The organism is Streptomyces sp. ITFR-16 (assembly GCF_031844705.1).
Taxonomy (GTDB): domain Bacteria; phylum Actinomycetota; class Actinomycetes; order Streptomycetales; family Streptomycetaceae; genus Streptomyces.
This window is the reverse complement of record NZ_CP134609.1, coordinates 6,340,559-6,452,590: the sequence shown is the minus strand read 5'-3', so window position 1 is coordinate 6,452,590 and position 112,032 is coordinate 6,340,559. Positions and strand designations below refer to the sequence as shown.

The window sequence follows — 112,032 nt, the reverse complement described above, 5'->3', positions numbered from 1 at the left end:
CCCGGCGGAGCACGTCCTCGCGGATCGCGGCGGTCCGCTCGGGGGTGGTGGCGCGTACGAGGACGACGTCGGCGTGGCGGGCCGCGGCCTGCCGGGCCGGTTCCGCGGTGCCGTCGATGACGACGACCGGGCGGCCCTGCGGCGGTCTCGGCACGATGGCCGGACCCCGGATGCCGAAGGCGGTGCCCTCGAAGTCGACGTAGTGCAGCTTGTCGCGGTCGATGAAGCGTCCGGTGGCGGTGTCCCGGATCTCGGCGTCGTCCTCCCAGCTGTCCCAGAGGCGTGCGGAGACGTCGGCGCACTCACCGGCCTCCCGCCACAGTGCGTCGGCGGGCGCGGCGGGGCGGCGTCCGAAGAGCCGCGCCTCGGCCTCGGTCGTCGACACATCGACACTCCAGCCGGCCCGGCCCCGGCTGACCCAGTCCAGGGTGGCCACCGCCGAGGACACGTGGAACGGCTCGGTGTGGGTGGTGGTGACCGTCGGCACGAGGCCGATCCGGCGGGTTTCGGGGGCCACCCGGGACAGGACGGCGAGCGCGTCGGGGCCCGGCCGGGCGAAGGAGTCGCCGAGCGTGACGAAGTCGAGCGCGCCCCCCTCAGCGAGCCGGGCGAGTCCCGTGTAGTGCGCGGGGTCGTAGCGGGGCGGGCCACCGATCTCGGCGGCCAGATGGAGCGGGCGCAGCGGGGACATGGCGGGTCCTTTCGGCACGGTGGGGGTACGGCTTCGGGTCACGGGACCTCCGGCCCGGGCGGGCGGTCAGCCATCGGTGCCGGTGCGGTCGCGCAGGAAGGCGAGGGCGGCGCGCGCGGTGGCGTCGTTCTGGCCGAAGGCGGGGCCTCCGGTGCGCGGCCGGGTGAAGGCGCCGCCGGTGCGCGCCGCGGTGTGCGGACCGAGCGCGAAGCGGCGGGGGTGCGGCAGGCCGTCGCGGTCCAGGACGCGGCCGTCGGCGGGGTCGACCGCGAGCAGCCCGGTGGCGGTGGCCGCCGCCCCGTCCTCGTACAGGGCGCGGAGCAGGGCGGAGCGGGTGCGCCGGGTCGAGGGGTCCGGCAGCCGGGCCTCGACGAGGGCGCGGGCCTCGATCCGCTCCCCCGGCACGGTCGCGCCGAACGCCCGGAACAGGCCGCGCTCCTCATCGGTCTCGACCGTCGTGCCGGCGCCGATGAAGCGGACGACACCGGCTTCGGAGAGGGCGAGGAGCTGCCGCAGCCGGGGGCCGGGCGGCCCGGAGGCGAGGTAGCTGAAGAAGCCGTGCCACCACTCCCCGATGTCGCCGAACCTGGCCAACTGGCCGTAGACGGAGAGCAGTCCGAGGAAGACCGCGAGGTCCTCGCTGTGCTCCGGGTCGTGCCGGCGGTCGAGGTCGGCCGTGATGTAGTCGCGCACCGCCTTCTGCAGAGCCTCCGCCGAGGTGTGCCGCACCCCCTCCAGCGGCCGGTCCACGGCCGCCAGGTCGAGCCGGTCGGCCGGGTCGGGGACGGCGGCGGCGATCAGGTCGCGCAGCTCGTCGCTGCCCGGCTCGGCGGTCGCGTACTTCTCCTCGAAGGAGGGCCAGTCGGTGGCGGTGCGTCCGGGGTGGGCGGTGAACAGCCGGTGGTAGTGCGCATGGCCGAGCTCTTTGTCGACATGGGGCCATATGTCCCGGCGGAAGTCGAGCGGCTGAGGTCTCGTCAGGAGTTCCCCGGCCCGGACGGGGTCCAGGAAGCGCGGCAGCGGCGGCCGCTCGCCCTGCCAGCCGTAGCCGATCTTGGAGTGGTACGGGACCCCGCGCCGCGATCCGACGTACAGCACCGGCTCCCGGCCCGAGGGCACGTACGCGCCGTTCTCGTACCGCCCGCCCCGGCCCTCGGTGAGCAGCACCATCAGGTCGATGAAGGCGAGTCCGAAGCCCCGGACGACGACGGGTTCGCCCGCGGGCAGCGCGCTCAGGTCGCTGTCGGCGGTGAAGTCGGGCGGCAGGTGGATCAGGCCGTGCCGCGCCGCGAAGCCGGACAGCCTCGACTGCTCTGCGTCCGGCTCGGCGTCCAGGTGCCCGAGGGTGAGGACGACGAGGTCGGCGTCGAGCGGTGCGCCGCCCTCCAGATGGACCCGCTGGCGGCCGTCGCGCGGGCCGGTGACCCGCAGGGCGCGGCGGCGGTGCTCATGGACGGTGATCCCGGGCGGGAGCGCGGCCACCGACCGCTCGTACACCCAGCGCAGATAGGCGCCCTGCAGCCGCCGGCTGGGGAAGTCCTGTCCGCGCAGCGTCTCGATCTCGGCGCGGAGGGCGGGGTCGTCGGTGACCGCGCCGGCGCCGCCCGGACCCTCGCGCAGCTCCGCCGCCCAGGTGTCGAGCGCGGGCCCGGGCCGTACGGGCCCCTCCTGGCGGACGGTGTCGTCGGTGAACATGGTGACGTCCTCGGCCATGGAGTTCATCCACAGCAGCGGGGACTGCCCCTCGCGCCAGATCCGGCCGCCGCCGGGCGGGTAGGGGTCGACGAGATGGAGGGTCAGCGGCCGGTCCCCGTACAGGGCGGGAGCGTTGGCGGCGATGCGTTCGATCAGGCCCGTGCCGCGCGGTCCCGCGCCGATGACGACCAGCGTCGGTCCGGCATCGTTGTCTTCGGGGGACGGGGCCGGGAGAGCCGGCGTACGGGTGTCTGTCTGCGCGGACATGCGGGGGCTCCGTGGATGCGGCGATCGAACACGGCGCGCGCTCTCGTCACGGAAGACGGAAGACAGCAGAAAGAAGGCACAGAGAACACCACATGGACGGGCCCCTCAGCCCGGTCCTGCTCCGAGATAAGCGCTGTGCACGGCGGGATGTCAAGCCTGTCCACACTGTGAGCCGCAGATCTCAGGTCAGTTGACGGGCCACCCGGACGCCTGTTCCACTTGGCCCATGTATTCGCAGCAGTGGCTGGTCAAGCGCTCCCACATCGACTTCGGTCGCGTGTGGTCCTGTTCCTGTTGAGCCGACGCACTGCTTCGTTCCGCTCGCGCCCCGACCGGCGTTCGAGCCCCTTCCCTGCGCGCTCCCGGTCACACAACACCGCACCACCCTCCCCTCAGCAGCTGCAGTCGCAACCGCAGTCGCAGCAGTCACAACCGTCGCAGCAATCGCCGCAGTCGCTGCAACCGCTACAGCAGTCACAGGCATCGCAGCAGTCACCACAGTCGCACTGACTGCACAGCCCCTCGCGCCGCTGACGGCTCCAGGGGTCGTCGAACGTGCCGCAGCACATCTGGCAGGTGCAGGCGAGCCCCGCCCACACCAGGCAGCCCATGACGAGCCCGCGCCGGTCGCGCGGGGGCTCCGGCGGCGGCTGCAGCGGCCCGAACGGGGCACCGGGCCCCGAAGGCGCGTACGGATTGCCCGGCGGCGGCCCGAACGAGGCCGCAGGCCGTATTTCTGACGGATCGCCGGCCGAGGTCAGCAGCCCGCCGCCCTGATGCGAACAGACGTCCGTGGCGAACGCCCGGTCCACCGAGCGCCGCAGTTCGTGCGCGAGCAGCACATGCGCGAGCCGGCCGTCGGTGAACTCCGCGTCCTTCAGCGCCAGCCGTACGCCCCGCAGCGCGTCGTCGCACAGCCGCCGGGCCTCGGCCCGCGAGGTGCCGGTCGCGGTGAGCGGGTTCCAGGCACCCGACGCGGAGTCAGCTTCCTGGTCCTCCACGGCATCCAGCAGATGCGCGAGGCGGCCGAAGAGGCGTCCGGCCTCGGCGAGCGGCGCGGCGTTGTGCGGCTTGCCCGCGAGGACGGCGGTGTGCGCGAAGGCCGCGGCGGTGGCGGTCTCGGTGGGTTCGGTGACCGTCAGCAGCGGGGTGCCGGGGCCGGCGAGCAGCTCGATGCCGGTCTGCCGGTCGACGGCGTCCACGAGCACCGCGGTGTCGAAGCCGAGCTGCGCCCCGGTGCGCGCCCCGGCCCGGTCCCAGCCCGCCGCCACCCGGCGGGCCGCCGCGGCCACCGGACGGCGCCTCAACAGACCGTCCCCGTCCGCGACGTGGTCGCGCACCTTCGCCGAGGCCAGCACCAGCGAGACCGCGGCCGCCAGCCTGGCCCCCTCGCCCCGGGCGACGGGCGCGGTGCGCATGGCCCGCAGCGGGCAGGGTCCCGCCGTGCGGCGCTGCGCGGGCGTGCGCTCTGTCTGAGCCTCCGTCAGGACCGAGACGATCAGGCCGTCGTAGTTCGTGACGATCCGGGCGAACTGCCCGTGGTCCGAGCGAAGTGCCAGACAGAGCCCGCAGAGATGGGCCATCCACTCCGCCTTGAGCCCCTCCGAGAGGCGATGCGTACAGGGCCTGACGATTCCGAACACGGCCATCCCCCGGGAGTCGTTCACCTGAGCGCCGCACTCGGGCGCGTGCGCGACGTGCATCGTATCGAGTGACCCGTTCACCCGTACGTCCCCCATGTCACCCGTACGGACCGGCGCATCATATTTTCTTTCTTCAGGGCCCTTTTACGGGAGGAACCTTGACGAATCGCCACATCCTCTGCACCAGTACCGTCACGAATGCCCTGCGCGCCGCCTATCCCCTTGGCGCACGATCCGCATCATGGACGACCATAGGGATACGAAAGACATGCGGAACGCCAAGGAACCGCGGTGAGAGGAGGCGTCCATGGGATCGGTGCGCAAGGCGAGTGCCTGGCTGGGCCTCGTAGAGGACAACGACGAGCGGTACTACGACGACGACGAGTACGCCGAGGGTGCACGGACCGGGACCGGACAGGCCTGGGTGACCGATCCGCGGGTGCGGGTGGCCTCCGAGGCGGCCGAGGAGACGGGCCGCAGGATCGCCACCGTGACCCCGGACAGCTTCCGGGACGCCCGGAGCATCGGCGAGCTCTTCCGGGACGGCGTCCCGGTGATCATGAACCTCACATCCATGGACTCCGCCGACGCCAAGCGCGTGGTGGACTTCGCCGCAGGGCTGATCTTCGGACTGCGCGGGTCGATCGACCGCGTGGCCACCCGGGTCTTCCTGCTGACCCCCGCCGACACCCAGGTCGTCAACGGCGAAGCCGCCGGCCGCCCGGCCGACGGCTTCTTCAACCAGAGCTGACCGCCCTCCGGGCGCTCATCGGAACGCGTCCAGGCCGGTGAGCGCCTTGCCCAGGACCAGCTGGTGCATCTCGACGGTGCCCTCGTAGGTGAGCACCGACTCCAGATTGGTCGCGTGCCGCATCACCGGGTACTCCAGCGAGATCCCGTTGGCACCGAGGATCGTGCGCGAGGTGCGGCAGATCTCGATGGCCTCCCGCACATTGTTCAGCTTGCCGAAACTGACCTGCTCCGGGCGGAGCGTGCCCGCGTCCATCCGACGGCCCAGATGGTGGGCGAGCAGGATGCCCTTGTGCAGTTCGACGGCCATGTCGGCGAGCTTGGCCTGGGTGAGCTGGAAGCCGCCGATCGGCTTCCCGAACTGCTCACGCGTCCTCGCGTAGTCGACGGCTGCCTCGAAGCTCGACCGGGCCGCGCCCATGGCTCCCCAGACGATGCCGTAGCGGGCGTGGCTGAGACAGCTGAGCGGCCCGCGCAGACCGGTGACACCGGGCAGCACCGCGTCGGCGGGCAGCCGTACGTCGTCGAGGACCAGCTCGCTGGTGACCGAGGCGCGCAGCGACCACTTGTGCCGGATCTCGGGCGCGGAGAAGCCGGGGGCGTCGGTCGGCACCACGAAGCCGCGGATGCCGCTGCCCGCCGTGCCCTCGTCGGTCTGCGCCCAGACCACGGCGACGCCGGCGACCGAGCCGTTGGTGATCCACATCTTGCGGCCGCTGAGGATCCAGTCCTGGCCGTCGCGCTTGGCGTACGTGCGCATGCCGGCCGGGTCGGAGCCGTGGTCGGGCTCGGTGAGGCCGAAGCAGCCGATGGTCTCGCCCGCCGCCATGCCGGGCAGCCACCGCTGCTTCTGCTCCTCCGAGCCGAAGCGGTGGATGGCGTACATGGCGAGGGAGCCCTGTACGGACACGAGCGAGCGGATGCCGGAGTCGGCCGCCTCCAGCTCCAGGCAGGCCAGGCCGTACTGGACGGCGGTGGCGCCCGCGCAGCCGTACCCCTGGAGGGACATGCCGAGGGCCCCGAGCGAGCCGAGTTCGCGGGCCAGCTCGCGGATGCCGGGCAGCTCGCCGTTCTCGTACCACTCGGCGATGTGCGGCAGGACCCGGTCGGCGGCCCAGGTGCGGACGGTGTCACGGATCGCGAGATCCTCGGCGTCCAGGAGATCGTCGACGCCGATGGGGTCGCGGGGGTCGAAGGGCGGGAGCTTCGGGGACGGGGCGGTGGACATGAGGGAGTGCCTCCGGCGGCTCGCACAGTACTGAGGTCGGTACGGGCGCCGAAAACTAGCAGTGTTAGTTACGGCGTCGTGCCGACGTTACGACTCAGTGTGCCGCGCGTCCAGAGCCGGCCGCCTCGGCCGGGCGGCGCCCGGCGGGCAGTCGCAGCCGGACCTCGGGACGCTCCTGGGCGGGCGCCTCCTGCGGTTCGGGGGCCTCGCAGAGCTTCGGCGGGCACTCCATCACCCGGGGCAGCTTCAGCGCGGCGAGCGCCCCGAGCAGCAGCAGGGCCGCGCTGACCAGCAGCGTGATGTGCAGCCCGTTGACGAACGCGTCCCGGGCGGTGGTGCGCAGCACCGCGCCGAGCGGGCCGCCCAGCTGCGCGGCCTCCTGGTACGCCTCGCCGAGCGAGTGGGCGGCCGCGGCCTCCGCCGACGCGGGCACCCCTTCCGAGGGGAGCTTGGCCAGGCCGGGGGTGTAGGCGGCGTTCATCACGCTGCCGAGCAGGGCGATCCCCATGCCGGCGCCCAGCTGGTAGGAGGTCTCGCCGATCGCCGCCGCGCCGCCCGCCCGGTCGGCGGGGGCCTCGCTGAGCATCGACTCGTAGGCGCCGAAGAGCGTGGACTGCAGGCCGAAGCCGAGGGCGACGAAGGACGCGGTCAGCAGGCCGGGCCGGTCGTGCTGGCCCATGGCCGTCAGCATCAGCACCGAGGCCGCCGTCAGGACGAAGCCCCAGCCGACCATCCGGCGCGGTCCGATCCGGCGCAGGGTGTGCGAGCCGGTGGCGCCGGCGGCCATGGCGGCGAAGGTGAGCGGCAGCAGCCGCAGGCCGGTCTCCAGCGGGCTGAGGTCCAGGACGAGCTGGAGGTACTGGACGGCGATCAGTTCGAGGCCGACCAGAGCGAGCATGGCGAGAACGATGCAGCCCACGGCGGTGGAGAAGGCGGGCCTGGCGAACATCCCGATGTCGATCAGGGGATGCCTGCGCCGCTTCTGGCGGCGGACGAACGCGGCGAGGAGCGCGGCCCCGATCAGCAGCGGGGCGAGCGTGGCCGGGCCGAGCGCGCCCTCACCGGTGCCCGCCCGCTTCACGCCGAGGACCACTCCGAGCACCCCGGCCGCGGCCATCAGCGCGCCGAGCACGTCCCAGGGTCCGTCGTCGCCGCCCCGCGACTCCGGGAGCAGCAGCCGGCCGACCGGCAGGATCAGGGCCATCAGCGGGATGTTGATCAGGAAGACCGAGCCCCACCAGAAGTGCTCGACGAGGAAGCCGCCGATGACGGGCCCGGTGGCGGCGCCCACCGCCGCGACGGCGGTCCACACGCCTATCGCCACGGCCCGCTCGCGCCGGTCCGGGAAGACCTGGCGCAGGATCGAGAGCGTGGCCGGCATGATCATCGCGCCGCCGACGCCGAGCATGGCCCGCGCGGCTATCAGCACCCCGGCGCTGTCGGCGAGGGCCGCGACGGCGGAGGCGACGCCGAAGAGCGCGTAGCCCAGCAGCAGGATCCGCCGCCGCCCGACCCGGTCGCCGAGGGTGCCGAAGAGGATCAGCAGCGAGGCGCAGACCAGCGGGTAGGCGTCCACGATCCACAGCAGCCCGACGGCGCTGGGCCGCAAATCCTCGGTGACGGCGGGGACGGCCACGTGCAGCACCGTCGCGTCGAGCGCCACGAGCAGCAGACTGAGGCAGAGGACGACCAGGACGACCCATCGATTGGCACCGTCGGCGGCTGCGCGCAGACGGATTCGGACCGCGGTCGTCCCGGACATGCATCTACCTCCCAAAAGGTTCCTCGCGCTCGGCGGGCCCCCGGGGACGCGGCGTTCGCCGTCCCTCCGGGCCCGGCATCGACGGGCGAGTGAGCCGACAGCGTACGCGAGTTCGGCAGGGCCACACGTGACCCAGGTCATACCCCGGAGCGACGCCCGGTGTGGCGTACGCCACTGCGGCGACCTGCGACGACGGTCCGCCGCACAGGCCGGCCTCGGGTCCGCGCGTACCCGGTGAAGGCGTCCCGTAACCGGACCGACACCGTCCGTTCCCGTTGTCGCGGCCCCCGGGAAATACAGTTCGGCGCCCCGGGCATTTTCTCTCCTATAACCGAATGGTTTTACGGAACAAGGTGTCGGAGAAATCATCCGGAAGGAGTCATGGATTCTTCGGCGGCCAGGAAAAACGGCCCGCGCTGAGACATAGTCCACATCACATCGTCATCACAAAGCGGCCGGATGGACCGGGACGCCCACTCACTCGCTGTAACGTCGATTGGGTGCGTACCGACATCTTTGCCCGCCTGGACCGGGAGCCGGAACCGCCGAAGATAGAGACACCGCGGATGAGCCGTCACCGCATCGCTCTCTTCGGCGGAACGTTGGCGTTCTATCTCGCCATCGTCATTGCCGTGCTCATGTCGTCCTGGCTGGTGACCCTGGACTGGAAGGTCATGCTCTTCCGGCCGTACCAGCAGTGGCCCGGCATCCATGCCTTCCTCGACTACTACGTCGTCCTCGGCCAGCGCGGGCCCACGGCGGTCATGGTCGCCTGCTGGCTCGGCTGGCGGTCCTGGCGGCAGCACACCCTGCGGCCCCTGCTGACCCTGGGCGCCTCGCTGCTGCTGCTCAACGTGACGGTCGGCGCGGTCAAGATCGGCCTCGGCCGGCTCGGCCCGCACTACGCGACACAGATCGGCTCGGCCGAGCTGTTCGACGGCGGCGATATATTTCCCTCCGGCCACACCGCCAACGCCGTCGTGACCTGGGGAATCCTCGCCTACCTGGCTGCCACCCCGCGCGCCAGGCGGTATCTGTCGGCGATGTCCGCGCTCGTCTCGCTCGGCGTCGGCCTGACCACCGTCTACCTCGGTACGCACTGGCTCAGCGACGTGCTCCTCGGCTGGGCCGCCGGCCTGCTGATCCTGCTGGGCCTGCCCTGGGTCGAGCCGCTGATCACCCGGGCCGAGCACTGGATCTTCGCCGCCCGCGAGCGGCTGGGCGGCCGGCCCGCCCCGCCGAAGCCCGTCCCCGCGGCCGTGCCCCAGCCCGTCACGGCCGGGCAGACCGCCGCGGACGAGGCCCAGACGCAGAACCCCGTCCACGGGGCCGTCGGCGCCGGTGGCCGCCCCCAGGCCGCGAGCAGCCGCCCGCGCGCCCACACGGCCGCCCCCGCCCACCAGAGCGCCCACCCGGTGCGCTCGGAGCGGACCCCGGTCACCCCGGCCGGCAGCCGCCGCCCGCCGCACGCGGACCGCACCCCGCGCGGCGGTACGGCTCCGGCGCGGCCGGTGGCCGGCGGCTGACCCTTGGCCGCACGGGGACGTACGCACACCGCCCCCGGCCATGAGTGAGGGCCCCGACTCCGGTCGGGGCCCTCACTCGTTCACACCGCCGGGGCGGGTCTCAGCCGGTCCAGCAGCGCCTGACGACGCCGCCGTCCACCTCGAAGTTGATCCGGCCGCTCTGGAACTCCATGGTGATGACCGTGCCCGGCGGAAGGGCTCTCACGGTGGCCCAGCCACGCTCCCGGGCCCGCCGCTCGGCGGTCTCTGCGGTGAGCCCGACATACGCACCGGGAGTGTCGTCGGGCTGGGCGGAAGGGGTCGGTACGGTTGCCATGCCCCTCACCGTAGGCGGCCCGGGACGACGACGGAAGCCGGGGCCCCGCCCGGCCGCACGGCATCCTCACGTCCCTCACCGGTCACGCTTGTGTCACAGGATCACCACACGTGTTCCCTTCGAACTCCTTCGTCCGAACGTGCGATTCACCACCGGACGCACAGTAATCACACAGGCCGGTAAACGATCATCACGGAGGGCCGGAAAAGGCCCGTCGGCGCGACGGATATTCGCGCGCGGACGGGCCCGCCTCAACGAGGCAGCGGCCTTCCGCAAAGGCAATATCCACCGGGAATTCACCCTTCCTTATCGGCCCCTTATCCCCGGGTGACGATTTCCACACCATCGGACCGGCCGCCCCGCATGCCGCCGGACCGTATAGCGGACAACCCGAATCATCCGTTTTCCGGCCCCGGGCGGCCGGGCCCGGGCGACCCGCCCACCGACACGGTTCCTCCCGGTTTGTCGGCCGGTCCTCCCCCGGGCCACCACGCGTCCGACACGCCCGGTTCGATTCCGTTCGCCTTCCCGCGTGACCCCGGCAGCGGCTCACCCGTTGTCTTCTTCATGAGCCGGGAACCGCCCGGCGCACGTACCGAGTTCGAGGAGCCACCCGTGCCGCGCATGCTCGACGTCAGCGAGGACGTACGCGCCGAGATCGGCGACGCCGAAGCCGACCGGCTGCTCGTCGGCGACAACGCCCCGGGCAGTTACGACTGCACCTCCTGCCGCACCCCCGGCGACTCCGAACAGGAACGCACCAGCACGGTGCTGTTCGTCGGTGACGAGACCGCCGTCCTGGCCTTCGCCCACGCCAGCTGCATCCCCTCGCAGGTCGTCCAGGTCTCCGAGGAGCAGCTCCAGGGGGCCGTCCGCAGCATCACCGGCAGCGAGCAGGCGGAGCCGGACCGGCTCACCCCCGAGCAGGCCGTCCTCGGGATCACCAGCGGCCTCGTCCTGATCGACGACGAGCTCCACCCGGCCCTGGTGGTCGAGCCGACCGGGGCGATCGCCCGTCCGGGCACGGACGGCAGCACCGGTGACGAGTTCCTCCAGCTGCTGCTGGAGCAGGGTTTCCACCCGGTCCACCGGATGGACCAGGTCCCCGAGGTGCTGCACGGCTGGTCGATCCTGCTCGCCATGGGCCAGCTGCACGCCGTGCTCCAGCCGGGCACGGGCGGCGGCGCCCCGGTGGCCTGGTGGCAGGCGCACGCCCCCCTCCAGGTCACCGAGGGCTGGCGGACCGCGGCCAACAAGTCGCAGACCGTGCTGGTCTACGCGGCCCCGGCCGGTTCGATCGGCCAGCAGCCCCGTGAGGACCTGCTGCGCGACGCCCTGGAGAAGGCCGCGGCCGGCGGACTCCTGGTCGCCGCCGCCATGCCGCTGGCCGGGACCTGATCATGTCCGGGCGCCCCGCGCACCCTCGGCGAACAGCTATTTCTCCGGCGGGCCCGCATCCGACGGCCGACGGGGTCGTTGGCACCTACGTGCACTCATACGACCCCTCCCACCAGCGTCCGAGCCCGATCCCTGCCATGCGCCCCGCGCAGGACCCATCGGGCGGCCCGTCCCACACCCCGATCTACGACGCGCTGTACTCCGAGTACCGCCGGTCGTTCCGGGCGTTGCCTGGTGACCGGAGCGGCGAGGAGAGTCTCGGGCTGCAGGCCTTCGGCACCGGGCTCTTCGGCTCCCGCGCCCCGCTGAGCGGCCACTCTGGGCACGGTGCGGCGGTGACGACGGGGACGACGAGCAGCGCGTCCGGGCACGGCAGCGGCTCGTCGGGCTCGCACGGCACGGGCCTCGGCGCCTGGCAGCGGGTGGGGCGGCACGCGGGACGCGTACAGCCCGCGGCGCTGCCGCCCGGCTCACGCGGCGCCTGACCGCACGACGCAGCCCCGGACCGCTCGGTGAACGAGCGGTCCGGGGCTGCGTCGTGTCGTGCGCGAGGCCGGCTACTTGTTGCGGCCGCGCTTCTCGCGGACCCGCACCGAGATGTGGATCGGGGTGCCCTCGAAGCCGAACTCCTCGCGCAGCCGGCGCTCGACGAAGCGCCGGTAGCCGTGCTCCAGGAAGCCGGAGGCGAAGAGGACGAACCTCGGCGGCTTGGTGCCCGCCTGGGTGCCGAACAGGATGCGGGGCTGCTTGCCGCCGCGGACCGGGTGCGGGTGGGAGGCCACGATCTCGCCGAGGAAGGCGTTGAGCCGGCCCGTCGGAACCCGGGTCTCCCAGCCGTCGAGCGCGGTCTCGATCGCCGGGACCAGCTTCTCCATGTGGCGGCCGGTGACGGCCGACACGTTGACCCGGGGGGCCCAGGCGACCTGCGCGAGCTCCGTGTCGATCTCGCGCTCCAGGTAGTAGCGACGCTCCTCGTCGAGGGTGTCCCACTTGTTGAAGGCGAGCACGATGGCACGTCCGGCCTCGACGGCCATGGTGACGATGCGCTGGTCCTGGACGCTGATCGACTCGCTGGAGTCGATCAGGATCACGGCGACCTCCGCCTTCTCCACGGCGGCCGCGGTACGCAGCGAGGCGTAGTAGTCCGCGCCCTCCTGGAGGTGGACCCGGCGCCGGATGCCGGCCGTGTCGATGAACTTCCAGGTGATGCCGCCGAGCTCGATCAGCTCGTCGACCGGGTCGCGGGTGGTGCCGGCCAGCTCGTTGACGACGACGCGGTCCTCGCCCGCCACCTTGTTCAGCAGCGAGGACTTGCCCACGTTCGGGCGGCCGATCAGCGCGATGCGGCGGGGGCCGCCGACAGCCGTGCCGAAGGTCTGGGCGGGCGCCTCGGGCAGCGCCTCCAGGACGGCGTCCAGCATGTCGCCGGTGCCCCGGCCGTGCAGCGAGGAGACCGGGTGCGGCTGGCCGAGGCCGAGCGACCACAGGGCGGTGGCGTCCGCCTCGCCGCTCTGCCCGTCGACCTTGTTGGCGCAGAGCACGACGGGCTTGCCGGCCCGGCGCAGCAGCTTGACGACGGCCTCGTCGGTGTCGGTGGCGCCGACGGTGGAGTCGACGACGAAGACGACCGCGTCGGCCGTCTCGATCGCGTACTCCGCCTGGGCCGCGACGGAGGCGTCCAGACCGAGCACGTCCTGCTCCCAGCCGCCGGTGTCGACGACCTTGAAGCGGCGGCCCGCCCATTCGGCCTCGTAGCTGACGCGGTCACGGGTGACGCCGGGCTTGTCCTGCACGACGGCCTCGCGGCGGCCGATGATCCGGTTCACCAGCGTCGACTTGCCGACATTGGGGCGGCCGACGACGGCGAGCACGGGCAGCGGGCCGTGACCGGCCTCACCGATCGCGCCCTCGACCTCTTCGGGGTCGAACCCCTCCTGCGCGGCGAGCTCCATGAACTCCGCGTACTCGGCATCGCCAAGCGCTCCGTGCTCGTGGTCCGAGCCGCCGGAGTGAATCTGGTCGTTCATGAAGTCCGTTCCTCTTTGCATCATCATCGATGGGCCGCGCAGCACGCGGTCCACTACTCAAGTCTTACCCGGTGCGCCCGGTGAGGCGCCCGGCCTGCGCCAGGTGGCCGGTCAGCCGTCCCTGGATCCGCAGCGTCGCCTCGTCCAGCGCCTTGCGGGTGCGCCGGCCGCTGCCGTCGCCCGCCTGGAAGGCCTCGCCGAAGACGACATCGACGCGGCTGCGCAGCGGCGGCAGCGCTGATATCAACCGTCCGCGGCGCTCGGTGCTTCCCAGTACGGCCACGGGCACGATCGGCGCCCCGCTGCGTACCGCGAAGTAGGCGAGCCCGGCGCGCAGCGAGGCGAAGTCGCCTTCGCCCCTGGTGCCCTCGGGGAAGATCCCGAGCACCCCGCCGCCCTCCAGCACGCCCAGCGCGTGGGTGATGGCGGTGCGGTCGGCGGTCGTACGGTCCACCTTCAGCTGACCGATTCCGCGCAGGAACGGGTCCAGGGGGCCGACGAACGCCTCTTTCTTGATCAGGAAGTGGACGGGCCGGGGCGCGGTGCCCATCAGCATCGGCCCGTCGATGTTGTGCGAGTGGTTCACCGCGAGTATGACGGGTCCGGCGGCGGGTACCCGCCACGCGCCGAGGACACGGGGCCTGAAGAGCCCGTGCATCAGCCCGATCCCGATGCCGCGCCCGACCGCCGCTCCGCGCGGGGTGGGCGCACCCGTGGCCTGGGTCACCGAGCGGCCCGCTTCTCCCCGACGAGGGTGACGACGCACTCGATGACCTGCTGGAGGGTCAGCTCGGTGGTGTCCACCTCGACCGCGTCGTCCGCCTTGGCGAGCGGCGAGGTCTTGCGGCCGGAGTCGGCGGCGTCCCGCTTGATCAGCGCCTCCTTGGTGGCGGCGAGATCGGAGCCCTTGACCTCGCCGCTGCGGCGGGCCGCGCGGGCCTCCGGCGACGCGGTCAGGAAGATCTTGAGGTCGGCGTCGGGCAGCACCGTGGTGCCGATGTCGCGGCCCTCGACGACGATGCCCTTCGCCGCGCCCGCGGCGATGGTGCGCTGGAGCTCGGTGATCCGGGTGCGGACCTCGGGGACGGCGCTGACGGCGCTGACCTTGGAGGTGACCTCCTGCGTACGGATCGGGCCCGAGGCGTCCTCGCCGTCGACGGTGATCGTCGGGGCGGTGGGGTCGGTGCCGGAGACGATCACCGGCTTGGCGGCCGCGGTGGCCACCTCGACCGCGTCGTGCACGTCGATGCCGTTGTTCAGCATCCACCAGGTGATCGCCCGGTACTGGGCGCCGGTGTCCAGGTAGCTCAGGCCGAGCTGGGCGGCGACGGCCTTGGAGGTGCTGGACTTGCCGGTGCCGGAGGGCCCGTCGATGGCGACGATCACTGCGGCCGGGGCGGTCCGGGCGGCGGCGCTTACGGTTTCCACGGTGGTGGACACCTTCCTGGTACACGGGGTGGGCGGGTCGGGACGCGCGAACCCGCCCCGCACAAGGTTACCGAGTGCCGGGGCGGGTCCGACCACCCCTGTGGACAAGTGCCCGCGGGGCCCGTCTTCCCGGGGCTACTGCCGGATCGACCAGCCGCGCTCGCGCAGTGCGGCGCCAAGGGCCGGGGCGGCGCTGGGTTCGACCATGAGCTGGACGAGCCCGGCCTGCTGGCCGGTGGCGTGCTCGATCCGTACGTCCTCGACGTTGACCCCGGCCCGGCCCGCGTCCGCGAAGATCCCGGCCAGTTCGCCGGGGCGGTCGCTGATGAGGACGGCCACGACCTCGTAGGAGGCGGGGGCGGCGCCGTGCTTGCCCGGAACCCTGACGCGGCCCGCGTTGCCCCGGCGCAGGACGTCCTGGATGCCCTCGGCGCCCTCGCGCCGCTTGTCCTCGTCGGCGGACTGGAGGCCGCGCAGGGCGGTCACGGTCTCGTCGAGGTCGGCGGCGACCCCGGCGAGGACGTCGGCGACGGGTCCGGGGTTGGCGGAGAGGATCTCGACCCACATCCGGGGATCGGACGCGGCGATCCTGGTGACGTCCCGGATGCCCTGGCCGCACAGGCGTACGGCGGTCTCGTCGGCCTCCTCCAGGCGGGCGGCGACCATGGACGAGATCAGCTGCGGGGTGTGGGAGACGAGGGCGACGGCCCGGTCGTGGGCGTCGGCGTCCATGACGACCGGGACGGCGCGGCAGAGCGCGACCAGTTCCAGCGCGAGGTTGAGCACTTCGGTGTCGGTGTCGCGGGTCGGGGTGAGCACCCAGGGGCGGCCCTCGAAGAGGTCGGCGGTCGCGGCGAGCGGCCCGGAGCGCTCCTTGCCGGCCATGGGGTGCGTACCGATGTACGGGGCGAGGTCGACGCCGAGTGCCTCCAGCTCGCGGCGCGGGCCGCCCTTGACGCTCGCGACGTCCAGGTAGCCGCGGGCGACGCCGTCGCGCATGGCGGCGGCGAGGACGGCGGCGGTGTGGGACGGCGGCACGGCGACGACCGCCAGGTCGACACGGCCCTCGGCGGGCTCGTCCGTACCGGCTCCGAGGGCTGCCGCGGTCCTGGCCGACTCCGGGTCGTGGTCGACGAGGTGGACCTTGATGCCGCGCCCGGCGAGGGCGAGGGCTGCGGACGTGCCGACGAGGCCCGTTCCGATGACGACGGCGGTTCTCACTGGGCGATGTCCTTGCGGAGGGCGGCGGTGGCGCCGAGGTAGACATGGGCGATCTCGGACTTGGCGAGATACGTCTCGACATGGGCGAGGATCCGGACGACCCGGGGCATGGCGCCCTCGATGTCCAGTTCCTGGGCGCAGATCAGCGGTACGTCGACGATCCCGATGCCGCGCGCGGCGGCGGCCGGGAAGTCGCTGTGCAGATCCGGGGTGGCCGTGAACCAGATGCTGATCAGATCGTCCGCGACCAGCTCGTTGCGTTCGAGGATGGCGGTGAGCAGGGCGCTGACCTGCTCGTCCATGTGTCCGGCCTCGTCCCGTTCCAGCTGGACGGCTCCGCGGACCGCTCGTACCGCCACGTCGTGCTCCTTGCTTGTCCGTACCGTTTCGTGCGCCTGTGTTCCGGCTGTTTCAGCGTAGAGGGGCGGGGCGGTCCCGTGCCCGGGCGCCCTGTCCGTGAGACGCGGCGGTGGCGTGCACCGCGAGCAGCATCCGCCAGATGTTCCCGGCCAGCTCGCCTGGTCCGGCGTCGATCCGCCCGTGCACCCAGTCGGCGAGTACGCCGGTGAACAGTCCCGCGACGGCCCCTGCGGTCACCTCGTGGCCGCTTCCTCCGGGGCGCCGGAGCGTCAGTTCGGCGAGGCTGCGGGCCCTCAGCTCCTCGTGCAGCAGTTCGCCGAGCGGGCCGCCGCCGCCGGCGGACAGGAGGCCGCGGTAGACCTCGGCCCGCTCCTGGACCGCGCCCAGCAGCCGGGTCAGCCCGGGTGGCGGTGCGTCGGGTCCGGGCGGCGCCCCCTCCCAGGCGTGCAGGGCGTCCACGGCCTGCCGGACGGTCTCGGCGCAGGCGTCCACGGCGAGGGCGCGCAGATCGTCGTAGTGCACATAGAAGGTGGCCCGGCCGACGCCGGCGCGGCGGACGATCTCCGAGACGCCGATCCGGTCGAGCGGCTGTTCCTCGCAGGCCGCCAGGAGCGCCGCGCGCAGCCTGGCCCGGGTCCTGGCGGTACGCGGGTCGCCGCTGCCGGCCGTCGTCGCGGGCACCACCGGCTCAGCCCGCGGCCAGGACGAGCGCCAGGGCCACCGCGGCCGGGGCGGCCTGGACGAAGAGGATCTTCCGGCTGACGGTGGCGGCGCCGTAGACCCCGGCGACGACCAGGCAGCACAGGAAGAAGACCTGCGCCTGGTACGCCACCGGGTCGTCCGCGATCAGGCCCCAGACGAGCCCCGCCGCCATGAAGCCGTTGTAGAGCCCCTGGTTCGCGGCGAGCGTGGCGCTCTCCCGGGAGAACTCCGGGGTCGTACCGAAGGCGGACCGCCCGCGCGGGGTGTCCCAGAGGAACATTTCGAGGACCAGGAAATAGGCGTGGATCAGCGCGACGAGCGCGACGAGGACCTGGGCTGCTGTGTGCATGGGGAACGACCTCACGACCTTCCGTGCCGACCCGCGTCGACTTCCGGGACAACTGTACAAGAAGTTCCTGGACAGCTGTACAGGAAGTCGCTGCGGCTGCCCGTCGGCGGTACCGGAAATACCCCGGGCGGGACCGCCCGGCCCTCGCGTACCCTCCCGGCATGATCACTCCCGACGGCGAGGCCCTGGTCCGCGACCACACGGTCTACTCCTGCGTGATGGGATCGCGCGCCTTCGGCCTCGCCACGCAGAGCAGTGACACCGACCGGCGCGGGGTGTTCCTCGCGCCGACCCCGCTGTTCTGGCGGTTCGACAAGCCGCCGACGCACATCGAGGGGCCGGCCGACGAACAGTTCTCCTGGGAGCTGGAGCGCTTCTGCGAACTGGCGCTGCGGGCCAACCCCAATGTGCTGGAGTGCCTGCACTCGCCCCTGGTGGAGCGGATCGACGCGACCGGCCGCGAGCTGCTGTCGCTGCGCGGGGCGTTCCTGTCCCGCCGCGCCCACGGCACGTTCGTCCGCTATGCGATGGGCCAGCGCAGAAAACTGGAGGCGGACGTCCGGCAGTACGGGGCACCGCGCTGGAAGCACGCCATGCATCTGCTGCGGCTGCTGACGGCCGGACGGGATCTGCTGCGTACGGGAGAGCTCACCATCGACGTGGGGGCGGCCCGTGCGGAACTGCTCGCGGTCAAGCGGGGCGAGGTGGCCTGGCCGGAGGTGGAGCGGCGGATGAACCGGCTGGCCGGGGAGAACGACGCGGCGGCCGCCGCCTCCCCGCTGCCGGCCGAACCGGACCGGGCACGGGTCGAGGACTTCCTGATCCGCACCCGGCGGGCGTCCGCGCTGGCCGCCGCGTCCGGTTCAGCCGGCTGAGACCGGGGCGAGCCGGGCGCGCACCACGAAGTCGTGCAGCGCGTCGAAGCCGCCGGGCCGCTCCGGCAGCGCGGAAGCCGTTTGCGCCGCGTCGAGGGCCCCGTGCAGTGCCTCGACGTCCCGGGCCGCCGCCTCCTTCTCCACCCCGTCGGCGCCCAGGTGCTCCGCCTCGGCCTTGGCCGCGATCAGACCCGGGAGGTAGGCGGGCGCCGTCACCTGCGTGAGGAGCGTCGGCAGATGGGCGACCACCTCGCCGGCGCGCATCAGATGGATGCCGGTGAGCAGCGCCCGGAAGGTGTAGAGCAGCGGCTTGAGCTCACCGGTCCGCTCGAAGAGCCGCCACTGGGTGTGGGCGAACCCCCGGTAGTGGTGGGCGTGGTTGCGGGTGAGGACGCCCGGTGCGAGGGCGGCCAGTTCGGTGTGCGGCGCGGTCGTGTGCACGACCAGCGGCGAGAGCAGCTGTTCCAGCACATAGCCGTTCGGCTTCAGCATCAGCCGGACGAACTTGCGCAGGTCATGGGTGACGAGGTCCATCTCCACGCCGTCCCGGTCCCACATCCGCGAGCTGGTCTCCTCGGGTTCACGGAGCCCGAGGAGGTCCTCGGCGGGCAGCAGATGGACCCCGCGCAGGTCCACGTCCGAGTCCCGGGACGGGAACCCGTACAGATGGGCCCCGGAGACGGTGGCGAACAGCAGCGGATGGCGTTCCCCGGCGAGGACCGGGGCGAGGTCGGTGACCGGCAGGCCGGCCTCCCGCAGGAGCGTGGTGTCCGAAGGCATGGCTCAAGCGTCCCAGAGGGCCCCGAGCGACAGCAGGTCGCTCCGGTACTCGATCCGCTCCGACCACGCGTCGGGCCAGGCCCCGGCCCCCAGATGCGCACCGGCCAGCGCACCGGTCAGGCAGGCGATCGAGTCCGAGTCGCCCCGGGTGCAGGCGGCCCGGCGCAGGGCGGTGACGGGCTCGCCGGGGAAGAGCAGGAAGCAGTGCAGGGCGGTGGCGAGGGCCTCCTCGGCGATCCAGCCGTCCCCGGTCCGCTCGCAGGGGTCGGTCTCCGGCGACGGGTCGAGCAGGGCGTCCCGGACCCTCTCCAGCGCGGCCAGGCACTCGTCCCAGCCCCGGCTGATGAACGCCTCGGGCGAGGCGTCGTGCGTGTGGCGCCACAGGTCGCCGAGCCACCGGGTGAGGTAGCGGCCGCGGTTCTCGTACGCGTAGGAGCGCAACTGGCCGATCAGGCCGAGGGGTTCGGCACCGTGCGCGAGCAGGAACACCGCGTGGGCCATCAGGTCGGAGGCGGCCAGCGCCGTCGGGTGGCCGTGCGTGAGGGCGGACTGGAGCTGGGCGGCCCCGGCGCGCTGCTCGTCGCTGAGGCCGGGCACCAGGCCGAGGGGCGCGACGCGCATGTTGGCGCCGCAGCCCTTGGAGCCGGTCCGGCTGGCCTCCTGCCAGGGCCGGTCGCTGTCGAGCAGTTCACAGGCTTCCAGGCAGGTGCGGCCGGGGGCGCGGTTGTTCTCGGGCGAGTGGTACCAGGCGACGAACTCGGCGCGCACCGGCCCCACCAGCCGCTCGGGGGTGAGCAGTCCGCTGTCCATGGCGGTGCGGATGCCCCGGCCCAGGGCCAGGGTCATCTGGGTGTCGTCGGTGACGAAGGCGGGCTTCGGCAGCTCCATCTCGCGCCACGGTCCGGACTTGGCGAGGATCGACGGCACGTCGTTGAACTCGGTCGGGAAGCCGAGCGCGTCGCCGAGCGCGAGCCCGGTCAGCGCGCCGGTGGCCGCCCTGGATGTGCGGGTCGCGGTCATGTGGTCCGTCCTTCGGGTCGCAGCAGCGGAGGGTGCAGGGCGGTGGCGTCGCCCGCCCGGTAGAGGGCGGCCGGTTTCCCGCGTCCGCCGGTCCTGCGCGGCGCCCCTTCGGCCGGCTGGACGAAGCCGGGCGTGGCGAGGACCTTGCGGCGGAAGTTGGGCCGGTCCAGCTCGACGCCCCAGACCGTCTCGTACACCTGCTGGAGCTCCCCCAGGGTGAAGGCGGGCGGGCAGAACGCCGTGGCGAGGCAGGTGTACTCGAGCTTGGCGCCGATCCGGTCCCGGGCGTCGGCGAGGATGCGGTCGTGGTCGAAGGCGAGCGGCCCGAGCGTGCCGGTGTCCCACCAGCGCGCCCCGGCCGCGTCGCCGCCGCCGCGCGGTTCGGGCGGGTCGGGCACGAGCGCCGTGTAGGCGACGGAGACGACGCGCATCCTCGGGTCGCGGTCCGGGTCGCTGTAGGTGCGCAACTGCTCCAGGTGCAGGCCCGTGACGGTGTCCCCGGAGAGCCCGGTCTCCTCGGCCAGCTCCCGGCGGGCCGCGGTGCCGGCCGACTCGCGGGGCAGGACGAAGCCGCCGGGGAGCGCCCAGCGGCCCCGGTAGGGCTCCGCGCCCCGCTCGACGAGCAGGACGTGCAGCCGGGCGGCCCGGACCGTGAAGACGGCCAGGTCGACGGTGACCGCGAAGGGCTCGAAGGCGTGCGGGTCGTAGCCCTCGGGGGCCACGGCGCTCATCGCCGCTCCGGAAGGGGTGCGGCGAAGTCCCAGCCCTCGGCGAGCAGCGCGTCGACGGCCTCGACGGCCCGCGCGAGGCGTTCCTCACGACTTCCGGTCACCTCGATGAACGTCCTTCCGGTACGGGTGAGTTCGGCCCGGAAGCGGTCGGTCATCCAGGGCCGCAGCTCCTCGCCGTCCCGCAGCCCGTCGTCCTCGAAGTCGACGCCCTCGTGGTCGGTGAGCAGCCAGAGGTGGTGGGTGAGGCGGTCGGCCGTCCGCTCGACGAGCGGGTTGCGTCCGCCGACGTACCGCTCGTGCCAGACGGTCGTGGCGAAGGAGTCCGTGTCGCAGACGAGCACCGGCGAGCCGGCGCGGGCCGCAGCCTCCTCGCGGGCGTTCTGGGCCTCGGCGATCATCGGGAAGTCGTCGGTGCCGAAGGTGACGTCCTCCCACTGCGCCTCGGGCCACCGGGCACGCAGCGCGGCCAGCTTCTGTTCGCTGAACTCGCGCCCGTACTCCGCGACGTACCCCGTCCGTGCCCAGACGCCGCCGCGCCGCCGGTAGTGGGCGGCGAGGGCGCGGGCCAGCGTGGTGGTGCCGGTGGACTCCGCGCCCAGGACGACGACGCGGCGGGTGAGCGCCGCGCGGACCGGTGCTTCGAGGAAGTCCCAGCAGCCGGCCGGGTCCGCGCGGACGGCGGTGCCGGAGACCGGGAAGGCGGTGCGGTCCGGGTCGACGCAGACGGACTCGGCACCGAAGCGGCGGGCGAGTTCGTCCCCGTACGACTCGGAGGTGAAGACGGCGTCCACGGGCTCGGGCACCGCACCGGTGAAGACGGCCATGTGCGCGTCCCAGACCGCCGGGTCGTGCAGATCCATGCGGGTGTCGTCCATGGCTCCCACCACCGTGACGTCCGGGTGCGCCTCCCGCATCCAGGCGACCCGGTCGGCCAGCGGCACGGACTCCACGGAGGCGGCGCAGACCAGCACGGTCAGCCGCTCGCAGCGGTCCCGGGCGGTGCGGACGAGGTGGTGGTGGCCGGCGTGCGGCGGATAGAACTTGCCGAGCACCAGTCCGTGCGCGAAGCGCCTCATGCCACGGCCTCCATGGCCCCGGGGGTGCGAACGGCGAGGTCGCGCCGCCAGTTGCGCAGTCCGAACAGGCACAGCGTCAGGAAGCCGGCGTACAGCAGCGAGGTCAGATAGAGCTCCTTGTACGCGTACAGCGGGATGTAGACCACATCGGCGGCGATCCAGAGCCACCACGACTCGACGAGCTTGCGGCACTGACCGTAGGTGGCGGCCAGCGACAGGGCGGTCGTCAGGCCGTCCCAGACGGGCACCGTCGAATCGGTGGCCCGGTCCAGCAGGACCGTCAGCACGAGGGTCCCCACCGCCCCTGCCGCGAGCAGCCAGGTCCACTCGGTGCGTGTCGTGCGCCGCACCGGCAGGCGGTCCGTCCCTGGTCCACCCCCGTGGGTCCAGGTCCACCAGCCGTACGCGGCAAGGGCGATGAAGACGATCTGGAGTCCGGCGTCGGCGTACAGCCCGGACTGGGTGAACAGCAGGATGAAGAAGAGGTTGTTGGCGATGCCGATCGGCCAGTTGGCGAGGTGCTGGCGGGCCACGAGCCAGACGCACAGCGCGCCGCTGCCGAAGCCCAGCACCTCGGTCCAGCTGACCGGGGTGTCCAGGACCGTCACCAGGGGTTGCTGCAAGGGATCGAGTATGTCCGCGAGACTCACGCCCGCCTCCTTAATAGTCATTCTGACTATAAAGGTTCGGCGGGGCATGCGAAAGGCCCGCGGCCGGTTCCCTTCCGGAGGATTCCGGATCCGGGAACCGGCCGCGGGCCGTGATCGGTGGGGCGTGCGGTCTACAGACCGACCTCGCGCATCAGCATGCCCACTTCGGTGTTGGTGAGCCGGCGCAGCCAGCCCGACTTCTGGTCGCCCAGCGGGATCGGCCCGAACGACGTCCGCACCAGCCGCTCGACCGGGAAGCCGGCCTCGGCCAGCATCCGGCGGACGATGTGCTTGCGGCCCTCGTGGAGGGTCACCTCGACGAGGTAGTTCTTTCCGGTGTTCTCGACGACGCGGAAGTGGTCGGCGCGGGCGTACCCGTCCTCCAGCTGGATGCCGTCCTTGAGCCGCTTGCCCAGGTCGCGCGGGAGCGGGCCCTGGATGGCCGCCAGGTAGGTCTTCTTCACGCCGTACTTGGGGTGGGTGAGACGGTGGGCCAGCTCGCCGTGGTTGGTGAGCATGATGATGCCCTCGGTCTCGGTGTCCAGCCGGCCGACGTGGAAGAGACGCGTCTCACGATTGGTGACGTAGTCACCGAGGCACTGGCGGCCGTCCGGGTCCTCCATGGAGGAGACGACACCGGCCGGCTTGTTCAGCGCGAAGAACAGGTACGACTGGGTCGCGACGGTCAGCCCGTCGACCTTGATCTCGTCGTGGTGCACATCGACGCGCATGCCCTGCTCGACGACGATCTCGCCGTTCACCTCGACGCGGGACTGCTCGATCAGCTCCTCGCACGCGCGGCGCGAGCCCATGCCGGCCCGGGCGAGGACCTTCTGCAGCCGCTCGCCCTCCTGCTCGGCGCCCGGGTGGGTCTTGGGCGTCTTGATCTCCGGCTTGTCCGCGTACCGGTCGCGGTTGCGCTGCTCGATCTTGGCGTCCAGCTCGCGCGGGCGGGCCGGGGCGCCGTACGGCGCGCGCCGGCCGCTGCTCCGGGAACCGCTCTGCGGGCTCTTCGGACCGCCCTTGGCACCGCCTCGCGCGGCTGCACCGCGGCCCTTGCGGGTGCCGCCGTCGCCGCCCGGCTTGTCGTTGCCCACGTCGTAGCGGCGCTCCTCGGGGCGGGGCCGGCGGGGGCGCTGCTCCTGCTTGTCGTCGCGGCCGGACCCGGAGGTCCGGGGGTTCGGGTTGCTGTTCCTGCCGCTGCCGGTGTTGTTCCTGCTGCTCCGGCCGCCGCCGCTGCCACCGCCGCTGCCACCGCCCCTGCCGCCGCTCCTGCCGCCGCCGCTGCTACCGCTGCCGCTTCCGCTGTTCCTGCCACTGCTTCGCATCAAAAATCCGTCTTGTCGTCTGCGTGAGTATCCGGGGTGTCCGGTGCGTCCGGATCGAACGACGGCACACCCTCTAGCGTCTCAGCCTCGATCGCGTCCGCCTCGGGGAGGAAGGGCGCGAGCTCCGGGAGCTCATCCAGGCCGCGCAGGCCCATCCGCTCCAGAAAGTAGTTCGTCGTCCTGTACAGGATCGCACCTGTTTCGGGTTCCGCGCCCGCTTCCTCGACCAGGCCCCTCTGCAGGAGGGTCCGCATGACCCCGTCACAGTTCACTCCGCGCACCGCCGAGACCCTGGAACGGCTCACCGGCTGGCGGTACGCGACCACCGCGAGGGTCTCCAGCGCCGCCTGGGTGAGCCGGGCGTGCTGGCCGTCCAGCACGAAGCCCTCGACCGCCGCCGCGTACTCGGGCCGGGTGTAGAAGCGCCAGCCGCCCGCGACCAGCCTGAGGTCGAAGCCGCGCCGCTGCACCGTGTACTCGTCGGCCAGCTCCCGCAGCGCATCGGCCACCGCCCGCCGGGGCCGCGCCAGCACCTTGGCCAGGTGTTCCTCGGTGGCGGGCTCGTCGACGACCATCAGGACGGCCTCCAGCGCGGGCTTGAGGTCGAGGTCCGCGACGGCGGAGCCGGTGGGGTCCTGCTCGCTCATGGCGTCACTTCCTGTCGCTCGTCGCGCACGTCCGGTGCCTCCTGGTCGAACTCGTCCGTCACGGTGGGCTCGGCGCCCTCTCCCCCGGCCCAGCGCACCATGAGCTCGCCCAGCGCCTCGTCCTGGTCCAGGGCGACGGCCTTCTCCCGGTAGAGCTCCAGCAGGGCCAGGAAACGGGCGACGACGGTGAGGGTGTCCGGTGCGTCCTCGGTCAGCGCCCGGAAGCTCAGCTCGCCCGCCTCGCGCACCCGCGCCACCACGATCCCGGCCTGCTCGCGCACGCTGACCAGCGGGGCGTGGATGTGGTCGACGTACACCTGCGGCCTGGGCCTCGGCTGCATCGCCTTGACGGCCAGCCGGGCGAAGCCCTCCGCCCCGATGCTGATGACGACGTCCGGCAGCAGCTCGGCGTGGTGCGGCTCCAGCCCGACGGTACGGGGGAAGCGGCGGCCCTCCGATTCGAGACGGTCGCTGAAGATCTCGGCGATGCGTTTGTACGCGCGGTACTGGAGCAGCCGCGCGAAGAGCAGGTCCCGGGCTTCGAGCAGCGCCAGGTCCGCCTCGTCCTCGACCTCGGCGGCGGGCAGCAGCCGGGCGGCCTTCAGGTCCAGCAGCGTCGCCGCGACGACCAGGAACTCGGTCGTCTGGTCCAGGTCCCAGTCCGGCCCCATGGCCCGGATATGGGCCATGAACTCGTCGGTGACCTTGGACAGGGCGACCTCGGTCACATCCAGCTTGTGCTTGGAGATGAGCTGGAGCAGCAGATCGAAGGGCCCCTCGAAGTTCGCGAGCCGCACGGTGAACCGCCCGTCATCGGGCTCGGCGGCGGCCTCGGGCGGGCCTTCGGGCCCGGGCGCGGGCTCCTCCGGCGCGACGTCCGGAACGGGAGCGGATACGGGTACGGGCTCGGGCGCCGGCGTCGCGGGTCCGGGACCGGCCGCGCTGTCCCCGTGGCCCCCCGGCCCGCGGCCCAGCGGGCGGCGGGCGGTGCGGGCGGGCTGGTCGGGTGTCGGCATGGAGATCCAGGGTGCGGCGGGACTCGGCGGCGGGCGGCGGCCCGGACGGGAAGGGCCGAACCGGCGCGCCCCTCTCCGGGCAGGCTACCGGCGCCGCACCGCTCAGCGGCCGCGCAGCCGCCGTACGAGAATGCTCGCGTCGCCGCGCGACTCCAGGTCCGCGAGCACGACGGCGACCGCCTCGCGGACGATCCGGCCGCGGTCCACGGCCAGACCGTGCTCACCACGCAGCACGAGCCGCGCGTGTTCGAGGTCCATGAGTTCCTCGGCGGAGACGTAGACCGTGATCTTCTCGTCGTGGCGCTCCCGGCCGCTGGGCCGCCGGTTCGCCCCGCGGCCGCCGCCGCGCCTGCGCTGCTGCTGCACGACGGGGGCGGGCACCGGCTCCTGGGCGGACGGCTGCTGCGGGCGGCGCCCGGCCTGGGCGGCCACCGCGACCCGGCCGTTCTCACCGGCGCGGCTGCGCGAGTCGCCCGCGTCGGCGTCCGCCGCGGAGTGCTCCTCCCGCGCGGTGCGGGCCGCCGCGTCGGCGGGGGCCTCGGAGCCCTCCCCCGGCGCGTCCGCCCCGGGTTCGTTCTCGCCGGCCGGAGCGGGCACCCGGGCCTCGCCGTTCGCCTTGCGCCGCCGCTCCGCGGGGGACGAGGACTGCAGCCCCATCCCCCCGGTGGTACGGAACAGTTCGTCGGCCCCGGGCAGACTCACTCGGCGTGACACCGGGCGAGCACCTCCCTGGCGAGCTGGCGATAGGCGGCGGCACCGACCGAGTTGGATGCGTAGGTGGTGATGGGCTCACCGGCGACCGTGGTCTCCGGGAAGCGGACCGTGCGCCCGATGACCGTGTGGTAGACGTGATCGTCGAAGGCCTCGACGACGCGCGCCAGGACCTCACGGCTGTGCACCGTGCGGGAGTCGTACATGGTGGCGAGGATGCCGTCGAGCTCCAGGTCGGGGTTGAGCCGCTCCTGGACCTTCTCGATGGTCTCGGTGAGCAGCGCCACACCGCGCAGCGCGAAGAACTCGCACTCGAGCGGCACTATCACCTTGTGCGCGGCGGTCAGCGCGTTCACGGTGAGCAGGCCGAGCGAGGGCTGACAGTCGATCACGATGTAGTCGTAGTCGGCCATCAGCGGCTTCAGGGCGCGCTGGAGCGTGGACTCGCGGGCGACCTCGCTGACGAGCTGCACCTCGGCCGCGGAGAGGTCGATGTTGCTGGGCAGCAGGTCCATGTTGGGGACCGCGGTCTTGAGCAGGACCTCGTCGGCCGCCATGCCCCGCTCCATGAGCAGGTTGTAGACGGTGAGGTCGAGCTCCATCGGGTTGACGCCGAGGCCGACCGACAGGGCTCCCTGCGGGTCGAAGTCGACGAGCAGCACACGTCGTCCGTACTCGGCGAGCGCGGCGCCCAGGTTGATGGTCGACGTGGTCTTGCCGACGCCGCCCTTCTGGTTGCACATCGCGATGATCTTCGCGGGGCCGTGATCGGTCAGCGGGCCCGGGATCGGGAAGTAGGGCAGGGGCCGGCCGGTGGGGCCGATCCGCTCGCGGCGCTGCCGTGCGGCGTCGGGCGCGAGGGTGGCCGCGTACTCCGGATCGGGCTCGTACTCGGCGTCGGGGTCGTAGAAGTGCCCCTGGGGCGCTTCCTCGAAGTCGGCGAGGCGGGCGGTGTCCCGGCCGCTCTCGTTGCCGGCCATGGCGTTCACGTGTAGGCCGTCCATCATCTGGGGGGCTGTCGTCATGTGCTGGTGGGTGGAGAAGGTGCGGACAGCGACGGAGCCGACAGCCTCCAGCCCGTTCGGGCTCTGGCCCCGTGCAGGCATCCCTGGTTGAACACCCCCGGGAGTAAATGTCGACTCATTCACAAGTCGTCTTACCTCCTTGGACGTGACCAGGAAACTTATCGATAGGTCAGCGTGGCACCATGCCGACGATTGGCGACTCTATGGCGTGTCACCGGTCCGCAGCAACACAATCCGCCGGACCCGGCCCGATGTGTCGGCAATCGAACGCCCCGATGTCAAGGGCGCGCAACCCTCCGTGCACACTTTTCGCGGGTGCACGAATCGGTTAAACGGTTACGTTCGAGGCGAGTTGCGCGGGGCCCGGGGAGGGCCCGACACGCGTCCGGCCGGACCTTGCTCGGCAAGGTCCGGCCGGACGCGCGAGGTTGACCCGGAGGGTTGACCCGTCAGCCGATGAGCGTGCTCAGTTCGACGTGGTCGAGACCGTGCGCCTCGGCCACCTCGCGGTAAACGACCTGCCCGTCATGGGTGTTGAGGCCCTTGGCGAGTGCGGCGTCACGGCGCAGCGCGTCGGCCCAGCCCCGGTTCGCGAGCTCCACGATGTAGGGCAGCGTCGCGTTGGTGAGGGCGTACGTCGAGGTGTTGGGCACCGCGCCCGGCATGTTCGCGACGCAGTAGAAGACCGAGTCGTGAACCATGAAGGTCGGCTCGGCGTGCGTCGTCGGGTGCGAGTCCTCGAAGCAACCGCCCTGATCAATTGCAATGTCGACAAGTACACTTCCGGGCTTCATCTTGGCGACGAGCTCGTTGGTGACCAGCTTCGGGGCCTTCGCTCCGGGGATCAGCACGGCACCCACGACGAGGTCGGCCTCGACGACGGCCTTCTCCAGTTCGAAGGCGTTGGAGACGACCGTCTGCACCTTGGTGCCGAAGATCTTGTCGGCCTCGCGGAGCTTGTTGATGTCCTTGTCGAGCAGGGTGACGTGGAAGCCGAGGCCGACGGCGATCTGCGTGGCGTTCCAGCCGGAGACACCGCCGCCGATGACGACGGCGCGGCCGGCCGCCGTACCGGGGACGCCGCCGGGCAGCACACCGCGGCCGCCGACCGAGCGCATCAGGTGGTAGGCGCCGACCTGCGGGGCCAGCCGGCCCGCGACCTCGGACATCGGGGCGAGCAGCGGCAGCGCGCGGTTCGCGGTCTCGACGGTCTCGTAGGCGATGGCAGTGGTGCCGGACTCCAGCAGCGCGTCCGTGCACGCGCGGGAGGCGGCGAGGTGCAGGTACGTGAAGAGGGTCTGGCCCTTGCGCAGGCGGTGGTACTCCTCGGCGACCGGCTCCTTGACCTTCAGCAGCAGGTCGGCGGTGGCCCAGACCTCGTCGGCGGTGGGGAGGATCCGCGCACCGGCGGCGATGTACTCCTCGTCCGTGATGGACGAGCCGGCTCCGGCGTTCTCCTCGACGACGACCTGGTGGCCGTGGCGGACGAGCTCGTGCACACCGGCAGGCGTGATCGCCACGCGGAACTCGTTGTTCTTGACTTCGCGGGGGATGCCGACCTTCACGTCGATCACGGTCCTTGACTCAGAGGGTTGTCCGGACATGGCTGTACATACCCGGATATACGCAGCGTAAATGGAGACACCGCGAACACCCGCGGCAGAGCCAGTCTAATGAAGGGCTTCCCGCTGTCTAGCCTTACAAAGCATTAATTTTCTGTCGTCGCACTACGGATTTCGTAGGCTGCGCTCTCCTCGCCCAGCAATCTCTCGGCCGCACCCCTGTGCAGACCGGCCGCGGCGGGGTCGCCGAGGCGGTCGAGGGTGTCCGCGAGCCGGAGCTCCAGCGCGGCCTGCAACCGCAGGTCCTTGGCCCGCCGGGCCCACTCCACGGCCTCCCGGCAGGTCTGCAGCGACTCCTGCGGACGGCCCGCGTACTCCTGGACCCGGGCCACCTCGCTGAGCGCCCGCGCCTGGGCGGGCAGGTCGCCGAGCCTGCGGTGGCCCGCCGCCGCGGCCCGCCAGTTCCGCAGCGCCTCGCCGTACCGCCCGGCGTAGGTGTGGACGGTGCCGAGCCGCCCGTACAGACGCGCCTCGTCCGCCCGGTCACCCTGTGTGAGCCGCTGGGCGAGCGCCCGGCCGTACCAGTCGGAGGCCCGGTGGTAGTCGCCGAGCTCGGCGTAGGCGCCGCCGACGGATTCCATCGCGCGGCCGGTGGCGTACGGATCCTTCGCCTCCCGTCCGGCGTCCAGCGCGGCCCGGTAGCGGGCCAGCGCCTCCCGGGTCCGGCCGGTCCCCGCGTCCAGATCGGCGAGGTTGAGCAGCGCCGCGGCGCGTTCCCGGGGCAGCCCGCGCCGCTCGGCGACGGCCAGCACCAGGCCGTGCAGGGCGTACAGCTCGGGGGCGGCCGCCTCGGTGCCCTCGTGCACGGCCAGCGCCCGCACCAGTGCGGCGACCAACCGCCGTGCCAGGGTGTCCAGTTCACCGTCCTCGACGGCGATCCGGGCGGAGGCGAGCAGCGCGGGCCTGCGGATCCGCAGCCAGGCGGCGGCCGCCTCGGGAGCGGGGAAGCGCAGCGTGCGGGGCAGTCCGGCGAGCTTGCGCCGGGCCGGGGAGCCCTCGGGTTCGGTGACCGCCCGGCAAGACTGGAGCAGGCGCACGGTGCGCTCCAGCATCCGGGCGCGGGCGAGCTGGATCTCGGCGGGTCGGTCCCGGTCCTCCAGCAGCGCCCGCAGCAGTCCGGCGAGGCAGCCCGGCACCTCGTACTGCGGCTCCTCGGCCCCGTCGGCCCGCAGCAGGCCCAGCCGCACGAAGTCGTCGAGGGTGGTCCGGGCGGCCGAGACGGAGCAGCCGGCCAGCGCGGAGGCGGTGTGGGCGTCGGCGAGCCCGGCCGGGGCGAGGGAGAGCAGACGCAGTATCCGGGCGGCGGTCGGCGGCAGCGAGTCGTGGACCAGCCGGAAGGCGCGGGTCAGCGGACGGGCGCCGGCGGGCTGCTCGGGGTCGTCCGGCAGCTCCCGCAGCTGCTTGGTGACGTCGGCGACCGAGGCGGTCGGACGGGTGGCGAGCCAGCCGCCGATCATGACGAGTGCGGCGGGCTGCCCGCCGCACTCCTCGGCCAGCGTCTGGGCGGTCAGCGGGTCGACGGTGATCCTGACCTGTCCGATGGCCCGGGCCAGGAGCTCGACGGCGGAGCCCGCGTCCAGTCCGCCGAGGGTGCACGGCCGGACGCCGGGGATGCCGGTCAGCGGGCCCTGCGCGGTGGCGACGACCAGGCAGTCCGGGTTGTCCGGCAGCAGCGGGTCCACCTGTTCGGCGTCCGGGGCGTCGTCGAGCAGGAGGACGACCCGGCGTACGGCGAGGGCCTCGCGGACCATCTCGGACAGCTCGTCCGCGTCCGCGCCGGGGGGTCCCGTGATGCCGAGCCGGTCGAGGAGGTCGCGGGCGGCGCGTTCGGCGGGCACGGGGGCGCCCCCGGTCTCGGTGAGCCGGACGCGGACCGCGCCGTCGGGGTAGTCGCCCGTCTCCAGCAGCCGCCGGACGAGTTCGGCGGCGAGGGCGGTGCGGCCGGAACCGGGGCGCCCGGCGATCAGCAGGACGCGGGCCCGGCCGCTCCCGCGGCCGGCCATGGTGTCCAGTCCGGCCCGGTCGATGTCCTCGCGCAGTTCCTTCAACTCGCGCTCGCGGCCGAAGAACTGGGCTGGTTCGAAGGCGGCCGGCTCCTCGGTCCCCGCTGCCTCGGCCGGGCCGCTGGTGTCCACCGCCTGATCCGTCACGGGCCACGCTCCACTTCGCTGCACGCGTCGCCCTCCGGGACTCCGGTGAGGGCATTCAGAGCGTAGTTCAGACGGGTGGGCGAACCGGGTGGAGCGCGACGAGGGCGTCCCCCGATCGGATCAGCATCTTTTACGATCGGGCGGCGCGAGGGGGTGACCGCAAGAAAGCCGTCCGGCGGCTCCCCCGCGCGTCCCGACGGCCCGTCAGGCCTCGAACGGCCGGGCCGGCCAGGGCGCGTCGGCGGGCCGCAGCGCGTCGAGACCGTCACCCGCGCGAGCGGCGGTGAGCGCCAGGACGCCGACCACCAGGCAGCTGTTGTGCAGCTCGCCGGCGAGCACCCCTCGTACCAGCTCCTGGAGCGGCACCCTGGCCAGCTCCATGTCGGCCTCCTCCTCGGCGACCTCGAAGCGCTCGCCCTCCGCCTCCGAGAGGTCGCGGGCGAGGAAGATCCGTACGGCCTCGTCGCAGCCGCCCGGCGTCGTGTAGATGTCGGTCAGCACCCGCCAGTCCTCGGCCTTGACGTGCGCCTCCTCGTAGAGTTCCCGCTGCACGGCGTGCAGCGGGTTCTCACCGGGCACGTCCAGGAGTCCGGCCGGGACCTCCCACAGCTTGTGGCGCACCGGGTGGCGGTACTGGCGCAGGACGAGGACCCGGTCCTCGTCGTCGATCGCGAGGACGGCGACGGAGCCGGGGTGGACCTGGTAGTCACGGCCGTGGACGGATCCGTCGGGCATCACCACCTGGTCGGTGCGGACGCTGGTCTTCTTGCCGGTGAAGGGCGTGACGGTCTCGGTGACCTGCCACTCCTCCGGCGTGTCCTGGATAGCCATGTGCGTCCTCCCGCGTGCAGACCGAAAAACCGGGGCACGGCACCCGTGAAGGAGCCGTACCCCGGTCAACCGTAATGCCTCGGAACTACTCGGCCGCGCCGACCTTGCGCGCGACGGCCGCCTTCACCAGGCCCGCGAAGAGCGGGTGCGGGCGGGTCGGGCGGGAGCGCAGCTCCGGGTGCGCCTGGGTGGCGACCAGGTAGGGGTGGACCTCGCGCGGGTACTCGACGTACTCGACCAGCTTGTTGTCCGGGGAGGTGCCGGAGAAGACCAGGCCGGCCTTCTTCTCCAGCTCGCCGCGGTAGGCGTTGTTGACCTCGTAGCGGTGGCGGTGGCGCTCCTCCACGTACGGCTCGCCGTCGTAGGCCTCGCGCACGAGCGAGCCCTCGGCGAGCTTCGCCGGGTAGAGGCCGAGCCGCATGGTGCCGCCCAGGTCGCCCGCGCCCTCGACGAACGCGAGCTGCTCCTCCATCGTCGAGATGACGGGGTGCGAGGTGGCGGCGTCGAACTCGGTGGAGTTGGCGTCGGGGATCTCGGCGAGGTTGCGGGCCGCCTCGATCACGATGCACTGGAGGCCGAGGCAGAGGCCGAGCAGCGGGATCCTGTTCTCGCGGGCGTAGCGGATGGCGCCGACCTTGCCGTCGACCCCGCGCTCGCCGAAGCCGCCGGGGATGCAGACCGCGTCCACGTCGCCGAGGTGCTCGGTGGCACCGGCGGGGGTCCGGCAGTCGTCGGAGGTGACCCACTTGACCTTGACGCGGGCCTTGTTGGCGAAGCCGCCGGCCCGGATGGCCTCGGTGACCGAGAGGTAGGCGTCGGGAAGGTCGATGTACTTGCCGACGAGCGCGACCGTGACCTCGTGGTCGGGGTTGTGGACGCGGTCCAGCAGGTCGTCCCAGGTGGTCCAGTCGACGTCGCGGAACGGCAGGTCGAGCTTGCGCACGACATAGGCGTCCAGGCCCTCGGTGTGCAGCACCTTGGGGATGTCGTAGATCGACTTGGCGTCGATCGCGGCGACGACCGCGGCCTCGTCGACGTCGCACATCAGCGAGATCTTGCGCTTGATGGATGTCGGGACCTCGCGGTCGGCTCGCAGCACGATCGCGTCCGGCTGGATACCGATGTTGCGCAGAGCCGCCACGGAGTGCTGGGTGGGCTTGGTCTTCAGCTCGCCGGAGGGGCCGATGTAGGGCAGCAGCGAGATGTGCACGACGAAGACGTTGTCCCGGCCGACCTCGTGACGGACCTGGCGGACCGTCTCCAGGAAGGGCAGCGACTCGATGTCGCCGACCGTGCCGCCGACCTCGGTGATGACGACGTCGACGTCGTCGGTGGCCATGCGGCGGATGCGGTGCTTGATCTCGTTGGTGATGTGCGGGATGACCTGCACGGTGTCACCGAGGTACTCGCCGCGCCGCTCCTTGGCGATGACCTGCGAGTAGACCTGGCCAGTGGTGACGTTGGCCGAGCCGTCGAGGTCCACGTCGAGGAAGCGCTCGTAGTGGCCGATGTCCAGGTCGGTCTCGGCGCCGTCGTTGGTGACGAACACCTCGCCGTGCTGGAACGGGTTCATCGTGCCCGGGTCGACGTTCAGATACGGGTCGAGCTTCTGCATGGTGACCCGGAGGCCGCGCGCCTTGAGCAGGGCACCGAGGCTGGAGGCAGTCAGACCCTTGCCGAGGGAAGAGGCGACACCCCCGGTGACGAAGATGTGCTTGGTCGTCGTGGATGTGGGCTGCATAGCCAAAGGGGGCTCCCGTGGTCGCGATCGTGAGGTGCGTGTCGGCGTTGCCGTCCGGAGATTCCGGAGATGCCGTCGCTGCGGTTCGGGGGCCTCGTCTGCTCTCGCCGACGACCACCGGTCCACGGGCTACCAGGGTATCAGCGACAAAGGGAGCCTGCTTCCGGCCACACCCGGCACACGAGCCTCACACAATCTCCCCATGCCGCTCGCGCCCCACTCGATCGGCTCAGCCCAGTTGGCGAGAGCGTCGCGCGGATCACCCAGGTGCGTCGTATCCTGCTCGGACACTCGCTCGGGCGAGGTATGAGCTCGCAGGTTCCCCCACATCAACCCCTTGCAACGACCTCTTGACCCGCAGTAAGCGCCCCACGGGGCGACATGGCCGTTCGACTGGAGATGCACGTGGCCGGGCGCATCGAGGATTACGCACTCATCGGAGACATGCAGACCGCAGCCCTGGTCTGCCGGGACGGCACAGCAGACTGGCTGTGCCTGCCCCGCTTCGACTCACACGCCGTGTTCGCGGGGCTGCTGGGCACCGAGGAGCACGGCTTCTGGCGCCTGGGTCCGGCGCGTCCGCAAGGGGCCGAACCGCCCTCGGCGGACCGCCGCCGCTATCGCGGCGACTCACTGATCCTGGAATCGGAGTGGGACACGCCGCGCGGCACGGTCCGGGTGACCGACTTCATGCCTCCGCGTGACGGCGCGCCGCAGCTGATCCGGATCGTGGAGGGCGTCAGCGGCCGGGTGCCGATGCGCTCGGAGCTGCGGATGCGGTTCAGCTACGGGCGCGTCACCCCGTGGGTGCACAAGGTGGACGGCCGTACGGTCGCCGTGGCCGGCCCGGACTCCGTCTGGCTGGACACCGCCGCCGACACGTTCGGCGAGAACCTGACGACGTACTCCGACTTCACCGTCGCCCCCGGCGACCGGATCGCGTTCACCATCAGCTGGCAGCCCTCGCACCGCGAGCCGCCCGCGCTCCCGGACCCGGAGGGTTCGCTGGAGGCGACGGAGGACTTCTGGCGCGAGTGGGTCGAGCAGTGTACGTACCACGGCCCCTACCGCGAGGCCGTGGTCCGCTCGCTGATCACGCTGAAGGCGCTGACGTACGCGCCGACCGGCGGCATCGTCGCCGCGCCGACGACCTCGCTGCCCGAGGACATCGGCGGCTCCCGCAACTGGGACTACCGCTACACCTGGCTGCGCGACGCCGCCATCACCCTGTCCTCGCTGCTGCGCACCGGCTACCGCGAGGAGGCCCGTGCCTGGCGCGAGTGGCTGCTGCGGGCGGTCGCCGGCGACCCCGAGAACCTGCAGATCATGTACGGGATCGCGGGCGAGCGGGAGCTGGGCGAGGCCGAGCTCGAATGGCTGCCGGGGTACGAGAACTCCGGCCCGGTCCGGGTGGGCAACGGCGCGGCGGGCCAGCTCCAGCTGGATGTGTACGGCGAGGTCACCGAGGCCCTGCACCTGGCCCATATGACCGGGCTGACGCGCAACGACTACGCCACCGGTCTCCAGCTCAGGCTGATCTCCTACCTGGAGAAGCACTGGGACGAGCCGGACGAGGGCATCTGGGAGGTGCGCGGGCCGCGCCGGCACTTCGTGCACTCCAAGGTGATGGCCTGGGTCGCCGTCGACCGCACGATCAAGCTCATCGAGTCCGGCGACACGGACGGCCCGCTGGAGAGGTGGCGCGAGCTGCGCGACGACATCCACCGCGACGTCTGCGAGCGGGGCTACGACAAGGAGCGCAACACCTTCACCCAGTCCTACGGGTCGAAGGAGCTCGATGCCTCGCTCCTGCTGATTCCGCAGATGGGCTTCCTGCCGCCCGACGACAAGCGGGTCATCGGCACGATCGAGGCGATCCAGCGGGAGCTGTCCACCGAGGACGGCTTCGTGCTCCGCTACCCGACCTCGGGCGACGACGCGGGGGTGGACGGGCTGGAGGGCGACGAGGGCGCGTTCCTGGCGTGCTCGTTCTGGCTGGCGGACGACCTGGCGATGATCGGCCGGGTCGACGAGGCCCGCCGGCTCTTCGAGCGCCTGCTGTCCCTGCGCAACGACCTGGGCCTGCTCGCCGAGGAGTGGGACGCCCGGCTCCAGCGCCAGGTGGGCAACTTCCCGCAGGCGTTCAGCCATGTGCCGCTGATCGACACGGCCCTGCGGCTGACCGCGAGCGGGGCGTACGTGGGCTGACGGCGAGGCCGCGGGCGCTGTCGGGCTCCCGCGGCCCGCCCGTCCGGCGCCCGTCTCAGAGGGTGTCCGGGTCAGGTGTGTCCGGGCCCGTCACCACCGGGCGGCCCCCCGAGGGCAGCCCCCACTCGCTCCACGACCCGTCGTACACCGCCGGCTCGCGGTATCCGGCCAGCGCGGCGCCCAGCGTCAGGACGCAGGCGGTGACCCCCGACCCGCAGCTGAAGAACAGCCGTTCCCGCTCACCGGCCAGGGCGGCGAACACCGCACGCAGCTCCGCCGGGGGCCGCATCCGGCCCCCGTCCTGGAGTTCACCGAAGGGCAGGCTCACCGCCCCGGGCATATGGCCGCCCCGCAGCCCCGCGCGCGGCTCCGGAGCCGTTCCGAGAAAACGCTCCGCCGTCCTCGCGTCGAACACGGCCGCCGCCGGGTCGGCCAGGGCCGCCGCCACCTCGTCGGCGCCGACGATCATCCCGGGCCGGGGCACGGCCGTGAAGCCGCCGGGCGGCGGGGCGGCGGGCACGCCGCTCTCCGTCGGCAGTCCGGCGGCGGTCCAGGCGGGCAGCCCGCCGTCGAGGACCGCGACCCGGTCGAAGCCCATCGCCCGGAGCATCCACCAGGCGCGGGCGCTGGAGTAGATCCCCACCGCGTCGTAGACGACGACCGTGTCCCCGTCGTGGAGACCGAGCGCCCGCATCCCTTCGGTGAACCGGGCCGCGTCGGGCATCGTGTGCGGCAGGGGCGAGGCGGGGTCGGAGAGCGCCCCGTCGATGTCGAAAGGCCGGGCCCCGGCGATCCGCGTCGCGGCGCCCCGGTGCGCGCCGACCGAGGCGTCGCACACCAGCAGTCCCGGCGCACCCAGCCGCTCCGCGAGCCAGTCGACGCCGACCAGCGGGCCCGGCGGCGCATCCACGGCCCCGTGGCCGCCCCGGTCCCCGTACGGCGCCACTTCCTCGCCCATGTTCACTCCCCCACTCGACGGCCACAGGATTTTCAAGATCGCAGCGGGGTCCCGGGCCTGTCAACGGCGTACGGCCCCGACGAGGCCGTACGCGCTCCGGGCCGGTACCTTCCTGAACAGGGCGACCGCAGCGGAGCGGCCGTCCGGTCCGATGCGAAGGGCGAGGCCGGAGCCAGTGGAGACCCAAGGCGGCATCACCGTGCAGCGAGCGCTGGAGCTGCCGGGGCTGCGCAGCGGACTCCCCGAGGTGGTCTCGGGCGCCGACCGGCTCGGCCGCACCGTGCGCTGGGTGCACGCGGGCGAGGTCCCCAACATCGCGTCGCTGCTCAAGGGCGGCGAGCTGCTGCTCACCACGGGTCTGGGGCTCGGCACCCGCCCGGCCGAGCAGCGGGCCTTCGTCCGCAGGCTCGCCGACCGGGGCATCGCCGCACTCGTGGTGGAGCTGGGTCCGCGCTTCGGCCGGCTGCCCGCCTCGATCGTGGACGCCGCCCGCGCGGCCGGGCTCCCGCTGGTGCAGCTGCACCGGGAGGTGCCGTTCGTGACGGTGACGGAGGAGATCCACACCGAGATCGTCAACGGCCACTACGCGCTGCTGCGGCAGGCCGAGGACGTCCACCGGCGCTGCACGGAGGCGCTGCTCGGCGGTGGCGGGGTGCCCCAGGTCCTCGGCATCCTGGCGGACTTCACGGCCAACCCGGTCTTCCTGGAGACGGCGGACGGCCAGCTGCTGTACGCGGCGGGCACCGAGGGGGGCCCGGTCTCCGCCGATCCGCTCCAGGTGTGGGACGGGATGCGCGGCGGCCGGGCGGCCCGCGAGTCGCCGCCGGCGGGCGCGGTGCTGGTGGATGTGCCGGGCGGCGGCCCCGGGACGGGCTCGGTGCGGGCCCGGCTGGTGCTGCTGGCCGTGGACGCGCCGCTGATGCCGGTGCACCGGATGGCGGCGGAGCGGGCGGCGGGCATTCTCGCCGTCGTGCTGATGCAGGCCCGGCAGGAGGAGGAGCTGGCAGCGCGCGGCCGGGGCGACTTCCTGACGGACCTCGCGGAGGGCCGGATCACCCCCGAGGACGCACCGGCGCAGGCCCGGGTGCTGGGCTTCAAGCCGGGCGAGCTGCCGCTGCTGCCCGTGGTGATGCGGCTGGCCCCGGAGCTGTCCCCGTCAGGCAACTGGGCGCTGCTGGCGCGCGCGGTCCTGGAGGAGCTGTCCTCGGTCGGGGTGCCGGTGCTGCTCGGAGTGCGCCCGGTGGAGGGCCGGGTGCCGCTGCTGCTGGGGCTGCGCTCGGAGTCGGAGCGCACGGCGGTGGCCGACCGGGTCGCCGCCGCGCTGCGCGCCGGGGTGGCGCGGGCCGGTCTGGAGCGGGCCGGCTCCCATCCGCCGGTCGTGGTGGTCGGGGTGACGGGCGGCTGGGCAGTGGCCGGGGCCGGGCTGCGGCATGCGGCGGAGACGGCCACAGCGGCCCAGGGGCTGGACGACCGGCCCTGGTACGACGCCCGGCGGCTGGACATCGACCTGCTGCTGTGGCGGCTGCGGGACCATCCGGACCTGGCGGCGTTCGTGGAGCGGGCGATCGGTCCGCTGCGCGACCACGACCGCACCTCGCGCCCTGCCCTGCTGCCGACGCTGGAGACCTATCTCGCCCATGCGGGCCGCAAGGCGGAGACGGCGCGCGAGCTGCATCTGAACCGTCAGACGCTGTACAACCGGCTGGCCCGCATCGGTGAGCTGCTCGGCACCGACCTGGACGACCCGCAGGCCGTCCTCGCCCTCAGCCTGGCCCTGCGCGCCCGCCGCCACGCCACATGAGCGCCGAGGGCTCAGTGGCCGCGCGCCGCCGCCCGTGGCTGGACCAACTCGTCGTACACGCTGAGGACCTGGGCGATCGTGTCGTCCTCGGTCGGCCAGCTCGCCGCCTGCCGGAGCCCGGCGGCGGCCAGCCGCTCCCGGGCGGCCGGGTCGCCGAGCAGCCGGGCCACGGCCCGCGCGAGCGCCTCCGCGTTCCCGTACGGCACCAGTTCCGCGGCGTCGCCGACGAGTTCGGGCACTCCGCCGACCGCCGTGGCCACCAGCGGCACCCCGCGCCGCAGGGCCTCCTGGGCCACCAGTGAGCGGGACTCCCAGCGGCTGGGCAGGACGGCCAGGTCGGCGGCGGCCAGCAGTCCCGCGGCGTCGTCGCGGCTGCCGATCAGGGCGACGGGCAGGTCCTCCGCCTTGATCCGGCGCTGCAGGGCGGCCCGCTCCCGCCCCTCACCCGCGACGACGACCAGGGGCACGGGGTCGAGTCCGCGCCATACGCGTGCCGCGTCGAGCAGGGTGCCGTAGCCGTGGTGCGGGACGAGACTGCCCACCGCCACGATCAACGGCCGCTCCACCGCGCCCAGTTCGGCCCGCACCTTGTCGGCGGGGTCCGCCTCGGCAACGGAGGGGGCGGGCGAGGCGACGGGCCCGAGCCGGGCGTCGCGCGCGCCCCGGCGGCGCGCCCGGTCCACCAGGTCCGATGACGTGCCGAGCACAACCGCCGCCGCGCGGACGGCCCTTCGCTCCAGCAGATGCAGCAGCCGGCGGCGGGCACCCTCGGCGTGGGCCCGGGTGTGCCAGGTGACGACGAGCGGGGTGCGGCGGCCGCCGAGCGCCAGAGCGGCCCGTACGGCGGCGTGCAGTCCGTGCGCGTGGACGATGTCCGCGCCCGTGCAGGCGGCGCGCAGCGCGGCGACGGCCGCGGGATCGCTGCGCCGGGGGACGGGCGCGAAGGACGCCCCCGAGACGGCGAAGTCGTAGGCGCGGTCCAGCCCGGCCGGCGCGCAGACGGTGACCTGCACCCCTCTGGCGACCAGTCCGGCGGCCAGCGAACCGACATGGGCGCTGCTGCCCGCGCTGCCGCCGCCGAGCACTTGGACCGTACGCAGCTGTGACACGTTGAATGGCTCCCGGGGATCCCGAGTAGACGGTGTGAACACCGCCAAGGATGCCAGCCCGTACGCACGTTCCGGCACGGCCGAACCGTTACGCCGGTGCGCATCGCAACAAACCGGGCGCGGTGCACCACCCGCACGGGTGAAAAAGTGTGCGGCTCTGCGACGCACGTACGCCGGGAGCGGTACGGGGACACGGGGACGGCCGGGGCCCGTCCCGCACCCCGGCCGTCCCCGTACGTGTCCTAGGGCATGTCGTGGAACTGGCGTCGTTGCCCGAAGGGCGGCCGGGCGGCGTCAGTTCGACGACACGCCCTAGCCGTCCGCGCGCGCCGTCTCCAGCAGTTCCTCCGCGTGGGCCCGGGCGGTCTCGGAGTCCTCCTGGCCGGCGAGCATCCGGGACAGTTCCCGCACCCGGTCCTCGCCCTCCAGGACGGTGACCCCGCTCCTGGTCACCGAGCCGTCCACGGTCTTCTCGACCAGCAGCTGACGGTCGGCGAACGCGGCGACCTGGGGCAGGTGGGTGACGACCACGACCTGGGCCGACCTGGCGAGCTTCGCGAGCCGCCGCCCGACCTCGACGGCCGCCTTGCCGCCGACGCCCGCGTCGACCTCGTCGAAGAGGTAGGTGGGCACGGGGTCCGAGCCGGCGAAGACCACCTCGACGGCGAGCATCACCCGGGACAGCTCACCGCCCGATGCGCCCTTGGCGATCGGCCGGGGCTGGGCGCCGGGGTGCGGAGCCAGCAGGAGTTCGACCTCGTCGGCGCCGGACGGCCCGTAGGCCACGTTGCGTCCGCCGATCTCGATGCCGGACGCCTCGTCCGCCGCGTCGGTCTGCCGGATGTCGAAGGAGACCCGGGCGTGCGGCATGGCGAGGGAGGCCAGCTCCTCGGTCACCGCGTCGGCGAACAGCGCCGCCGCCGCGGTCCTGGCGTCGGTCAACGCCTGGCCGAGCCCGGAGAGTTCGGCGCGCAGCGCGTCCCGCTCCGCGGTCAGCTCGCCGATCCGGTCGTCGTCGCCCTCCAGCTCGGTGAGCCGGGCGGCCCCCTCCTCGGCCCAGGCCAGGACGGCGGTGATGTCCGCCCCGTACTTGCGGGTGAGGCCGGTGAGCGCGGCGCGCCGCTCCTCGACCGCGGCGAGCCGCAGCGGGTCGGAGTCCAGCTGGTCCGCGTACCCGGACAGTTCGCCCGACACATCGGCGAGCAGGATCGAGATCTCACCGACCCGGTCGGCGAGCGCGGCGAGCGCCGGATCATGGGCGCGCACCCCGTCCAGCGCCTGTCCGGCCGCCGCCACGACGGTCGTCGCGTCGACGGCCTCGGGGTCCTCGGGGTTGCCGGCCAGCGCGGTGTGCGCGAGCGCGGCGGCGGAGGCGAGGGCGTCGGCGTGGCCGAGGCGCTGGGCCTCTGCGGCCAGCTCGGTGTCCTCGCCGGGCAGCGGCTCGACGGCGGCGATCTCGTTCAGCCCGAAGCGCAGCAGATCGGCTTCCTGGGCGCGTTCGCGGGCGCGCGTCGTGAGTTCGTCGAGCTCGCCCGCGACATCGCGCAGCCGCCGGTAGGCCGCCGCGTACATGGACAGGGGCACGGCGACTCCGTCACCGGCGTACCGGTCGAGGGCCTGCCGCTGCCGGGCCGGCTTGAGGAGCCCCTGCTGATCGGTCTGGCCGTGCACGGCGACGAGTTCGTCGGCGAGTTCGGACAGCACACCGACCGGCACCGATCTGCCGCCCAGATGCGCCCGGGAGCGCCCTTCGGCGGAGACGGTACGGCTGATGAGCAGCGCACCGTCCTCGATCTCGGCCCCGGCCTCCTCGGCCCGCAGCGCCACCGCGTCGCCCTCGGCCACCGTGATCCGGCCCTCGACGACGGCGGCCTTGGCGCCGATCCGCACCAGGGCGGGGTCGGCGCGACCGCCGAGCAGCAGCCCCAGGCTGGTGACGACCATGGTCTTGCCCGCGCCGGTCTCGCCCGTCACCGCGGTGAAACCGGGTGACAGCTCCACCACCGCGTCGTCGATGACTCCGAGCGACCGTATCCGCATCTCCTCCAACACGCACATGACCATACGAGGTTTCGTGGCCCGCGTGCACACGGGTCGCGGTCACGGCGCCGGATCGGCCGCTGCGGAAAGCCGCCGGGTCAGTGCGGCGCGCCCCGCCACCCCGACACCGGCAGGGCGAACTTGGCCACCAGCCGGTCCGTGAACGACGCCTGGTGCAGCCGGGCCAGCCGGACGGGCACGGCACCGCGCCGCACCTCGACGCGCGCCCCGGAGGGCAGCTCCACGGTCCTGCGCCCGTCGCACCACAGCACCCCGTGCGGGGTGTGCGGCTGGACCTCGACGGCGAGCACCGAGGTCGGCGAGGTCACCAGCGGCTTGGCGAACAGCGCGTGGGCGCTGATCGGGACCATCAGCAGGGCCTCGACCTCGGGCCAGACGACCGGGCCGCCGGCCGAGAAGGCGTACGCGGTCGAGCCGGTGGGCGTCGCGCACACGATGCCGTCGCAGCCGAACCCGGTCACCGGCCGGCCGTCGATCTCCAGGACGACCTCGAGCATCCGCTCGGGCGACACCTTCTGCACGGCCGCCTCGTTGAGCGCCCAGTCGGTGTGGACGACGGTGCCGTTGCTGTGCACGATGACGTCGATCGTCATGCGTTCCTCGACGGTGTACGCGCGGGTGACGACCCGGTCGACGACCTTGTCGAGGTCGTCGCGCTCGGCCTCGGCGAGGAAGCCGACCCGGCCGAGGTTGACGCCGAGCATCGGTACCCCGGAGGCGCGCGAGAGTTCGGCGCCGCGCAGCAGTGTCCCGTCGCCGCCCAGCACGATCAGGAGCTCACAGCCGTTCACCGCCTCGGGCGTGGCATCGGTGACGGTCTCGACGGAGGCCGGCAGCGGCAGATCGGCCGCTTCCGTCGCCAGGACGCGTACGCCCAGGCCGCTGCGGAGCAGCCCCTGGACGACGAGTTCGGCGCTGCGGATCGCGGCCGGCCGGCCGGTGTGCGCCAAAAGGAAGACTGTTCGTGCCGCATTCGTCGTCAACGAGGCCCCTCCGCCACTGCACGGTCGACTTCTGCGGGATCCAGTTCCGGTGCTCCGGCCCGCAGCCACAGAAAGTACTCGACATTCCCCGACGGCCCGGGCAGCGGGCTCGCCGTCACACCCCGGACCCCCAGGCCCAGCGCCCAGGCCCGCCGGGCCACCTCCCGTACCGCTTCGGCACGCAGCTCGGGGCTGCGCACCACTCCGCCGCTGCCGAGCCGCTCCTTGCCGACCTCGAACTGCGGCTTGACCATGAGGACCAGGTCCGCGTCGGGGGCGGCGCAGCGGGCGAGGGCGGGCAGGACGAGCCCGAGCGGGATGAACGACAGATCGCCCACCACCAGGTCCACCGCCTCGCCGTCGATCGCCTCCAGGGTCAGTTCCCGCACGTTGGTACGGTCCTTGACCACGACGCGTTCATCGGACTGGAGCGACCAGGCGAGCTGTCCGTAGCCGACGTCCACGGCGAGCACCCGGGAGACCCCGGCCCGCAGCAGCACGTCGGTGAACCCGCCGGTCGAGGCCCCGGCGTCCAGCGCGCGCCGCCCCGCCACCTTCAGCCCGAGCGGGACGAAGGCGGCGAGGGCGCCGGCCAGCTTGTGGCCGCCGCGCGAGACGTACTCGGGGTCGCTGTCGTCCTTGGTGACGACGACCGCGGCGCTCGTCTCGACCTGGGTGGCCGGTTTGGTCGCGGTGTTGCCGCCGACGGTCACCCGGCCCGCCGCGATCAGCTGGCTGGCGTGCTCGCGCGAGCGGGCGAGCTTTCGGCGTACCAGCTCGGCGTCGAGACGGCGACGGGCGACTCCTGCCACGTTCGGTTCAGCTCCTGTTGTTGTACGAGTCGGTGTACGGGGGCGCGGGGGCGGGCGCCGGCCGGGCGTCCAGCGCGGTCAGCGTGTCCCGCAGGCCCCGGTGTACATCCTCGTACACCTCGATGTGTCCGTCCGCCGGGAGGTGGTCGGCGTCGGCCAGCCGCTCCAGGTGCGCGTCCACCCCGGCGTCGCCCGTGGGAGCGCGTACGACCCCGAGGGGCGCGGGGGCGGCGGGCTCGCGCGGTGTCTCCACCGGGGGCGGCGCCGCCTCGTCGGCCTCGCTCACGTCGTTCACGTCGCTCACGTCGTCCATGCGGAAACGCTACCGCGAAGGGCTGGGGTACCGTCGATGACGATGGCGACCATGGCGGAGTGCCGCAGCGCACTCGACAGACTTTCCGACAACCTCGCGGGGGCCGACGGCGACGTGCGCAGCGCGGCCGCCCTGGACCGCTCGCTGAGCTGCCACATCAAGGACCTGGACATCACGTTCACCGGCCGCCTGTCCGGCGGCCGCATCCAGGTCCTGGACACGGTCGAGGGCCCGCCCCGGGAGAAGGCGGAGATCCGGCTCGCGATGACCGGTGACGACCTGGTGGCGATGGTGGACGGCCATCTGAACTTCGCCAAGGCCTGGGCCTCGGGCCGGGTCCGCCTGGAAGCCGGCTTCAGGGACCTGCTGAAACTCAAGTCACTGCTGTAGCGGCCACCAGCCGCCTCCACGCGCGCGGCGACGGCCCGCCGCTCACCCCACGCCGGGCGCGGCCACCCGCTTGCGCGCGGCCGGCACCACCAACGGCGTCCCCGTCTCCGGATCCGGAATCACCTGGCACCGCAGCCCGAACACCCGCTCCACCAGCTCCGCGGTGACGATCTCCCCCGGCGCCCCCTCCGCGACGACCTCGCCGTCCCGCATCGCGATGAGATGCGTGGCGTACCGCGCGGCATGGTTGAGATCGTGCAGGACGGCCACCAGCGTGCGCCCCTGCGTCTCGTGCAGCTCCGCGCACAGGTCCAGGACATCGATCTGGTGCTGGATGTCGAGGTACGTCGTCGGCTCGTCCAGCAACAGCAGCGGCGTCTGCTGGGCCAGCGCCATCGCGATCCAGACCCGCTGCCGCTGCCCGCCGGACAATTCGTCGACATAGCGATCGCCCAGCTCGCCGACGCCGGTCGCCGCCATCGATTCCTCGACAATGCGTTCGTCCTCGGGCGACCACTGCCGCAGCAGCCCCTGGTGCGGGTAGCGACCGCGTGCCACGAGGTCCGCGACCGTGATGCCCTCCGGCGCGATCGAGGACTGGGGCAGCAGCCCCAGGATCCGCGCGACCTTCTTCGCGGGCAGTCCGTGGATCGCCTGCCCGTCCAGCAGCACCCGCCCCCGGCTCGGCTTCAGCATCCGCGAGAGCGCCCGCAGCAGGGTCGACTTGCCGCAGGCGTTGGGGCCGACGATCACGGTGAACGAGTGGTCGGGTATCTCGACCGAGAGGTTCTCCGCGATGACCCGCTGGTCGTAGCCGAGGGTCACCGAATCCGCGGTGAGGCGCTGCATGGTCGTACTCCGGGGGTCGGTCGAGTCGGTCGGATCGGTGGGGGCGGTCGGGGCGGCGGGGCCGAACGGGGTCTTCATATGCGCCCCGCCTTGCGCTCGGTCACCAGGAGCCACACCAGATAGCAGCCGCCCAGCACCCCGGTGACCACGCCCACGGGCAGCTGCCGGTCACCGAAGGCCTCCAGCGCGACCCAGTCGGCGACGAGGAGGAGGGCCGCGCCCATGAAGGTCGCGGCCACCAGGTTGGGGCCCGTCGAGCGGGTCAGCCGGCGCGCCAGCTGGGGCGCGCTCAGCGAGACGAACGCGATCGGCCCGGCGGCTGCCGTGGCGACGGCGACGAGCAGCACGGCGGAACCCATCAGGACGAGCCGGGTGCGTTCGACCCGTACACCGAGCGCGTACGCGGCGTCGTCGCCCATCTCCATCACCCGCAGGGCGGGACCGTGGCCGAACACCAGCGGCAGCAGCAGCGCGCAGACCACGACCAGCGGCCAGACCTGCGCCCAGTCCCGGCCGTCGAGCGAACCGGTCATCCAGACGACCGCACGGGTCGCGTCGACCAGGTTGGCCTTGGTGATCAGGTACTGCGTCGCGGCGGTCAGCATCGCGGCCGCGCCGATCCCGACCAGGACGAGCCTAAAGCCGTGCACCCCTCGCTTCCACGCGAGCAGATAGACGGCGACCCCGGTCACCAGACCGCCGACGACCGCACCGGCCGAGACCGCCGCCGCCCCGCCCTGGAAAAGGACGATCACGGTCAGCGCGCCGACCGTCGCGCCCTGGCCGAAGCCGAGCACGTCGGGGCTGCCGAGCGGGTTGCGGGAGATCGTCTGGAAGACGGCACCGCCGGCCCCGAGGGCCGCGCCGACGAGGAGGCCGACCAGCACCCGCGGCAGCCGCAGGTCCGTGACGATGAACTCCTGCTGGAAGGTGCCGTGCCCGAAGAGCGTGGTGATGACCTCGCCGGGGGTCATCGAGAAGTCGCCGCTGCCGATGAGGACGACCGCCGCCCCCGCCGCGACGACCGCGAGCAGCAGGACGACCAGGGCCGCCCGCAGGTTCATCCGGAACGAGTACCCGCCGGCCGTCCGCACGGCCTTCACCGAACGCGCGGTCCCCGCTGTCTCCTTGGTGGCCTTCACAGCTGGGACATCCTCTTGCGTCGTACGAGGTGGATGAAGACGGGCCCGCCGATCAGCGCGGTGACGATGCCGACCTGGAGTTCCGAGGGCCGCGCGACAACCCGGCCGACCACGTCCGCGCCGAGCAGGAGCACCGGCGAGAGCACGGCCGCGTACGGCAGGATCCACCGCATGTCGGGGCCGGTGAGCGAGCGCACGAGGTGCGGGATCATCAGCCCGATGAAGACGATCGGCCCGCAGGCCGCGGTCGCGGCCCCGCACAGCAGGGTGACGGCGAGCATCGCGAGCACCCGGGTCCGGGTCAGATGGGCGCCCAGGGCCCGTGCGGTGTCGTCGCCCATCTCCAGAGCGTTGAGCGGCCGTGCGATGAACAGGGTGATCAGCACGCCGAGCGCGATGAACGGCCAGACCTTGCCGACCGTCTCCGTGTTCGCCGAGGCCAGTGAGCCGACGGTCCAGAACCGCAGCCGGTCCAGCGCCGCCGAGTCCAGCAGCTGTACGGCGTTGACATAGCCGTACAGCGCGGCGGTGACGGCGGTCCCGGCGAGCGCGAGCCGCACGGGGGTGGCGGACCTGCTGCCGCCGAGGAGGTACACGGCGACCGAGACGATGGCGGCTCCGGCGAAGGCGAACCACACATAACCGGTCAGTGAGGTGACGCCGAAGAAGCTGATGGCGGAGACGACCGCCGCCGACGCGCCCGCGTTGACACCCAGCAGGCCGGGCTCGGCCAGCGGATTGCGGGTCAGTGCCTGCATGACGGCTCCGGCGAGACCGAGCGCGGCACCGACGAGCAGCCCGAGCAGGGTCCTGGGGATCCGCACCTTCTGTACGAGGACGTCGTCGGCGCTCCCCGCGTTGTGGAACAGCCCGTGCCAGACGTCGGCGAGGGGCAGCCCCTTGGCGCCGATCGCGATGCTCGCCAGGCACACCAGCACCAGGACGGCCAGGGCGATGAGAAGCCCTGCCGCTCGGGCCGCGTGCCGCTTGCGCGGCGCGGGTTCGGCCGACGCGGCTATCGGGCCCTTACTCGGGTTCGGGGGACTCTCAACCAACACGCGAGTTAGGTTAGCCTACCCACCCCCATGCCCCTCCGGCCCGGCCGCCCGGCCGGCCCCGCGCACAGCGGCCGACCGGGGCGCGACGACTCCGGGGAGCCCTCGCTACAGCCCGAGCCTGGCCATGGCCTTCGCCGCGTCCAGCCCGCACGCCCCGTCCCCGGCGTGCGACCAGGCGGCCCCGCACAGCGCGCGCAGCCCGTCGAGCGCGTCCCCGTCGCCCTCCAGCACCAGGTCCCCGCCCCGCGCGAAGGCCGTCCAGCCGCCGCAGCCGAACGTCTCCCCGTCCCGCGTCACCTCGGGCTGGCCCGTCAGCAGGCCGCGCAGATCGGCGTCCACATAGGTCGGCCGGTGCTCCGGCACCGCGGCGACCAGCTGCGCCGCGTCCGTCACCCCGGTCAGCACCAGCAGCGAGTCCACGCCGCCGTTGAACGCCCCCTCGATGTCCGTGTCGAGCCGGTCGCCGACCACGAGCGGCCGTTCGGCCCCGGTCCGCAGCACGGTCTCGCGGTGCATCGGGGGCAGCGGCTTCCCCGCCACCTGCGGCTCGGCACCGGTGGCGATCCGTACGACCTCCACGGCCGCCCCGTTGCCCGGCGCGATCCCCCGGGCGCTCGGAATGGTCAGATCGGTGTTGGACGCGTACCACGGCAGCCCGCGGTTGACCGCGTACGAGGCCTCGGCGAACCGGCCCCACGCCAGGTCGGGTCCGCCGTACCCCTGCGCCACCGCCACCGGGTCGTCGTCCGCCGACTCCACCGGCTCCAGACCGCGTTCCCGCAGGGCCACCCGCAGCCCCTCGCCCCCGATCACCAGCACCCGGGACCCGGCCGGCAGCTGATCGGCGATCAGCCGGGCCACGGCCTGCGCCGACGTGATCACATCGGCGGACTCGGCCGGCACACCCAATTCGGTCAGATGTTCCGCCACCGCGGCCGGGGTCCGCAGCGCGTTGTTGGTGACGTACGCCAGGTGCATCCCGCCGTCCCGCGCGGTGGTCAGCGCCTCCACGGCATGGCCGATCGCCTGCCCGCCCGCGTACACCACCCCGTCGAGATCGAGCAGCGCCGTGTCGTACGCCTCGTTCAGCGCGGTGCTGCTCCCGCTCGGCCTGGTCCTGCTCGCCTGACTCATATCCCGCGCTCCTCGTTGCCTGCGTCTCCCCCGATCATCGCGCATCCCCGAACCGCACATACGATGCAGAAATGAACACACGAGGCCCGGCGGACGAGGGACTGCGTCTGATTCCGTTCCGTGGACTGCGTTACGTCCCCGAGCGGGTCGGCAGTCTCGCCGCGGTGACCTCGCCCCCGTACGACGTGGTCGTACGCCCCGACGGGCTGCTCCACCTGGAATCGGCGGATCCGCACAACATCGTGCGGCTGATCCTGCCGCAGGCCGACACCCCCGCCGCCCGCAACGAACAGGCCGCCGCCACCCTGCACGACTGGCTCGCCGAGGGCATACTCGCCCCCGACGCGGAGCCCGCGCTGTATGTGTACGAGCAGCGCAACGACGAGATCCTGCAACGAGGCATCGTCGGTGCGCTGGCCCTCTCGGGCCCCGCCGAGGGCATCGTCCTGCCGCACGAGGACGTGATGGCCCATGTCGTCGAGGACCGCGCCGACCTGATGCGGACCACCGCCGCCCACCTGGAACCGCTGCTGCTGACGTACCGCAGCGACGGCGACGCCACGGGCGCGACCGCCGTCATCGAGCGCACGATCCACCGCCCGCCGCTGCTCTCCACCACCACCGAGGACGGCTACAGCCATCGGCTGTGGGCGGTCACCGACCCCGCCGACCGGGCGGAGATCGAGACGGATCTGGCCCACCACCAGGCGCTGATCGCCGACGGCCACCACCGCTGGGCCACCTACCTCCGGCTCCAGAAGGAGCACAGCGCCCCCGGCCCCTGGGACTTCGGCCTGGTCCTGCTGGTCGACACGGCCCGCTACCCGCTCCGGGTCCGCTCCATCCACCGCCTGCTGCACGGGCTGCCCGTTGCCGACGCGCTCGCCGCCCTGACCGGCCTCTTCCGCGTCCGCACCGTCGAAGGCCCGCTCCCCCACGCCCTGGACACCCTGGCCGAGGCCGCGGCCGAGGGCAACGCCTTCCTGCTGGCCGGCGACGGAGGCTTCCACCTGGTCGACCGCCCGGACGAAGCCCTGCTGGCCCGTACGGTCCCGGCGGACCGGCCCCCCGCCTGGCGGACCCTGGACGCGACGGTCCTGCACACGGTGCTGCTCGACCATGTCTGGCGGATCCCCGACGACCCGGCGCACATCGCCTACATCCACGACACCGCGGCAGCCGTCGAACAGGCCGAGCGCCACGGCTCCACGGCGGTGCTGATGCATCCGGTACGCGAGGAAGTCGTCCGGGAACTGGCCCGGCAGGGCGTCACCATGCCGCGCAAGTCGACGTCCTTCGGCCCCAAGCCCGCCACGGGCCTGGTCCTGCGCAGCCTCACCATCGGCTGACCCGGCCCGGACGCCCCGGACACCCCGAACGCAGAAGAGGGCGGCACCCCCGGCAGGGGTGCCGCCCTCTTCTCATGCGTTACGCCTGGACGGGACGGTCCTCGTCGTCCTCGTCCTGGTCCTCCTCGTCGTCGTCCGCGTCGGTGTCGTCCGCGTCGGCGGTGGCCGGCGCCTGCTCGTCCGGGGCGGGGGCGGCGTCCTCCTCGTCACCGAGGGCGTCGACGAACTCCACACCGTCCAGCTCGGCGAGCCGGTCCGACGCGTCCGTGGAGCCGTCCTTGTCGGCTTCCAGCGCCTTGCCGAACCACTCCCGCGCCTCGTCCTCGCGGCCGGCCGCCAGCAGCGCGTCCGCGTACGCGTAGCGCAGTCGCGGGGTCCACGGGTGCACGGCGCTGGAGGCCAGCTCCGAGCTCTGCAGTGTCACGATGGCGGCGTCGATCTGCCCCATGTCCCTGCGGGCACCGGCGGCCACCAGCCGCATTTCGACCTGGCCCGCCTTGTCGAGCTTCTGCACCTCGGGCTCGCCCGCCATGGCCATGGCCCGCTCGGGCCGGCCGAGGCCGCGCTCGCAGTCGGCCATGACCGGCCACAGCTCCACCGAACCGGTCATCCGCCGGGACGCCCGGAACTCCGCCAGCGCCTCCGCGTACTTCTGGGTCGCGTAGGCGGCGAAGCCGGCGGCCTCACGCACGGCGGCGACCCGCGAGGCCAGTCGCAGGGCGATGCGCGAGTACGCGTAGGCCTGCTCGGGGTCCTCGTCGATGAGCCGGGCCACCATGACCAGGTTCCTGGCGACGTCCTCGGCCAGGGTCTTCGGCAGGCTCATCAGCTCCTGGCGGACGTCCTTGTCGATCTCGTGACCGGTGACGTCGTCGGGGATGGGGAGCCGCTTGATCGGCTCACGGTCCCGGTCGTCCCGGCGCTCGTACCCACCGCGGTCGTCGCGACCCCGGTAGCCGCCACGGTCCCGGTCGTCACGCTGGCCACCGCGGTAGCCACCGCCACCGCCGCGGTCATCGCGACGCGGGCCACGGTCGCGGTCGTCGCGGCGGAAGCCGCCGCCGCCACGGTTGTCGTCGTCGCGGCGGGGGCCGCGCGGTCGGTCGTCGCGGCGCTCGAAGCCACCGCCCGGACGTCCACCACGGTCGTCGTCCCGACGCGGAGCCCGGTCGTCACGACGGAACCCACCACCGGCAGAACCCCCACGGTCGTCACGACGGAAACCACCACCAGCGGAACCACCACGATCGTCCCGCCGGAAGCCACCACTGGAGGACGAGCCGCTGCGGTCGTCACGGCGGAAGCCACCACCGGCGGAACCACCACGGTCATCGCGGCGGAAGCCGCCGCCGCCACGGTTGTCGTCGTCGCGGCGGGGGCCGCGCGGTCGGTCGTCGCGGCGCTCGAAGCCACCGCCCGGACGTCCACCACGGTCGTCGTCCCGACGCGGAGCCCGGTCGTCACGCCGGAAACCGCCACCGGAGGACGAACCACCCCGGTCGTCACGGCGGAACCCACCACCAGCGGAACCACCACGATCATCGCGACGGAAACCACCACCGGAGGACGAACCACCCCGGTTGTCGTCACGACGGAAGCCTCCGCCGGCGCCGCCACCACGGTTGTCGTCACGACGGTCGTCACGGCGGAAGCCGCCGGAAGAGGAGGGGCCGCCTCGGTCATCGCGACGCGGGGCACGGTCGTCACGGCGGAAGCCGCCGCCACGGTTGTCGTCGTCGCGGCGGGGGCCGCGCGGCCGGTCGTCGCGGCGCTCGAAGCCACCACTCGGACGTCCACCACGGTCGTCATCCCAACGCGGAGCCCGATCATCACGCCGGAACCCACCACCGGCAGAACCCCCACGGTCGTCACGACGGAAACCACCACCAGCGGAACCACCACGATCGTCCCGCCGGAAGCCACCACCGGAGGACGAACCACCCCGGTCGTCACGGCGGAAGCCACCGCCTGCGCCACCGCCACGGTTGTCGTCACGACGGAAGCCCCCACCGGACGAACCACCGCGGTCATCGCGGCGGAAGCCGCCGGAAGAGGAGGGGCCGCCTCGGTCGTCACGACGCGGGGCACGGTCGCGGTCGCCGCGGTCGTCGCGACGGAATCCGCCGCCACCGCTGGTCGGCCGGCTGTCGTCACGACGGTTGCCACCGCGGTCGTTGTCCCGGCGCGGGCCACCCGACCGGTCGTCACGACCGCCGCTGAAGCCGCCCCGGTCACCGCCGTCCCGGCGACGCGGCTCGCGCTCCGAACGATCGTCGGGAGAGTTGGTGGACATCGGTGGTGCTCCTGTCATCGGGTACTACAGACATTCTTGCGCAGCCGGTCATCCGACGCGCTTCGGCAAAACAAAAAGGACCCTTGGTCCCAGCGTTGAACGCTGGGACCAAGGGTCCTTGAAAGATTGTTCGGCGGCGTCCTACTCTCCCACAGGGTCCCCCCTGCAGTACCATCGGCGCTGAAAGGCTTAGCTTCCGGGTTCGGAATGTAACCGGGCGTTTCCCTAACGCAATGACCACCGAAACCCTATCGGGTTCTAGCGAACAAGCACACTTTTCAATTAAGTAGTGACGCTGTTCAACCGGTGCGGTAACTGTTCGCAACCCGGGAACAACACAGTGGACGCGAGCAACTGAGGACAAGCCCTCGGCCTATTAGTACCAGTCAGCTCCACCCGTTACCGGGCTTCCACATCTGGCCTATCAACCCAGTCGTCTACTGGGAGCCTTAACCCCTCAAGGAGGTGGGAATACTCATCTCGAAGCAGGCTTCCCGCTTAGATGCTTTCAGCGGTTATCCTTTCCGAACGTAGCCAACCAGCCATGCCCTTGGCAGGACAACTGGCACACCAGAGGTTCGTCCGTCCCGGTCCTCTCGTACTAGGGACAGCCCTTCTCAATATTCCTACGCGCACAGCGGATAGGGACCGAACTGTCTCACGACGTTCTAAACCCAGCTCGCGTACCGCTTTAATGGGCGAACAGCCCAACCCTTGGGACCGACTCCAGCCCCAGGATGCGACGAGCCGACATCGAGGTGCCAAACCATCCCGTCGATATGGACTCTTGGGGAAGATCAGCCTGTTATCCCCGGGGTACCTTTTATCCGTTGAGCGACAGCGCTTCCACAAGCCACTGCCGGATCACTAGTCCCGACTTTCGTCCCTGCTCGACCCGTCGGTCTCACAGTCAAGCTCCCTTGTGCACTTACACTCAACACCTGATTGCCAACCAGGCTGAGGGAACCTTTGGGCGCCTCCGTTACTCTTTAGGAGGCAACCGCCCCAGTTAAACTACCCATCAGACACTGTCCCTGATCCGGATCACGGACCCAGGTTAGACATCCAGCACGACCAGAGTGGTATTTCAACGACGACTCCACAACCACTGGCGTGGCCGCTTCAAAGTCTCCCACCTATCCTACACAAGCCGAACCGAACACCAATATCAAACTATAGTAAAGGTCCCGGGGTCTTTCCGTCCTGCTGCGCGAAACGAGCATCTTTACTCGTAGTGCAATTTCACCGGGCCTATGGTTGAGACAGTCGAGAAGTCGTTACGCCATTCGTGCAGGTCGGAACTTACCCGACAAGGAATTTCGCTACCTTAGGATGGTTATAGTTACCACCGCCGTTTACTGGCGCTTAAGTTCTCAGCTTCGCCAACCCGAAAGTCAGCTAACCGGTCCCCTTAACGTTCCAGCACCGGGCAGGCGTCAGTCCGTATACATCGCCTTACGGCTTCGCACGGACCTGTGTTTTTAGTAAACAGTCGCTTCTCGCTGGTCTCTGCGGCCACCCCCAGCTCAGACAGTAAATGTCATCACCAGTGATGGCCCCCTTCTCCCGAAGTTACGGGGGCATTTTGCCGAGTTCCCTAACCATAGTTCACCCGAACGCCTCGGTATTCTCTACCTGACCACCTGAGTCGGTTTAGGGTACGGGCCGCCATGAAACTCGCTAGAGGCTTTTCTCGACAGCATAGGATCATCCACTTCACCACAATCGGCTCGGCATCAGGTCTCAGCCCTAGTGTGTGACGGATTTACCTACCACACGGCCTACACCCTTACCCCGGGACTACCACCGCCCGGGCTGGACTACCTTCCTGCGTCACCCCATCGCTTACCTAATACAAGTCTGGTTCGTCGGCTCCACCACTACCCTCAACTCCGAAGAGATCGGGCCGGCTTCACGGACTTAGCATCGCCTGATTCAGTACTGGGCGTTTCAAAGCGGGTACCGGAATATCAACCGGTTGTCCATCGACTACGCCTGTCGGCCTCGCCTTAGGTCCCGACTTACCCTGGGCAGATCAGCTTGACCCAGGAACCCTTAGTCAATCGGCGCACACGTTTCTCACGTGTGTATCGCTACTCATGCCTGCATTCTCACTCGTGAACCGTCCACAACTCGCTTCCGCGGCTGCTTCACCCGGCACACGACGCTCCCCTACCCATCCCAGCCCCCGTTGGGGGTACATGCTGGAATGACACGACTTCGGCGGTACGCTTGAGCCCCGCTACATTGTCGGCGCGGAATCACTTGACCAGTGAGCTATTACGCACTCTTTCAAGGGTGGCTGCTTCTAAGCCAACCTCCTGGTTGTCTCTGCGACTCCACATCCTTTCCCACTTAGCGTACGCTTAGGGGCCTTAGTCGATGCTCTGGGCTGTTTCCCTCTCGACCATGGAGCTTATCCCCCACAGTCTCACTGCCGTGCTCTCACTTACCGGCATTCGGAGTTTGGCTAAGGTCAGTAACCCGGTAGGGCCCATCGCCTATCCAGTGCTCTACCTCCGGCAAGAAACACACGACGCTGCACCTAAATGCATTTCGGGGAGAACCAGCTATCACGGAGTTTGATTGGCCTTTCACCCCTAACCACAGGTCATCCCCCAGGTTTTCAACCCTGGTGGGTTCGGTCCTCCACGAAGTCTTACCTCCGCTTCAACCTGCCCATGGCTAGATCACTCCGCTTCGGGTCTTGAGCGCGCTACTAAACCGCCCTATTCGGACTCGCTTTCGCTACGGCTTCCCCACACGGGTTAACCTCGCAACACACCGCAAACTCGCAGGCTCATTCTTCAAAAGGCACGCAGTCACGACGCACCGAGCAAGCTCGATGCGCGACGCTCCCACGGCTTGTAGGCACACGGTTTCAGGTACTATTTCACTCCGCTCCCGCGGTACTTTTCACCATTCCCTCACGGTACTATCCGCTATCGGTCACCAGGGAATATTTAGGCTTAACGGGTGGTCCCGCCAGATTCACACGGGATTTCTCGGGCCCCGTGCTACTTGGGTGTCTCTTAAACGAGCCGTCAATGTTTCAGCTACGGGGGTCTTACCCTCTACGCCGGACCTTTCGCATGTCCTTCGCCTACATCAACGGTTTCTGACTCGTCTCACAGCCGGCAGACCATGAAAAAGAGATCCCACAACCCCGCATGCGCAACCCCTGCCGGGTATCACACGCATACGGTTTGGCCTGATCCAGTTTCGCTCGCCACTACTCCCGGAATCACGGTTGTTTTCTCTTCCTGAGGGTACTGAGATGTTTCACTTCCCCTCGTTCCCTCCACACTGCCTATGTGTTCAGCAGCGGGTGACAGCCCATGACGACTGCCGGGTTTCCCCATTCGGACACCCCCGGATCAAAGCTCGGTTGACAGCTCCCCGGGGCCTATCGTGGCCTCCCACGTCCTTCATCGGTTCCTGGTGCCAAGGCATCCACCGTGCGCCCTTAAAAACTTGGCCACAGATGCTCGCGTCCACTGTGCAGTTCTCAAACAACGACCAGCCACCCATCACCCCGCCCTTCCGGACGAGTGCACTGGGGCCGGCAACCGAAGGACGACCATGACGGCCGTACCCTCAGATACCCAACAGCGTGCCCGGCACAGTCAACCCGTCTACGTGTTCCACGCCGAAGCAGTACTAACGAAAACTTGCCAACCGTGCCGAGTAGTCAACGTTCCACCCATGAGCAACCAGCACCGAACATTCGCCGGTGTACTGGCCTCTGACCAGGCAAGCCCGGTAAGAAGTGCTCCTTAGAAAGGAGGTGATCCAGCCGCACCTTCCGGTACGGCTACCTTGTTACGACTTCGTCCCAATCGCCAGTCCCACCTTCGACAGCTCCCTCCCACAAGGGGTTGGGCCACCGGCTTCGGGTGTTACCGACTTTCGTGACGTGACGGGCGGTGTGTACAAGGCCCGGGAACGTATTCACCGCAGCAATGCTGATCTGCGATTACTAGCAACTCCGACTTCATGGGGTCGAGTTGCAGACCCCAATCCGAACTGAGACCGGCTTTTTGAGATTCGCTCCGCCTCGCGGCATCGCAGCTCATTGTACCGGCCATTGTAGCACGTGTGCAGCCCAAGACATAAGGGGCATGATGACTTGACGTCGTCCCCACCTTCCTCCGAGTTGACCCCGGCAGTCTCCTGTGAGTCCCCATCACCCCGAAGGGCATGCTGGCAACACAGAACAAGGGTTGCGCTCGTTGCGGGACTTAACCCAACATCTCACGACACGAGCTGACGACAGCCATGCACCACCTGTCACCCGACCACAAGGGGGGCCGTATCTCTACGGCTTTCCGGGCGATGTCAAGCCTTGGTAAGGTTCTTCGCGTTGCGTCGAATTAAGCCACATGCTCCGCTGCTTGTGCGGGCCCCCGTCAATTCCTTTGAGTTTTAGCCTTGCGGCCGTACTCCCCAGGCGGGGAACTTAATGCGTTAGCTGCGGCACCGACGACGTGGAATGTCGCCAACACCTAGTTCCCAACGTTTACGGCGTGGACTACCAGGGTATCTAATCCTGTTCGCTCCCCACGCTTTCGCTCCTCAGCGTCAGTAATGGCCCAGAGATCCGCCTTCGCCACCGGTGTTCCTCCTGATATCTGCGCATTTCACCGCTACACCAGGAATTCCGATCTCCCCTACCACACTCTAGCCTGCCCGTATCGACTGCAGACCCGGGGTTAAGCCCCGGGCTTTCACAACCGACGCAACAAGCCGCCTACGAGCTCTTTACGCCCAATAATTCCGGACAACGCTTGCGCCCTACGTATTACCGCGGCTGCTGGCACGTAGTTAGCCGGCGCTTCTTCTGCAGGTACCGTCACTTTCGCTTCTTCCCTGCTGAAAGAGGTTTACAACCCGAAGGCCGTCATCCCTCACGCGGCGTCGCTGCATCAGGCTTTCGCCCATTGTGCAATATTCCCCACTGCTGCCTCCCGTAGGAGTCTGGGCCGTGTCTCAGTCCCAGTGTGGCCGGTCGCCCTCTCAGGCCGGCTACCCGTCGTCGCCTTGGTAGGCCATTACCCCACCAACTAGCTGATAGGCCGCGGGCTCATCCTTCACCGCCGGAGCTTTCAACCTTCCCCCATGAGAGAGAAAGTATTATCCGGTATTAGACCCCGTTTCCAGGGCTTGTCCCAGAGTGAAGGGCAGATTGCCCACGTGTTACTCACCCGTTCGCCACTAATCCACCCCGAAAGGCTTCATCGTTCGACTTGCATGTGTTAAGCACGCCGCCAGCGTTCGTCCTGAGCCAGGATCAAACTCTCCGTGAATGTTTTCCCGTAATCGGGTCGACACCACGAGAGCGGAACAATCAGGCCGGAATAAGACCGATCGTCCACTGTGTCCTCGCTGTGTTCATTGCCTACCAAACCCACAAAGGAGTTTGCCAGGACTTTCAAAGGAACCTCCAACCTGCCGAAGCAGGCCGGGGTATCAACATATCTGGCGTTGACTTTTGGCACGCTGTTGAGTTCTCAAGGAACGGACGCTTCCTTCGTACTCACCCCTGCGGGCTTTCCTCCGGGCGCTTCCCTTCGGTCTTGCGTTTCCGACTCTATCAGACTCTTTCGCGTCCGATTCCCGGCCGAAACGGGATTCTGCATTTGCCTCCGTGGAATTCGCTTTCGCGCTTTCCCTTTCGGCGTGTTCACTACGTTAGCGGATTCTCCCGGTTACTCATAATCGAGTCAGTGGGTCTGAATTTCGGCATGCCGAAGTCCGCACCCTCTGGGGTGAGTCGTAGGTAGTGGTTGGCCGCTTCGGGTTGCTCGGCGTGCGATCCGATGGACCGAACCAGAAGCTGTACCCGTGTCAAGCGGCTCGGACTACATTAGGTGGCCCCCAGGGGCGAGTCAAGTTGACCTCCGGCGCGGCACATGGGCCCGGTAGGGGCTCACCGTCGGGTCCTCGTCGATCCTGAAGCGCCAGGGATGAGTGGCCCCGTCGCCCCCCACTCCGGTGCGCGGACCACTGCGCACCAGGTCGGGCGGGGGCGGAGTGCCCCGCAGTACGGAGAGGACGGCACCCGGGTGCGCGATGGCGTCGACGCCGTTCAGTGCCCGGTCGACATCGAGGGCGGTCGCGAGACGGGCCGGCCCTTTGGCCAGTTCTCGGTCATGGTGGGCCGAAAGTCGACGTTTACGGGTGAGCTCGGCGCCCTCGAAGATATGGCCCGCCCGGAGCAGGACCCCGCTCGCCATGCCCTCGGGGCCGCACACCAGATTGAGGCAGTGCCACATCCCGTAGGTGAAGTAGACGTACGCGTGACCGGGCGGTCCGAACATGACGTCGTTGCGCGGGGTGCGGCCCCGGAAGGCGTGCGATCCCGGGTCGATCTCCCCCGCGTACGCCTCGACCTCGGTGAGGCGCAGCTCGATCGGGCCGTCCGGTGTGCTGCGTACCAGCGTGCGGCCGAGGAGATCCGGTGCCACCTCGAGCACCGGGCGGTCGAAGAAGTCCCGCTTCAGCGGCGTACGGTCCGGGCCATCGATCATGAGGTTCGAGGCTACCGGGAACCGACTACGGTCATCGCGCGTATGTAGGGGTCAGGACCAAGGAGGAAAACATGGGCTTCAAGCGGCTGCTCGCGAGCATGGGTGCCGGTGGCGCCTCGGTGGAGACGGAGCTCACCGAGCTCAACGTCGTACCGGGTGGGGTCGTGCAGGGCGAGGTGCGGATCCAGGGCGGATCCGTGGACCAGCAGATCGAGGGGCTGTCCGTCGGACTGCAGGCCCGGGTCGAGGTCGAGGGCCAGGACCAGGAGACCAAGCAGGACATCGAGTTCACCAAGCTGCGGCTGGGCGGGGCGCTCGAGGTGCGGGCCGGAGCGGTGCACGTCGTGCCGTTCGGGCTGGAGATCCCGTGGGAGACGCCGATCACGACGTTCGCGGGGCAGCACCTGCGCGGCATGAACATCGGTGTGACCACGGAGCTGGAGATCGCGCGGGCGCTGGACTCGGGCGACCTGGACCCCATCAACGTGCACCCGCTGCCGGCGCAGGAGGCCATCCTGGACGCCTTCGGGCAGCTGGGCTTCGGCTTCCGCAGCGCGGACATGGAGCGCGGTCACATCCGCGGCACCCGTCAGCGGCTGCCGTTCTACCAGGAGATCGAGTTCTTCCCGCCGTCGCAGTACCGGGGGCTGAACCAGGTCGAGCTGACCTTCGTGGCGGACGACCGCGAGATGGACGTCGTCCTGGAGATGGACAAGAAGCCGGGTCTCTTCAGCGAGGGCAGCGACTCCTACCGCGCTTTCAAGGTGGGGCTGCACAACTTCCACGAGACCGACTGGGCGGCTTATTTGAACCAGTGGCTTTCGCAGGTCGGTGGTCAGCGCAACTGGCTCTAGATACCCCTAGGGTCGGTGGGAAGAGCTGCCGACGGCAGAACCGACCAGGAGAGGTGCTGACGTGACCGAGCCGAAGAGGGCGCCGCTGCCGCACGACTTCCATCCCGAGGTCCCCTCGTTCACGGTGGTGAGCGAGGACCTGGCCCCCGGGGCCGTACTCGCGGACGCCCAGGTGTTCGCTGCCGGGAACACCTCGCCGCAGCTGCGGTGGGAGGGTTTCCCGGCGGAGACGAAGAGTTTCGCCGTGACGTGCTTCGATCCGGACGCCCCGACGGGCAGCGGGTTCTGGCACTGGGTGGTCTTCGACATCCCGGCCTCGGTCACGGAGCTTCCCGCGGGCGCGGGCAGCGGGACGTTCGAGGGGCTGCCCCCGGGCGCCGTGCAGGCCCGCAACGACTACGGGTCGAAGGAGTTCGGCGGCGCCGCTCCGCCGGCCGGTGAGAACCACCGCTATGTGTTCACCGTGTACGCGGTGGACAGCGAGAAGCTCGGCCCGGACAGCGATGCCTCGCCGGCCGTGGTCGGTTTCAACCTGCGCTTCCACACGCTGGGCCGCGCCCAGCTGATCGGTGAGTACGCGGAGCCCGCAGCGGGCGAGTGAAGCCAATCGTTCGCAGGCCGTTTGCCCTGCCCTGGTCTTGGAGAGATCAGGGCAGGGCATTTTTTAATCCGTTGTCCATCACGGCCTGCCCGGCCAGAGTTGATCCGGGCCTGCCAGGGGGCGGGCGGCACACGGGAGGTGGGCGAGATGCGGGACACGCTGGTACTGAATGCGAGCTTCGAGCCGCTGTCGACGGTGACGCTGAACCGTGCGGTGGTGCTGATTCTGCAGGACAAGGCCGTCGTCGAGCAGTCGCATCCCGATCTCCGTATGCGTGGTGCCGCCGTGGACATTCCGGTGCCCCGGGTGATCAGGCTCTGCCGGTACGTACGGGTGCCGTTCCGAAGACAGGCCCCGTGGTCCAGAAGGGGTGTGCTGATCAGGGACCAGCACCGGTGCGCGTACTGCGGGAAGCGGGCGAGCACCGTCGACCATGTGGTGCCGCGTGCCCAGGGCGGCCAGGACACCTGGCTCAACACGGTGGCCTCCTGTGCCGAGGACAACCACCGCAAGGCGGCCCGTACGCCGGAGCAGGCCGGGATGCCGCTGCTGCGGCAGCCGTTCGTGCCGTCCCCGGCGGACGCGATGCTGCTGGCGCTGGGGGTCGGCGACCGGGCCGCGCTGCCGGGGTGGCTGGCGCAGTCCGCGGCGTAGCCGCCGTACGCCTGATGCGGGAGGGAAGCCCGTCTCCGGGAGGAGGCGGGCTTCGCCGTGTCAGCGCAGCAGCAGTTGGACGATGGCGGCCGTGCCGACCGTGACGATGAGGGCGCGCAGGAGGACGGGGCTGAGCCGGCGGCCCACCTTGGCGCCTATCTGGCCGCCGATCGCGGAGCCGACCGCGATCAGCACGACGGCCGTCCAGTCGAAGTCCGCGACGAAGAGGAAGAAGAGCGCGGCGATGCTGTTGACGACGGCCGCCAGGACGTTCTTCACGGCGTTGAGGCGCTGCATGGTGTCGTCGAGCAGCATGCCCATGAGGGAGAGGTAGATGATCCCCTGGGCGGCGGTGAAGTAGCCGCCGTAGACACTGGCGAGCGTCAGGCCGATGAAGAGCAGGGGGCCGCCGTCGGGGCGGGCCGGGGCGCCGGTGTGCTCGCGCCGGCGCTGGACGGCTTTGCTGATGCGCGGTTGCAGGACGACCAGGACGAGGGCCAGGGCGACCAGGATCGGCACGATGGTCTCGAAGGCCGTGGAGGGCAGGGCCAGCAGCAGGGTGGCACCGGTGAGGCCGCCGATGAGCGCGCCGACGGTCAGTCTGAGGACGCGTCGGCGCTGGCCTTCGAGCTCCTTGCGGTAGCCGATCGCGCCGCTGATGGAGCCGGGGATCAGGCCCAGGGCGTTGGAGACGGTGGCGGTGACCGGGGGCAGGCCGGTGGCGAGCAGGACCGGGAAGGTGATCAGCGTTCCCGAGCCGACGATCGTGTTGATCGTGCCGGCGCTGATGCCCGCGGCGAAGACGGCGAGCATCTCCCAGATGGTCATGGCTGATCCCCCGTGCCTGATCGGTGCTTGGTGCACTGATCATGCACGGGGGACGGCCGGGTCAGTCGACCGGGGGTTCCTCGCGGCGCTCCTGGCCGGTGTTGAAGCCGGGCATACCGGTGCCAAGGTTCCCGAAGGCGCCGCTGAGGCCCTTGAGGGCGTCGCCGATCTCGCTGGGCACGATCCAGAGCTTGTTGGCGTCGCCCTCGGCGATCTTCGGCAGCATCTGGAGGTACTGGTACGACAGGAGCTTCTGGTCCGGGTCGCCCGCGTGGATGGACTCGAAGACCGTACGGATGGCCTGGGCCTCGCCCTCCGCGCGCAGGGCGGCGGCCTTGGCCTCACCCTCGGCGCGCAGGATGGCGGACTGCTTCTCGCCCTCCGCGGTGAGGATCGCGGACTGGCGGGTGCCCTCGGCCTGGAGGATCGCGGCGCGCTTGTCACGGTCGGCGCGCATCTGCTTCTCCATCGAGTCCTGGATGGAGGTGGGCGGCTCGATCGCCTTGAGCTCGACGCGGTTGACGCGGATGCCCCACTTGCCGGTGGCCTCGTCGAGGACCCCGCGCAGGGCGGCGTTGATCTCCTCGCGGGAGGTGAGCGTCCGCTCCAGGTCCATGCCGCCGATGATGTTGCGCAGGGTGGTGACGGTGAGCTGCTCGATGGCCTGGATGTAGCTGGCGACCTCGTACGTCGCGGCGCGGGCGTCGGTCACCTGGTAGTAGATGACGGTGTCGATGTTGACCACCAGGTTGTCCTGGGTGATCACCGGCTGCGGCGGGAAGGGGACGACCTGTTCACGGAGGTCGATCCGGTTGCGGATCGAGTCGATGAACGGGACGACGATGTTCAGGCCCGCGTTGAGAGTGCGGGTGTACCGCCCGAAGCGCTCCACGATGGCGGCGCTCGCCTGGGGGATGACCTGGATCGTCTTGATCAGAGCGATGAAGACGAGCACCACCAGAATGATCAGGACGATGATGATCGGTTGCATCGTTTTCTCGTGCCCTTCGGTTGCCGACGGATCGCGATGATCGAGGTCGAGATCGTATGGGGGCCGCAGTCGGGACGGTTCTCCCGGCGGTCCGTTTCCATGATGATCGACATCGAGTCTGTCAGAACGGGCGCTGCCGTGGGGGCAGTTCGGTCACATGACGACGGCCGTCGCTCCGTCGATGTCGACGACATCGACCTCCTGGCCGGCTTCGAAGCTCAGTTCCTCGTCGAGGGTGCGCGCCGACCAGATCTCGCCGGCCAGCTTGATCCGGCCGCCCCTGGCGTCGACCCGCTCCAGGACGACGGCCCGACGGCCCTTCAGCGCGTCGATCCCCGTGGCGACTTGGGGCCGCTCCACGCGCTGTCTGTTGGCGATCGGCCGGACCACGGCGGTCAGTGCCACCGAGACGATGACGAAGACCAGGACCTGGGCCACGATTCCGCCGCCGAGCGCCGCGACGACCGCCGCGGCGATCGCTCCGACGGCGAACATGCCGAACTCGGGCATCGCGGTCAGGACGAGCGGAATGCCCAGTCCCACCGCGCCGATCAGCCACCACACCCACGCGTCGATGTCCACGTGGTCATCGTAGGACCGCAAGCACCTCCGCGGACAGGGCGCAACAGGTCCGGTACGGAGGCGGGTTGGGCGTGAAGGCTCCGGGAGGGCCCGTCAGGGGGCCTCGCGGGCTCCCTCAGGCGAGCGGCAGGCCGCGGGCGGTGTAGCGGTCGCCCTGGTGCTCGACGACGAGCGGCAGGCCGAAGCAGAGCGAGAGGTTGCGGGAGCTGAGCTCGGTCTCCATGGGGCCGGCGGCGAGCACCTTGCCCTGGCGGATCATCAGGACGTGGGTGAAGCCCGGGGCGATCTCCTCGACATGGTGGGTCACCATGATCATGGAGGGGGCGTACGGGTCGCGGGCCAGCCGGCCGAGCCGGCGGACCAGGTCCTCGCGGCCGCCGAGGTCGAGACCGGCGGCCGGCTCGTCCAGGAGCAGCAGCTCGGGGTCGGTCATCATGGCGCGGGCGATCAGGGTGCGCTTGCGCTCGCCCTCGGAGAGGGTGCCGAACTTCCGGTCCAGGTACTCGGTCATGCCGAGCCGGTCGAGGAAGGCGCGGGCGCGGTCCTCGTCGACCTTGTCGTAGTTCTCGTTCCAGGTGGCGGTCATGCCGTAGGCGGCGGTGAGCACCGTCTGCAGGACCGTCTGGCGCTTGGGGAGCTTCTCGGCCATGGCCACGCCCGCGATGCCGATGCGGGGGCGCAGGTCGAAGACGTCGGTGCCGACGCCGCCGAGGCGCTCGCCGAGGACCGTGGCGCTGCCCTTGCTCGGGAAGAGGTAGCTGGAGGCGACGTTGAGGAGGGTGGTCTTGCCGGCGCCGTTGGGACCGAGGATGACCCAGCGCTCCCCCTCCTTGACCGACCAGGAGACGTCTTCCACCAGAGCGCGTCCGTCGCGGACCACGGATACGTCCACCAGCTCCAGTACATCGCTCATGAGCGCGTTGTCTCCCCATGCAGTCTCGAGATCGTCGCGTGCCTGTGGGCACAGCTCCCAGGGAAAACCTACGCCACCGCGCGAGCGCTTCCGGCGCTGGGCCCGTAGTCGTACGGTCCCGGCCGTGATCCGCCGGACAGACCCTAGGCTGGGGGCCATGCTTTCGGAACCACGCTCAGGGCTGCTGGCCGCTTGGGGCAACGCACTGCTGGCCGGGCTCGTGTCGCCGGACGACGCGGCGCTGGCCATCGTCGGACAGGACGCGGTGCACCGCGTCGAGGGGCTGCCGGGCGAGGCGGGGCCGGTCGGTCTCACCCTCGCGCTGGGGCGGCTGCGGACGCTGGGGGTGACGGGTTTCCGGGTCGCGCTGCCGGTTCCGGGGCATCCGCTGGGGCTCAGCGGTCCTGCGGAGTTCAACGCGCGGGCGCTGGAGGCCGAGGAGGCGGTGGTCACCTTCGGTGCGCCCTACGGACTGGTGCCCGAGGTCCGCGAGGCGGGGCCGGCCGGGGACCTCCACGTCGACGTGGCGTGGCAGTGCCTGGCGGTCCGGGAGGCGCCGCCGGCCGATGTGCCGTCGCTGGGCGAGGCGGAGCGGGAACTGGCCGAGGCGTTGCGGGATGCGACGGCCGTGCTGTCGCGGCTCGATGTGGCCGGGTCGGGGCCGGTGGCCGAGGCGGCGGTGGAGGCGTACCGGGCGCGGGCGGAGCGGGGGCGCGAGGTGCTGGCCCCGGGGTATCCGCCGCGGGCGGTGCGGGTGCTGGAGCTGGCGCAGCGGGTGGGGCTGCTGGTCTCGGTGGCGTACGAGAACGGGCACGGGGGTGCGGTGGCCGCGTCGGAGATGGCGGCGCGGGCCGAGGCGTTGCGGCCGGTGGAGCGGGTGGCCCGGCGGGCGCAGGTGGCGGCGTACAACGCGTATGTGGAGGAGCGGGGGCGGTAGGGGGCGCCGCCCTTGGGGCGGGCGGGCCCGTTGTCCTCAAGCGCCGGGCGGCCGGAAAGGATGCCCTCAAGCGCCGGGCGGGCTTGATTTGGGCCGGGCTGATTCCGAGAGGTGCGGGCCCCTGGTACGCATGATGCCGCCGGCCGGGCTCTGGGAGGGCCCGGCCGGCGGCATCGGCATGGGGTGTCAGCCGTTCAGGCCGAGGTTGCCGAACGCCGGGTTGAGCAGGCCGATCACGTTGACCGTGTTGCCGACCACGTTCACCGGGACGTGGACCGGGACCTGGACCAGGTTGCCGCTGGCCACGCCCGGGGAGTGCGCTGCCACGCCGTGGGCGCCCGCGCCGCTGTGCCCGGTGGCGGAGGCCGCGCCGGCGCCGGCGGCGATGATGCCGCCCGCGATCATGGTGACGGCAGCGGCCTTCTTCAGGTTCTTCACTTCAGGATCCTCCTCGTGTCGCCGCGGCAGGCCGCCGCAGCACGCACTGGAGAACGCCACCGGCCGGAAGAGGATGCGCCGTTCGGGTGACACTCACCCGGGAGTATGAATACCGGCCGTCGCGCTGACGCCTCCCGTCAGCCCCCGTCAGCCCGCCGCCCCGTGCCGGACGGCCCAGAGCGCCGCCTGGGTGCGGTCCGAGAGGTCCAGCTTCATCAGGATGTTCGAGACATGCGTCTTGACGGTCTTTTCGGACAGGACCAGCGCCCGCGCGATCTCCCGGTTGGAGCGGCCGTCGGCGATCAGCCCCAGCACCTCGCGCTCCCGTTCGGTGAGGGTGGTCCCCCGGCCGGTGCCCGAGCCCGGCTCGTCCTGGGCGAGCAGGGCGCCGGCCACCTCGGGCTGGAGCAGGACGTGTCCCGCGTACACCGACCGGATCGCACCGGCCAGCGCGTCGGGGTCGACGTCCTTGTACACATAACCGGAGGCGCCCGCGCGCAGGGCGGGGACGACCGTGCGCTGTTCGGTGAAGCTGGTGACGATCAGCACCTTGGCCGGGTTCTCCAGCTCGCGGAGCCGGCGCAGCGCCTCGATGCCGTCGGTCCCCGGCATCTTGATGTCCATCAGCACCACGTCGGGCCGCAGCTCCTCCGTCCTGGCCACGCCCTCGGCGCCGTCGGAGGCCTCGCCGACCACTTCGATGTCGTCCTGGATCTCCAGGAACGTACGCAGACCGCGGCGGACCACCTGATGGTCGTCGACCAGCAGCACCCTGATGATTCTGTCAGCCACCGGGTACCTCCATCTCGATCGTGGTGCCCTTGCCGGGCTCGGATGCAACCGTGAGTGTCCCGCCGACACCGCTCGCGCGGTCCCGCATCGAGACCAGGCCCAGATGCCGCCCCGCGCGCCGGGTGGCCGCAGGTTCGAAGCCGCATCCGTCGTCCGTGATCCGCAGCACCGTTCCGGCGCCGGCGCGGTCCAGGGTGACGTCCACGTGCTCGGCCCCCGAGTGGCGCAGGGCGTTGTGCAGGGCCTCCTGGGAGACCCGCAGCAGCGCCTCCTCCTGGGCCGCGGGCAGGGCCCGTACGCCCACGCACGCGAAGGTGACCCGGGCCGTGTGGGCGCGGTCCAGGACCTGGATCTGGGTGCGGAGCGTGGCGACGAGACCGTCCTCGTCGAGGCCGGCCGGGCGCAGTTCGACGACGGCGGCGCGCAGTTCGTCGACGGCCTCCGCGGCCAGGGCAGCGACCTGCTGGAGTTCGCCCTTGGCGCGCGCCGGGTCGCGGTCGACCAGGGTCGCTGCGGCCTGGGCGGTGAGCCGCAGGGAGAACAGCTTCTGGCTGACCGCGTCGTGCAGTTCATGGGCGAGCCGGGAGCGCTCCTCGGCGATGGTGAGCTCGCGGCTGCGTTCGTACAGCCTGGCGTTGGTCAGGGCGATCGCGGCGTGCTGGGCGAGGATCGCGAGCAGTTCCTCGTCCTCGGCGGTGAATCCGCAGCTGCCCTCGGGCTTGGGGCAGTTCTTGTTGGCGAGGAAGAGGGCGCCGATGATCTCGTCGCCGTCCTGGATGGGCAGGCCCAGGAAGTCGGACATGTCGGGGTGGGCGTCGGGCCAGCCCTCGAAGCGCGGGTCCTTGCGGACGTCGGCGAGCCGCTCGGGCTTCGCCTCGTGGAGCATCGCGGCGAGGATGCCGTGCTGCCGGGGCAGCGGGCCGATGGCCTTCCACTGCTCGTCGCTGACGCCGTCGACGACGAACTGGGCGAAGCCGCCGTGGTCGTCGGGGACCCCGAGGGCCGCGTACTCGGCGTCCAGCAGTTCGCGGGCCGAGGCGACGATCGTCTTCAGGACGTCCCGCACCTCCAGGTGCCGGCTCATGGCGAGCAGCGCGGCACTCACCGCTGCGAGGCCCGACGGTGGGCGATGACTCATGGCCTCACCGTACCGGCGGGGCCCCTGCCCCCGTATCGGCCGGTGGGCGGCCGTCGGCCGGGGCTCCAGGACTAGGTCGAAGTGCCTTGCCGGGTGGGCCCCGGGGACGAGGCGCGGCGCGGGTGGGCGTTCCTACGTTGGAGGTGTCCGGGACCGGCCGCCGGCCGGGCGTCCCGGACGGGTTTCACGACGGGTTCGAGGGGACGAGGGTCATGTCTGTCGCATTGATCACGGGTGCTTCAAGGGGGCTGGGCCGGGCACTGGCCTCGGCGCTGGCGGAGCGGGGCTGGGATCTGGTGCTCGACGCCAGGTCGGCCGGGGCGCTGGAGGACGCGGCCGAGGAGCTGCGGGGGCGTTACGGGAGCCGGGTGGCGGCGGTGGCGGGTGATGTCACGGATGCCGGGCACCGGGCGGAGCTGGCGGAGGCGGCGCGCGGCCTGGGCGGGCTCGATCTGCTGGTGAGCAATGCCAGCGCGCTGGGCGCGGAGCCCCTCGTACGGCTGGAGGAGCTGGCGGAGGACGGGCTGCGGCAGGCGCTGGAGACCAATGTGGTGGCGGCGCTCGGCCTGGTGCGCCGGACGCTGCCGCTGCTGCGGGCCTCGGCGGCGGGCACGGTCGTGGTGGTGAGCTCGGACGCGGCGGCGGAGCCGTATGAGACGTGGGGCGGCTACGGGGCGTCGAAGGCGGCGCTCGACCAGCTCGCGGCGGTGCTGGGGGTGGAGGAGCCGGGGCTGCGGGTGTGGTCGGTCGATCCGGGGGACATGCGGACGGCGCTGTACGCGGCGGCGGTGCCGGACGACGACGGGCCCCGGCCGCTGCCGGAGCGGGTGGCGCCCGCGTTCCTGCGGCTGCTGGACCGGCGTCCGCCGAGCGGCCGGTACACGGCCGGGGCGCTGCCGGCGGCCGGGGAGGAGCGGTGACCGCGCTGGACGCGCTGCGGGTGCCCGCCGAGCTGTCGGCGCGGGTGCCGGCCGAGCAGCGGGGCGCCGGGCGGGACGACGTACGGCTGATGGTCTCGCGGGGGCGGGAGGTCTCGCACCACGCGTTCCGGGAGCTGCCGGAGCAGCTGCGGGCCGGGGATGTGCTGGTGGTCAACACCTCGCCGACGCTGGCCGCCGCGGTGAACGGGCGGGTGGCCGGTGAGCGGGTGGTGGTGCACTTCTCGACGCGGGGCGAGGACGGGCGCTGGTCGGTGGAGCTGCGGCGGCCGGACGGGGCGGGGGCGACGCTGCCGCGCCCGGGCGGGCCCGCGGGGGCTGCGGTCCGGCTGCCGGGCGGCGCGCGGCTGGTGCTGTCGGAGCCGGTGGCGGGCGGGGGCGTGGGGGCCCGGCTGTGGTGGGCGCGGGCGTCGGCCGATGTGCCGGGGCTGCTGCGGCGGTACGGGCGGCCGATCCGCTACGGGTACACGGAGCGGGACCAGCCGCTCTCGGCGTACCAGACGGTGTTCGCGCTGCCCTCGGCCGACGGGAGCGGTTCGGCGGAGATGCCGAGCGCGGCCCGGCCGTTCACGGCGGGCCTGGTGGCGGAGCTGGTGAGCCGGGGTGTGCAGTTCGCGCCGCTGACGCTGCATACGGGGGTGGCATCGGCGGAGGCGTACGAGCCGCCGTATCCGGAGCGTTTCGAGGTGCCCGCGACGACGGCGTGGCTGGTGAACGCGGCCCGGGCGGGCGGTGGCCGGGTGATCGCGGTGGGGACGACGGCGGTGCGGGCGCTGGAGTCCTCGGCCGGGCCGGACGGGGTGGTGCGGGCGGCCTCGGGCTGGACGGATCTGGTGGTGACGCCGCAGCGGGGGGTTCGGGCGGTGGACGGACTGCTGACCGGGCTGCACGAGCCGCGCGCCTCGCATCTGCTGATGCTGGAGGCGGTCGCGGGCGGGGAGGCGCTGAGCCGGGGGTACGGGCAGGCGCTGAGCCACCGCTATCTCTGGCACGAGTTCGGGGACGTCCATCTGCTGCTGCCCGGGGAGGCCGCCGGTGCGGACCGGGCTGCGGGACCCATACCGGAACCTCACAGTCCGCATTGCTGAAGCAACGGATGGTGAGACTGTTACGTCCCCGATGTGAGGCCGCACATAGGGCCCACGTCACTTACGAAGCCGCCTAGTGGACCAATAAGGGCGATTTGGGTGGGCATGACCACCCAAATCCACCCAGGACGTCACCCCGGTTCCACTACCCGGCTTCGTACGTCACACCTTTGCCACGGCATTTTGCTGCCGCTAAGAATTGCTCTCGTCCCCGACGGAGATGCGAAGCCGCCTCCCGTCTTCGTCCTCCGTGAGGACTTCCGCGATTCGAAGAGGTACGCCTGATATGACCGCGTCCAGCATTCCCGGCCGTCTCCGACGCCTGAACAAGACCCAGAAGCTCTCCGTCGCCGGCGTCTCCGCCGTCGCCGCCGCTGCACTCTCCTTGTCCCTGGTGCCCGGTAACGCCGAGGCCGAGACCGAGCCTCAGGCACTCTCCGCCGCCCCGGTGGTCTTCGCGTCCGCCGCCGGCACCCCGCAGGCCAAGACCATCCAGAACAGCATCATCGAGCAGCACTCGACCGCCGAGCAGCTGGTCAAGGCCGCCGACGCCGCGAAGGCCAAGAAGGCCACCGCGGCGAAGAAGAAGGCCGAGGCACACGCCAAGGCGAAGGCCAAGAAGGCGAAGGCCAAGGCCCGTGCGCACGCCAAGGCGAAGGCCCGCAAGGCCGCCGCCAAGCGCGGCCACCAGGCCGCCAGCCGTTCCGAGGCCCGCACCCGCGTCTTCTCGAACAACCTGGACGGCTGGATCAAGGAGTCCCTGGCCATCATGAAGGCCAAGGGCATCCCGGGCAGCTACGACGGCCTGCACCGCAACATCATGCGGGAGTCCAGCGGCAACCCGAACGCCATCAACGACTGGGACATCAACGCCATCAACGGCGTCCCGTCGATCGGTCTGCTCCAGATCATCAAGCCGACGTTCGACGCGTACCACGTCAGCGGTACCCCCCACACCCAGTACGACCCGGTCGCCAACATCACCGCGTCGGCCAACTACGCCGCCGACAAGTACGGCTCGATCGACAACGTCAACAGCGCGTACTGATCCGCGGCCGTCCCCCGCGAGACGACACGACGCCAAAGGGCGGCACCCCCGTGCGGGGTGCCGCCCTGCGGCGCGATCCGGGCCCGTTACTTGCGCATGACCTCGGGCTCGTGGCGGCGCAGCAGCCGGGCGACCGCCACTCCGCAGATGATGCCGAGGAAGAGCAGCACCGAGATGTCGGTCGCCCACTGGCCGACCGAGTGCTCCCACAGCGGGTCCAGGTCCGTGGGGTTCTTCGGGTCCCACGGCGGCATGAGGTGGGCCAGGTCGAGCGTCGTACCGGCGCCCGCGATGGCCCAGCGCGAGGGCATCAGCCAGGCGAACTGCTCCAGGCCCGGCGAGCCGTACACCTGGAAGAGGATGCCGGTGAAGACGACCTGGACGATCGCGAACATGACCAGCAGCGGCATGGTCTTCTCGGCGGTCTTCACCAGCGAGGAGATCACCAGGCCGAACATCATCGAGGTGAAGCCGAGCGCGATGATCGTCAGGCAGAGCTCGACCGCCGGCGGCATGATCAGGCCCTCGGCGGGCAGGTCGCGGGTGGCGAAGCCGATGCCGCAGATGATGACGCCCTGGATGGCCGTGATCACACCGAGCACAATGACCTTGGACATCAGATAGGCCGAGCGGGAGAGGCCGGTGGCCCGTTCCCGTTCGTAGATGACCCGTTCCTTGATCAGCTCTCGTACGGAGTTGGCCGCGCCGGAGAAGCACATGCCGACCGCGAGGATCAGCATGATCGTTCCGGCGTCTCCGTTGAACCGGGACGGCGGCTTGGGCGGCGCCAGGCCGAAGTCGGCGGGGATGACCACGCTGACGATGCCGAGCACCGCCGGGAGGATCACCATCAGGCCCATGAAGCCCTTGTCGGACGCGATCACCGAGACATAGCGGCGCATCAGCGTCCACAGCTGCGCCATCCAGCCCTGCGGCTTCGGCGGGCGCATCTGCTGCGGCGGCGGCATGTGTACGGACTGTGCGGCGACGGCGTCGATGTCGGCGGCGTACATCTGGTAGTGCTGCGAACCGCGCCAGCGGCCCGCCCAGTCGTAGTCGCGGTAGTTCTCGAACGCGGAGAAGACGTCGGCCCAGGTGGTGTAGCCGAAGAAGTTCAGCGCCTCCTCCGGCGGGCCGAAGTAGGCCACGGCACCGCCGGGCGCCATCACCAGGAGCTTGTCGCAGATGGCCAGCTCGGCGACCGAGTGCGTGACCACGAGGACGGTACGGCCGTCGTCGGCCAGGCCGCGCAGCAGCTGCATGACATCGCGGTCCATGCCCGGGTCGAGGCCGGAGGTCGGCTCGTCCAGGAAGATCAGCGACGGCTTGGTGAGCAGCTCCAGCGCCACGGAGACGCGCTTGCGCTGGCCTCCCGAGAGCGAGGTGACCTTCTTGTCCTTGTGGATGTCGAGCTTGAGCTCGGCGAGCACCTCGTGGATCCGGGCCTGGCGCTCGGCCTCGGTGGTGTCCGCGGGGAAGCGGAGCTTGGCCGCGTACTTCAGGGCGCGGGTGACGGTCAGCTCCTTGTGCAGGATGTCGTCCTGCGGGACCAGACCGATGCGCTGGCGCAGCTCGGCGAACTGCTTGTACAGATTCCTGTTGTCGTACAGGACGTCGCCCTGGTTGGCGGGCCGGTAGCCGGTGAGCGCCTTGAGCAGGGTCGACTTTCCGGAGCCGGACGGGCCGATGACCCCGATGAGCGACTTCTCCGGGACGCCGAACGAGACGTCCTTGAGGATCTGCTTGCCGCCGTCGACCGTCACCGTGAGGTGGCGGGCCGCGAAGGAGACCTCACCGGTGTCGACGAACTCTTCCAGCCGGTCGCCGACGAGCCGGAACGTCGAGTGACCGACGCCGACGATGTCGTTCGGGCCGATGAGCGCCGAGCCGGACTTGGAGAGCGGCTGGCCGTTGACGTACGTGCCGTTGTGGGATCCGAGGTCACGGATCTCGAAGCGGCCGTCGGGCGTCGCGTGGAACTCGGCGTGGTGCCGGGAGACCTGGAGGTCGGAGACGACCAGCTCGTTCTCCAGCGCACGGCCGATCCGCATCACCCGGCCGAGGGCCAGCTGGTGGAACGTGGTCGGACTGCGGTCCCCGTACACCGGTGGCGCCCCCGCCGCGCCGCCGGGGCCACCGCCGTGGGGTGCCGGAGCCATGCCCTGCTGCTGCGGCACATGAGGCTGCTGCGGGGCCTGGGGGTTCTGCTGCCAGGCCTGCTGCGGCTGCTGGGCCGGCTGCTGCCAGCCCGGACCGCCCTGCTGCGGCTGCTGCTGCGGCGGGGCCGGTGCCTGGGCACCCGCGGCGGCCTGGGCGCTGTACGCACCGGCACCGGCACCGGCGCCGCTGAGGCTCAGCCGGGGCCCGTCGGTGGCGTTGCCCAGGTTCACGGCCGAGCCCGGCCCGATCTCCAGCTGATGGATCCGCTGGCCCTGCACATAGGTGCCGTTGGTGCTGCCGTGGTCCTCGATGGACCAACTGCGGCCGTTCCAGCTGATCGTGGCGTGCCGCCACGACACTCTGGCGTCGTCGATCGTCATGTCGCCCTGCGGATCGCGTCCGAGGGTGTACGACCTGGACGGATCGAGCGTCCAGGTCCTGCCATTCAATTCCAGTACGAGTTCCGGCACTCCGCGCCCCACTAGTTGTCCCCCGAGTGACCCCCGTTGCGGGGAGTCTAGGGATGCTGAACATCGTGGGGAACTATTCCAGGAGCAGTCCCCGATACGAAAGCCGGGCGGCGGAGGGTGACCTCACCGAGACCTGCGCGTTCACGGCCGCCCGCCGGTGAAAAACGACCGTTCCACCCCAATCACCAGCCAGCGGTGGCAGACCGCACACAAAGGGACGATCGGTACGTCACGGCGGGCTGTCCGGTCCTCGGGACGGGCTGCCGGGGGCGCCGCGCGGACCGATACGGTGGGAGCACCATGAGCGCATCTCAGCCCCCTCAGCCCTCGTCGTCTCCTGAGCCCCTCGCATCACTCCAGGGCCGGGACACACCGACGCTCCTCGTGAAGATCTTCGGGAAGGACCGTCCCGGCATCACCGCGGGGCTGTTCGACACCCTCGCCGCCTACTCGGTCGACGTGGTCGACATCGAGCAGGTCGTCACCCGTGGCCGTATCGTCCTGTGCGCACTGGTCACCGCCCCGACCGCGGGCGGGACCACCGAGGGCGACCTGCGGGCCACCGTGCACAGCTGGGCCGAGTCGCTGAAGCTGCAGGCCGAGATCATCTCCGGTACGGGCGACAACCGGCCGCGCGGGGACGGCCGTTCCCATGTGACGGTCCTCGGGCATCCGCTGACCGCGGAGTCGACCGCCGCCATAGCGGCCCGGATCACCTCGACCGGCGGGAACATCGACCGCATCTTCCGGCTGGCGAAGTATCCGGTCACGGCCGTGGAGTTCGCGGTGTCCGGTACGGGGACCGAGGCGCTGCGCACCGCGCTGGCCGTCGAGGCCGCCGGGATCGGCGTCGACGTCGCGGTCGTCTCGGCCGGGCTGAGCCGCCGGGCCCAGCGGCTGGTCGTGATGGACGTCGACTCCACGCTCATCCAGGACGAGGTCATCGAGCTGTTCGCGGCCCACGCCGGCTGCGAGGGCGAGGTCGCCGAGGTGACCGAGCGGGCGATGCGCGGCGAGCTGGACTTCGAGCAGTCGCTGCACGCGCGGGTGGCCCTGCTGGCGGGGCTCGACGTGTCGGTGGTGGACAAGGTCCGCTCCGAGGTACGGCTGACGCCCGGGGCCCGGACCCTGATCCGTACGCTGAAGCGGCTCGGCTACCAAGTGGGCGTCGTCTCGGGCGGGTTCACCCAGGTGACCGACGATCTGAAGGAGCGCCTCGGGCTCGACTTCGCCTCTGCCAACACCCTGGAGGTCGTCGACGGGAAGCTCACCGGACGGGTGACCGGGGAGATCGTCGACCGGGCGGGCAAGGCCCGGCTGCTGCGGCGCTTCGCCTCCGAGGCCGGGGTGCCGCTGGCGCAGACGGTGGCCATCGGTGACGGGGCGAACGACCTGGACATGCTGAACACGGCGGGCCTCGGGGTCGCCTTCAACGCCAAGCCGGTGGTCCGCGAGGCCGCGCACACCGCGGTGAACGTGCCGTTCCTGGACACCGTGCTCTATCTGCTCGGGATCACCCGCGAGGAGGTCGAGGCCGCCGACGGTCTCGTCGAGTAGGCACCCCGAAGACTTGCCGGGCAGTGCCGTCCGACGGCGAGGGCCCCGGTGCGCAGGCCACTGCCTGTGCGCCGGGGCCCTCACCGCGCCCGGACGGGCCGGTCGCTGGGCCGAGTCGCTGGGTCGCGGGTCAGTCGTTGGGGGTCCAGTACTCGACGAGCTTGCCGACGCCGTGCTCGACGCTCTTCCAGCTGCCGGGCAGCTCGACCACGGCGAAGGCCGCAGTGGGGAAGCCGCCGCGGGTCATCCGGGCCAGGGCGTCGCCATCGGACGCACCCGAGAGGGCGTCGGCCAGCGCGTGCATCCCCGGGTTGTGGCCGATCACCAGCAGGTCGGCGACCTCGTCGGGGGTCTCGTTGACCAGGGCGATCAGCTCGCCGAGCGAGGCCTCGTAGAGCCGCTCCTCGTAAACGGTCCTGGGGCGCTGCGGCATCTCGTGCACGGCCAGCTTCCACGTCTCGCGTGTTCTGACGGCGGTCGAGCAGAGGGCCAGATCGAAGACGATCCCGGAATCGGCGAGTTTGCGGCCTGCCACGGGGGCGTCCGTGCGGCCGCGCTCCGCGAGCGGCCGCTCGTGGTCGGAGTCCTGCGACCATTCCGCCTTGGCATGCCTGAGAAGGACGATCCTGCGAGGTGTATCGACGCTCATACATCTCAGCTTCGCATGAATTGCGCCACCTGGCGCAGGGTGTTGGAGGGCTCCCCCGCCCGGTTTCCGGCCGTCAGCGGGTCAGCAACTCCGCGATTCGCCCGAGCAACTGGCCGGCCCCCGGATCGCCCGCCGCGGCGTGCGCCTGGCCCGGCCCGGCGATCAGCAGCAGCAGCGCGGCGAAGGCCACGGCGGGCAGCGCGACGGCCCACCACGGCAGCCGGACGTCGACGCTGCTCGCATCCGGGCGGGTGGTCCGGGTGTGCGTACGGGCCGGCATGTCCGCCTCCGTGGGTGGTCGGTTCTGATGACTCAGAACCTACGGACACGGGAGCGCCCGCCCCATCCGGTGACCCACCCACTTCACCCTGACCCTGGCCCCCTAGGGGATGGTGGTGCTAGCCCCACCATCCCGGCCCGTGCCCTGTGCCGGAGGGGTCAGGGGGACGCGATGGACGCGATGATGCCGACGACGACCGTGATCAGCAGCATCGCCCCGAAGACGAGGAGCAGCTTCTTCTGACCGTTCTGGGGATTCGGATCGAGCACAGGAGACATGGGCACAGTCTCGCATCTCAGCATTCGTCCTCGATCGTCCGGTCCCGTCCGGCGAGCACCCCCGCCACCATCTGCGGCACCATCAGGGCCGCCATCAGCGCGATCGGGAGCCCCCAGCCGCCGCTGTGCTGGTAGAGGACGCCGACCAGGAGCGGGCCGGGGATCGAGATCAGATAGCCGGTGGACTGGGCGAACGCGGAGAGCCTGACCACGCCGGCGCCGCTGCGGGCGCGCATGCCGATCATGGTGAGGGCGAGCGGGAAGGCGCAGTTCGAGACGCCCAGGAGCAGTGCCCAGGCCCAGGCGCCGCCGGCGGGCGCGAGGTAGAGGCCCGCGTAGCCGACGAGGCCGCAGGCGGCGAGGACGACGACGATCGGGCCCTGGTTCCGCATCCGGGCGGCCACCCTCGGGATGACGAAGGCGAGCGGGACGCCCATGGCCATGGTGACCGCGAGCAGGACGCCGGCCGTTCCGGCGGAGACCCCGGCGTCGCGGAAGATCTGCGGCATCCACCCCATGGTGATGTAGGCGGCGGTGGCCTGGAGGCCGAAGAAGCAGGCGAGGCCCCAGGCGGTGCGGCTGCGGGTGATCCGCATCGGAGCCGCCGCCTGCGCCGGGTGCGCGGCGCCCTGACCGGGGGCCGCGGCCCGGTCCCGTACCAGCGGGATCCAGGGCAGGATCGCGGCGGCGGCCAGCACGGCCCAGATGCCGAGGCCGGCCTTCCAGCTGCCGCCCAGCGCGTCGGTCAGGGGGACAGTCACGGCGGCGGCGAGCGAGGTGCCGAGGGCCAGGGCCATGGAGTAGAGGCCGGTCATGGAGCCGACCCGGTCCGGGAACCAGCGCTTGACGATCACCGGCATCAGGACGTTGCTGACGGCGATGCCCATCAGGGCGAGGGCGCTCGCGGCGAGGAAGCCCGCCGTGCCGCCGATGAGCGGCCTGATGACGAGGCCCGCCGTGATGGCCACCATGCCCGCGCAGACCACCGCGCCCGCTCCGAAGCGACGGGCCAGCCGGGGCGCCATGACCCCGAAGACGGCGAAGCACAGCGGCGGTACGGAAGTGAGGACACCGGCGACGCTGCCGCTCATGTGGAGCCCGTCGCGGACCTCTTCGAGGAGGGCGCCGAGGCTGGTGATGGCGGGGCGGAGGTTGAGCGCGGTGAGGACGAGCCCGACGGCGACCAGGCGCAGGATCCAGGGCGCGGGGCCGGTGCGCGGGGCGGGGCCGCCGTCGGTGCGGGCGGCCGCCGGGGTGGCCGGGTTCAGGGTCCCGGTCGCGGTCTGGGGAGGGGTCTCGTCGTCACGCATGGGGCCATCATAGAATCATGGGATGATTGCTTGTCCATTCCTCTGAATCCCTGAGATCATTCGGACAGCCCGAGAACGGCGGAACCGCCCGCCCCTTCCGGGTCTCCGAGCAAGGAGCACCATGGCGCTGACGTCTCCCCGGCGTTCGGCACTCGCCGACCAGGTGATTGCCCAGCTGAGGAATCAGATCACCTCGGGCGAATGGCCCGTGGGTGCGCGCATCCCCACCGAACCCGAGCTGGTGGAGCAGCTGGGGGTGGCCCGTAACACCGTCCGGGAGGCGGTGCGCGCGCTGGCGCACAACGGTCTGCTCGACATCCGCCAGGGCTCGGGCACCTATGTGGTCGCCACCAGCGAGCTGGCCGGGGTGATGCACCGCCGCTTCGCGTCCGCCGATCCCCGGCATGTGGCCGAGCTGCGTTCGACGCTGGAGTCGTCGGCGGCGCGCCTGGCCGCCGCCCGGCGCACCGAGCGGGATCTGCGGCAGCTGGACGCGCTCATGCGGCGGCGGGAGGAGACCTGGGCGGCGGGGGACGCCGAGGCGTTCGTGGCGGCGGACGCGACGCTGCATCTGGCCGTGGTAGCCGCCTCCCACAACGACGTGCTGACCGGCCTCTACGCCGACCTGGGCGATCTGCTGCGGGACTATCTCCGGGTGGACGTCGGCCGGGAACTGCGGCCGGAGAACCACATGGACCACGCGCGGCTGGTCGAGGCGATCCGCGCGGGTGACGCGGAGACGGCGGCCGCCGAGGCGGCGAGCCACGCGCTGACCTGCCTGGCGGACCGGGTCTAGGAGGCCTCGCGGCAGCAGACCTCGCAGCTGGGGATCTCGCGGCTAGGAGACCTTGGCCGTCGTCCCTGCGGCGTGGGTGACCCAGGCGGAGTCGACGTCCTTCCAGCAGCGGGCGTCCAGCCGGACGGTCCGCCCGGGGGCGACGGCGACCGGCGCGGAGTCCGCGTCGATGTCCCACCAGCGGGCGCACTCGGTGTGCAGCTGGACGCGGTCGGCGGAGGGGTACGGGTTGTGGCAGTAGGCGACGACCCGGGAGCCCTGGACCGACGTACGGCACTCGGAGCCGGAGGGCTCGGGGTCGGGCGCGTGGCTCGTGGCCGCGCGGGCGGCGCCGACGTGGCCCGCCGCGTACAGACCGACGGGGACGAGCAGGCCGGCGACGGCGGCGGAAGCCGCCAGCAGGGAGCGGGTCCGGGAACGGGTTCGGTGACGTGTGCCGCGCACAGCGATCTCCTCCCCTCAGCCTGACCAGAAGTCCGGTTCCTCCACATTCTGCGGTGGATCGTCCCGGTTTTCGACCTGAGCGGCGGGAGGGGCGGGCGGGACAGGCGAAACGGCCGTGCACCACCTCCGGGGAGGTGGTGCACGGCCGTTTCGCCTACCGGTGCGTACGGGTGTCAGGCACCCATCATGTGCACGCCACTGTCGACGTGGACGATCTCGCCCGTGGTCCGGGGGAAGAAGTCCGAGAGCAGCGCGACGACGCCGCGGCCCGCCGGCTCCGGGTCGGACATGTCCCACGCGAGCGGCGCGCGGGTGTTCCACACCTCGGCGAGCTCACCGAAGCCCGGGATGGACTTCGCGGCCATGGAGCCGATCGGTCCGGCCGAGATCAGGTTGCAGCGGATGCCGTCCTTGCCCAGGTCGCGGGCGAGGTAGCGGGAGGTCGCCTCCAGCGCGGCCTTGGCCGGGCCCATCCAGTCGTACTGCGGCCAGGCGTACTGGGCGTCGAAGGTGAGGCCGACGATCGAACCTCCCTCGCTCATCAGCGGCTTGCACGCCATGGCGAGGGACTTCAGCGAGAAGGCCGAGACGTGCATCGCCGTGGCGACCGACTCGAACGGGGTGTTGAGGAAATTGCCGCCGAGCGCGTCCTGCGGCGCGAAGCCGATGGAGTGGACGACGCCGTCCAGCGTGCCCAGCTCGTCGCGGACCAGGCCGGCGAGCCGGTCGAGGTGCTCGGTGTTGGTCACGTCCAGCTCGATGACCTTGGCCGGCTTGGGCAGCTTCCGGGCGATGCGCTCGGTCAGCGTGGGCCGCGGAAAGGCGGTCAGAATGACCTCGGCACCCTGTTCCTGGGCCACCTTGGCGGTGTGGAACGCGATGGACGACTCCATCAGCACCCCGGTGATGAGGATGCGCTTGCCGTCGAGAATTCCGCTCATGGTGATCAGTGACCCATGCCCAATCCGCCGTCAACGGGGATGACGGCTCCAGTGATGTACGACGCGTCGTCGGAGGCGAGGAAGCGCACCGCGGCGGCGATCTCCTCGGGCTGGGCGTAACGCGCCAGCGGCACCTGGGACACGATGCCCTTGCGCTGTTCCTCGGTGAGCACCTGCGTCATGTCGGTGTCGACGAAGCCGGGCGCGACGACGTTGAAGGTGATGTTGCGCGAACCGAGCTCGCGCGCCAGCGACCTGGCGAAGCCGACCAGACCCGCCTTGGACGCGGCATAGTTGGCCTGTCCCGCCGAGCCGAGGAGGCCGACCACGGAGGAGATGAGGACCACGCGGCCCTTCTTGGCGCGCAGCATGCCGCGGTTGGCGCGCTTGACGACCCGGAAGGTACCGGTGAGGTTGGTGTCGAGCACCGACGTGAAGTCGTCCTCGGACATCCGCATCAGCAACTGGTCCTTGGTGATACCGGCGTTGGCGACCAGCACCTCCACGTTGCCGTGCTTCTCCTCGATCTCCTTGTAGGCCTGCTCCACCTGCTCGGCGTCGGTGATGTCGCAACGGACCGCGAGAACACCGGCCTCGGTGAGCGCCTGCGGCGGCTCACCGGAACGGTAGGTGATCGCGACCTTGTCGCCGTTGTCGGCGAAAGCGCGGGCGATGGCGAGGCCGATGCCCCGGTTTCCTCCGGTGACGAGAACCGAGCGGCTCAACGGATCACCCTTTCGATAGCGGTCTGGTACCTCGAAAACCTATCGGTACCGGGTGCTCCACGAGGAATCGGCCCCTGACAGCGCCTCCCGCCGGGCACTGTCGGGTTCCTACAGTCGCCGCGCGGGCCCCGCCGCCGGGGGCCCGGGCGCACGCGTGCGCGGCGGGGCGCCCCGTCCCGTCCGGAATTCGGCCGCGAGCGCCACCGGGGCCGTGCTTCACTGCCTCGTAAACGATCCGAGGGTATGTGACGCAGAGGAGAGGCCGCCCGTGCCCCATGAGGTAGATCAGTCGTTCCTGGCACTCCCGCTACGGGCCCTCGCCGACGCGGCGCTCGCCCGCGCGCGGGCGCTGGGGGCCGTGCACGCCGACTTCCGTTTCGAGCGGGTGCGCAGCGCCACCTGGCGGCTGCGGGACGCCCGCCCGGCCGGGTCGTCGGACACCACCGACCTCGGCTACGCGGTACGGGTCGTGCACGGCGGGGCGTGGGGCTTCGCCTCCGGGGTGGATCTGACGATGGACGCCGCGGCGAAGGTGGCCTCGCAGGCCGTCGCCATGGCGAAGCTGTCGGCGAAGGTGATCGCGGCGGCGGGTTCGGACGAGCGCGTCGAGCTGGCGGACGAGCCGTCGCACGGGGAGCGGAGCTGGGTCTCGGCGTACGAGACCGACCCGTTCGGGGTGCCGGCCGAGGAGAAGGCGGGGCTGCTCGCCGAGTGGAGCGGCCGGCTGCTGGGGGCGGAGGGCGTCGCGCATGTGGACGCCTCGCTGATGACCGTCCACGAGAACAAGTTCTACGCGGACACGGCCGGCACGGTCACCACGCAGCAGCGGGTGCGGCTGCATCCGCAGTTCACCGCGGTCGCGGTGGACGCGACGACCGGCGAGTTCGACTCGATGCGCACGATCGCGCCGCCGGTGGGGCGCGGCTGGGAGTACCTGACCGGGACCGGCTGGGACTGGGACGCGGAGCTGGAGCGCATCCCGGGGCTGCTGGCCGAGAAGATGCGGGCGCCGAGCGTCGAGGCGGGGACGTACGACCTGGTCGTCGACCCGTCCAACCTGTGGCTGACCATCCACGAGTCGATCGGCCACGCCACCGAGCTGGACCGGGCGCTGGGGTACGAGGCGGCCTACGCCGGAACCTCGTTCGCCACGTTCGACCAGCTGGGCAAGCTCGCGTACGGCTCCCCGGTGATGAATGTGACGGGCGACCGCACCGCCGAGCACGGTCTCGCGACGGTCGGGTACGACGACGAGGGCGTCGAGGCGCAGTCCTGGGACCTGGTCAAGGACGGGACGCTGGTGGGCTACCAGCTGGACCGCCGGATCGCCAGGCTGACGGGGCTGGGCCGGTCCAACGGCTGCGCCTACGCGGACTCGCCGGGCCATGTCCCCGTCCAGCGCATGGCGAACGTGTCGCTCCAGCCTGACCCGGGCGGGCTCTCCACGGAGGATCTGATCGGCGGGGTGGAGCGGGGGATCTACGTGGTCGGCGACCGGTCCTGGTCGATCGACATGCAGCGCTACAACTTCCAGTTCACCGGACAGCGGTTCTTCCGGATCGAGAACGGGAAGCTCGCCGGGCAGCTGCGCGATGTCGCGTACCAGGCGACGACCACGGACTTCTGGGGCTCGATGGAGAAGGTCGGCGGCCCGCAGACGTACGTCCTGGGCGGCGCCTTCAACTGCGGCAAGGCCCAGCCGGGCCAGGTCGCGGCCGTCTCGCACGGCTGCCCCTCCGCCCTCTTCCGAGGCGTGAACATCCTCAACACGACGCAGGAGGCCGGACGATGAGCCGCGTCAGCAAGCCGTACGAGATCGTCGAGCGCGCACTCGAACTGTCCACCGCCGACGGCTGTGTGGTCATCGCGGACGAGGAGTCGTCGGCCAATCTGCGCTGGGCCGGCAACGCCCTCACGACGAACGGGGTGACCCGGGGCCGCACCCTGACCGTCATCGCCACCGTGGACGGGGCCGAGGGCACCGCCACCGGTGTGGTGTCCCGGTCCGCCGTCACGCCCGAGGACCTGGAGCCGCTGGTGCGGGCCGCCGAGGCCGCCGCACGCGGCGCGGGCCCCGCCGAGGACGCCCAGCCGCTGGTCACCGGGGTGCCCGCCTCCCCCGACTTCACGGACGCGCCGGCGGAGACGGACTCGGACGTGTTCGCGGCGTTCGCCCCGGCCCTCGGTGACGCCTTCGCCCGGGCCCGCTCCGGCGGCCGCGAGCTGTACGGCTTCGCCCACCACCAGATGACCTCGACCTACCTGGGCACGTCCACGGGGCTGCGGCTGCGCCACGACCAGCCGAACGGGACGCTGGAGCTGAACGCCAAGTCGCCCGACCGCTCCCGCTCGGCCTGGGCCGGCCGCGCCACGCGCGACTTCAAGGACGTCGACCCGGCCGAGCTGGACGCGGAACTCGCGCGGCGCCTCGCCTGGGCGGAGCGCCGCATCGAGCTGCCCGCCGGGCGGTACGAGACGCTGCTGCCGCCGACCGCCGTCGCCGACCTGCTGATCTACCAGCTGTGGTCCTCGACCGCCCGGGACGCCGCCGAGGGCCGGACGGTGTTCTCCAAGCCGGGCGGCGGCACCCGGATCGGCGAGACGCTGTCCCCGCTGCCGCTGACCCTGCGCAGCGACCCGAACGCGCCGGGTCTGGAATCCGCCCCGTTCGTCGTGGCCCACGCCTCGGGCGACGGCGGCTCGGTCTTCGACAACGGGCTGCCGCTGGCCCGCACGGACTGGGTCCGCGACGGCCGGCTGGAGCGGCTGACGACGACCCGGCACACGGCGGGCCTGACCGGGCTGCCGGTCGCCCCGGCGATCGACAACCTCCTGCTGGAGGGCGGCGGCGAGCGGTCGCTGGAGGAGATGGTGGCGGCGACGACCGGCCGGGCGCTGCTGCTGACCTGCCTCTGGTACATCCGCGAGGTCGACCCGGCGACGCTGCTGCTGACCGGGCTGACCCGGGACGGGGTCTATCTGGTGGAGAACGGCGAGGTGGTCGGCGAGGTGAACAACTTCCGCTTCAACGAGTCCCCGGTGGACCTGCTGTCGCGGGCCACCGAGGCGGGCCGCACCGAGAAGACGCTGCCGCGCGAATGGGGCGACTGGTTCACCCGGGCCGCGATGCCGGCGCTGCGCATCCCGGACTTCAACATGAGCTCGGTCAGCCGGGGGGTGTGACCCGCCTAGACTGGCTGTTGCTTTTCCATACACGTAGCTGAGGAGACACGGAACCGTGACGGACATCGTCGACGAGCTGAAGTGGCGCGGGCTGTTCGCCCAGTCCACTGACGAGGACGCATTGCGCAAGGCTCTCGCGGACGGTCCCGTCACGTTCTATTGCGGCTTCGACCCGACCGCGTCGAGCCTGCACGTGGGGCATCTGGTGCAGGTCCTCACCATGCGCCGGCTCCAGCGGGCCGGGCTGCGGCCGCTCGCCCTGGTGGGCGGGGCCACCGGTCAGATCGGTGACCCCCGCCCCACCGCCGAGCGCACGCTGAACGACCCGGAGACGGTCGCGCACTGGGTGACCCGGCTGCGCTCGCAGATCGAGCCGTTCCTGTCCTTCGAGGGCGAGAACGCCGCGGTCATGGTCAACAACCTGGACTGGACCGCGGGTCTGTCCGCGATCGAGTTTCTGCGGGACATCGGCAAGCACTTCCGGGTCAACAAGATGCTGACCAAGGACTCGGTGGCCCGCCGGCTGGAGTCCCAGGAGGGCATCAGCTACACGGAGTTCAGCTACCAGCTGCTCCAGGGCATGGACTTCCTGGAGCTGTACCGCCGCTACGGCTGCACGCTCCAGCAGGGCGGCAGCGACCAGTGGGGCAACCTCACGGCGGGCATCGACCTCATCCACCGCCTGGAGCCGGGTGCCGAGGTGCACGCGCTGGCGACCCCGCTGATGACGAAGGCGGACGGCACCAAGTTCGGCAAGTCCGAGAGCGGCGCCGTCTGGCTGGACCCGGAGATGACCACGCCGTACGCGTTCTACCAGTTCTGGCTGAACGTGGACGACCGGGACATCTCGCGCTACATGCGCATCCTCAGCTTCCAGAGCCCCGAGGAGCTGGAGGCGCTGGAGGCGCTCACCGAGGAGCGGCCGCAGGCGCGGACGGCGCAGCGCGCGCTGGCCGAGGAGCTGACGACGCTGGTGCACGGGGCGGACCAGTGTGCCGCGGTCGTCGCCGCGTCGAAGGCGCTGTTCGGCCAGGGTGAGCTGGGCGAACTGGACGAGGCGACGCTGAGCGCCGCACTCTCCGAGGTGCCGCACGCCCGGGTGAGCGAGCTGGGCCCGCTGGTCGACCTGCTGGTGGAGGTCGGTCTGGCGCCGAGCAAGTCGGGCGCCCGGCGCACGGTGAAGGAGGGCGGCGCCTACGTGAACAACGTGAAGGCCGTCGACGGCGAGGCGGCTCCGTCGGGCGAGGAGCTGCTGCACGGGCGCTGGCTGGTGCTGCGCCGGGGCAAGAAGAACCTCGCCGCGATCGAGGTCACGGCCGGCTGAGCCGGCGCCCTCGCGGCGCCGGACATCCTGCCGCCGGAAACGGCACCGCGGCCGGGCACGCGTCATGCGTGCCCGGCCGCGGCCGTCGGCGGACCCGCTGTCCGCCGGCGCTCAGGTCTTCTGCCGCTTGGTGCCGCGGACCGACGCCCACAGCATGTCACCGACCCCGACCACCACCACGGCTCCGATCAGCTGGAGCACATGCCGTGTCCAGTCGATGCCCTTGGTGTCGTTGACGCCGATCCAGGTCGCGACGGCGTTGCCGAGGATGCTGCCGATCATGCCGAAAATGACCGTCAGCCAGAGTGGGATCTCCTGCTTCCCCGGAAGGATCGCCTTCGCGATCAGACCGAGGACCAGGCCCACGATGATTGCCCACAACCAGCTCATGCCGCCTCCTCGTGCGACTCGGTGTCGCGCATGTCCGCCCAGTCTCGACGCCGGGACGAAACGTCGCATGTCGGACGGGCCCGTCCGTGTGACGGGGTTTCGGGGCGGCGGAATGTACGGATACGGCGTGCCCCGGTCTCGTACGCCCCAGGCCCCGGGCGTACCGTGGAAGCGGTCCGGTCCGGGGAGCGTCCGGCGGGAAATGGGTGGAGACGTGATGCGGAAGCAGAGCGGTGCGGAGGTCTTCCGGATCACCGGGGCCCGGCAGGGTCTCGCCGAGGATGTGCGCGGACGGCAGCGGCGCTACGTGATCTCGATGTCCGTGCGCACGGTCTCGGTGGTGGCGGCCGCGGTCCTGTGGAACGTGGAGCGCCATGTCGCGATCGTGGCGCTGGCGCTGGGGGTGCTGCTCCCCTATGTCGCCGTCGTCATCGCCAACGCGGGCCGCGAGAACACCCCTTCGCTGCCCTCCACGTTCGTGCTCCCGGCCCCGGCGCGGCCGGCGCTCGGCGGCGCTCCGGCGGCCGCTCCGACGGAGTCCGCACCGCAGTCCGGACGGGCGTTCCGCTCTCCGGATCCGCAGGAGCACGACTGAGCCCACGAGGGTCCCAAGCTCAAGAAAAGCTCAGATCAATCATGAAGTTCCAGTGCACCGCACCCAGGTGTGCGTGACATACTTCGTAGGCGCTCCGCATCCCCCGTCGGAGCGACGGACCGACGCCGGGCAGCTCCCCCCGTGGCTGCTCGGCGTCGCCTTTCTCCGGCAGGGGATGCGTCAGAAGGCCATCGGTGCGACTGGCCTAGGGTTGAGTGTGTGAACTCCCCTGAATCCACCGACAGCACGCCCAACGAGGCCGCCCGGGCCGCCCCCGTCTGCTCGGCCAAGGGCTGCCGCGCCGACGCCGTGTGGGTGCTCGCCTGGAACAACCCGAAACTGCACACCCCGGAGCGCCGCAAGACATGGCTGGCCTGCGAGGAGCACCGGGAGCACCTCTCGTCGTTCCTGGGGGTGCGCGGCTTCCTCAAGGACGTGGTGGCCCTGAAGGAGTGGGAGGCGCGGGACCGGTCCTAGCCGCCTGCCGGCCTCAGCCGCCGATCGCCGACATCGGGCGGTCGGGCTGGAGGAAGCTCGGGTCGTCAAGGCCGGATCCGGCCTTCTTGCCCCACATCGCGAGTCGCCAGATCCGGGCGATCTCCTCGTCGGGCGCGTCCGAGCGCAGGGCGCCGCGCAGGTCGGTCTCCTCGCGGGCGAACAGGCAGGTGCGCACCTGGCCGTCGGCGGTGAGCCGGGTCCGGTCGCAGGCCCGGCAGAACGGCCGGGTGACGGAGGCGATGACGCCGACCCGGTGGGGGCCGCCGTCGACGAGCCAGCGCTCGGCGGGGGCGGAACCGCGCTCGCCGTCGTCCTCCGCGGTGAGGTCGAAGCGGGTGCGCAGGGAGTCCAGGATGTCACCGGCGGTGATCATGCCGTCGCGCTTCCAGCCGTGCTGGGCGTCGAGCGGCATCTGCTCGATGAAGCGGAGCTCGTAGCCGTGGGCCACGGCCCAGGCCAGCAGGTCGGGGGCCTCGTCGTCGTTGAGCCCCGGCATCAGGACGGTGTTGACCTTGACGGGGGTGAGCCCGGCCTCGTGGGCGGCTTCGAGACCGGCCAGCACGTCGTGGTGCCGGTCGCGGCGGGTGAGGGTCTTGAACACCTCGGGCCGCAGGGTGTCCAGCGAGACGTTGACCCGGTCGAGTCCGGCGTCCTTGAGCGCGGCGGCGGTCCGCTCGAGCCCGATGCCGTTGGTCGTCAGGGACATCCTGGGGCGGGGCTCCAGGGCCGCGCACTGCTGGACGATGGAGACGAGCCCGGGGCGCAGCAGCGGCTCGCCGCCGGTGAAGCGGACCTCGGTGATGCCGAGCCGGGTGACGGCGATACGGACGAGCCGGACGATCTCCTCGTCGCTCAGCAGGTCGGGCTTGGCCAGCCACTGCAGGCCCTCCTCGGGCATGCAGTAGGTGCAGCGCAGATTGCACCGGTCGGTCAGCGAGACGCGCAGGTCGGTGGCGACCCGGTCGTAGGTGTCGATGAGCATGTGGTGGGCCCCCTCCCCCGGCGACTTCCCGGTTGCGGTATCTGACTCTTTCGAGACTACGCGAGACCGGTGACGCCGGAGTGGCCCGTTTGGCACGAGGAGCGGCGAGGCCGCGTCGTAGGACTCTACGACGCGGCCTCGTGGTCCCGGGGTCGGCCCCGGGTGGAACACCAGGGCTCAGTGGGCGCCGATGCCCGTGAGGGACTTGACCTCCAGCTCGGCGTACTTGCCCTTGTCCGGCTCCTCCTTGGACAGCAGGGAGCCGAGCCAGCCGAGCAGGAAGCCCAGCGGAATGGAGATGAGACCGGGGTTCTCCAGCGGGAACCAGGCGAAGTCGACGCCCTTGAACATCGAGGTCTTCTCGTTGCCGGAGACGACCGGCGAGAACAGCACCAGGATCACCGAGCTGGCCAGACCGCCGTAGATCGACCACAGGGCGCCCCGGGTGGTGAAGCGCTTCCAGAAGAGGCTGTAGAGGAGCGTGGGCAGGTTGGCCGAGGCGGCGACGGCGAAGGCGAGCGCCACCAGGCCGGCGACGTTCATGTCGCGGGCGAAGGCGCCCAGGACGATCGCGGCGGCGCCGATGAAGACGGTGGCCCAGCGGGCGGCCTTCATCTCCTCCTTCTCGGTGGCCTTCCCCTTGCGGATGACGTTGGCGTAGATGTCGTGGGCGAAGGAGGACGAGGAGGCGAGGGTCAGCCCGGCGACGACGGCGAGGATCGTGGCGAAGGCGACGGCGGAGATGACGGCGAGCATGACGGCGCCGCCGGTGCTGCCGACCCCGCCCAGGTATTCGGCGAGCTGCGGGGCGGCCGCGTTGCCCGCCGGGTTCTTCGCCTTGATCTCGTCCGGGCCGATCAGGGCCGCGGCGCCGAATCCGAGGGCGATGGTCATCAGATAGAACGCGCCGATGATGCCGATGGCCCAGTTGACGGACTTACGGGCCGCCTTGGCGGTCGGCACCGTGTAGAAGCGGATCAGGATGTGCGGCAGGCCGGCGGTGCCCAGGACCAGGGCGATGCCGAGGGAGAGGAAGTCGAGCTTCGAGGTGCCGGTGGCGCCGTACTTCAGCCCGGGCTCCAGGAACGAGGCACCGTGGCCGCTCTTCTCGGCGGCGGTGCCCAGCAGGTCGGAGACGTTGAAGTCGAACTTCCACAGCACCATGAAGGTCATCAGGATCGCGCCGGCGATGAGCAGCACGGCCTTGACCATCTGCACCCAGGTGGTGCCCTTCATGCCGCCGATGGTGACGTAGACGATCATCAGTACGCCGACCAGCGCAACGATGAGGATCTTTCCGGCGTCGCTGGTGATGCCGAGGAGCAGCGAGACCAGAACTCCCGCGCCCGCCATCTGTGCCAGCAGGTAGAAGATCGAGACGACGATGGTCGACACACCCGCGGCGGTACGGACCGGGCGCTGCCGCATCCGGTAGGCGAGGACGTCGCCCATGGTGTATCGGCCCGAGTTGCGCAGCGGTTCGGCGACCAGCAGCAGGGCCACCAGCCAGGCGACGAGGAAGCCGATCGAGTAGAGGAAGCCGTCGTAGCCGAAGAGGGCGATGGCGCCGGCGATGCCGAGGAACGAGGCGGCGGACATGTAGTCGCCGGAGACCGCGAGGCCGTTCTGGAAGGCGGTGAACTGGCGTCCGCCCGCGTAGAAGTCGGACGCGCTCCGGGTCTGGCGGCCGGCCCAGACGGTGATGCCGAGGGTCGCGGCGACGAAGACCGCGAACAGGGTGATGATCAGCGGCCGGTGCTCGGTGGCCGAGGCGGCGAGGGTCACCGCGCTGTGGGAGTGGTACGCGGCGCTCATGCGTCGGCCTCCATACGGGACTTGATGGCCTCGGCCTTCGGGTCGAGCTTGGTGTTGGCGTGGCGCGAGTAGAACCAGGCGATGAGGAAGGTGGTGAGGAACTGGGCGAGGCCGAAGACGAAGGCCACGTTGATGTTGCTGTACACCTTGGTGCCCATGAAGCCGCCGGCGTAGTTGGAGAGCAGCACGTACAGCAGGTACCAGAGGACGAAGGCGATGGTCAGCGGGAAGGCGAACGTGCGGTAGGACCGGCGCAGTTCGCCGAATTCCGCGCTCTCCTGCTCCGCGAGGAACGCCTCGGTCGTGGGCTGGGCAGGGCTGGTCTGCGTACTGCCCTCGGGCGGCGGTGCATCGGTAGCCACGGAATCTCCTCGCGACGCGGGTGCGGTGTTGGGGACGGTGGATTTCACTGCGGAACCTCGGTATCGGGGGGTGATGGTGCGCCTCCCCTGACAACGGCACGCAGCGCGCGGCGAAGCGGTTCACCTCGGTTCGCTCCTTCTCCCGGTCACTCCTTCGGACGCCCGGGCGCGCACGCGTTCGCCCGAACTCATTGATGAGCGGGGATGATCGGCGATAGCTTCACTCGTCATGTACGCGACTGGACGCACCCCGTGTCCGGTCGCCCGGCACGGATGATGTGGAGACCCCATGGCTCATCTGGGATCCAGACGGACACGCGCACTGACGCTGCCCGTCGGATTGGCCCTCACCGCCTCGCTCGGCTTCCTGCCGACGGGCGCCGCCTCCGCCGCTCCCTCGGACGGCGCACCCTCGGCGGCGGCACCGGCGGACGGCCCGAAGCTGTCGTACGTGGTCAACACGCAGGGCGGTGCCGCCACCGTCAAGCAGGTACGGAAGGCGATCGAGCGGGCCGGCGGCACGGTGGTGATCGCCTACGACCGGATCGGTGTCATCGTCGTCCACTCGCAGAACCCGGACTTCGCGCGCACGGTGCGCGGGGTCAGGGGCGTCCAGTCGGCGGGCGCCACCCGGACCAACCCGATCGTCCCGCAGGCCACCAAGGACATCGGGGTCGAGCAGCCGCTGACGGCCGAGCAGGAGCGGAGCGCGGCGGCGCGGGCGACGGCGGGGCAGGATCCGCTGGAGCCGCTCCAGTGGGACCTGCCGGCCATCAAGGCGGACAAGGCGCACCAGAAGTCGCTGGGCAGCTCGAAGGTCACGGTCGCGGTCATCGACACGGGTGTCGACGACACGCACCCTGACCTGGCGCCGAACTTCGACCGCCGCGCCTCGGCCGACTGCGTCTCCGGCGCACCGGACACCACGGACGGCGCCTGGCGCCCGAAGACCGGCGAGAGCGACCACGGCACCCATGTCGCGGGCACCATCGCCGCCGCGAAGAACGGCATCGGGGTGACGGGTGTCGCGCCGGGCGTGAAGGTCTCCGGCATCAAGGTGGGCAACCCCGACGGCTTCTTCTACACCGAGGCCGTCGTCTGCGGCTTCGTGTGGGCGGCGGACCACGGCGCCGACGTCACCAACAACAGCTATTACACCGACCCGTGGATGTACAACTGCAAGAACGACCCGGACCAGGGCGCCCTGGTCGAGGCGGTCGCGCGGGCCACCCGCTACGCCGAGCGCAAGGGCACGGTGAATGTCGCGGCGGCGGGCAACTCCGCCGAGGACCTGGCGGCGGACACGATCGAGGACGCGTCGAGCCCGAACGACACCACCCCGGCGCCCCGGACCATCGACCCGAAGGTGTGCCTCGACATCCCGACGATGCTGCCGGGGGTCGTGACGGTCTCGGCGACGGGTGCGAAGGGGCTGAAGTCCTCGTACTCGAACTACGGGAACGGCGTCATCGACGTGGCCGCGCCGGGCGGGGACTCGACGGTCTACCAGACGCCCGAGCCGCCGGCGACGAACGGCCTGATCCTCTCGACGCTGCCGGGCGGCGGGTACGGCTACAAGGCCGGTACGTCGATGGCGTCCCCGCATGTCGCGGGCGTCGTGGCCCTGATCAAGTCGAAGCACCCGTACGCGTCGGCCGCCGCGGTCAAGGCGCTGCTGACCCTGGAGGCGGACGCCACCGCCTGCGGAGCCCCGTACGACATCGACGGTGACGGCACCGTCGACGCGGTCTGCGAGGGCGGCAAGAACCGCAACGGCTTCTACGGGGCCGGCGTGGTGGACGCGCTGGACGCCGTGCGCTGGTGACGGACGGCCCGGGGGCCGCCGTCGGGCGGGCCCCGGGCCGGACGGCGGTCACGGCGTGATGAGGACCTTCAGCGCCGTGCGCTCGTCCATCGCCTTGTAGCCGGCCGGGACCTCGTCGAGGCCGATGGCCAGGTCGAAGACGGGCGAGGGGTCGATGGTGCCGGACAGGACGTCGGGGAGCAGCTCCGGGATGTAGGTGCGCACGGGGGCGACACCCCCGCGCAGGGCGATGTTGCGGTCGAACATCACGCCGAGGTCCAGTCCGGTGCCGCTGCCGTGCGGGACGCCGACGTAGCCGATCGAGCCGCCGTCCCGGGTGATGCCGACGGCGGTGCGCATCGACTCCTCGGTGCCGACGGCCTCGATCACGGCGTGCGCGCCCTCGCCGCCGAGGAGGTCCCGTACGGCGGCGACGGCCGCGTCACCGCGCTCGGCGACGACATCGGTGGCGCCGAAGGTACGGGCGATGTCCGTGCGCACCGTGTGGCGGCCCAGCGCGATGATCCGCTCGGCGCCGAGCCGCTTGGCGGCCATGACGCCGCACAGGCCGACGGCTCCGTCACCGACGACGGCGACGGTCGAGCCGGGCTTCACCCCGGCGCCGACGGCGGCGTGGTGGCCGGTGCCGAGGACGTCGGAGAGCGCCAGCAGCGCGGTGAGCAGGTGGTCGTCGGAGGCCGCGGCGGCGGGGAGCTTGACGAGGGTGCCGTCGGCGAAGGGGACGCGGACGGCCTCGCCCTGTCCGCCGTCGGAGCCGACCGAGCCCCAGAAGCCGCCCTGCGGGCAGGAGGTGGTCAGCCCCTCGGCGCAGTACGCGCAGGTGCCGTCGGACCAGACGAAGGGGGCGACGACGAGGTCGCCGACGGCGAAGCCGTGGACCTCGGCCCCGGCCTCCTCGACGATCCCCAGGAACTCGTGGCCGATGCGCTGGCCGGGCTGCCGGGCGGACTCACCGCGGTAGGCCCACAGGTCGCTGCCGCAGATGCAGGCCCGCAGAACCCGCAGGACGACGTCGGTGGGCCGCTGGATCGCCGGGTCCGGCACCTCCTGCACGCGGATGTCGTGGGGGGCGTGGATGACGGTGGCGCGCATGCGTGGGGGTCCTTGCTGATCTCAGATGCTGATACTCCGCTCACGGTACGCCCCGGGGACCCCACGTGCCCCTGGCGCCCCCGGTGCCCCGAGCGCCCCGAACGTCAGCAGGAGCTGCGCCGCCACATAGGTGAGCATGACCCAGAAGTCGGGTGCGGGCAGCTGCGGCCAGTCGGCGATGCCGGTGGCGATCAGCGCGTCGGAGACCAGGAAGAGCGCCCCGCCGGTGGCCGCGTACCGGCCGAGTACCCCGGAGCGGTACGCCATGGCGGTCAGCAGCAGGCTGTAGCCCGCCATCGGGATCCGCAGCCCGGCCGGCAGCCCGTCCCAGATCAGCACGACGAAGACCGCCAGCACGACCGCGTACCCGGTCCCGGGCAGCAGGGCGCCGCGCCGCCGCCCGAAGAGCACCAGGTAGCAGATGTGCCCGGCGGCGAAGCCGCCCATCCCGATGAGGAAGGCGAGATCGGCGTCGGCCAGCAGGAACACGTCCCCGGCCCAGCCGCAGAGCAGTGCGGCGACCAGCAGCCGGGGCCCGCGCCGGGCGGCGGCGTAGCCGGCCAGCAGCGGCATCAGCAGCGGCTTGGCGACGAGGTGGAGGCCGCCGATGTCCGCGAGCACCCCGACGAGATCGGCGGCGCACACGACGAGGAAGGCGATGAGCAGGGGCCGTACCAGCCGCTCCCGCCGCTCCCGCTGCTCCGTCCGCTCCGGCACCGGTCCGGCGCTCATCCGGTGCGTTCCGCGGCGGTGGCGGCGGAAGCGGTGGCGGTGACCGCGGGTGCCCCCGCCGTCCGCGCGGCCGGCTGCCAGCCGGGCCCCCGGAAGATCCGCCCGGCCCGCTCGCCCCAGCTGCCCGCCGCGCGCACGTCGCGCGCGATGGCGGCGTACTCGTGGGTGGCGACCCGCAGCGGGTTGAAGGTGTTGATGTTCTTGGTGAGCCCGAACACGGGCCGCTCGGTCTCGGCGGCGTACGACCCGAACCACCGGTCCCACACGATCAGGATCCCGCCGAAGTTCCGGTCGAGGTACCCGCCCTGCGAGGCGTGGTGCACCCGGTGGTGCGAGGGCGTGTTCAGCACGTACTCGAAGGGCCGGGGCAGCTTGTCGATCCGCTCGGTGTGCACCCAGAACTGGTAGACGAGGTTGGCCGACGAACAGAAGGCCAGCGCCGCCGGGTGCACACCGCAGGCGATGAGCGGCAGATAGAAGGGCCAGGAGGTCAGCGAGGTCCAGGGCTGGCGCAGCGCGGTGGAGAGGTTGAACTTCCGGCTGGAGTGGTGGACCACGTGGCAGGCCCACAGGATCCGGATGACGTGGTGGCCCCGGTGCGACCCGTAGTAGAAGAAGTCCTGGGCCAGCAGCATCAGCAGCACGGTCCACCAGAGCACGGGCACCCGCAGCGGCGTCAGCTCGTACACCGCTGTGTAGATCGCCACGATGGGCAGTTTCCACAGCAGGTCGAAGACCAGGCTGCCCAGCCCCATGGTGATGCTGGTGGCGGCGTCCTTCGCCTCGTACCCGGCGGCGTCCTCGTCGGGGTGGAAGTGGTGGAGCGCCATCTCCAGCACGGTGAGCAGAACGAAGGCCGGTATGGACCAGAGCACTACATCGGGCAGGTTCGTCGGCATTCCTGCACGGTAGAGCCGCATGTCGGCCCGGGACTAGACGTTGTTACCAACAAGTATGCGAGACCTGGTGTCAGCAGTCTTTGGTGACTTCCGACAGCCACGGCGTCGTACGATCCCTCCACCGGAGTCCGACAGGGGGAGGAACTGCCTTGCAGGGTCTGGAAGTTGCGCTGATCCGGCTCGCTACGACAGTACTCGGCACGGTGGCGAGATCACTGGTCGCGCCCAAGCCCGGCGCGGGCCTGGTCCCGGACCCGGTCCGCCCGCTCCCCCGCCCGGCGAAGCCGGGCCGGCTGGCGGCCGTGCTCGGCGGGCGGCTGGCCAAGTCGTACGCCGGGCTGCCGGAGAACGAGCGGCTGGCCGCCGTGGACGCGGTCCGCGACACCTTCGCGGCGCAGGGCACGCTGAGCGCGGACCGGCTGTTCTCCCTGGACCTGGCCCCGGAGCGGCTGGCCGCCGAACTGTCGGCGCCCCCGCCGGGGCTGTCGGAGCGGGCCGCCGGACTGTACCGGGAGCTGCTGGAGCGGTGCTGCGCCCATGTCGTGGAGCAGCTGACCGCCGAGCCGTCGTTCGCCGCCCGGGCGGCGGTGGAGCAGGTCCGCGCGGCGGAGCGGACGCGGGAGCTGGTGGCGGACGTACGGGACCGGGTCGGCCCGCACCCCGGGGCCGCGGCCCTGGACTTCGAGGAGCGGTACGCGGCGTTCGTGGCCGCGGCACACAGCCGGATGGGGCTGTTCGGGCTGACACTCGGCCGGTCGGCGGGCGAGTGGCCGCTGGAGACGGCCTACATCAGCCTGGCGGTGAGCTCCCGGCTCGACGCTCCGGACTGGTGGGAGGGGTCCGCGCCGGACCGGGTGACGGTCAAGGCCGAACAGGCCCTCGCGGAGACCAGCCGCCTGCTGCTGCGGGGGCCGGCCGGGTCCGGCAAGAGCACGCTGGTGCAGTGGCTGGCAGTGAACGCCGCGCGGCAGTCGTTCGACAGCGACCTGGCGGACTGGAACCGCTGTGTGCCGTTCGTGCTGCGGCTGCGCGCGTTCACCTCGGACGACCGGCTGCCCGGCCCGGAGGACTTCCTGCGCGCCACCGGCGTCCCGCTGCACGGCGCGGCCCCCGCGGGCTGGGCGGACCGGCTGCTGTCCGAGGGGCGGGGCCTGGTGCTGGTGGACGGGGTGGACGAGGTTCCGATGCGGCTGCGCCGGCGTACCGAGAAGTGGCTGAAGGACCTGATCACCGCGTACCCGAGGTCGCGCTATGTGGTGACGACCCGGCCGTCCGCGGTCCCCGACGGGTGGCTCGGCCAGCAGGGCTTCGTGGCGCACTCGATGCTGCCGATGGACCGGGACGACATCCGCGCCTTCATCAGGCACTGGCACGACGCGGCGCGCGGGCAGTGCCCGGCACCGGAGGAACGGGGCCAGCTCGACGTGTACGAGGCGTCCTTGCGCCGTGCGGTCGGGCTGCGCAGGGACCTCGGCCGGCTGGCGACCAACCCCCTGATGTGCGCCCTGCTGTGCGCGCTCAACCGCGACCGGCGGATGCAACTGCCCCGGGCCCGCAAGGAGTTGTACGACGCGGCGCTGGACATGCTGCTGGTACGGCGGGACACGGAACGCGAGATCGTGAACGTCGAGGGCGTCGACCTCACCCGGGAGGAGCAGACGGCGCTGCTCCAGCGGCTGGCGTACTGGCTGATCCGCAACGGCCAGCTGGAGGCGGCACGCGAGGAGGCCGTCACCATGGTGGCGGAGTGGCTGCGGGCCATGCCACAGGTACGGGGCACGGCCACGCAGGTCTTCTCGCACCTGCTGATCCGCAGCGGCCTGCTGCGCGAACCGGCGCCGGGCGCGGTGGCCTTCGTGCACCGGACGTTCCTGGACTACCTGGGCGCGAAGGCGGCGGTGGAGGCGCGGGACTTCGGGGTTCTGGTGCGCAACGCCCACGACGACGGGTGGGACGACGTGGTGCAGATGGCGGTGGGGCACGCCCGGGTGGACGAACGCACCCTGCTCCTGAGCAGACTGCTGCACCGGTCCGAGGAGGAGCCGGAACACCGCCATCGCCTGGTGCTTCTGGCAGCGGCGAGCCTGGACCACGCGCCCGAGCTGAGTCCCGGTGTCCGCTCCGAGGTACAGACGCGGACCGAGAAACTGCTGCCGCCCCTGGCTCCCGAGGACGCCGACGAACTCGCCAAGGCGGGCGAGCTGGTGCTGGACCTGCTGCCGAAGCCCGGCCACCTGAGCGCGGGCACGGCGGCCGCGATCGTACGCACGGCGGGGCTGATCGGGGGCGACGCCGCGTTCGAGGTGATGGTCGGGTTCAGACAGGACGAGCGGCCGGAGGTCTCCCGCCAACTGACCGAGAGCTGGGGCGCCTTCCCCGCGGAGGCCTACGCCCGGGAGGTGCTCTCCGCCGGCTCCTGGGCCACGTCGTATCTGTACGTGCGCCGGGCCGATCAGCTCGGCGCACTGCGTCACGTCCGCGGGGCCCGGCGGATCCATGTGAGCGGCGCCCACCGCGATCTCGGCCCCCTGCTCCGGCTGGACGCCCCGGAAGCGCTCTTCCTGTACGACAACTGGGTGCTCACGGACCTCTCCGCCCTGGCCTCCGTCCCCTCACTGACCGAGGTGGGAATCAGTCTCTGCCCGGAGGTGAAGGACCTGAGGCCGCTGGCCACCCCCGCGCTGCGGAGCCTCATGCTGTACGAGATCAACGCCGACGTGTCCCTCGAACCCCTGCGCGACATGACAGGGCTCACGGCCTTCACCGCCCAGCACCCTGTGCTCGTCGAGAGCGTGGGCGAACTGCCCATCGGCCCTCAGCTCACCAACCTCGCCCTGTCCCGCCAGACCCGGTACCTGCGCCTCGACGGCATCGAGCGCTGGCCGCGCCTGGACGCCCTCACGGTCGGGGGCCGGACCCAGCTGGGCGAGCTGGAGCGGCACCCGTCCCTCGCCACGCTCACGACGCTCGGGGTGCACGAGGTCGATCACTTCGACCCCCGGATGATCCACGGGCTCACCGCGCTGCGGCGGCTCCTCCTGTTCCGCTGCGGCACCGTCGCCGATCTGGCCCCCCTGCGCGAGCTGCCCGGCCTCACGTCGCTGCGGCTGAGCCACTGCGCGCTGGACGGTCCCCCGGTCGACCTGAGCCCGCTGGCCGCCTTCGAAGGCCTCACCGTCACCCTGTCGGGCGACACGAAGGCCAGCGGCACCGAACTCTTCCCGCCGGGCCGCATCATCCACCGCCCCTAGGGCGTGTCGTCGAACTGGCGTCGTCGCCCGAAGGGCGGCCGGGCGGCGTCAGGCGGGTGCTCTCGGCGCGCCGGCCCCGGGCCCCCGTACTGGACGCACCGGGGCCCGGGGCCGGTACGGCGAGAGTGCCTGCATGGCGCCGCCCGGCAGACGCCAGTTCGACGACACGCCCTAGACCCCCGCCGCCCCCAGCAGATGCCCCGCCGCGTACGTCACCGCCATCGCGACCGCTCCCCCGCCCATGTTCCGCAGGACCGCCGGCCCCGGTTCCGCGCCGCCCAGGCGGGCGCTCCACCAGCCCGTCACGGCCAGCACCGCGAGGACCGACAGCACGGTCACCGGCACCCGCAGGGACAGCGGGGGCAGCACGATCGCCAGCAGCGGGAGCAGCGCGCCCACCGTGAACGCCAGGAAGCTGGCGCCCGCCGCGTGCCACGGGTTCGCCAGCTCGTCCGGGTCGATCCCGAGCTCGACCTCCGCGTGGGCGCGCAGCGCGTCGCGCTCGGTCAGCTGGACGGCCGCCTCGCGGGCGACCTCACGGCTGAGCCCCTTGCCCTCCAACAACCCGGTGAGCTCGGCGAGTTCCGCCTCCGGGGTCTCCTGGAGCTCACGCTTCTCCGTCGCCAGCGCGGACTTCTCCGAGTCGCGCTGGGTGGACACGGACACGTACTCACCCGCGGCCATCGACAGCGACCCGGCCAGCAGCCCGGCCAGCCCCGCCGTGAGCAGCGTCCCGCGGTCCCCGGTGGCCCCGGCGACCCCCACGACGAGCCCGGCGGTGGACACCACACCGTCATTGGCCCCGAGCACGGCGGCCCGCAGCCAGTTGAGCCGCGCACCCAGCCCGCCGCCGTGCGGTTCGTCGTGCGCCTGGGGTTGAGTCATTCGGGGATGGTCTCATTTCCCGGCGTCACCAGACCCGCACCGACCCGCCCGCCGCGAACGCCGGGCTCGTCGCGTCCGGCGGGATCTGCTTCAGGGGCTCGGCCGTCTCCGTCACCGTCGGGCCGACGCGGGCCGCGATGCGGTCCAGGGCGGGCAGGTCGAATCCGTAGACGCGGGCGGCGTTCCCGCCGGTCATCGCCGCGATCTCGGCGGGCGGGAGTCCGGCGTAGGCGATCCGCAGCGCCTCGCGGGTGTAGGGGGCGGTGCCCTCGTCGTGGGGGTAGTCGCTGCCCCACATGATCTTGTCGAGGCCGATCCGGTCGCGCAGGGGCACCTCGTGCGGGCGCATGAAGCTGGCGCCGACGAAGCAGTTGTCACGCCATACCTCGCTGGGGCGGGCGCCCATGGAGTCCGAGAGGCCGGCGCCGAAGCGGGACTCGGCGGTCGTGGCCCGGGAGGCCGCCGCGACCAGGCGGCCGTGGTAGTAGTCGAGCATCTCCACGATGCCGGGGATCCAGCCGGAGCCCTGCTCGGTGAGGACGAGCCTGAGGGCCGGGTGGCGGCGGAAGGCGCCGCCGAAGATCAGGTGCCACAGGGCCCGGTGCGAGAACCACGTGGTCTCCACCATGAAGACGGCGCGGGCCGCCGGTTCGTCGCCGAGCGGCGGGGAGGCGGAGCCGCCGTGGTGGTTGACGGGGACGTCGAGTTCGGCGCAGGCGGCCCAGAGCGGGTCGTACGCCGGGGAGTGGAGTTCGGGGACGCCCGAGCCGGGAGGTGCGCCGGGCAGCAGGATGCCGCCGGTGAGGCCGGCTTCCTTGGTGCGGCGGACCTCGCGGGCCGCCTCCGCCGGGTCGTTGAGGAGGATCTGGGCGACGCCGGCACGCCGGCCCGGTGCGGCCGCGCAGAAGTCGGCGAGCCAGCGGTTGTGGGCGCGCAGCCCGGCCCAGCGCTGTTCGTACTCCGTCCGGGAGGGTGCGGGGGCCATCAGGGAGGCGGAGGGGAAGAACGGCGGAATGGTGTTGGGGAAGACGACCTCGGCGACGATGCCGTCCGCCTCCAGCTCGGCGAGGCGGCGGTCCGAGTTCCAGTTGCGGTCGGCGGTGTCGGCCACCAGGCCCTCGTACGGGTTGACGTAGGCCGCCGCCCAGGCGTCGAAGTCCTCGTGGTGCTTCGACTCCAGGTAGGGCCTGTAGTCGAGGAGGTCGGCGCCGGCGTGGCAGTCGGCGGAGATGACCGTGTAGCGGTCCGTCATGACGCCCCCAGAACCGGGAAGTCGTGGCCGGTCAGCCAGTGTCGGCCCGTCTCGCGCGAGCGGGCCCAGGAGGCTTCGACCGCCGTCTGGTCGGCGCTCTGGCCCAGGTCGGCCGGGGTGGGGCCGATGCGGGCGGCCAGGGGCGCGAGCCGGTCCGTGTCGAAGCCGAAGACCTCGGCGGCGGCCAGGCCCAGCATGCGGCGGGTCTCGGTGACGGGGATGTCGTGGAAGGTGTCGCGGAGCCAGTTCGCGGTCTTCGGCCAGGTGCCCTCGGGGTGCGGGAAGTCGCTGCCCCAGAGGATGTTGTCGACGCCGATCTCGTAGCGCTGGGCGAGTTCGCGGCGCTTGGTGTTGGTGGCGCAGACGAACACCTGCCGGTCGAGGTACTCGTGCGGCGGGCGCTTCAGTTCGGCGAACGGCGAGAGCTTCTTGCCGCCGTGGGCGCCGAGGTAGAGCCGGTCCATGAACCACAGGAGGTTCGGCAGCCACCAGCAGCCGGACTCGGCGACGCCGAACCTCAGCCCGGGGTGGCGTTCGAAGGCGCCCGACCAGAGCAGGAACCAGAGCGGGCGCGACGGCCACCAGGTGACCTCGGAGACGTAGATGCCGAGATGGTCGCCGTACTCGTGGCGCGGGGCCGCGCCGGAGTGGGTGACGACGGGCATCCCGGTCTCGGCGGCGGCCGCCCAGACGGGGTCGTAACGCCGGTCGTGGTAGGGGGCCTTGTCCACCCACATGGAGGGGATCATGAGGGCGCCGAGGCCGGAGTCCTTCGCCCGGTGGATCTCCGCCACGACCCGGTCGGTGTCGCCCGTGACGGGCAGCAGGGCGACCCCGCAGTGGCGTTCGGGGTGCTGGGAGACGAAGTCGGCCAGCCAGCGGTTGTGGGCCTGCGCTCCGGCCATGCCCAGCTCGGGGTCCTGGTCGCCGGAGAGGCCGAGGCCGACGCCGAAGGGGGCGGCGGTACGGCTGTCCACGGCGTCCGCGTCGGGGAAGACGACCTCGGCCGCCACCCCGTCGCCGTCCAGCTCCTTGATGCGCCGGGCGGCGTCCCAACCGCCCCTGAGCCCTTCCTCGTTGTCGCGGAACCACTGGTCGGCGAAGGCCTCGTTGCGTACGCCGAGGCGGGTCATCTCCTCGCGGCGGCGGTCGCGGCCGGCCAGGAAGTCGTCGAACTGCCGGTGGAAGCGGCTGTCCAGGTAGGGCCGGTACTCCTCGGTGGGCAGTCCGGCGTGGCAGTCGGAGGAGATGATCAGGTACGGGTCGTCGTCGGTCATGGCTCACTCCTCAGTCGAGTATGAAGTTCTCCAGGTAGGACGGGTCGGAGCGGTCGAGCATCGACTGCGACCGGGCGCGGATCTGCCGGTCGCTGTGCTCGCTCTCGGGGAGCATCCAGAAGCGGTCGGCGCGGATGCCGTCCACGACGGTCGCGGCGACGTCCTCGACGGGGGTGAACTCCACCGTGCGGCCGGCCGCCCGCATCGCGCTCTCCCACTGGCCGAGGCTGCGGTACGGGGTGCGGCGCGGGCGCTCCTTGGCGTACCGCTCGGGCCGGTTGCGGTGGGACTCCCACAGTCCGGTGCGCAGCATGTGCGGTCCGGGGAAGAGGACCGAGGCGCCGACCGGGGCACCCTCCGCCTTCAGATGGGCGTACAGCGACTCGGTCAGGGTGACGACCGCGGACTTGGTGACGGCGTACACGGAGGCGGTGGGCAGCGGCGCGATGCCTCCGTCGCCGGACGAGGTGTTGACGACATGGCCGGGGCCGCCGTCCGCGAGCATGCGTGGCACGAAGGCCTGGATGCCGTGGAAGACGCCCCACACGTTGACGGCGAAGGCCCACTTCCAGTCGTTGGGTTCGTGCTCCCACATCCGGCCCTCGGCGCCCGATCCGACCCCGGCGTTGTTGCACAGGACGTGCACGGCGCCGAAGGTGTCGTACGCGGCGTCGGCGAGGGCCCGTACGGAGTCGCGCTCGGCGACGTCGACGAGGAAGGGCAGCACCTCGGCCCGCTCCCGGCTCAGTTCACCGGCGGCCCTGTCGAGTGCGCCCTTCTCGACGTCCGCGAGGACGACCTTCAGCCCCTCGGCCGCGAAGCGGCGGCCCATCGCGAGGCCGATGCCGCTCGCGGCGCCCGTGACGACGGCGGTCTGTCCCGGTCCGAGCCTCATCGCACACTCCCCTGCGGCGGTCCGTCGTGGATCTGCTGGGGGTCGTCGTAGCGCTGGTGGAGGTACGGGAGCAGGGCGGCGGCGCTCACCCGCTCGACGGCCCGGCCGCTCTGGTCGCCGGTCTTCTCGCCGAGGGTGAGGCCGACGACGCGCAGGACGGGGAGGTCGGCGACCGGGTCGTACATCGATTCGCGCAGCACCACGTCGCCGCTGACGCGTTCCAGCCGGCGGACCTTCTCGTGGCGGGTGCAGTGGACCAGGACGGGGTCGGACTCGAAGCCGTCGCCGTCCACGGCGGGCAGGAATTTGAAGTAGAAGTCGAGCTTGGTGGTGGGCGCGGGCAGCGGCAGCGGGCCGCCGACCGCGCCGCGGATCTCGACGAAGTCGATGCCGTGCCGGGTGAGCGCGGCCCGTACGAGGAGGCCGTCGCGCTCCACGGTCACCCCGCCGAGCTTCTTCGGTTCGCCGAACACCTCCCGGCCGCCGGTCAGGGCCCGTTCGTGGGTCATCGGCATGACCAGCGGATACCAGCCCTCGTGTCCGTCGTGGACGGCGGCGACGGCGACGGAGCCCGCGCCGAGGGGGTAGCCGGGAAGGTCGACCTTGCTCGCACTGGCCCGGACGAGCGGGCGTCCGGAGGGTTTCAGGGGCGGCGGGAGGACGGCCGCCACCGCGTCGGGGTCGCTCTCCCAGACGGCGGTGACGCCGGTGGACCAGATGTCGGGGAGCCGGGAGCGGGCCTCGCGGGCCGCCGCGATCTCGGCCTCGGTGCGCGCGCCGTACCGTACACGTGCCATGCGGTGCCACCCTTCTGGATCGGCCGTTCGGGGTTGTCCGTGCCGGGTTCTGTAACACAGTTACACCCGAGCCCGTGAAGGGTGAAGAGCCGTGCGTGTAACGGAGTTCGGAGTCTGGAGGAGATGTGGCGCGTTCGTCGCTGACCCGCGAGGAGGTCCTCGCGGCGGCCGCGGGGCTGGTGCGCCGTGACGGTCCGCGGCAGCTGACCATGCGCAGGCTGGCCGCCGAGCTGGGCACGGCGGTCACTTCGATCTACTGGCACGTCGGCAACCGCGAGTCGCTGCTGGACGCCCTCGTCGAGCGCACCGTCCTGGAGATGGGCACCCTGCGGCCCGCCGGCCGGGCCCCGGCCGCCCGGATCGTCTCCGTCGCCCGTGCGCTGCGCCGCGAGCTGCGCGCCCGCCCGCATCTGATCGCGATGGTCCACGAACGGGGGCTGACAGAACGGATGTTCCTGCCGGCCCAGCAGGCGCTGGCCGCCGAGGTGCACGCCGCCGGACTGCGCGGGAGCCGCGCGGCGGACGCGGTCCGGGCGGTGCAGGTCCACACGGTCGGCTTCCTGCTGGTCGAGCGCAACCGGGAGCGGTCCCCCGTCCAGTCCCCCGGCGAGGGCGAGCTGTGGTCCGCCGCGGAGGCGGACGGCGACGCCGCGCTGGCCCGCGCGCTGGCCCGGCCGGCCGACCCGGACCGGCTGTTCGTCATCTCCCTGCGGGCCCTGGTGAACGGGCTGCTGGCCGGGGACGGGGAGAAGGGTGCGGCCGGGGGGCGGGTGACGGCCGAATAGGGGACTGTCGGTCCCGGCCCGTATTCTCTGTGACCATGCTCGACGACCGCCAGACCGCAGCACCGTGGCCGACCGCCTACCCGCAGGGGTACGCGGTCGTCGACGTGGAGACCACCGGACTCGCCCGGGACGACCGGATAGTGTCCGCGGCGGTCTACCGCCTGGACGCGCGGGGCAATGTCGAGGACCACTGGTACACCCTCGTCAACCCGGAGCGCGATCCCGGCCCCGTCTGGATCCACGGGCTGACGAGCGATGTCCTCGAAGGGGCTCCGCTCTTCCCCGAGGTCGCCGCCGAGCTGTCCGAGCGGCTGGCCGACCGGGTGCTCGTCGCGCACAACGCCGCCTTCGACTGGTCGATGCTCGCCCGGGAGTACGCGCGAGCGGCGGTCACCGCCCCCGTGCGGCAGCGGCTGTGCACCATCGCGCTCGCCAAGGAGCTGCGGCTGCCGCTGCCCAACCACAAGCTGGAGTCGCTGGCCGCGCACTTCGGCGTGGTGCAGCAGCACGCGCACCACGCGCTGGACGACGCCCGGGTGCTGGCCGAGGCGTTCCGCCCGAGTCTGCACGCGGCGGCGCGCGACGGGGTGCGGCTGCCGCTGCTGGAGTGCCGGCCGCTGACCGAGTGGTCGGACTCGCCGGTCACCCCCCGGGTCGGCTACCAGCCGGCGTACGGCGGGCAGACCAGCTGGCGCCCCTCGCGCAAGCGCCCGGCCTGCCCGTATCCGAATCCGGGACGGTACGAGAAGGACAAACCGCTCATGCAGGGCATGCGGGTGGCCTTCTCCGGGGACACCTCGGTCGACCGCGAGCTGCTGGAGGACCGAGCCGTGGAGGCGGGACTGCATGTGGCGACCAGCGTCTCCCGGCTGACCAGCCTGCTCGTCACCAACGACCCGGACTCGGCGACCTCCAAGACCGTGAAGGCGAAGTCGTTCGGCACCCCGATCGTGGACGAGAGCGCCTTCACCCATCTCCTGCGGGACGTGGCCCCGGCGACGGCGAAGGTGCCGGGGCCGACGCCGTCATCGGAGTGAACCGGCGGCGACTCGCCCGCCCGCCGCTCGCCCGTCACCGCCCTCGCGTCCCACCCTGTGGCGCATGGCACGTTGCGAGGTATGCGGAAACGACTACGGGATGTCCTTCGAGGTGCATGCGCAGGGCGCGATTCATGTCTTCGACTGCTTCTCCTGCGCCATTCACCGCATGGCGCCCATCTGTGAGCACTGCCGGGTCCAGGTCATCGGCCAGGGTGTCGAGGTCGACGGGCACTGGTTCTGCGGCGGTCACTGCGCCCGCGCGGAGGGGAAGGTGGGCATCGTCGACAAGGTGTGAGCACCGGGTGGCACCCCCCTTCGGCCACCCCCTGCGCGAGGCACCCCATGACGCGGTTGTACCGTCGTGGGGTGTACCGCTTCCTGATGACCCGGCAGTGGCTGATCCTCGCCCTGATCTCCCTCGTCCTCATTCCCACGATGGTCGAGCTGGGTTTCTGGCAGCTGCACCGGCATGAGCACAAGGTCGCGCAGAACGCCCTGATCTCCCGCAACCTCAAGGCGGAGCCCGTCCCCGTGGCGAAGCTCACCTCCCCCGGCCACACCGTTCCGCGCTCCGACTACTGGCGCACGGTGACGGCCACCGGGACGTACGACGAGAAGCACGAGGTCGTCGTACGCCGCAGGACCGCCACCGACGGCAGCATCGGCTTCCATGTGCTGATCCCGTTCGACCTCAAGGGCGGCGGCACGGTCATGATCAACCGGGGCTGGATCCCGACCGCCGCGGACCAGCACCAGTTCCCCGACGTACCGGCCGTCCCCCGGGGCGAAGTGACCGTCACCGGCCGGCTCAAGGCCGACGAGACGACCAGCGCCAGCGGCATCAAGGACATCTCGGACCTTCCGGACCGTCAGGTGATGCTGATCAACAGCGCCCAGCAGGCCAGGCTGCTCTCCCGGCCGGTGCTCGGCGGCTACATCGAGCAGACCGGACCCGAGCCCAAGGGCGACACCCCCGAGCTGATCGAGGCCCCCGACGACAGCTCGATCGGCCCGCACATGGCGTACGCCGTGCAGTGGTGGCTGTTCGCCGCCGGGGTGCCGGTCGGCTTCGTGGTGCTGGCCCGGCGGGAGAAGCGCGACCGGGTCGCGGCCGCCGCCGAGGCCGCGGCGCGGACCGACGCCGCCGAGCCCGAGCCGGCGAAGGCCTGACCCCGGCCCGCCCGGCACCCGGACGGCGTTCGCCGGGGTGACTCCGGCCTCTCCTCGCGGCCCGTCTGCTTAGCGGACGCCAGGTTCGGGAACACGCCAGAACGTGACCCCACGCATCGAGGACTACGCCCTCATCGGCGATCTCCAGACAGCCGCCCTGGTGGGCAAAAACGGTTCTGTCGACTGGCTCTGTCTGCCCCGCTTCGACTCGGGCGCCTGTTTCGCCGCGCTGCTCGGCGACGAGGACAACGGCCACTGGCGCATCGCACCGAAGGGCGCGGACACCTGCACCCGGCGCGCCTATGCGGGTGACTCACTCGTGCTGGAGACCTTCTGGGAGACCCGCACGGGCACGGTCAAGGTCATCGACTTCATGCCGCAGCGCGACAACGAGCCCGATGTGATGCGGATCGTCGAGGGCGTCAGCGGCACGGTCGACATGGCCTCGGTGATCCGGCTGCGCTTCGACTTCGGGTCCGTGGTGCCGTGGATGCGCCGCTCGGACGGCCACCGGGTGGCGGTCGCGGGGCCCGACTCGGCGTGGCTGCGCAGCGAACCGCCCGTCAAGACGTGGGGCCAGCAGTTCTCCACCTGTTCCTCGTTCAGCGTCTCCGAGGGCGAACGGGTGGCCTTCGTCCTGACCTGGCACCCCTCGCACTCGCCCAGGCCCGATCTCGTCGACCCGTACGAGGCGCTGGAGAACACTCTCGCCGACTGGGCCGCGTGGTCGGCCCGCTGCAAGTACCAGGGCCCCTACCGGGACGCCGTGATGCGGTCGCTGATCACCCTGAAGGCACTCACCTTCGGGCCGACCGGCGGCATCGTGGCGGCCCCCACCACCTCACTGCCCGAGGAGCTCGGCGGCGTACGGAACTGGGACTACCGCTTCTGCTGGCTGCGGGACTCCACGCTCACCCTCGGCGCCCTGGTCTCGGCCGGCTATCTGGAGGAGGCGGCCGCCTGGCGGGACTGGCTGCTGCGGGCCGTCGCCGGGGACCCGGCCGATCTGCAGATCATGTACGGGCTCGCGGGCGAGCGCCGGCTGCCCGAGTCGGAGCTGCCCTGGCTGCGCGGCTACGAGAACTCCGCGCCGGTCCGCATCGGCAACGCGGCGGTCCGCCAGCGCCAGCTCGATGTGTACGGGGAGGTCATCGACTCGCTGCGGCTGGCCCGGGACGCGGGCCTGGACGACAAGCCGCACGCCTGGAACCTCCAGCTCAGCCTGCTGGGCTTCCTGGAGTCCACCTGGCGCGAGCCGGACGAGGGGCTGTGGGAGATCCGCGGGCAGCGCCGCCACTTCGTGCACTCCAAGGTGATGGCCTGGGTCGCGGCCGACCGGGCGGTGCGCAGCCTGGAGGAGGACCCGGGCCTGGCCGGCGACGCCGACCGCTGGCGGGCGATGCGCGACGCCGTGCACCGCGAGGTCTGCGAGAAGGGGTACGACCCCGTGCGCAACACCTTCACCCAGTCCTACGGCTCCCGGGACCTGGACGCCGCGACCCTGCTGATCGCCCGGACCGGGTTCCTGCCGCCCGACGACCCGCGTGTCATCGGCACCGTGGACGCCGTACGCGAGGAGCTGGGCAGCGACGGGCTGGTGCGCCGCTACAGCACCGACGGCACCTCCATCGACGGACTGCCGGGCGGCGAGGGCGCCTTCCTCGCCTGCTCGTTCTGGCTGGCGGACGCACTGCGGATGACCGGGCGCGCCGACGAGGCCACCGAACTCTTCGAACGGCTGCTGGCCCTCCGCAACGACGTGGGGCTGCTGGCCGAGGAGTACGACACGGCCGCGATGCGCCAGCTCGGCAACTTTCCGCAGGCGTTCAGCCACATCGGGCTGGTCGGCACCGCGGTCGCGCTGGCCGAGGCGGAGACCGCCGAGGACACCGCGCGGGACGACACGGCAGGATAGGGCCATGGATCTTGGACTGAAGGACCGTGTGTACATCGTCACCGGCGCCACGCGCGGGCTCGGCAACGCCACCGCCCGCGCGCTGGTCGCCGACGGCGCGAAGGTGATCATCACCGGCCGGGACGAGAAGAGCGTCCGGGAGGCCGCCGACGAGCTGGGCCCCGACGTCGTCGGGCTCGCCGCCGACAACGCCGACCCGAGCGTGGCGCAGCGGCTCGTGGACGCCGCGCAGGAGGGGTTCGGCCGGTTCGACGGCATCCTCGTCAGCGTCGGCGGCCCGGCGCCCGGCTTCCTCGCGGACAACACCGACGAGCAGTGGCAGTCGGCCTTCGAATCGGTCTTCCTGGGTGCGGTACGGCTGGCCCGCGCGGCCGCCGCGGCGCTCGGCGACGGCGGCGTCATCGGCTTCGTGCTCTCCGGCTCCGTCCACGAGCCGATCCCCGGGCTGACCATCTCCAACGGGCTGCGCCCGGGCCTCGCCGGATTCGCCAAGTCGCTGGCCGACGAGCTGGGTCCCCGGGGCATCCGGGTGGTGGGTGTGCTGCCGGCCCGGATCGACACGGACCGGGTGCGTGAGCTGGACGCGCTCTCGGGCGACGCGGAGGCCGCCCGTACGGCCAACGAGGCGCGCATCCCGCTGCGCCGCTACGGCACCCCGGAGGAGTTCGGCCGGACGGCGGCCTTCCTGCTCTCCCCGGCCGCCTCGTATCTGACGGGCATCATGGTGCCGGTCGACGGCGGGTCGCGGCACGGCTTCTGAGCGCACGGCCGCGGGGACGGGCCCGGTTCTCCCCGGTCCCGCCCCCGCGTCGTACGACCCGTTCCGTCAGTTCCCGTCAGTTCACCCGTTCCGCCCGGTGCTTGACGGCCTTCAGCCGGACCTCGGCGGGCAGCGCGGCCAGTCCGGCGGAGTCCCTGGCGTGGGCCAGCGCCTCGTCGTTCAGCCGGCCGAGCGCCTCGTCCGGTGCCGCGTGCGGTTCCATCAGCAGCCTGATCCGGGCGCTCGGGGTGCTGCGCTTGCCGGTCAGGACGACCTGGGCACGGGCCACCCCGTCCAGCGCGCCCGCCTCCGAGGCGAGGACGCCTTCCAGGGCCCGGCCGCGCAGCAGGGCGCCCTCGCCGTCGCCGCTGTCCACGAGCACCTCGGCGAGGCGGGAGCGGCGCAGCTGGGCCAGCAGCCACCACAGCGAGAGGACCACGAGGACGGCGAGCACCGCGATCACCGTCGGCCACCACCAGCCCTCGCCGCGCCAGCGGTCCCGGTCGGCCTCGCTCAGCAGCACGTCGTGCTTGCCGTACCAGGGCCACCAGGACGGCACGGACAGGCCGAGCGCCGCGGCCAGCACCCCGCCGCCCACACAGATCAGCACCAGCCCGGCAAGGCCCAGCAGTACCCGGTTGACGGTCCTGCGCACGCCGTTCACCCCTTCTTCGCCGGACGGCGGACATGGACGGACAGCCCCGGCGGCCTGGCCAGTCCCAGTTCCCGGATGCCCGTGGAGAGCACGGTGTCCAGATCGGCGCGTACGTCGTCGAGTTCACGGAAGTGCGACACGGCGCGCACGCCGACCTTGTTCCGGCCCATCCGGACCCGGACCGACTGCACTCCGGACACCTCGACGGCCCGGTCCCGCAGAACCATGGCGGCGGCGGACCGGTCGAGCGCGGCCCGTACCCCGGGGTGGTCACGGCGCATCGTCAGCAGATCGCGCAGGCCCGGGGTGAGCGCGAGGAGGAGCAGCCAGAGACCGAGGGCCGCCGCGACCGACGCGCCGGTCAGCACCCAGACGTCGTCCAGGCGCCGCTGGGCCAGTTCGTCGGCCAGCGAGCGGCGCCACTGCATCGCGGGGTGGTCGGCGCGCACGGCCGCCACGTCGTAGAGGAGCAGCCCGGACGCGCCGAGGACGACCAGCGCGACGACAGCCGCCGGGATGCGGCGGGCGGACCAGAAGCGGCCGGCACCCGAATCGCCCCGCGCATTGTCCGGCACGGGGTCGTACGCCGCGGCGGAGGCGGACTGGTCGAGCGCCAGGACGGACCCGTGCTCCACCGCTCCGGCGGGCGGGTGCTCGGCGCCCTGTTCCGGGTGCTGGGGCTCGGTCATCGGATCCTCCCCTGTGCCGCGAGGCTCGCTCCTGAGGGGTGCAGGCGCTCGACCTGTACGGCCACTTCGGGCACCTCCATCCCCGCCAACGCCTTTACCCGCTCGGTGACCCGCCGACGCACGGCGCCGCACTGGCGGCCGATGTCACTGGGATATCCGAGCTCCAGGCTCACCCGGACGCGTGCGGTGTCGCGGTGCACGGTGACCGTGGCGCGCGGCGACTCCGCCTCCTTCGCCGGCGCGTCGACGGCCTCCTTGGCCGCCTGCGCGGCGATCTTCGCGACCACCCGGTCGGCGATCCGCGTCTCGCCACGCTCCCCGGCGGGTACGGGTCCGCTCGCCCCCGACAACGCCGTCACCGCCGTCGGTCGCCGCGCTCGCGACTCCGGAAGAAGTCGCCGGGTTCCAGGTCGCCGTCGAGGAACCGACCGGCGATGAAGCCGATCGCCCCGAGGGCGGCCACCAGCAGAAAGGCACCGAACCCGCCGAAGTATCCGGCGAAACCGAGCGCCATGCCGGCCACCATGCCGACCACAGCCATGCTCATCGTGTGCTCCTCAACTGCCTCGGACGGGGAGGACTACTGGAGACGCGGTTCGGACTGGTCATCGTCGTCGTCCTCGTCGGGCAGCTTCACGTCGCTGACCGCGATGTTGACCTCGACGACCTCGAGTCCCGTCATCCGCTCGACCGCCGCGACAACGTTTTCCCGTACATCGCGGGCGACATCGGCGATCGACACGCCGTAGTCGACGACGATCTCCAGGTCGAGGGCGGTCTGGGACTCGCCGACCTCGGCCTTGACCCCGCGCGTGACGGACTTGGAGCCGCCGGGGACCCGGTCGCGGACCGCGCCGAAGGTACGGGAGAGGCCGCTGCCCATCGCGTGGACGCCGACGACATCGCGTGCCGCCATTCCGGCGATCTTCTCCACCACTCCGTCGGCGATCGTCGTACGGCCACGGGTGGCGGGGTCGCCACCGCCGCGCTTGGTGAGCTGGCTGCCGCCCGTCGAGTCCTTGTCGGGGTTCTCGGGCCGGTTCCGCTGTGGGGTCTCGGTCATCGCCGTTCTTCCCTTCGGGGCAGGTTGGACTTCCTTGCCCACATTAAGTGCGCTTGCCCAGTCTCGCGCCGTGGATGCGGCAGGCTGGGGCAATGACGACGGCTGACAGCACGCACAGGACCCAGGGGTGGACGGCCGCGGTTCGGCAACGGCTCGGCCTGGGCCGGCTGCTCCCCCTGGGCGGTCCGGCGGACGGGGCCTGGATCTCGGAACGGGCCGCGGTCGCCGTGCTGCGCCGGGCGACGGCCGGACCGGGCCCCGGCCCGGTCCTCGGGGAGCTGCGGATCGCCGTGGCCGCCCCGGACACGGCTCCGGACCCGGAGCTGCCACCGCCCCCGAGTGCTCTGCCACCGGGCCCGCTGCGCATCGAGGCGACCATGGCCGCGACCTACGACCAGCCCCTGCCGACCGCCGCGGCGGCGCTGCGCGAGGCACTTCTGACGGCTGCCGCGCGGCGGCTGGGCCTGGTGGTGTCGGAGGTGGACCTACGGGTGACGGAACTGCTGGAGGATTCGCCCGATCGGGTAGAACCGGAACCCGCCGAGGTGACGCGCGCGGCGGACGCGGAGAACGCGGCGGGCCGGGCGGCCGCCGCGGTGAGCGGGGTCGCGACGCTGACCCGGGTCCTGGGGCCCGCGGTGCACACGGGTGAGGACCATGTCCGGGTGGAGCTGGCGACGGACGGCGGCCACCGGGCGCTCGACGTGGCCCGTGCGGTGCGGGCGGCGGTGACCGGGGCGGTGGAGGGGCATCCGCCGGTCACGGTGCTGGTCACCTCGGTGACGGAGGACCCGGGCGCGCGGGAGCCGCAGGGGCCGCCGGCCGGCTGAGCGCGGGCGGCGGCCCCGGTGCCGCGCGGTGGTGGTTCAGTCGAGGGAGCCCGCGAGGTCGCGGAGCCGGCGGCCCTGCGCGGCCCGTTCGGCGGCGCGCTGCTCCTCGTACGTACGCGAGACGGCGCCGCCCAGCAGGGCCTTGGTCTCGATGACGGCGTCGCGGGGGGCGGCCAGCAGGGCGCCGGCCAGGTCGCGGGCGGCCCCTTCGAGCTCGGCGGCGGGCACCACGAGGTTGGCCAGGCCGGTGCGCTCGGCCTCCTCGGCGTGCACATAGCGGCCGGTGGCGCAGATTTCGAGCGCGCGCGCATACCCCACCAGGTGCACCAGGGGGTGCGTGCCGGTGAGGTCGGGGACCAGCCCGAGGCTGGTCTCGCGCATGGCGAACTGCACGTCGTCGGCGACGATCCGCAGGTCACAGGCCAGGGCGAGCTGGAAGCCCGCGCCGATGGCATGCCCCTGGACGGCCGCGATCGACACGATGTCGTTGCGACGCCACCAGGTGAACGCCTCCTGGTACTCGGCGATGACCGCGTCGAGCTCGGCCTCCGGGCCACGCCCCATGGCGAGGAACGACGGCTCGCCGTCGAAACCTTCGGGGGTGAACGCCTGTCGGTCGAGTCCGGCAGAGAACGACACGCCTTCGCCGCGCAGCACGACGACCCGCACACTGCCGGGCAGGGCCCGACCGGCCTCTGTCAACGCCCGCCACAGAGCGGGGGACTGAGCGTTGCGCTTGGCCGGATTGGTGAGGGTCACCGTGGCAACCGCGTCGTCGACGGTGAGTCGTACGCTGTCCTTGTCGAGCACAGAGTCGAGCGAGGTCATGGAGCGCCTCCGGATCGGGGTGCGGGTCAGTACAGTCAGCACAGAGCTAAGTGACTGAACAGTAACCACCCGGTGGACCGCACGATCTACCGGGTGGCCACCGCCGAAACCGGTGAGCCCCGGGACAGATCCTGGGACCTGCCCCGATCCGCCGACGGCCGTCAGGCCGTCGCGGCCTTCTTCCCTCGTGTCGCGCCGCCGCGTCCCCGCAGCGTCACTCCGGACTCGCTGAGCATCCGGTGGACGAACCCGTAGGAGCGGCCGGTTTCCTCGGC

106 protein-coding genes and 3 rRNA genes (2 of these 109 only partly in view) are annotated in these 112,032 nt (G+C 71.6%); 33 read left to right on the top strand and 76 right to left on the bottom strand.

Annotated features, from left to right (window positions below):
• The 3 genes from RLT58_RS28625 to RLT58_RS28615 all read right to left on the bottom strand — a co-directional run.
• Positions 1-691, bottom strand: partial view of an LLM class flavin-dependent oxidoreductase gene (locus RLT58_RS28625; RefSeq protein WP_311313245.1) — the 5' portion only. The gene continues 377 nt to the left of window position 1, outside the view; 691 of the gene's 1,068 nt are visible here — the first part of the coding sequence; it begins with the start codon at positions 689-691; its stop codon lies beyond the left edge, outside the window.
• A gap of 66 nt (positions 692-757) precedes the next feature.
• On the bottom strand, positions 758-2,653 hold the full coding sequence (locus tag RLT58_RS28620) for an FAD/NAD(P)-binding protein (protein WP_311313244.1): 1,896 nt from the start codon (positions 2,651-2,653) through the stop codon (positions 758-760).
• A 392-nt stretch (positions 2,654-3,045) separates the two neighbouring features.
• Positions 3,046-4,236 carry a DUF5685 family protein gene (locus RLT58_RS28615; RefSeq protein WP_399131692.1) on the bottom strand — a complete coding sequence of 397 codons (1,191 nt, stop codon included), beginning with the start codon at positions 4,234-4,236 and terminating at the stop codon, positions 3,046-3,048.
• Positions 4,237-4,603: 367 nt separating this feature from the next.
• Between RLT58_RS28615 and RLT58_RS28610 the strand changes: the two genes are divergently transcribed.
• A complete protein-coding gene (locus RLT58_RS28610) occupies positions 4,604-5,047 on the top strand; it encodes a cell division protein SepF (RefSeq protein ID WP_311313243.1) in 444 nt (147 codons plus the stop codon).
• A gap of 15 nt (positions 5,048-5,062) precedes the next feature.
• Here the strand turns inward: RLT58_RS28610 and RLT58_RS28605 are convergent, their stop codons facing one another.
• Both RLT58_RS28605 and RLT58_RS28600 read right to left on the bottom strand, forming a co-directional pair.
• On the bottom strand, positions 5,063-6,274 hold the full coding sequence (locus RLT58_RS28605; RefSeq protein ID WP_311313242.1) for an acyl-CoA dehydrogenase family protein: 1,212 nt from the start codon (positions 6,272-6,274) through the stop codon (positions 5,063-5,065).
• A gap of 94 nt (positions 6,275-6,368) precedes the next feature.
• Positions 6,369-8,036, bottom strand: a complete 1,668-nt coding sequence (locus RLT58_RS28600; RefSeq protein WP_311313241.1) for an MFS transporter — start codon at positions 8,034-8,036, stop codon at positions 6,369-6,371.
• 500 nt (positions 8,037-8,536) lie between these two features.
• On the opposite strand from RLT58_RS28600, the gene RLT58_RS28595 reads away from it, so the two are divergent.
• Positions 8,537-9,562 (top strand): phosphatase PAP2 family protein, encoded by a 1,026-nt coding sequence (locus tag RLT58_RS28595; protein ID WP_311313240.1) that lies wholly within the window; start codon positions 8,537-8,539, stop codon positions 9,560-9,562.
• Positions 9,563-9,662: 100 nt separating this feature from the next.
• On the opposite strand, the gene RLT58_RS28590 is transcribed toward RLT58_RS28595, so the two are convergent.
• Entirely contained in the window at positions 9,663-9,878 is a 216-nt protein-coding gene (locus RLT58_RS28590; RefSeq protein WP_311313239.1) for an I78 family peptidase inhibitor, read from the bottom strand.
• A gap of 615 nt (positions 9,879-10,493) precedes the next feature.
• Between RLT58_RS28590 and RLT58_RS28585 the strand changes: the two genes are divergently transcribed.
• Together RLT58_RS28585 and RLT58_RS28580 are read left to right on the top strand one after the other, a co-directional pair.
• Positions 10,494-11,276 (top strand): DUF8842 C-terminal domain-containing protein, encoded by a 783-nt coding sequence (locus RLT58_RS28585; RefSeq protein WP_311313238.1) that lies wholly within the window; start codon positions 10,494-10,496, stop codon positions 11,274-11,276.
• A 137-nt stretch (positions 11,277-11,413) separates the two neighbouring features.
• Entirely contained in the window at positions 11,414-11,761 is a 348-nt protein-coding gene (locus tag RLT58_RS28580; protein ID WP_311313237.1) for a hypothetical protein, read from the top strand.
• 72 nt (positions 11,762-11,833) lie between these two features.
• On the opposite strand, the gene der is transcribed toward RLT58_RS28580, so the two are convergent.
• From der to RLT58_RS28545, 7 genes are all read right to left on the bottom strand, one after another.
• The gene (der, locus tag RLT58_RS28575) at positions 11,834-13,303 is read right to left on the bottom strand and encodes a ribosome biogenesis GTPase Der (RefSeq protein ID WP_311313236.1); all 1,470 of its coding nucleotides are present in this window, start codon (positions 13,301-13,303) and stop codon (positions 11,834-11,836) included.
• Between the two features lie 64 nt (positions 13,304-13,367).
• On the bottom strand, positions 13,368-14,030 hold the full coding sequence (locus tag RLT58_RS28570) for a lysophospholipid acyltransferase family protein (protein WP_311313235.1): 663 nt from the start codon (positions 14,028-14,030) through the stop codon (positions 13,368-13,370).
• On the bottom strand, positions 14,027-14,743 hold the full coding sequence (gene cmk / locus RLT58_RS28565; RefSeq protein WP_311313234.1) for a (d)CMP kinase: 717 nt from the start codon (positions 14,741-14,743) through the stop codon (positions 14,027-14,029). The genes RLT58_RS28570 and cmk overlap by 4 nt, the downstream gene beginning before the upstream one ends.
• A 123-nt stretch (positions 14,744-14,866) precedes the next feature.
• The gene (locus RLT58_RS28560) at positions 14,867-15,952 is read right to left on the bottom strand and encodes a prephenate dehydrogenase (protein ID WP_311313233.1); all 1,086 of its coding nucleotides are present in this window, start codon (positions 15,950-15,952) and stop codon (positions 14,867-14,869) included.
• Complete coding sequence (gene aroH / locus RLT58_RS28555) at positions 15,949-16,311, bottom strand: chorismate mutase (RefSeq protein WP_311313232.1); 363 nt, start codon at positions 16,309-16,311, stop codon at positions 15,949-15,951. Before aroH ends, RLT58_RS28560 begins: the two co-directional genes overlap by 4 nt.
• 52 nt (positions 16,312-16,363) lie before the next feature.
• Complete coding sequence (locus RLT58_RS28550; RefSeq protein ID WP_399131691.1) at positions 16,364-16,993, bottom strand: TetR/AcrR family transcriptional regulator; 630 nt, start codon at positions 16,991-16,993, stop codon at positions 16,364-16,366.
• 7 nt (positions 16,994-17,000) lie between these two features.
• Positions 17,001-17,363 (bottom strand): DUF1304 domain-containing protein, encoded by a 363-nt coding sequence (locus tag RLT58_RS28545; RefSeq protein ID WP_311313230.1) that lies wholly within the window; start codon positions 17,361-17,363, stop codon positions 17,001-17,003.
• 161 nt (positions 17,364-17,524) lie between these two features.
• On the opposite strand from RLT58_RS28545, the gene RLT58_RS28540 reads away from it, so the two are divergent.
• On the top strand, positions 17,525-18,238 hold the full coding sequence (locus tag RLT58_RS28540) for a nucleotidyltransferase domain-containing protein (RefSeq protein WP_311313229.1): 714 nt from the start codon (positions 17,525-17,527) through the stop codon (positions 18,236-18,238).
• Here the strand turns inward: RLT58_RS28540 and RLT58_RS28535 are convergent.
• The 14 genes from RLT58_RS28535 to RLT58_RS28470 form a co-directional block, all read right to left on the bottom strand.
• The gene (locus RLT58_RS28535) at positions 18,227-19,018 is read right to left on the bottom strand and encodes a nucleotidyltransferase domain-containing protein (protein ID WP_311313228.1); all 792 of its coding nucleotides are present in this window, start codon (positions 19,016-19,018) and stop codon (positions 18,227-18,229) included. The two genes, RLT58_RS28540 and RLT58_RS28535, sit on opposite strands and share 12 nt — an antisense overlap.
• A gap of 3 nt (positions 19,019-19,021) precedes the next feature.
• Positions 19,022-20,038, bottom strand: coding sequence for an ADP-ribosylglycohydrolase family protein (locus tag RLT58_RS28530; RefSeq protein ID WP_311313227.1), 1,017 nt, complete (start codon positions 20,036-20,038; stop codon positions 19,022-19,024).
• On the bottom strand, positions 20,035-20,769 hold the full coding sequence (locus RLT58_RS28525) for an NUDIX hydrolase (protein ID WP_311313226.1): 735 nt from the start codon (positions 20,767-20,769) through the stop codon (positions 20,035-20,037). The genes RLT58_RS28530 and RLT58_RS28525 overlap by 4 nt, the downstream gene beginning before the upstream one ends.
• Positions 20,766-21,845 (bottom strand): AAA family ATPase, encoded by a 1,080-nt coding sequence (locus RLT58_RS28520; RefSeq protein WP_311313225.1) that lies wholly within the window; start codon positions 21,843-21,845, stop codon positions 20,766-20,768. Before RLT58_RS28520 ends, RLT58_RS28525 begins: the two co-directional genes overlap by 4 nt.
• The gene (pnuC, locus tag RLT58_RS28515; RefSeq protein WP_311313224.1) at positions 21,842-22,495 is read right to left on the bottom strand and encodes a nicotinamide riboside transporter PnuC; all 654 of its coding nucleotides are present in this window, start codon (positions 22,493-22,495) and stop codon (positions 21,842-21,844) included. Before pnuC ends, RLT58_RS28520 begins: the two co-directional genes overlap by 4 nt.
• 131 nt (positions 22,496-22,626) lie before the next feature.
• Positions 22,627-23,823, bottom strand: coding sequence for a pseudouridine synthase (locus RLT58_RS28510; RefSeq protein ID WP_311313223.1), 1,197 nt, complete (start codon positions 23,821-23,823; stop codon positions 22,627-22,629).
• A complete protein-coding gene (scpB, locus tag RLT58_RS28505; RefSeq protein WP_311313222.1) occupies positions 23,823-24,470 on the bottom strand; it encodes an SMC-Scp complex subunit ScpB in 648 nt (215 codons plus the stop codon). The genes RLT58_RS28510 and scpB overlap by 1 nt, the downstream gene beginning before the upstream one ends.
• Positions 24,467-25,486, bottom strand: a complete 1,020-nt coding sequence (locus RLT58_RS28500; RefSeq protein ID WP_311313221.1) for a segregation and condensation protein A — start codon at positions 25,484-25,486, stop codon at positions 24,467-24,469. The genes scpB and RLT58_RS28500 overlap by 4 nt, the downstream gene beginning before the upstream one ends.
• Before the next feature lie 102 nt (positions 25,487-25,588).
• Complete coding sequence (locus RLT58_RS28495) at positions 25,589-26,188, bottom strand: hypothetical protein (RefSeq protein ID WP_311314686.1); 600 nt, start codon at positions 26,186-26,188, stop codon at positions 25,589-25,591.
• Positions 26,185-27,303 (bottom strand): ParA family protein, encoded by a 1,119-nt coding sequence (locus RLT58_RS28490; protein WP_311313220.1) that lies wholly within the window; start codon positions 27,301-27,303, stop codon positions 26,185-26,187. The genes RLT58_RS28495 and RLT58_RS28490 overlap by 4 nt, the downstream gene beginning before the upstream one ends.
• Before the next feature lie 368 nt (positions 27,304-27,671).
• The gene (ald, locus tag RLT58_RS28485) at positions 27,672-28,787 is read right to left on the bottom strand and encodes an alanine dehydrogenase (protein WP_311314685.1); all 1,116 of its coding nucleotides are present in this window, start codon (positions 28,785-28,787) and stop codon (positions 27,672-27,674) included.
• A 143-nt stretch (positions 28,788-28,930) separates the two neighbouring features.
• Complete coding sequence (locus tag RLT58_RS28480) at positions 28,931-30,994, bottom strand: tetratricopeptide repeat protein (RefSeq protein WP_311313219.1); 2,064 nt, start codon at positions 30,992-30,994, stop codon at positions 28,931-28,933.
• Between the two features lie 204 nt (positions 30,995-31,198).
• Positions 31,199-31,825: an NUDIX domain-containing protein gene (locus RLT58_RS28475; protein WP_311313218.1), complete on the bottom strand. Its 627-nt coding sequence runs from the start codon at positions 31,823-31,825 to the stop codon at positions 31,199-31,201.
• Positions 31,826-31,910: 85 nt separating this feature from the next.
• Positions 31,911-33,566 (bottom strand): CTP synthase, encoded by a 1,656-nt coding sequence (locus tag RLT58_RS28470; protein WP_311313217.1) that lies wholly within the window; start codon positions 33,564-33,566, stop codon positions 31,911-31,913.
• Between the two features lie 405 nt (positions 33,567-33,971).
• Here RLT58_RS28470 and RLT58_RS28465 point away from each other — a divergent pair, with 405 nt between their 5' ends.
• Entirely contained in the window at positions 33,972-35,774 is a 1,803-nt protein-coding gene (locus RLT58_RS28465; protein WP_311314684.1) for a glycoside hydrolase family 15 protein, read from the top strand.
• A 55-nt stretch (positions 35,775-35,829) separates the two neighbouring features.
• Here the strand turns inward: RLT58_RS28465 and RLT58_RS28460 are convergent, their stop codons facing one another.
• The gene (locus RLT58_RS28460; RefSeq protein ID WP_311313216.1) at positions 35,830-36,732 is read right to left on the bottom strand and encodes a sulfurtransferase; all 903 of its coding nucleotides are present in this window, start codon (positions 36,730-36,732) and stop codon (positions 35,830-35,832) included.
• A gap of 175 nt (positions 36,733-36,907) precedes the next feature.
• On the opposite strand from RLT58_RS28460, the gene RLT58_RS28455 reads away from it, so the two are divergent.
• Complete coding sequence (locus RLT58_RS28455; protein ID WP_311313215.1) at positions 36,908-38,533, top strand: PucR family transcriptional regulator; 1,626 nt, start codon at positions 36,908-36,910, stop codon at positions 38,531-38,533.
• An 11-nt stretch (positions 38,534-38,544) separates the two neighbouring features.
• Here RLT58_RS28455 and RLT58_RS28450 read toward each other — a convergent pair whose 3' ends face one another.
• From RLT58_RS28450 to RLT58_RS28430, 5 genes are all read right to left on the bottom strand, one after another.
• Positions 38,545-39,642 (bottom strand): glycosyltransferase family 4 protein, encoded by a 1,098-nt coding sequence (locus RLT58_RS28450; RefSeq protein ID WP_311313214.1) that lies wholly within the window; start codon positions 39,640-39,642, stop codon positions 38,545-38,547.
• A gap of 312 nt (positions 39,643-39,954) precedes the next feature.
• Positions 39,955-41,700 (bottom strand): DNA repair protein RecN, encoded by a 1,746-nt coding sequence (gene recN / locus RLT58_RS28445; RefSeq protein WP_311314683.1) that lies wholly within the window; start codon positions 41,698-41,700, stop codon positions 39,955-39,957.
• Positions 41,701-41,780: 80 nt separating this feature from the next.
• Complete coding sequence (locus RLT58_RS28440; RefSeq protein WP_311313213.1) at positions 41,781-42,686, bottom strand: NAD kinase; 906 nt, start codon at positions 42,684-42,686, stop codon at positions 41,781-41,783.
• Entirely contained in the window at positions 42,683-43,498 is an 816-nt protein-coding gene (locus tag RLT58_RS28435; protein ID WP_311313212.1) for a TlyA family RNA methyltransferase, read from the bottom strand. Before RLT58_RS28435 ends, RLT58_RS28440 begins: the two co-directional genes overlap by 4 nt.
• A gap of 7 nt (positions 43,499-43,505) precedes the next feature.
• Positions 43,506-43,811 (bottom strand): hypothetical protein, encoded by a 306-nt coding sequence (locus RLT58_RS28430; protein WP_399131690.1) that lies wholly within the window; start codon positions 43,809-43,811, stop codon positions 43,506-43,508.
• A gap of 42 nt (positions 43,812-43,853) precedes the next feature.
• Between RLT58_RS28430 and RLT58_RS28425 the strand changes: the two genes are divergently transcribed.
• Positions 43,854-44,201, top strand: a complete 348-nt coding sequence (locus RLT58_RS28425) for an SCP2 sterol-binding domain-containing protein (RefSeq protein WP_311314681.1) — start codon at positions 43,854-43,856, stop codon at positions 44,199-44,201.
• Positions 44,202-44,243: 42 nt separating this feature from the next.
• Here RLT58_RS28425 and RLT58_RS28420 read toward each other — a convergent pair whose 3' ends face one another.
• The 4 genes from RLT58_RS28420 to RLT58_RS28405 all read right to left on the bottom strand — a co-directional run bounded on the left by RLT58_RS28420 (position 44,244) and on the right by RLT58_RS28405 (position 48,384).
• On the bottom strand, positions 44,244-45,050 hold the full coding sequence (locus tag RLT58_RS28420) for an ABC transporter ATP-binding protein (protein WP_311314680.1): 807 nt from the start codon (positions 45,048-45,050) through the stop codon (positions 44,244-44,246).
• 74 nt (positions 45,051-45,124) lie between these two features.
• On the bottom strand, positions 45,125-46,192 hold the full coding sequence (locus tag RLT58_RS28415; RefSeq protein ID WP_311313211.1) for a FecCD family ABC transporter permease: 1,068 nt from the start codon (positions 46,190-46,192) through the stop codon (positions 45,125-45,127).
• Positions 46,189-47,148: a FecCD family ABC transporter permease gene (locus RLT58_RS28410; RefSeq protein ID WP_311314679.1), complete on the bottom strand. Its 960-nt coding sequence runs from the start codon at positions 47,146-47,148 to the stop codon at positions 46,189-46,191. The genes RLT58_RS28415 and RLT58_RS28410 overlap by 4 nt, the downstream gene beginning before the upstream one ends.
• 207 nt (positions 47,149-47,355) lie before the next feature.
• Positions 47,356-48,384, bottom strand: a complete 1,029-nt coding sequence (locus RLT58_RS28405; RefSeq protein ID WP_311313210.1) for an HAD-IIA family hydrolase — start codon at positions 48,382-48,384, stop codon at positions 47,356-47,358.
• 71 nt (positions 48,385-48,455) lie between these two features.
• Here RLT58_RS28405 and RLT58_RS28400 point away from each other — a divergent pair, with 71 nt between their 5' ends.
• Positions 48,456-49,733 (top strand): DUF1015 family protein, encoded by a 1,278-nt coding sequence (locus RLT58_RS28400; RefSeq protein ID WP_311313209.1) that lies wholly within the window; start codon positions 48,456-48,458, stop codon positions 49,731-49,733.
• A 79-nt stretch (positions 49,734-49,812) separates the two neighbouring features.
• On the opposite strand, the gene RLT58_RS28395 is transcribed toward RLT58_RS28400, so the two are convergent.
• Positions 49,813-50,559, bottom strand: coding sequence for a tetratricopeptide repeat protein (locus tag RLT58_RS28395; RefSeq protein WP_311314678.1), 747 nt, complete (start codon positions 50,557-50,559; stop codon positions 49,813-49,815).
• Between the two features lie 30 nt (positions 50,560-50,589).
• Between RLT58_RS28395 and RLT58_RS36160 the strand changes: the two genes are divergently transcribed.
• Complete coding sequence (locus RLT58_RS36160; RefSeq protein ID WP_399131689.1) at positions 50,590-52,125, top strand: hypothetical protein; 1,536 nt, start codon at positions 50,590-50,592, stop codon at positions 52,123-52,125.
• 29 nt (positions 52,126-52,154) lie between these two features.
• Here the strand turns inward: RLT58_RS36160 and rrf are convergent.
• The 4 genes from rrf to RLT58_RS28370 form a co-directional block, all read right to left on the bottom strand.
• Positions 52,155-52,271 (bottom strand): 5S ribosomal RNA (gene rrf, locus RLT58_RS28385).
• A gap of 111 nt (positions 52,272-52,382) precedes the next feature.
• Positions 52,383-55,506, bottom strand: a 23S ribosomal RNA gene (locus RLT58_RS28380).
• 300 nt (positions 55,507-55,806) lie between these two features.
• A 16S ribosomal RNA gene (locus tag RLT58_RS28375) occupies positions 55,807-57,332 on the bottom strand.
• Together the 16S, 23S and 5S rRNA genes form the textbook arrangement of a ribosomal RNA operon.
• A 582-nt stretch (positions 57,333-57,914) precedes the next feature.
• Positions 57,915-58,556, bottom strand: coding sequence for a DNA-3-methyladenine glycosylase (locus tag RLT58_RS28370; RefSeq protein WP_311313208.1), 642 nt, complete (start codon positions 58,554-58,556; stop codon positions 57,915-57,917).
• A 71-nt stretch (positions 58,557-58,627) separates the two neighbouring features.
• Between RLT58_RS28370 and RLT58_RS28365 the strand changes: the two genes are divergently transcribed.
• From RLT58_RS28365 to RLT58_RS28355, 3 genes are all read left to right on the top strand, one after another.
• Positions 58,628-59,410 (top strand): sporulation protein, encoded by a 783-nt coding sequence (locus tag RLT58_RS28365; protein WP_311313207.1) that lies wholly within the window; start codon positions 58,628-58,630, stop codon positions 59,408-59,410.
• A gap of 61 nt (positions 59,411-59,471) precedes the next feature.
• Positions 59,472-60,011 carry a YbhB/YbcL family Raf kinase inhibitor-like protein gene (locus RLT58_RS28360; RefSeq protein ID WP_311313206.1) on the top strand — a complete coding sequence of 180 codons (540 nt, stop codon included), beginning with the start codon at positions 59,472-59,474 and terminating at the stop codon, positions 60,009-60,011.
• Between the two features lie 147 nt (positions 60,012-60,158).
• Positions 60,159-60,665 (top strand): HNH endonuclease, encoded by a 507-nt coding sequence (locus tag RLT58_RS28355; protein ID WP_311313205.1) that lies wholly within the window; start codon positions 60,159-60,161, stop codon positions 60,663-60,665.
• 60 nt (positions 60,666-60,725) lie between these two features.
• Here the strand turns inward: RLT58_RS28355 and RLT58_RS28350 are convergent, their stop codons facing one another.
• The 4 genes from RLT58_RS28350 to RLT58_RS28335 form a co-directional block, all read right to left on the bottom strand.
• Entirely contained in the window at positions 60,726-61,493 is a 768-nt protein-coding gene (locus tag RLT58_RS28350) for a sulfite exporter TauE/SafE family protein (protein ID WP_311313204.1), read from the bottom strand.
• Between the two features lie 61 nt (positions 61,494-61,554).
• Entirely contained in the window at positions 61,555-62,484 is a 930-nt protein-coding gene (locus RLT58_RS28345; RefSeq protein WP_311313203.1) for an SPFH domain-containing protein, read from the bottom strand.
• Between the two features lie 153 nt (positions 62,485-62,637).
• On the bottom strand, positions 62,638-63,066 hold the full coding sequence (locus RLT58_RS28340; RefSeq protein ID WP_311313202.1) for an NfeD family protein: 429 nt from the start codon (positions 63,064-63,066) through the stop codon (positions 62,638-62,640).
• Positions 63,067-63,181: 115 nt separating this feature from the next.
• Positions 63,182-63,979, bottom strand: coding sequence for an ABC transporter ATP-binding protein (locus RLT58_RS28335; protein WP_311313201.1), 798 nt, complete (start codon positions 63,977-63,979; stop codon positions 63,182-63,184).
• A 157-nt stretch (positions 63,980-64,136) separates the two neighbouring features.
• On the opposite strand from RLT58_RS28335, the gene RLT58_RS28330 reads away from it, so the two are divergent.
• Positions 64,137-64,916, top strand: a complete 780-nt coding sequence (locus tag RLT58_RS28330) for an Rv1486c family protein (RefSeq protein WP_311313200.1) — start codon at positions 64,137-64,139, stop codon at positions 64,914-64,916.
• A 186-nt stretch (positions 64,917-65,102) separates the two neighbouring features.
• Here the strand turns inward: RLT58_RS28330 and RLT58_RS28325 are convergent, their stop codons facing one another.
• The 3 genes from RLT58_RS28325 to RLT58_RS28315 all read right to left on the bottom strand — a co-directional run bounded on the left by RLT58_RS28325 (position 65,103) and on the right by RLT58_RS28315 (position 67,284).
• A complete protein-coding gene (locus RLT58_RS28325) occupies positions 65,103-65,354 on the bottom strand; it encodes a chaplin family protein (RefSeq protein ID WP_311313199.1) in 252 nt (83 codons plus the stop codon).
• 147 nt (positions 65,355-65,501) lie between these two features.
• On the bottom strand, positions 65,502-66,146 hold the full coding sequence (locus RLT58_RS28320) for a response regulator (RefSeq protein ID WP_311313198.1): 645 nt from the start codon (positions 66,144-66,146) through the stop codon (positions 65,502-65,504).
• The gene (locus tag RLT58_RS28315) at positions 66,139-67,284 is read right to left on the bottom strand and encodes a GAF domain-containing sensor histidine kinase (protein ID WP_311313197.1); all 1,146 of its coding nucleotides are present in this window, start codon (positions 67,282-67,284) and stop codon (positions 66,139-66,141) included. Before RLT58_RS28315 ends, RLT58_RS28320 begins: the two co-directional genes overlap by 8 nt.
• A 212-nt stretch (positions 67,285-67,496) precedes the next feature.
• Between RLT58_RS28315 and RLT58_RS28310 the strand changes: the two genes are divergently transcribed.
• From RLT58_RS28310 to RLT58_RS28300, 3 genes are all read left to right on the top strand, one after another.
• Entirely contained in the window at positions 67,497-68,204 is a 708-nt protein-coding gene (locus tag RLT58_RS28310; protein ID WP_311313196.1) for an SDR family NAD(P)-dependent oxidoreductase, read from the top strand.
• Positions 68,201-69,310, top strand: a complete 1,110-nt coding sequence (locus RLT58_RS28305) for an S-adenosylmethionine:tRNA ribosyltransferase-isomerase (RefSeq protein ID WP_311313195.1) — start codon at positions 68,201-68,203, stop codon at positions 69,308-69,310. Before RLT58_RS28310 ends, RLT58_RS28305 begins: the two co-directional genes overlap by 4 nt.
• A 286-nt stretch (positions 69,311-69,596) precedes the next feature.
• The gene (locus RLT58_RS28300) at positions 69,597-70,358 is read left to right on the top strand and encodes a transglycosylase SLT domain-containing protein (protein ID WP_311313194.1); all 762 of its coding nucleotides are present in this window, start codon (positions 69,597-69,599) and stop codon (positions 70,356-70,358) included.
• Positions 70,359-70,444: 86 nt separating this feature from the next.
• Here RLT58_RS28300 and RLT58_RS28295 read toward each other — a convergent pair whose 3' ends face one another.
• A complete protein-coding gene (locus RLT58_RS28295; protein WP_311313193.1) occupies positions 70,445-73,000 on the bottom strand; it encodes an ABC transporter ATP-binding protein/permease in 2,556 nt (851 codons plus the stop codon).
• Between the two features lie 288 nt (positions 73,001-73,288).
• On the opposite strand from RLT58_RS28295, the gene serB reads away from it, so the two are divergent.
• A complete protein-coding gene (gene serB / locus RLT58_RS28290; RefSeq protein ID WP_311313192.1) occupies positions 73,289-74,545 on the top strand; it encodes a phosphoserine phosphatase SerB in 1,257 nt (418 codons plus the stop codon).
• 130 nt (positions 74,546-74,675) lie between these two features.
• Here serB and RLT58_RS28285 read toward each other — a convergent pair whose 3' ends face one another.
• The 4 genes from RLT58_RS28285 to RLT58_RS28270 form a co-directional block, all read right to left on the bottom strand.
• Positions 74,676-75,194 (bottom strand): SixA phosphatase family protein, encoded by a 519-nt coding sequence (locus RLT58_RS28285; RefSeq protein ID WP_311313191.1) that lies wholly within the window; start codon positions 75,192-75,194, stop codon positions 74,676-74,678.
• Positions 75,195-75,267: 73 nt separating this feature from the next.
• Positions 75,268-75,474 carry a hypothetical protein gene (locus RLT58_RS28280; RefSeq protein ID WP_311313190.1) on the bottom strand — a complete coding sequence of 69 codons (207 nt, stop codon included), beginning with the start codon at positions 75,472-75,474 and terminating at the stop codon, positions 75,268-75,270.
• Between the two features lie 158 nt (positions 75,475-75,632).
• On the bottom strand, positions 75,633-75,743 hold the full coding sequence (locus tag RLT58_RS28275) for an SGM_5486 family transporter-associated protein (RefSeq protein WP_276607279.1): 111 nt from the start codon (positions 75,741-75,743) through the stop codon (positions 75,633-75,635).
• Positions 75,744-75,769: 26 nt separating this feature from the next.
• Positions 75,770-77,062, bottom strand: a complete 1,293-nt coding sequence (locus RLT58_RS28270; RefSeq protein WP_311313189.1) for a CynX/NimT family MFS transporter — start codon at positions 77,060-77,062, stop codon at positions 75,770-75,772.
• 121 nt (positions 77,063-77,183) lie between these two features.
• Between RLT58_RS28270 and RLT58_RS28265 the strand changes: the two genes are divergently transcribed.
• On the top strand, positions 77,184-77,858 hold the full coding sequence (locus tag RLT58_RS28265) for a FadR/GntR family transcriptional regulator (protein WP_311313188.1): 675 nt from the start codon (positions 77,184-77,186) through the stop codon (positions 77,856-77,858).
• 42 nt (positions 77,859-77,900) lie between these two features.
• On the opposite strand, the gene RLT58_RS28260 is transcribed toward RLT58_RS28265, so the two are convergent.
• From RLT58_RS28260 to fabG, 3 genes are all read right to left on the bottom strand, one after another.
• The gene (locus RLT58_RS28260; RefSeq protein ID WP_311313187.1) at positions 77,901-78,302 is read right to left on the bottom strand and encodes a hypothetical protein; all 402 of its coding nucleotides are present in this window, start codon (positions 78,300-78,302) and stop codon (positions 77,901-77,903) included.
• Positions 78,303-78,475: 173 nt separating this feature from the next.
• Complete coding sequence (gene fabI, locus RLT58_RS28255) at positions 78,476-79,243, bottom strand: enoyl-ACP reductase FabI (protein ID WP_311313186.1); 768 nt, start codon at positions 79,241-79,243, stop codon at positions 78,476-78,478.
• A gap of 5 nt (positions 79,244-79,248) precedes the next feature.
• Positions 79,249-79,968, bottom strand: a complete 720-nt coding sequence (fabG, locus tag RLT58_RS28250) for a 3-oxoacyl-[acyl-carrier-protein] reductase (RefSeq protein WP_311313185.1) — start codon at positions 79,966-79,968, stop codon at positions 79,249-79,251.
• Between the two features lie 268 nt (positions 79,969-80,236).
• On the opposite strand from fabG, the gene RLT58_RS28245 reads away from it, so the two are divergent.
• The 3 genes from RLT58_RS28245 to tyrS are packed head-to-tail and all read left to right on the top strand — an operon-like array spanning position 80,237 to position 84,475.
• Positions 80,237-81,760, top strand: a complete 1,524-nt coding sequence (locus RLT58_RS28245) for a TldD/PmbA family protein (protein WP_311313184.1) — start codon at positions 80,237-80,239, stop codon at positions 81,758-81,760.
• A complete protein-coding gene (locus RLT58_RS28240) occupies positions 81,757-83,151 on the top strand; it encodes a metallopeptidase TldD-related protein (RefSeq protein WP_311313183.1) in 1,395 nt (464 codons plus the stop codon). Before RLT58_RS28245 ends, RLT58_RS28240 begins: the two co-directional genes overlap by 4 nt.
• A 55-nt stretch (positions 83,152-83,206) precedes the next feature.
• Entirely contained in the window at positions 83,207-84,475 is a 1,269-nt protein-coding gene (gene tyrS / locus RLT58_RS28235) for a tyrosine--tRNA ligase (protein ID WP_311313182.1), read from the top strand.
• A 111-nt stretch (positions 84,476-84,586) separates the two neighbouring features.
• Here tyrS and RLT58_RS28230 read toward each other — a convergent pair whose 3' ends face one another.
• A complete protein-coding gene (locus RLT58_RS28230) occupies positions 84,587-84,865 on the bottom strand; it encodes a GlsB/YeaQ/YmgE family stress response membrane protein (RefSeq protein ID WP_311313181.1) in 279 nt (92 codons plus the stop codon).
• 214 nt (positions 84,866-85,079) lie between these two features.
• On the opposite strand from RLT58_RS28230, the gene RLT58_RS28225 reads away from it, so the two are divergent.
• Complete coding sequence (locus tag RLT58_RS28225) at positions 85,080-85,460, top strand: DUF3099 domain-containing protein (RefSeq protein WP_399131688.1); 381 nt, start codon at positions 85,080-85,082, stop codon at positions 85,458-85,460.
• Positions 85,461-85,679: 219 nt separating this feature from the next.
• Positions 85,680-85,937, top strand: coding sequence for a hypothetical protein (locus RLT58_RS28220; protein ID WP_311313179.1), 258 nt, complete (start codon positions 85,680-85,682; stop codon positions 85,935-85,937).
• A gap of 13 nt (positions 85,938-85,950) precedes the next feature.
• Here the strand turns inward: RLT58_RS28220 and moaA are convergent, their stop codons facing one another.
• The 3 genes from moaA to RLT58_RS28205 form a co-directional block, all read right to left on the bottom strand.
• On the bottom strand, positions 85,951-86,940 hold the full coding sequence (gene moaA / locus RLT58_RS28215; RefSeq protein ID WP_311313178.1) for a GTP 3',8-cyclase MoaA: 990 nt from the start codon (positions 86,938-86,940) through the stop codon (positions 85,951-85,953).
• Between the two features lie 177 nt (positions 86,941-87,117).
• Positions 87,118-88,755, bottom strand: a complete 1,638-nt coding sequence (locus RLT58_RS28210) for a monocarboxylic acid transporter (protein ID WP_311313177.1) — start codon at positions 88,753-88,755, stop codon at positions 87,118-87,120.
• Positions 88,752-89,117: a DUF485 domain-containing protein gene (locus tag RLT58_RS28205; protein ID WP_311313176.1), complete on the bottom strand. Its 366-nt coding sequence runs from the start codon at positions 89,115-89,117 to the stop codon at positions 88,752-88,754. Before RLT58_RS28205 ends, RLT58_RS28210 begins: the two co-directional genes overlap by 4 nt.
• A gap of 289 nt (positions 89,118-89,406) precedes the next feature.
• On the opposite strand from RLT58_RS28205, the gene RLT58_RS28200 reads away from it, so the two are divergent.
• Positions 89,407-90,942, top strand: coding sequence for a S8 family peptidase (locus RLT58_RS28200; protein ID WP_311313175.1), 1,536 nt, complete (start codon positions 89,407-89,409; stop codon positions 90,940-90,942).
• Positions 90,943-90,990: 48 nt separating this feature from the next.
• On the opposite strand, the gene RLT58_RS28195 is transcribed toward RLT58_RS28200, so the two are convergent.
• From RLT58_RS28195 to RLT58_RS28185, 3 genes are read right to left on the bottom strand one after another with little or no spacing between them, the layout of a single operon-like run.
• Positions 90,991-92,034 carry a zinc-dependent alcohol dehydrogenase family protein gene (locus RLT58_RS28195; RefSeq protein WP_311313174.1) on the bottom strand — a complete coding sequence of 348 codons (1,044 nt, stop codon included), beginning with the start codon at positions 92,032-92,034 and terminating at the stop codon, positions 90,991-90,993.
• Between the two features lie 21 nt (positions 92,035-92,055).
• Positions 92,056-92,766: a lysoplasmalogenase gene (locus RLT58_RS28190; RefSeq protein WP_311313173.1), complete on the bottom strand. Its 711-nt coding sequence runs from the start codon at positions 92,764-92,766 to the stop codon at positions 92,056-92,058.
• Positions 92,763-93,665: a sterol desaturase family protein gene (locus RLT58_RS28185; RefSeq protein ID WP_311313172.1), complete on the bottom strand. Its 903-nt coding sequence runs from the start codon at positions 93,663-93,665 to the stop codon at positions 92,763-92,765. The genes RLT58_RS28190 and RLT58_RS28185 overlap by 4 nt, the downstream gene beginning before the upstream one ends.
• A 149-nt stretch (positions 93,666-93,814) precedes the next feature.
• On the opposite strand from RLT58_RS28185, the gene RLT58_RS28180 reads away from it, so the two are divergent.
• The gene (locus RLT58_RS28180) at positions 93,815-96,916 is read left to right on the top strand and encodes an NACHT domain-containing protein (RefSeq protein WP_311313171.1); all 3,102 of its coding nucleotides are present in this window, start codon (positions 93,815-93,817) and stop codon (positions 96,914-96,916) included.
• 171 nt (positions 96,917-97,087) lie between these two features.
• Here RLT58_RS28180 and RLT58_RS28175 read toward each other — a convergent pair whose 3' ends face one another.
• Genes RLT58_RS28175 through RLT58_RS28155 form a run of 5 tightly spaced genes read right to left on the bottom strand, consistent with a single transcriptional unit; the run spans position 97,088 to position 102,022 of the window.
• Positions 97,088-97,801 (bottom strand): VIT1/CCC1 transporter family protein, encoded by a 714-nt coding sequence (locus RLT58_RS28175; RefSeq protein WP_311313170.1) that lies wholly within the window; start codon positions 97,799-97,801, stop codon positions 97,088-97,090.
• Positions 97,802-97,826: 25 nt separating this feature from the next.
• Complete coding sequence (locus tag RLT58_RS28170) at positions 97,827-99,053, bottom strand: amidohydrolase family protein (protein ID WP_311313169.1); 1,227 nt, start codon at positions 99,051-99,053, stop codon at positions 97,827-97,829.
• Positions 99,050-100,330 carry an amidohydrolase family protein gene (locus RLT58_RS28165; protein WP_311313168.1) on the bottom strand — a complete coding sequence of 427 codons (1,281 nt, stop codon included), beginning with the start codon at positions 100,328-100,330 and terminating at the stop codon, positions 99,050-99,052. The genes RLT58_RS28170 and RLT58_RS28165 overlap by 4 nt, the downstream gene beginning before the upstream one ends.
• A 10-nt stretch (positions 100,331-100,340) precedes the next feature.
• The gene (locus RLT58_RS28160) at positions 100,341-101,225 is read right to left on the bottom strand and encodes an SDR family NAD(P)-dependent oxidoreductase (protein WP_311313167.1); all 885 of its coding nucleotides are present in this window, start codon (positions 101,223-101,225) and stop codon (positions 100,341-100,343) included.
• Positions 101,222-102,022 carry an acetoacetate decarboxylase family protein gene (locus RLT58_RS28155; RefSeq protein WP_311313166.1) on the bottom strand — a complete coding sequence of 267 codons (801 nt, stop codon included), beginning with the start codon at positions 102,020-102,022 and terminating at the stop codon, positions 101,222-101,224. Before RLT58_RS28155 ends, RLT58_RS28160 begins: the two co-directional genes overlap by 4 nt.
• A 125-nt stretch (positions 102,023-102,147) precedes the next feature.
• Between RLT58_RS28155 and RLT58_RS28150 the strand changes: the two genes are divergently transcribed.
• The 6 genes from RLT58_RS28150 to RLT58_RS28125 all read left to right on the top strand — a co-directional run bounded on the left by RLT58_RS28150 (position 102,148) and on the right by RLT58_RS28125 (position 107,692).
• On the top strand, positions 102,148-102,807 hold the full coding sequence (locus RLT58_RS28150; RefSeq protein WP_311313165.1) for a TetR/AcrR family transcriptional regulator: 660 nt from the start codon (positions 102,148-102,150) through the stop codon (positions 102,805-102,807).
• A 29-nt stretch (positions 102,808-102,836) separates the two neighbouring features.
• A complete protein-coding gene (locus tag RLT58_RS28145; protein WP_311313164.1) occupies positions 102,837-103,844 on the top strand; it encodes a DEDDh family exonuclease in 1,008 nt (335 codons plus the stop codon).
• A gap of 64 nt (positions 103,845-103,908) precedes the next feature.
• Positions 103,909-104,142: a metallothionein gene (locus tag RLT58_RS28140; protein WP_311313163.1), complete on the top strand. Its 234-nt coding sequence runs from the start codon at positions 103,909-103,911 to the stop codon at positions 104,140-104,142.
• A 71-nt stretch (positions 104,143-104,213) separates the two neighbouring features.
• Positions 104,214-105,017, top strand: a complete 804-nt coding sequence (locus RLT58_RS28135) for an SURF1 family cytochrome oxidase biogenesis protein (protein ID WP_311313162.1) — start codon at positions 104,214-104,216, stop codon at positions 105,015-105,017.
• 103 nt (positions 105,018-105,120) lie between these two features.
• A complete protein-coding gene (locus tag RLT58_RS28130; protein WP_311313161.1) occupies positions 105,121-106,932 on the top strand; it encodes a glycoside hydrolase family 15 protein in 1,812 nt (603 codons plus the stop codon).
• A gap of 4 nt (positions 106,933-106,936) precedes the next feature.
• Complete coding sequence (locus RLT58_RS28125) at positions 106,937-107,692, top strand: SDR family oxidoreductase (RefSeq protein WP_311313160.1); 756 nt, start codon at positions 106,937-106,939, stop codon at positions 107,690-107,692.
• A 76-nt stretch (positions 107,693-107,768) separates the two neighbouring features.
• On the opposite strand, the gene amaP is transcribed toward RLT58_RS28125, so the two are convergent.
• The 5 genes from amaP to RLT58_RS28100 are packed head-to-tail and all read right to left on the bottom strand — an operon-like array spanning position 107,769 to position 110,099.
• A complete protein-coding gene (amaP, locus tag RLT58_RS28120; protein WP_311313159.1) occupies positions 107,769-108,356 on the bottom strand; it encodes an alkaline shock response membrane anchor protein AmaP in 588 nt (195 codons plus the stop codon).
• Entirely contained in the window at positions 108,353-109,036 is a 684-nt protein-coding gene (locus RLT58_RS28115) for a DUF6286 domain-containing protein (RefSeq protein WP_311313158.1), read from the bottom strand. The genes amaP and RLT58_RS28115 overlap by 4 nt, the downstream gene beginning before the upstream one ends.
• The gene (locus RLT58_RS28110) at positions 109,033-109,395 is read right to left on the bottom strand and encodes an Asp23/Gls24 family envelope stress response protein (RefSeq protein WP_399131687.1); all 363 of its coding nucleotides are present in this window, start codon (positions 109,393-109,395) and stop codon (positions 109,033-109,035) included. The genes RLT58_RS28115 and RLT58_RS28110 overlap by 4 nt, the downstream gene beginning before the upstream one ends.
• Complete coding sequence (locus RLT58_RS28105; RefSeq protein WP_123526843.1) at positions 109,392-109,583, bottom strand: hypothetical protein; 192 nt, start codon at positions 109,581-109,583, stop codon at positions 109,392-109,394. The genes RLT58_RS28110 and RLT58_RS28105 overlap by 4 nt, the downstream gene beginning before the upstream one ends.
• Positions 109,584-109,616: 33 nt before the next feature.
• Positions 109,617-110,099: an Asp23/Gls24 family envelope stress response protein gene (locus tag RLT58_RS28100; RefSeq protein ID WP_311313156.1), complete on the bottom strand. Its 483-nt coding sequence runs from the start codon at positions 110,097-110,099 to the stop codon at positions 109,617-109,619.
• A 92-nt stretch (positions 110,100-110,191) separates the two neighbouring features.
• Here RLT58_RS28100 and RLT58_RS28095 point away from each other — a divergent pair, with 92 nt between their 5' ends.
• The gene (locus tag RLT58_RS28095) at positions 110,192-110,929 is read left to right on the top strand and encodes a hypothetical protein (RefSeq protein WP_311313155.1); all 738 of its coding nucleotides are present in this window, start codon (positions 110,192-110,194) and stop codon (positions 110,927-110,929) included.
• A gap of 36 nt (positions 110,930-110,965) precedes the next feature.
• Here RLT58_RS28095 and RLT58_RS28090 read toward each other — a convergent pair whose 3' ends face one another.
• Together RLT58_RS28090 and RLT58_RS28085 are read right to left on the bottom strand one after the other, a co-directional pair.
• Positions 110,966-111,757, bottom strand: a complete 792-nt coding sequence (locus RLT58_RS28090; protein ID WP_311313154.1) for an enoyl-CoA hydratase/isomerase family protein — start codon at positions 111,755-111,757, stop codon at positions 110,966-110,968.
• A 161-nt stretch (positions 111,758-111,918) separates the two neighbouring features.
• A protein-coding gene (locus RLT58_RS28085; protein ID WP_018518904.1) for a helix-turn-helix domain-containing protein crosses the window boundary here: on the bottom strand, positions 111,919-112,032 show its 3' portion. Its footprint extends 108 nt past the window's final position; the window shows 114 of its 222 coding nt (coding positions 109-222); its start codon lies off the right edge, out of view; the stop codon is at positions 111,919-111,921.

What these genes read in the sequence shown, in the direction of transcription:
- RLT58_RS28545 (WP_311313230.1), bottom strand. Translation starts at nt 17,363, where the DNA reads ATGCACACAGCAGCCCAGGTCCTCGTCGCGCTCGTCGCGCTGATCCAC.
- RLT58_RS28270 (WP_311313189.1), bottom strand. Translation starts at nt 77,062, where the DNA reads ATGCGTGACGACGAGACCCCTCCCCAGACCGCGACCGGGACCCTGAAC.
- recN (WP_311314683.1), bottom strand. Translation starts at nt 41,700, where the DNA reads ATGTGCGTGTTGGAGGAGATGCGGATACGGTCGCTCGGAGTCATCGAC.
- RLT58_RS28460 (WP_311313216.1), bottom strand. Translation starts at nt 36,732, where the DNA reads ATGGGCGAGGAAGTGGCGCCGTACGGGGACCGGGGCGGCCACGGGGCC.
- RLT58_RS28600 (WP_311313241.1), bottom strand. Translation starts at nt 8,036, where the DNA reads ATGTCCGGGACGACCGCGGTCCGAATCCGTCTGCGCGCAGCCGCCGAC.
- RLT58_RS28400 (WP_311313209.1), top strand. Translation starts at nt 48,456, where the DNA reads ATGAACACACGAGGCCCGGCGGACGAGGGACTGCGTCTGATTCCGTTC.
- RLT58_RS28090 (WP_311313154.1), bottom strand. Translation starts at nt 111,757, where the DNA reads ATGACCTCGCTCGACTCTGTGCTCGACAAGGACAGCGTACGACTCACC.
- RLT58_RS28540 (WP_311313229.1), top strand. Translation starts at nt 17,525, where the DNA reads ATGATCACTCCCGACGGCGAGGCCCTGGTCCGCGACCACACGGTCTAC.
- RLT58_RS28285 (WP_311313191.1), bottom strand. Translation starts at nt 75,194, where the DNA reads ATGAGCGTCGATACACCTCGCAGGATCGTCCTTCTCAGGCATGCCAAG.
- RLT58_RS28240 (WP_311313183.1), top strand. Translation starts at nt 81,757, where the DNA reads ATGAGCCGCGTCAGCAAGCCGTACGAGATCGTCGAGCGCGCACTCGAA.
- RLT58_RS28535 (WP_311313228.1), bottom strand. Translation starts at nt 19,018, where the DNA reads ATGCCTTCGGACACCACGCTCCTGCGGGAGGCCGGCCTGCCGGTCACC.
- RLT58_RS28615 (WP_399131692.1), bottom strand. Translation starts at nt 4,236, where the DNA reads ATGGCCCATCTCTGCGGGCTCTGTCTGGCACTTCGCTCGGACCACGGG.
- RLT58_RS28475 (WP_311313218.1), bottom strand. Translation starts at nt 31,825, where the DNA reads ATGGCTATCCAGGACACGCCGGAGGAGTGGCAGGTCACCGAGACCGTC.
- RLT58_RS28200 (WP_311313175.1), top strand. Translation starts at nt 89,407, where the DNA reads ATGGCTCATCTGGGATCCAGACGGACACGCGCACTGACGCTGCCCGTC.
- RLT58_RS28425 (WP_311314681.1), top strand. Translation starts at nt 43,854, where the DNA reads ATGGCGACCATGGCGGAGTGCCGCAGCGCACTCGACAGACTTTCCGAC.
- RLT58_RS28590 (WP_311313239.1), bottom strand. Translation starts at nt 9,878, where the DNA reads ATGGCAACCGTACCGACCCCTTCCGCCCAGCCCGACGACACTCCCGGT.
- RLT58_RS28185 (WP_311313172.1), bottom strand. Translation starts at nt 93,665, where the DNA reads ATGCCGACGAACCTGCCCGATGTAGTGCTCTGGTCCATACCGGCCTTC.
- RLT58_RS28170 (WP_311313169.1), bottom strand. Translation starts at nt 99,053, where the DNA reads ATGACGGACCGCTACACGGTCATCTCCGCCGACTGCCACGCCGGCGCC.
- RLT58_RS28315 (WP_311313197.1), bottom strand. Translation starts at nt 67,284, where the DNA reads ATGAGTCATCGCCCACCGTCGGGCCTCGCAGCGGTGAGTGCCGCGCTG.
- RLT58_RS28300 (WP_311313194.1), top strand. Translation starts at nt 69,597, where the DNA reads ATGACCGCGTCCAGCATTCCCGGCCGTCTCCGACGCCTGAACAAGACC.
- der (WP_311313236.1), bottom strand. Translation starts at nt 13,303, where the DNA reads ATGAACGACCAGATTCACTCCGGCGGCTCGGACCACGAGCACGGAGCG.
- RLT58_RS28310 (WP_311313196.1), top strand. Translation starts at nt 67,497, where the DNA reads ATGTCTGTCGCATTGATCACGGGTGCTTCAAGGGGGCTGGGCCGGGCA.
- RLT58_RS28355 (WP_311313205.1), top strand. Translation starts at nt 60,159, where the DNA reads ATGCGGGACACGCTGGTACTGAATGCGAGCTTCGAGCCGCTGTCGACG.
- RLT58_RS28155 (WP_311313166.1), bottom strand. Translation starts at nt 102,022, where the DNA reads ATGGCACGTGTACGGTACGGCGCGCGCACCGAGGCCGAGATCGCGGCG.
- RLT58_RS28430 (WP_399131690.1), bottom strand. Translation starts at nt 43,811, where the DNA reads ATGGACGACGTGAGCGACGTGAACGACGTGAGCGAGGCCGACGAGGCG.
- RLT58_RS28100 (WP_311313156.1), bottom strand. Translation starts at nt 110,099, where the DNA reads ATGACCGAGACCCCACAGCGGAACCGGCCCGAGAACCCCGACAAGGAC.
- RLT58_RS28605 (WP_311313242.1), bottom strand. Translation starts at nt 6,274, where the DNA reads ATGTCCACCGCCCCGTCCCCGAAGCTCCCGCCCTTCGACCCCCGCGAC.
- RLT58_RS28610 (WP_311313243.1), top strand. Translation starts at nt 4,604, where the DNA reads ATGGGATCGGTGCGCAAGGCGAGTGCCTGGCTGGGCCTCGTAGAGGAC.
- RLT58_RS28350 (WP_311313204.1), bottom strand. Translation starts at nt 61,493, where the DNA reads ATGACCATCTGGGAGATGCTCGCCGTCTTCGCCGCGGGCATCAGCGCC.
- RLT58_RS28195 (WP_311313174.1), bottom strand. Translation starts at nt 92,034, where the DNA reads ATGCGCGCCACCGTCATCCACGCCCCCCACGACATCCGCGTGCAGGAG.
- RLT58_RS28210 (WP_311313177.1), bottom strand. Translation starts at nt 88,755, where the DNA reads ATGAGCGCCGCGTACCACTCCCACAGCGCGGTGACCCTCGCCGCCTCG.
- RLT58_RS28330 (WP_311313200.1), top strand. Translation starts at nt 64,137, where the DNA reads ATGCTTTCGGAACCACGCTCAGGGCTGCTGGCCGCTTGGGGCAACGCA.
- scpB (WP_311313222.1), bottom strand. Translation starts at nt 24,470, where the DNA reads ATGAGCGAGCAGGACCCCACCGGCTCCGCCGTCGCGGACCTCGACCTC.
- RLT58_RS28370 (WP_311313208.1), bottom strand. Translation starts at nt 58,556, where the DNA reads ATGATCGATGGCCCGGACCGTACGCCGCTGAAGCGGGACTTCTTCGAC.
- RLT58_RS28405 (WP_311313210.1), bottom strand. Translation starts at nt 48,384, where the DNA reads ATGAGTCAGGCGAGCAGGACCAGGCCGAGCGGGAGCAGCACCGCGCTG.
- RLT58_RS28280 (WP_311313190.1), bottom strand. Translation starts at nt 75,474, where the DNA reads ATGCCGGCCCGTACGCACACCCGGACCACCCGCCCGGATGCGAGCAGC.
- RLT58_RS28165 (WP_311313168.1), bottom strand. Translation starts at nt 100,330, where the DNA reads ATGACCGACGACGACCCGTACCTGATCATCTCCTCCGACTGCCACGCC.
- RLT58_RS28525 (WP_311313226.1), bottom strand. Translation starts at nt 20,769, where the DNA reads ATGAGCGCCGTGGCCCCCGAGGGCTACGACCCGCACGCCTTCGAGCCC.
- RLT58_RS28335 (WP_311313201.1), bottom strand. Translation starts at nt 63,979, where the DNA reads ATGAGCGATGTACTGGAGCTGGTGGACGTATCCGTGGTCCGCGACGGA.
- RLT58_RS28175 (WP_311313170.1), bottom strand. Translation starts at nt 97,801, where the DNA reads ATGACTCAACCCCAGGCGCACGACGAACCGCACGGCGGCGGGCTGGGT.
- RLT58_RS28140 (WP_311313163.1), top strand. Translation starts at nt 103,909, where the DNA reads ATGGCACGTTGCGAGGTATGCGGAAACGACTACGGGATGTCCTTCGAG.
- RLT58_RS28365 (WP_311313207.1), top strand. Translation starts at nt 58,628, where the DNA reads ATGGGCTTCAAGCGGCTGCTCGCGAGCATGGGTGCCGGTGGCGCCTCG.
- RLT58_RS28620 (WP_311313244.1), bottom strand. Translation starts at nt 2,653, where the DNA reads ATGTCCGCGCAGACAGACACCCGTACGCCGGCTCTCCCGGCCCCGTCC.
- RLT58_RS28470 (WP_311313217.1), bottom strand. Translation starts at nt 33,566, where the DNA reads ATGCAGCCCACATCCACGACGACCAAGCACATCTTCGTCACCGGGGGT.
- RLT58_RS28105 (WP_123526843.1), bottom strand. Translation starts at nt 109,583, where the DNA reads ATGAGCATGGCTGTGGTCGGCATGGTGGCCGGCATGGCGCTCGGTTTC.
- RLT58_RS28500 (WP_311313221.1), bottom strand. Translation starts at nt 25,486, where the DNA reads ATGCCGACACCCGACCAGCCCGCCCGCACCGCCCGCCGCCCGCTGGGC.
- RLT58_RS28520 (WP_311313225.1), bottom strand. Translation starts at nt 21,845, where the DNA reads ATGAGGCGCTTCGCGCACGGACTGGTGCTCGGCAAGTTCTATCCGCCG.
- RLT58_RS28420 (WP_311314680.1), bottom strand. Translation starts at nt 45,050, where the DNA reads ATGCAGCGCCTCACCGCGGATTCGGTGACCCTCGGCTACGACCAGCGG.
- RLT58_RS28530 (WP_311313227.1), bottom strand. Translation starts at nt 20,038, where the DNA reads ATGACCGCGACCCGCACATCCAGGGCGGCCACCGGCGCGCTGACCGGG.
- fabI (WP_311313186.1), bottom strand. Translation starts at nt 79,243, where the DNA reads ATGAGCGGAATTCTCGACGGCAAGCGCATCCTCATCACCGGGGTGCTG.
- RLT58_RS28190 (WP_311313173.1), bottom strand. Translation starts at nt 92,766, where the DNA reads ATGAGCGCCGGACCGGTGCCGGAGCGGACGGAGCAGCGGGAGCGGCGG.
- RLT58_RS28510 (WP_311313223.1), bottom strand. Translation starts at nt 23,823, where the DNA reads ATGCGAAGCAGTGGCAGGAACAGCGGAAGCGGCAGCGGTAGCAGCGGC.
- RLT58_RS28580 (WP_311313237.1), top strand. Translation starts at nt 11,414, where the DNA reads ATGCGCCCCGCGCAGGACCCATCGGGCGGCCCGTCCCACACCCCGATC.
- RLT58_RS28395 (WP_311314678.1), bottom strand. Translation starts at nt 50,559, where the DNA reads ATGAGCCTGCCGAAGACCCTGGCCGAGGACGTCGCCAGGAACCTGGTC.
- RLT58_RS28125 (WP_311313160.1), top strand. Translation starts at nt 106,937, where the DNA reads ATGGATCTTGGACTGAAGGACCGTGTGTACATCGTCACCGGCGCCACG.
- serB (WP_311313192.1), top strand. Translation starts at nt 73,289, where the DNA reads ATGAGCGCATCTCAGCCCCCTCAGCCCTCGTCGTCTCCTGAGCCCCTC.
- RLT58_RS28490 (WP_311313220.1), bottom strand. Translation starts at nt 27,303, where the DNA reads ATGCCTGCACGGGGCCAGAGCCCGAACGGGCTGGAGGCTGTCGGCTCC.
- RLT58_RS28115 (WP_311313158.1), bottom strand. Translation starts at nt 109,036, where the DNA reads ATGACCGAGCCCCAGCACCCGGAACAGGGCGCCGAGCACCCGCCCGCC.
- moaA (WP_311313178.1), bottom strand. Translation starts at nt 86,940, where the DNA reads ATGCTCATCGACACCTACGACCGGGTCGCCACCGACCTGCGCGTCTCG.
- RLT58_RS28095 (WP_311313155.1), top strand. Translation starts at nt 110,192, where the DNA reads ATGACGACGGCTGACAGCACGCACAGGACCCAGGGGTGGACGGCCGCG.
- RLT58_RS28160 (WP_311313167.1), bottom strand. Translation starts at nt 101,225, where the DNA reads ATGAGGCTCGGACCGGGACAGACCGCCGTCGTCACGGGCGCCGCGAGC.
- RLT58_RS28345 (WP_311313203.1), bottom strand. Translation starts at nt 62,484, where the DNA reads ATGCAACCGATCATCATCGTCCTGATCATTCTGGTGGTGCTCGTCTTC.
- RLT58_RS28230 (WP_311313181.1), bottom strand. Translation starts at nt 84,865, where the DNA reads ATGAGCTGGTTGTGGGCAATCATCGTGGGCCTGGTCCTCGGTCTGATC.
- RLT58_RS28265 (WP_311313188.1), top strand. Translation starts at nt 77,184, where the DNA reads ATGGCGCTGACGTCTCCCCGGCGTTCGGCACTCGCCGACCAGGTGATT.